We start from the raw sequence: 113,068 nt of genomic DNA on the forward strand, positions 1-113,068 counted from the left end.
ATTGCCTGAAATCAAATGTATCTGTGGGTTTCGAGTATTTACCAAAGTAAGACCGCCCGTAGTCAAAACAGTTAAAGCAATTTAATTTATCTGTCTTTTTTGTAGCTGTGCTCTCTTTGTAAATGGGTTCTCATATCTTCCATGTTTGAGAAAAACTTGTTGCACTCTTTGCAATCATACTGCAAATCTTTGCCGTGAACAATCTGTTTGTGGTTCATTAACTCTTCTTCTTTTGAGAATTTTTTATCACACAAATCACATTTTGTTTTTTTAAAAAATCCCACGTTTATCCCAACTCTGATTTCTTTTCATCCCAACATCTTCTGCATAACTGTCCTTCAATCTTCCAATGTCCCTTTGGATTGTATCTGATTAAACCCATCTTTCCGCCACATAATGAGCAAAAGTTTTTCTTTTTACCGTGACTTTCTTCTTTGTTGTCAAAACATTTCTTGCATAACAAACCCTCCATGTCCCATTGCCATCTTGGTTCCCACAAGTCTGTAATTTTCTGCGTCTCTCCACATTCTACACATGGTTGTCTGACCTTGCCTTCATAGTATTCCTTTGATTTTTCAAAATGACAATCACCGCACAGTACTCCTTTGATATTCCACTCTCTTTTTGGTTTGTGTTTGTGTGACAACTCTTTGTTGCAAATTGCACAGTATGATGGTTTTTTACTAAATAATCCCATTTTGATCCTTCTGATATGACTTAATCTATAAATGTAAACAAAATAAAAATAACAAAAAAATTGTTTATTGGCTAAGGATTTTCTCAAGAGCTTGACTTGCATTAAGCATGCCGTTTCTCTTGGCAAATTCTTCGATCATTTTGTACTGTTTTTCTGTAAAACATACTGGCATTGAACGTCTTTCCATAAAGTGATGTTGGATTTTTTACTAATATCTTTTTCTCTCGGAAAGGTATTTCAAACCATTTTTTCTATTCTGGCTGTGGTCAAGAAAAGGCAGATCTTAGTAATAGGACACAATACAAATGGGTGCACTCCGGAACATGAAAAAATTGCATATGATGTGGGGATGGAGGTCGCAAAATCCGGATCTGTGTTGATTTGTGGGGGATTAGGCGGGGTAATGACTGCAGCAGCTCATGGAGCTAAGGACGGCAATGGCTTGACAGTTGGTATCATTCCTCAAAATGATCCTGCTATGGCCAATGAATTCTGTGATGTGGTCATTCCAACTGGGATGGGTCTTGCTCGTGATTTCCTAAATGCACTGTCTGCTGATGGCGTGATAATTATTGGAGGGGGTTCTGGAACTCTGTCTGAAACTACTGCTGCATACATGTACAAAAAACCAATGGTTGCAATTAGAAATTTGGGCGGTTCAGTTGAGAAATTCATTGATGGTTTTATTGATCAAAGGGAGAATGTCAGGATAGTTGGTGTTGATACCTCCAAGGAAGCAGTAGAGAAAATTCTGGAACTAATTGATGCATAGGCATACAAAATTTGCTTGGAATGAATCTGTTTTTAATTTAGAAATTAGGAAGTTTAGGTTTTACTTTAACAGAAGACAATAATTCGCAAATCATTCGTGATGCTAAATGTGATGTGTTGTCTTGAATATCAAATTTAGGACAAACTTCCATCATATCCATTCCCAATATCCCGTCTTGTGTGATGCTTTTTAGAAGAATTGATGCAGTAATTGGATTTAATCCCATGGGTACTGGAACTGAAACACCCGGTGCAAAGGCAGGATCTATGCAATCCATGTCAAAAGACACGTAGATGTTTTTTCCTATCTTTGAGAGAATATCTTCGATTACCTGTTTGAAACCATAGTATTGAATATCGGCAGGCGAAAATACCGTGATTCCATATTTTTGTATGTTTTCGATCTCTTCTAATTCGGGACTACGGATACCAATCATTACGCTTGACTTGGGATCAATATACGGAAGGCAGTCATACACAACTGAACCGTAAAAATTTCTAGTGGATGAAAGAAAATCCGGATGTGCATCAAAGTAGACAAGAGAAATGGGCCCGCGTTTATTCCCCAATCCCTGTATGATGGATGCAGTAAGAGAATGGTCTCCTCCAATAGTTATTGGCACTTTTCCATCATCGGTTATTCTTTCATAGACTAGCGGGATATTTTCTCTAGAGATATTTCCCAAATCAAAGATTTTTGATTGAGCTTTTCCCGAATTTGTATATGCTAAAGATTCCTTGTTGTTTTCTACATATACATCTCTGTCCCTTGAGATTTTCCTTATTCTGTCAGGCGCTTCTGAAGTTCCTTTTCGTAATGAATGTGAATGAGACTCGTCAGAAATTCCAATAATCACATACTCTGACTCTTTGTAAGAATTGCAATTTGACCAGCATAATGTCTCCATTAGATTTTCACCAAAACCCTGGTGTCTTGCCAAGTATTATGATTTAGACGCAACTGTATCACGAAATACTCAGTGTTAATTCGTGTAATTAAGGAATAAAGTAGTTGATTTCATTTAGCCCAAAGTCAATTGTCGATGATCATATTGTTTGAGAATCCAATGTACGAATTCATGATAACTCTACTAATTGCCTAGGGGGCAGATCCGCCTTTGTGCAATTTTTAGATTCATAAGAAATTACAATAACTATTTTTAACGAACATTTGGATTTCATGCTGATTCCATTATGCATGTAGGAATCATTTTGAGAACATAAATAAAAAAGAAAAAGATTACACTAGAAATAAATTATTTAGTTTTATCTTTTTCAGATTTCTTTGCTTCTTTTTTTGCTTTGTTTGAGGTTTTACTCATGACGTGCCATCTGGAAACAAGTAAATGAAGTAAAGCCTAATTGACTTTATTCAGAACTAGGACAACCAAATATCTTGAATTTACAAATTCTTGTTTGCAGTTGGTTACCGGTAATGCAGATTGTGATAGTAAAACTTTGAGAACAAATCATTCATCTTGTTTAAATTCAAGAATTCCAACCCACATCTACTATGAGTTATCAATATGATGACGACAATGATGACGTAGATTACGACTCTGACTATGATGAGGATTAACCGTCCTCTCATTTTCTTTTTTTAGGATCTTGACTTTCTCGTAGTTTGGTTTTCTGATTCTCTATTCATTTTGAGGATCCTTGTTTTGCTAAAAGCGAGGTTTCCAGGTTAGAGTCTTACGGTTTTTCTAAACTCTAGGTAAATTGCCTTTTGGTTATGGAATCGATCGTGATAATTTGCTAGATTATGACATATTGCAAATAATTTGAGGAATAAATGGAAAAATCTCCATTTATTTTTCAAAAGCCAGGCACGAATTAAATGGAGATAAATGGAGATGAAATTTTTTTAAAAAATATCTGAAAATATGATTTTCATATAAAATAACATCAGATTCAATGAAAAATGGAAGAAAAGAGGATTTGGAAAATTAGGATCTAAAACTATTGAGCATCTTGACACTATAGAAAGAGATGGTAAATTGTATCAAGTGATGAAAATACTGCGGGTCAACAGATTACGAAGTTCTATTTTATCTGGAGACATATCTCAAATTGGGAAATTTAATGTAATTGAGAGAATGGTGAATCTAAATGCAGATAATAAGAGAATGTGGTTTGAAAAAATCATCAACATAAATAGAAACAAGATGATAAAATCAATGCCTTTATCAATGAATTATCATACAATATGATATGAATAAAAACCAGAAAAAGATTTTAGAATATTTATCTAAAAAAGATGCTTCAACATTTACCGCTCTTGAAGAAATTGCAAAACATATAGTACTTGGAGAAACTGATACTGGCTCTGAATGTTACAAATTACGAGAAGATAAATTTTTAGCGCCGAACCAAAAACAGATTCTAAAAAAATGGGACGTCTGATAGATCATGGAATGTTATTACTTCATAACAATTATTCTCCAGATAAGAGAGGTTATGTTACAGAAAAATCTGAAGGTTGGCTTGATTTAGATTATTGAACACTTTCCAACAAACAAACTTACATCATAATGCTAGTCATTACCAAAATTCCACGCACAAAGCGGGGGGCATTCTATTTTTACTCTTTGTAGATGAACTTGTTAACCCTTTGGCATGAAAATAAATTAAAAATTCATTCATGACGGATTCTCAGTATTTTTTACACTAGTCACAGATTAGCTAGTCTGCATAGACACCAGTAATGGATCTGGCTTGTAAAACTCTCCATGCTCTGCTGCAAGTTTGTTTAATTCATCGACAATGTTTTTGATGCCGATCTCTTTTGCAGTTTCAAACAATGGTTTTTTCAGACCCAGTCCCAACTGAGCTGCCTTTTCAATCTCCTCTATGTCACTTGCACCGTTAGTCACAAGCCAAGCGGCATTGTTAATAATATTTGCAACAAGTTGAATGGGATTGCATTTTTGTGCAAGTTTTTCTGAAAGCGCAACCCTCTCATATTTGTCATCAGAATACTTGTAAAACCCTTCTCCTGATTTTTGCCCCAGTTTTTTCTCATCAAACATTTTTTCAACTAGCGGATGTGGATTGATCACTTTTTTGTCTCGTAGATGCATCTCGACTGTTGCTTTGTGAATTACATCCATTCCCGTAAAATCTGCCAGCTCAAAAATTCCCATTGGAAATCCCAGTTTGAATTTAACAGCAGAGTCTATCTCCTCAAGGGTTGCACCTGTTCTGTCTTTGACAAAACATGCTTCATGAACCATTGGGATGAACAATCTATTTATGATAAATCCTGGAACGTCCTTTCTACATAGTACGGCAACTTTGTTAACCGATTTGACATATTCTTGAGTTAAATCCGTGATTTTTTGAGATGTTTTTTCTCCTGGGATTATTTCTACCAGCTTCATTAACTGTGGTGGGTTGAAGAAATGGATTCCTATGAATTTGTCTGGGCGCGATGTTGTGTTTGCAATTTCGGTGATTGGCAACGTACTTGTGTTTGATGCAAAGATTACCTCTGGGGCTGCAACTTTGTCCAGTTCTGCATAAACTGTTTTCTTCAAGTCCATTATTTCGGGAACTACCTCGATTACTAGTTCTGCGTCTTTTACTGCTTCTGCCAAATCCACAATTGGCTTTATTCTTGCAAAAATTGAATCTCCTTCATCTTTTGAAATTTTTTCTTTTGATACCAGTTTGTCTAGGCTCCATTTTATCTTCTCCATGGCTTTGTCTAAAAATTCCTGTTTGATGTCTCGTAAAACTACATTATATCCTGCTGTTGCAGAAACTTGGGCTATGCCGTGACCCATTACACCAGATCCTAAAACTGTGATATTTTTTATTGACACTGATTCTAAAAAATTGAGTATCCTTTATAATGTATTTCAAAATTTTATTATCTTATGGGTTTGTTCAAACGTAAGAAAGACGATAAAAACAAGACAAAATGCGATGTCTGTGGAACTGATTTGTATGATCCTGAACGATTGAAAAAACACCTGAAAAAAGCACATGGAAACGTACCTGCAAAGAAGTTGGATCCGAATGCAGGTGACGGTGGAACTTGGTAGCATGGAACTAAGTTCTGGTCGGAAAGCTATCCTTGTTTTTGTTGGTGCATTTGTTGCTGCAGGAATTGTTCTATCCACTATGGTTTTTCCATTTTGGAATCTAATTCGTGAAGATGTGTTTGAAGAAGTGGTGATTTTGACAAATGATAACGGAGTGTGCTATGTTGAAACTTCTGATAACATTCCAAAAACCATTGAAAATTGCACCCTTGACTCTGGTGATAAAGCTACTATCAAGTTTGGCAATGGACTTGCTTGGGCTACGATAGTTGCCCCGTAATCGATGATTTAATATTTTGAAAATATGCTAAAAACACATGGACTGTATTTTCTGTAAAATCATCTCTGGTGACATCCCTGCCAAAATCATTAAAGAAACAAGCTCTTCTATATCGTTTTTAGATGCATTTCCTCTTGCAAAGGGTCATGTACTTGTAATTCCAAAAAACCATCATCAAAAAATTCAGGATATGAGCGAAAAAGAAAACTCTGATTTGTTTTCTCTTGTACATTCTATGATTTCAAAGGTTGACTCTATTACCGGTTCCACTTTACTTGCGGTGCATAACGGTAAAGATGCGGGACAGGAAGTGCCACATGTTCATGTACATTTAGTTCCGAGAAGCAAAGATGATTCTGCAGGAGCAATTCATTCCATGTTTAGTAATTCATTGAAACTATCTGACTCTGAAATAGATGAGATATATGAAAAATTAAAAGTCTAATACGGATACAATCTTTCATTTGAATCTATATTTTCAACGATGATTGCTTTTGTCGGACATGTCTCAGCCGCATTCATAATTTTGTTTACTCCGGCACCCTTTTGATTAATCACCGAGGATTTTGGATTTGACCTGCTTTCTTTATTGATTTCAAACACGTCTGGAGCTATCATTTCACAGCTACAACATCCAATACATCGGCTTTTGTCTACATCTACGAAAAGATTTGGTTGTTTTTTGGGTTCTTGCGCTTTTTCGTATTCCCCGTTTCTCCCGTCTGGACGAACCCGTGCATTATACTCCTCCCAAAATTTTCGCTCATACTCTTTCCAAAAATCAGGATCTCCTTCTTCGAACTCACGAGTGTATTTACTCCAATCTTGTTCTGGAATGCCTCCGTCATCTGGTGCTCCCCATTGTGGCTTTTTCTTGTATCGTGTTTTGGTGTTTGGTTTTTCTGCATGTTTTTCCTGTGGTGAACTGTTTTGATGATTGTGGTTTTTCTTCAAAAAATTATAGGCCTCTGTAATTTTTTTAAATTCCGTGTCACTTACTGCATTTTTATTTTTGTCAGGATGCCATTCTAGTGCCAGCTTTCTGTATGCTGCCTTGATCTCGTCTTGTGATGAATCCTGATTCACATTCAATACCTTGATTGCCTGATATGTGTTCACTGAAGATAGAGATTTGTCATATGATAAAAATAATTGCAACGATGTTGGCTTCTTTTATTCCAGTATTTCCTCATTTTCTGCTTTCCATGCAGGTTCGACAATGCACAAAAACCTCAAATTCTCTGATCCCGTGTTTTTAATGCATTGCTTGGAATTTGGCGCAACATACACTGAATCATCTTTTTCAAGCTCATACGCCTCCTCGTCCACATTCAGTCTTGCATTCCCATCCAAAATGTAATAAATTTCAGATGATGCAAGTTTGTGAAGTTTGGAACTTTTTCCAGGCTTTAATGTGAATTGTGCCACGCTGTAATTAATCCCACTTAGTGTGTTATGTGGATGAAAATACTGCTTGATTTTGGTTCCCTCATTTCCGTCAATAGGTTGAATCTCAGAATTTTTTCGTAATGACATTGTCTATATTATTTCTGAAACTTTGGATTTGAAATCTGATTCATACCATGTTGTTTTGTATGATGCATTTTTTTTAGGCAATATGTTTATTGCAATGTGAGAGAATGTCTTTTTCTTGTCAACTGAGCCGTGAGTATGTAGTACATTTGCAGGAATGTGCACGACATCTCCTTCATTAAGTGATATTTTCTCTGTTCGTTTAATCTTGAAATTGGTTTTAGATGTGCCGTATTTTTTAAAAATCTCGAGACTTCCATTCCCTTTAACTGCAATTAATACTTGATTTCCATCATGCTGATGGAGTTTGGTTCTGGAACCTTTTTCAAAATGAACATGATAAATGTCTTGATCCTTTGATTTGATTTTCTCAGATATTACTTTCATCCATGTTTTACCTGTAAACCAATCTGGATTTACCTTTCTTTGGTCCCCTGTTCCAAAAATATTCGCTTTCTTCATTTTAAATTCTACTCAAAATCTTCTTTTTCTTTTCTTGGAACTCTTTTTCAGTAAGGACTCCTGATTTTCTTAATTTTCCAAGTTTTTCAAGCAATCTCAAATCTTCTTCTGAACTCGATGTCATTTTTTTTGCAGACAAAATCCCTTCGTTTATTCTTTCAATACTTTTCTTTTGTAAAATTTCACTTTCTTTTCGTGCTTTCTCGCTGAATTCTTTGCTCGCTTTAGAAGCTTGTTTTGCAGTGATTTCTCCTAATTCTACTGCTTCATCTAAAACATCGTCAGCCTTTTTGATTCCTTCTTGGATTGCCTTGTCTGCTCTTCTGAGAAATTTATCGATATATCCGCCTTTTTTTGATTTCTTTGAGGTTCCCATGAGTTTTTAATAATTTCAAATCTATTATTTCTTTCTTAGTCGAATTGGTTTAATAGCCTGGATTTGTTAGAAAGAGTGATTTTGACAAACGACTATGATGTAAAGACTGTTGTGATAAGAAAAAACCTTGAAGAGGAGGATGCGCTGAAACTAGTGGAGCAAAAGAAAACAGACCCTTTCAAATCATTATTGTCCAGACCAAAAAAAGAGGACATTCATATCGATTCTCTAAAGTTGTGCTACGAGTCTTCCTTGATAGTATCAGGCAAGTACTCTGCAAATTATTTTAGAAAAGCCATCCATTCAATCGATGTTGACTCAAATGTACATGGCGTGGTTTTAGGAGATGCTGTCTTTCCAGTTCGCTCAAAATCTGGCCTGGAAAAGGCATTTGTTGGAAAAAAAGGAAAAAACAAAGTTGACTTGAGTTTAGAGGAACATGTTTTTGTTGAAGAAGAAGATGAGTTGACATTTGATCATCATGGACTTGAAATAGAGTTGCCATTTAAAATTGATTCAAAAACTATAGAGAATTATCCTAAAAAAATTCTGGAAGGCGGTTCGTCTGTAATACGAAAGCCTGAATTTTCTTATGATTCTGTGATAGACAAACTTCAGTTTCATCTAAAAAAACCAATGGAGGGAGATGTCCGTGATCTGAAAGATGAATTCGTCTTGCATGATATTACAGAGGTGTACATTCCAATTTTTGAGGCAAGATTATCTGATCTTAAAAAGAAAGTTGAGATTATTCGAATTGACGCAGTAAGAAAAAAAATTCTATAATGGAACTCTAGATTTATCTGATGAATTACATCTTCACAATTTTTCTAAACTCGTCATTGGCGTGAAATTTCTCAAAAGCTTTTTCCTCTTTTGCCCATGAGCGAATAGTTTTCGGATTCTTTGCAACTGCCTGTTTTAATAGTCCTAATGCTTCAGGATCCATTCCAAGTTCAGCTTTACTTCTTGATTTTGCATAAATGATGTTGACGTTGTCTTTGTGTTTTGATAAGATTTTGTCAAATATTTCAATTGCGTTTTCATGTTTGCCTAACTCTGCTAACTCTATCCCTTTGTGGAAAAACGCATCCATGTGACTAGGATTGTTTTTGTAAACTTTGTCAAAACAATTCAGTGCCTCCTCATGCCTTTTTATTTTCCCTAGGATGATTCCCTTGTAGAATAATGCATTTGGTTTTCTTGGCTCAATCATGATTGCTTTGTCTAACACTTGCAATGCCTCCTCATGTTCCTTTAGTTTGTCGAGTAGCACCCCTTTGTTAAAATAAGATGCAGCATGTTTTGGGTCTGCTTCTATTGCTTTGTCGTAACATTCTGCTGCGTCTTGAATGTTGCCCATCTCGGCCATTGCTATTCCCTTGTTGTTGTATGCTTGAGCGTCTTTTGGATTGATCTCTAGTAATTTGTCAAAACACGTGATTGCATCACTGTATTTTTTTATCTGGTTCAGTGCTAGTCCTTTGTTAAATATTGCTGAGGTGTTTTCTGGTTCTTGCTTTATCACTTTGTTAAACAACGAGATGGCTCCCTTTGGTTGGTTTTTCTCAATTAGTGACATTGCATTATACATCAGATCCTCTGAATTCTCTTTTCCACCAAACAATCCCATGATTTTTACAAAATGATACTGCTAATTACTTTTTTCAATAACCTTCTTCGTTTGAATCTGATTCTGCATCAATTTTCTCAAATGTCATGTCCTTTTTTTGGCAGGACTCACACTTCTCCATGATGCCAAATTCATTCCTGTATTGACCTTTCCCATCACATCTGAAACAGACCAACCTATTCTGCTGGGTTTAGATGCGAATTAAGGTTTGCTGATATTGTGTGATTGATTCAATTTCTATGCTGATTGGATCTAAATTAAGAGAAATAAAAAAAGACTCTACAGATGAGAACTTTTCATGTTAAGAAACACTTTCTGCTTGAGTTCTTTGAGTTGGTCGTGGATAGTTTTCACTGCATCTGAATCTCCGTTATTGTATGCATCTCTAAGTTGTTGCATCAAATCTAGAAATTGTGCCCTTGCAGCATCAACATCTGCATCTCCAGTTGGTTCTGAGAATTTCTGTTGGAATTTCTCAAATTTCTTTGCAGTTTTTTCACCTTTCATTTCTTTCATTTTTGAATGATCAAATGTTTTGGTGACTGTGGTGAAGTTTGTACTGTCACCTGCATCTACAACAAAGATGTTTTTGGTCATTGTTTCAGACTCATCTTTGTTCATGCTGGTAATGGTCCATACAAGATATTTGTTGCCTTCACCATCTTTTGCAATTCCAATGCTTGCCTTCATTGCATCCGTAACACCATTACTTTCAGCAATGGATACTGCTTGACCTAGAGAAACTGTTACTTGATTTTTTAGCTCAGAGTGAGTCTCTTTTGTCATTTCTGCAGGAATTGCAATTGATCCTGTAAATCCTTCAACTTGGATAGCCTTATTTCCATGATGTCCTTTTTTGTGGTCTTTTTCCCCACTCCATTTTGCATAATCTTCCCCTTCTGCCATTACGCTTGGTAATGCTACAGCGAACATCAGGGCAAAGACTGCTACAAACGCAGGAATCATGTACTTTGTTTTACTATTCATGGATGATTTCATATAATTTTGCATAAAAGGCGTTGTTATCAAGTGATACGTAACAATGTTACCTGATCTTTATCTGACTTGCTTCGTCGTTGATTTTGTTGGTACAGATTTGCAAGGGTATTTGTGAGTACAAAAAGGCATTTTCAATGCCAAATAATTTACGTTATAACTCAGGACAGAAGAGATGTGGTTTATGTGATTGTTATTTCTATACCGAAGACATTTCTTGTCCATGTTGTACTACCAGACTTAGGACAAAACCACGAAATAAAAAATTACGGAATAAATGATGATGTGTTATGGAATCCATTTTTAGAGGCGACTTTATCTGGCACGTGAATACAGAGATCGAATTTACATTAGGAAGGATATTCTCTTGAAACTTTACGAGTATGGTGAAATGAATCAAAGTAGATTGATGAGTATATGTGGATTAAACAATGTAAAACACAAGGAAATTTTGGATAGCATGGTAAACAAACAGATGATTGAAAGAAAAGAAGAGCCGTGGGGGAACAAAACCATCTACAAATACAAAATTTCTGAAAAAGGAAAGACGCTACTTGAAGAAGTTTTGCAGAGATATGAGGACCTGTTCCCAAGAGATAACGGAGATGAATAAAAATGTCTAAAGATAATTCCAATAAAGACCGTGAAAATATTTTTGAAATATTGGATGGAATAATGTTTCAGCTTAGCAGAACAAAAAAGATGTTTTTGATTATGATAATTACTACATTAATAATTCCACCACTCTCCCTAATCGCAATTACCAGTGTATATGATTCTCCATATCAAGACAAATTCAGAGAAGATTTTGACACCCGTCTGCAATCAAAACTTGATAATGATGAAATAACCGAAGACGAATACAATTTGATGAAGGAGAAATTCTCCAAGAAAACAAAACTAAATCCATTGCTTCGCCCCCATCAGCTTGTAATATTCGTAATCTCCGTTGTTTGGTTGGGAATAGGAATAAGACAATGGTTTGTTATCTCAAAATGGGACAAGCGATACCAACAATTCAAGGAAAACCAAAAAGAGATTGATAAGAAATTCGAAGATGACTCTGATGATGAAAAATAAATTGGTTGTAAATTTAAAATGAATAAACTCAATATTTTATTTTTTGCAGCGGCCGTCACTACTGCCATTGCAGGAATAATTCATGTTGTTTTGGGGATTCCTTCAAACAATCTCAATAGTCAGATATTGTTTGTTGTGGGAGGCGCTACGCAGATTTTTTGGGCTGTCCCAATGATTAGAAAGTGGGGGGCTGTCTGGTATGGTGTAGGTCTTGGTGGAACTTTGATGTTTATTGCAATATGGGTGATTACTAGAATTCCTGATAACTTCATTACTGGACGTGAGGGAAGAATCAGTGATAACGGAATTCTAGTTGAAGCATTTCAGATTGCTTTTGTTGGTATTGTAATTGTGATTCTTGTACTGGACAGAAAATCATTTTCTAAAAAAGAAGGAAATGCGAGTTAAAATATGAGTTCTATGTCCCAGACCGCTAAACAAGTGCATGGCATACTTGATGTGCAAAATGTTTCCAAAGTTTACCAAACTGCTGCAGGAAAAGTTGTAGCTCTAAAAAATGTCAGTTTCTCCATTCCGAAAAACCAGTTTGTATCAATTGTCGGTCCTTCAGGTAGCGGGAAATCCACTTTGCTGAATATGATTGGGGCTTTGGATAAACCATCTAGGGGTACTGTATTGATGGATGGGATTGATATCTTCAAGCTACCTGATAACAAACTGGCAAAGATTCGAAATACCAAAATCGGATTTGTATTTCAATCATTTAATTTGATTAACAGATCGACTGTTCAAAAAAATATTGAAATGCCTGGAATTATTTCTGGAATGGACAATGCAACTAGAACTAAACGTGCCCAAAGCATTCTAAAAAAACTCGGTATTTTAAAAAAAGCAAACCATAAACCAAATAATCTCAGTGGCGGAGAACAACAAAGAGTTGCAATAGGTAGAGCCTTGATAAATAATCCTGCAATTATTCTTGCAGATGAGCCAACTGGAAATTTGGATACTGCTACTGGTGAAGATATTTTCCAGCTTTTAACAGAGCTGACAAAAAAATATTCCAGAACGGTTGTAATGATTACACACAATGTAGATTTGGCAAAAAGGACAGATCGATCAATATACATGAAAGATGGAGAAATTGAAAAAGATGTCTGCAACTAAATCAAAAAATATGGTTCTCAAGATGTTGTCTCTTTCCCTGTTTGCAATACTGGTGATTTCTGTTTTGCCAAACTTTGCAAATGCTCAAACTTTTAGAAGCGATTGTTCTTCATCTACTACTACACGGGTTGATGCAGATTACAACGGACCTGTTTTCCTTGATGCGTATTGGACTGACAGAAGTAGTTCTAGTACGGATTCACTTAATCCCAATGAATTAGAAGTAGGACCTGGAGAGGGACCATCAACTCTTGCTGCTGTCTTTGTAAATCGCTCACCACTTGAACTGTATGCTGTTACAGGATATTTGCGTCTGCCAGACGGATTCAAGCCAGGTGGAACTAGTGCAGATCCTCAGGCAAAATCCTACTTTGCATCCACTTTTAGCAAAAGTATTGGAGACGTATCCCAAGCGAGTTATTTTGCTAAACTAGTTGAAGGAGAAGTGTTTACTCTGTACTTTGATGTGGATATTACAGATGATGCCGAAGTTGGCTCGTATCTTAGTTCTGCAATCCTGGATTATTCCACTCCAGATCATGTGAGAAGCTGTAAATCTGCCTTGCTAAATGTGCCATTTATTTTACCTGGAAAAGTTGTTTTGGATCTAGGTACTGATAATAAGCCACTGACCCCAAAGGTGCCAAATCCTATTGACTTTATAATTTCCAACACGGGAAGTTCTCCTGCAACTGGTGCAATTTTGACAATATTGAGTATTGGAGACGATAGCAGTCGCTCATCAAGGGACAGTTCAAGCTCTACTGTTACTTTACAATCATCTGAAACGGAATTGGTCAATCTTGGAGCTAATACGTTCAACATCGGAACTATTCCTGCAAATGGCTCTACGAGAATCTCAACAACAATATTTCCAGAAGCCACATCAGGCTCATCAGTTCAGAACATAAGTCTCCAAATAACATATGGCAATGCCTATGGATACAAGCAGACTGAATTGTTAACTACCGGACTTGTCGTTTCGCCAAAACCCTCAGAATCGCCAATCATCGTATCAGTTGATACACAACATGATGAACCAGTAGTGACTGCAGGAATTGTTGAAAACATTATGTTCCAAGTTACCAACAATGGTGACGATGAGATTACGGATCTGCTACTTACTCTATCTGGGGAAACTACAGAAATGAAAATTATGGGAAAGTCAAAGTGGATGATAAGTTCTCTTCCTGTGGGTGAAACTTTTGAGTTTACCACTGATGTCTTTGCGTCAACTAACCTGATCAATACTCCTAGTTCCTTTAACATGAATCTGGATTACATCTCTGATGGAGAGTCTAGCTTGGATGCTGCAAATGTAGGAGTGTTTGTTTCTGGGAGCATAGAATTGACACTATATGATGTACAGGTTAGCAGTATTGGTGGCAAGTTGCATCTTGTTGGAAACGTGCTCAATCAGGGAAGCACTACTGGCAAATTTGCCAACATAGAACTGCTGTCCCTTGCGGATATCCCAGATGTTTCAGATATTTCTCCACAGTATATGGGAGATTTAACAGATGATTCATCAATTCCATTTAGTATTCCATTGCCAGTATCTTCGCTTTCACAAGGCAAACACCCTTTCTCAGTTAAGGTGACTTATGCTGATGATCTTAGAAATTTTCATGAAATTGTTTTTGATGACATAGTTAATGTTTCTCAAATCAAACAGCAATCATCAAATGAACGCGGTGAAAGTTCCGCACTGATCTCTACTGAAGTTTTATTGGGAATTGCAGCAGCAGTAATTGTCGTTATAGTAATAGTAATTAAAATCAGAAAAAAGAAAAGCGAAATAGATTCCAGTGCTGATGATCTGGATTTCCTCTTGGATAACTCAAAGAGCTCAAAGAATTGAATCCTAAAGAAATTCTGTTACTGTCTTTTTCTGCATTAAACGAACGTAAGATCCGAACATTATTGACCGTATTGATGGTTGTTGTAGGAAGCAGTTTGATGATTGTTCTTAATGGACTCAGTGCCGGACAAACTCAATTTATTGAGGATCAACTAAATCAACTTGCAGACAATGTATTAACAGTGACACCTGGGCAACGCTCTTTTCGAAGTGTGGATACAACTCCATCAATTGTATTTAATTCTGCAGTTGTAAATAAAATAAATTCCCTGTCTTCTGTAGTTGATGTGATCCCGAGATATTCTGGTACAGTTGATCTTAATTCACAAGCAAGAGTATTGCGTACCTCTGTCCTGGCAATGAATCCTGATGATGTTTATGTTAGCGTACCTGGTCTTGAAATGGAAGCGGGTTCTGTGATAAAGCGAAATGACCCTTCAGCAATACTTGTTGGACAAAGTGTAGCGTATCCTGATGGGGCATCATTTCCAATAGTTACATTGGGTCAATCGCTGAAACTCACTTTTAGATATGTTGATACGGAAGGCGAGCAGCAAGAAGACTCTAGAACATTTGTGGTGTCTGGAATTTTAAAAGAATCAGGTGATCGTACTTTGGATCGTTCTGTAATAATTAACGAAAATGTTGGAAATACATTTTTAAAAAAATCAGGCAAATTTGATAGCCTCTTAGTTTCTTTACAATCATCTGAATTAATTTCACAAACCGAAGAGGATCTGAAAGAACTCTTTGGTACGTCTATAGGAATCTCTAGCCTTCAATCCCGATTGCAATTTAGACAACAGTTTACTGAAGGTAATAACGCATTTATTCAAAGCATCGGTGTAATTGCTTTGGTTGTTGGTGCTGTAGGTATCATCACTACATTGTACACATCAGTTACTGAAAGAATTAAAGAGATTGGTACGATGAAAGCTATAGGTGCTCAGAATAAATCCATACTTTTGCTTTTTCTAATGGAGGCATTACTTATTGGTCTATTAGGTGGAACAGCTGGAATCTTGGTAGGTATGATGTCTGGACATGCTCTAAGTTCTATTCTATCTCCTCCTGGTTTTGGAAATACTTCAAACATTGTACCTATTTTTCATTTTGTAGATACACTATACGTATGGTTGTTATCCGTAATACTTAGCATATCTGCAGGAATACTTCCTGCATGGAAAGCTTCCACGTTATCGCCCCTTGTTGCATTACGTAGAGAGTAAATTGAAATCATTTCATTCATTGAATAGTGATGAGAAAAAGTATTGACGCCAATGTGTCATGTCGTAGCAATTTTTTAAAAGAAGCAATATAGACTTCAAGTGTGTCTGATTTTCAATTAAAATATCTTGCAGACAAGGTGCATGTACACAGATGGCCCAAAGATTCCCCTGATTGGGATGAATCAACCATTGTACAACTAGATAAAACAATTAACAAAAATCTTGAAAAAAAACAGATTGTGGTAGGCGAAAGTATAATTCAAATTCAAACCATCAAATTTTATTCAATTAAAAAAGTCGGAGTAACTGTACCTCTCTTCAAGGATGAATGCACCATGATATTTGAAGCAAAATTTGGAGAATTATTTGCACACGTTCATGTTACTATCAAAAATGAAAACTATTTGGATATTTTTAACCAATTAATTTCTTGGCGAAAAAAATACTTTCCCTCTAATGAAGATAATCAATAGTTGCTACGACCATCTTTTTGATGTCTTGCTTTGTGTGGGTGTATGATATGGCGCCTAATTTTCCTGGCAAAAAGAATATTCCATCATGTGCTATCATCTTGAAATGGTAATCATGAAGTGCTCTAGTATCGCATTTTGCTGCTTGAGTGGCATTAGTAATTTCCACAGTTCCATTATTCACAAAATGGGTCATAAACAAAGAACCTTTTCCAGTTACTACTCCTTTACCATCAAATGCTTTGGTTAGTTCTTTTCTGGCATAATCTCCTATAGAATTAATTGTTGAATAGATGGACTTGTTATTTTTCAAAATAGAAAGTGTTGCAAATCCTGCAGTCATCGATGTGGGGTTTGCAGAAAATGTTCCACCCCCTACATAACTTCGCTCTGATTTTTTCTTTCCCGTGGTATCTGCATATTCCATGATTTCTTTTTTGCCACACATCACCCCGATTGCCATTCCGCCACCTGTGATTTTTCCCAGAGTTACAATGTCTGGATCTAGTTTCATTGTTGGATAGATGCATCCATATCTAAATCTAAATCCTGTAACTATCTCATCTAAAATAAATAATGAATTGTTTTTCTTACAAAATTCTTGTATTCCTTTCAAGTAATCTGATTCAGCTGGAATGCATCCGCCACCGCCTAACACTGGTTCTATAATTACGCCAGCTAAATCATTAGAATGTTTTTTCAAAATGAAAAGTGATGCTTCCAAGTCATTATAAGGAATTGAAACAATCTTTTCCTCATTAACAACACCTGAACTTTCTGATTCAGCAAATGGCCAATTCACTGATTTTAGCAAATCTGAAGTATAACCATGCCATCCGCCATCAATCTTTGCAATTATTTTTTTTCCAGTAACAGAGCGCGCAAGTCTTACTGCATACATTGTAGCTTCAGTTCCTGATGTGACATAACGAATTTTCTCAGCTACTGGAACAGCTTTTGAAATTAATTCTGACAGTAAAACGGTCTGCATATTGACCGTTCCATACATCCAGCTTTTCTCAATCTGTTTTTTCAGAGCGTCTTTGACATTTTTTTGACCATGTCCTAAAATGAGACTCCAGTGACCCATCCAGTAATCCGTATATTTGTTGGAATCCACATCGACAAGGTTTTTTCCTGCGGATGATTTTACAATAAATGGATATGGTTCATAAAATCTTATGTTGTGACTTACACCATTTACATGAAGTTTAGCAGACTTTGCAAATAATTTTGCAGACTGTGGTGTTTTCTTTTTGTACTCTCTTGTATAATCCAAAACCAAATTCATCAATTATTACTGTCATTTTAACCCTCAAAAATAACGTAAAACAGCTCAATTTTATGTGTGATTCATGCTGAAAAAATTTGTAAAAATAAAACATGTAATTTTTTCAATTTTTAGCCCCGATCAGGCACAATTTCACGTATAGTTTATATGGATTCCGTATACTTCACCTTCTGCATACGTAACGCAATAGGCGGCGCTTGTGATGAAGTTTGGCAATATGCCATTTTGTGATTCATGGGCCTCCAGTTACGCATACAAGAATGAGGATTTGATTGAAAGATCAATATCTGAGATGTGAAGATTATGTGCATCCGTCAATTCCAATTAAAGTACAAATGTACTTCAATAATCAAAATACAAAATATAATTCAGAATCCGGTTGATCCTGCCGGACCTGACTGCTATCGGATTGATACTAAGCCATGCGAGTCATTGTAGCAATACAAGGCAGACGGCTCAGTAACGCGTAGTCAACCTACCCTATGGACGAGAATAACCTCGGGAAACTGAGAATAATACTCGATAGAACATTATGCCTGGAATGGTTTATGTTTCAAATGATTTATCGCCGTAGGATGGGACTGCGGCCTATCAGTTTGTTGGTGAGGTAATGGCCCACCAAGACTATTACAGGTACGGGCTCTGAGAGGAGTAGCCCGGAGATGGGTACTGAGACACGGACCCAGGCCCTATGGGGCGCAGCAGGCGAGAAAACTTTGCAATGTGCGAAAGCACGACAAGGTTAATCCGAGTGGTTTCTGCTAAAGGAACCTTTTGTCAGTCCTAGAAACACTGATGAATAAGGGGTGGGCAAGTTCTGGTGTCAGCCGCCGCGGTAAAACCAGCACCTCAAGTGGTCAGGATGATTATTGGGCCTAAAGCATCCGTAGCCGGCTCTGTAAGTTTTCGGTTAAATCTGTACGCTCAACGTACAGGCTGCCGGGAATACTGCAGAGCTAGGGAGTGGGAGAGGTAGACGGTACTCGGTAGGAAGGGGTAAAATCCTTTGATCTATTGATGACCACCTGTGGCGAAGGCGGTCTACCAGAACACGTCCGACGGTGAGGGATGAAAGCTGGGGGAGCAAACCGGATTAGATACCCGGGTAGTCCCAGCTGTAAACTATGCAAACTCAGTGATGCATTGGCTTGTGGCCAATGCAGTGCTGCAGGGAAGCCGTTAAGTTTGCCGCCTGGGAAGTACGTACGCAAGTATGAAACTTAAAGGAATTGGCGGGGGAGCACCACAAGGGGTGAAGCCTGCGGTTCAATTGGAGTCAACGCCAGAAATCTTACCCGGAGAGACAGCAGAATGAAGGTCAAGCTGAAGACTTTACCAGACAAGCTGAGAGGTGGTGCATGGCCGTCGCCAGCTCGTGCCGTGAGATGTCCTGTTAAGTCAGGTAACGAGCGAGATCCCTGCCTCTAGTTGCCACCATTACTCTCAGGAGTAGTGGGGCGAATTAGCGGGACCGCCGCAGTTAATGCGGAGGAAGGAAGGGGCCACGGCAGGTCAGTATGCCCCGAAACTCTGGGGCCACACGCGGGCTGCAATGGTAATGACAATGGGTTCCAAATCCGAAAGGAGGAGGTAATCCCCAAACATTACCACAGTTATGACTGAGGGCTGCAACTCGCCCTCACGAATATGGAATCCCTAGTAACTGCGTGTCATTATCGCGCGGTGAATACGTCCCTGCTCCTTGCACACACCGCCCGTCGTTTCATTGAAGTGAGCTTTTAGCGAGGTGACGTCTGATTGGCGTTATCGAACTCGAGGTTCGTGACAAGGGAAAAGTCGTAACAAGGTGACCGTAGGGGAACCTGCGGTCGGATCACCTCCTTAGACATGGAAAGTGTACGGATGCACTAATCTTCACATCAAATCATCGATGCAATGCATCACGAAAGTGATGTATGAAGGATGTAGCAGGTCTCTGCCAGGAGCTTGCAATGATCGTCGTGCATAGTCGTGTAATATGTGGCTGAATTTGCCGATGTAAAGACGGCAATAGGTGGATTGCTAGGCTTGAGGAGAGAAGAAGGACGTGGCAAGCTGCGATAAGCTCGGGGTAGGCGCACGCATCCTATGATCCCGAGATGTCCGAATGAGAATCTTACACATTTGTGTATTCCAGTACACTAGTATTGGAAGTCGAACCGTGGGAATTGAAGCATCTTAGTACCACGTGGAAAAGAAATCAATTGAGATTTCCCAAGTAGAGGCGATCGAAAAGGAAAGAGCCCAAACTGAATCCTTCGGGAGATGTGGTGTTTTGGTATGATAATATGGAATCTTGGAGCACAGCTGAAATGATCTGAAAAGTTCTGGCATAGAGGGTGATACCCCCTTAAGCGAAGTGTGAATAGTCCTATTCATACCCGAGTAGTTGTCCTTGGTAGTGGGCAATGAATATGGGTGAAAGTAGCATCCGAGGCTAAATATCTCTCAAGACCGATAGTGGACTAGTACCGTGAGGGAAAGCTGAAAAGTACCCCGGAAGGGGGGCGAAAAGTGCATGAAACCTATTGCTTACAGACGTGCGTGGCATGAAAGGTGATTTTTTCAGATTGGAGATTCTAGCAATAGAGTTGAAGATTTGATGTTCAAATCATCAGTGTCACGCGTTCCGTCTCGAAACACGGGCCAAGGAGCTAACCGTTATGGCAAGCTTAAACCTGTAAAGGTGTATGCGAAGGGAAACCGAGTTCTCGCAGCTTCGCAAGAAGTCAGGAGAAGCGTGTGAAAGTGCGTAGAGTCATAGCGGCTAGGCTAGAAGCCAGTCGATCTATTCCTGAGCTAGACGAAGGCGGGCGAAAGCCCGCTGGAGGTCTTAAGACGTTCTGACGTGCAAATCGTTGTTGTGACTTGGGAATAGGGGTCAAAAACCAATCTAGACTGGCGCTCGCTAGTTCCAACCGAAGCGTCTCGCAGGGCGTGCTTTGTGGAGATAGTGTTTCCGGTAGAGCACTGATAGAGAGGCGCGGGGGAGAAATCCCTCACCTCTCATTCAAACTCCGAACGGATACACATCGTAGAAGCAAGGACACGGGTTCATGTGGCGTAAGGCTCATGACCGAAAGGGGTTTAACCCAGACTGAAGTTAAGGTCCCCAAATCTTTGCTAAGTGTCAAGCTAAAGAGCGTATTCTCGCCAAGACAGCAGGGAGGTAAGCTCAGAAGCAGCTATCCTTTAAAAAGTGTGTAACAACTTACCTGCCGAGGGGGGATGCCTCAAAAACGGACGGGGCTAAAGCAAAGTACCGATACTTTAGATAATCATCAGTGGATGATTCGTGGTAGGTTGGCGTAGTGATTGGGTCGAAGCAGGGCGGTGACGTCCTGTGGACCGGTTTCTATTGCAGATCTTGGCGGCAGTAACAGCATAGTATAGTGAGAATCTATACCACCGCAAGCGTAAGGGTTTCCAGGCAATGCGTTATCAGCCTGGAGGTAGTCGATCCTAAGGTTTGCCTCAAAAGAGTAAATCGAATGGGAAACTAGTTAATATTCTAGTACCTTACATGGAGCGTTTGAGCTATATGGTTAGCTTCCGGATAGGGGTTGTACAATCATCGTTGTATCTAACTATTCAAGGATTGGGGAGTGTCGTAATGACGAGAACCAGTCCGAGGTAGGAATGGCTTCGCGTTAGCGAAGTTTCCTCGAGTCCAGGAGACCATGAAAGACTGTGTAGTTAGCAAAATGTAAGTTCGTACCCAGAACCGACACAGGTGCGCTGGCTTAGAAAGCTAAGGTGCTACGGGTATACCGTATGGCGAGGGAATTCGGCAAATTAGTCCTGTAGCTTAGGTATAAGGGATGCCTGCGGTCTTCATGAGGAATGGGGACCGCAGGTTGCAATGACAAGGGGGTTTCGACTGTTTAATAAAAACACAGGCGACTGCTAGTCCGAAAGGATTTGTATAGTCGCTGAATCCTGGCCGGTGCCGGTACCTAAAACTTGGGTTCAACCGAGCTAAGGGCCGGTTAACGCCGGGAGTAACTCTGACTCTCTTAAGGTAGCCAAATGCCTTGTCGGGTAAGTTCCGACGCGCATGAATGGAACAACGAGAGCCCCACTGTCCCCGCCTACAACCCGGTGAAGCCACATAAGGTGGACGAACAGTCCATCAACTTCCATCGGGGAGAGAAGACCCCGTGGAGTTTTACTGCAGCTTGTGCTTGTGGTATAGTAAGAATTGCACAGGGTATCTGGGAGCCATGCTTAACATTCCCCGGGATGTTAAGAAGCAACGATGTAACACCAGACTCTTTTTGCAGTACCACTTATCCAGTGAAGACCGGAGACACGTGCAGGTGGGCAGTTCGGCTGGGGCGGCACCCCTTTGAAAAGATATCAAAGGGGCCCAAAGTTGAGTTCAAACGGGGCAGAAATCCGTTGAAGAGGGCAAAGCCAAAAACTCGACTGAATGGATTTCCAAACGCACGGAATTCATAGACGAAAGTCTGGCTTAGCGATCCTTCGTGTGCCCACTATTGGGGCCCGGAGGTGACAGAAAAATTACCCCAGGGATAACAGGCTCGTCGCGGGCGAGAGCTCCTATCGACCCCGCGGTTTGGTACCTCGATGTCGGCTTTTCCTATCCTGGTCCTGCAGCAGGGGCCAAGGGTGAGGCTGCTCGCCTATTAAAAGGGAACATGAGCTGGGTTTAGACCGTCGTGAGACAGGTCGGTCTCTGCCTGATGGAAGCGCGAATAACTGAGGGGAAGTTGCTCCGAGTACGAGAGGAACAGAGCAGCGTGGCCACTGGTTTACCGGTTGTCTGATAAGGCAGGCCGGGCAGCTAAGCCATTTAGGCTAAGTGCTGAAAGCATCTAAGCACGAATCCTATCCCGAGACAAGTTATTCTTTCGTAAGATGAAGGTCGGCAGCAGAATACTGCGTTGATAGGAAGGTGGTGTGGATCACAAGCTTCGGCGAGTGGTGAGCCAGCCTTTACTAATAGACCAACACATCGGTTCAGCCACTTACATAGAGACTATGCGCGATGAATCATTTCATTCATCAAGTGGAAAAATATACACGACTTGTACGATGATTTTATTTTTAATCATTCTTTAGCTAATGCTATAGATTTTTTTATATGATTATAAATTTCCTAGTGGATACTATACACGACAAAAAAATTATTTCCTGGCAACATCAATTTTCATTCAGATTATCAAATTCATTATTTGTTGTGGATGATTGAATTTTGAATAAATTTTATTCCTAAATTTGAAGTAAAATTTGCAAACAATGCTTTGTTGGAAAGATACTGGATTGATTAATTCTTCAGTTTCTATCCCTCCAAATATTTTTTGACAATTTCTTTCTGAGTTGATTTTTTCTCATCCTTTACACTATACAAGTATGTTAAAAATAATCCATTGATGTTAAATGGAATATTTTTTCAATAAGTGTATTATTTCTTTTCTGATCAAATTTGTTTTTCTATATTTTTAATACAATCATGACAAATTACAGACTTGTCTGATAAATCTCGTATAATGTCCTTGTTCTGAAATTCTGAGTCATATGTAGCACCAATGACTGTTTTGTTTGTCCATACCTGATAATCTTCTTTCTTTTTACCACAAACAAAACAATTCACACGTCTTTTACAAAAAGAACAAACTTAAGGGTTTGCTAAAGTTTTGGCAAATTTCCTGATTTATCTAAATTTGATTTACAAACTTTGCAATACAACCTAACTTCTGTTGATGGAAATTCAATTCCGCAATTTTTACAAATGTAAAATTTTCGCTCACTCACAAATTTCTAACAAAACGAATGAACTTAAGCTTATGGATAGTTTCAAAAAATATGTTCTAATTGTAATTTTTTTATGTTCTCTAAATTATCTCGTTTGTAGAAAATAGTATTCCTAATCTGAGGGACTTCTATGCTGATTCAATTCCTGCTCCTGTCATAATATTTTTAAAAAGAATTGGCGTATTTGGCATGCCTATAATATACTACTATTTACTCTGTTATCGAAAATAACACACAAGCGCTTGTATTATATCAAATGATAAATCTGAATATATATGGGTCTTACATCATCATTAAAAAAATTAAATTTGAATTTGTCTGATTTGGAAGAAATTCTTACAGATCATTCTATTGCTACAGTTACTGACAATGAAGGGACTATTGTGTATGCAAACAAAAAATTTTGTGAAATATCAAAATATTCTGAAGACGAATTATTGGGGCAAAACCATAGGTTATTGAAATCTGGTAAACATTCCGACCAATTTTACAATGAATTGTGGACTACAATATCTAAGGGGAAAAATTGGAATGGTGAAATAAAGAATCGTGCAAAAGATGGTTCATTTTATTGGGTTAAAACTACAATTATTCCAATTATGGATTCTCAAAAAAATATAAAATATTATGTTGCGATCAGAACTGATATTACTAGAGAAAAACAAATGCAAGAAAAACTCTCACATGCTGAAAAGCAACTAGCGCAACAAAATCTTTCACTTGCAGCTAAAGTTGCAATGAAAAGTTCTGACATCGTGAAGAACGAACGACTAGCAACAATAGGAACTATGGCAAGCAGGATTGCTCATGACCTGAAAAATCCCTTGACAATATTGCATACATATGCTGATATGTTAACACCTGAGATTCTCTCAAAACTGGATTCTAAAGATAAAGAAAAATGGTTTCGATTACAAAACTCCATCTTTGATATGCATAGAATAATAGATGATGTTTTAGATTTTGCCAGAACCAGTGAAATAAACAAGAAAAAAGTTCCATTTTTGAGTATTCTGAGATTGTCTATGAATCATGTGCGTTCCTCTTATGGTATTATAATCAAATTGCCTGAGAATGATGTGACTTTGAACTGCGATCGTAGAAAGATTGAAGGTGTAATGTCTAATTTGATCAATAATGCAGTTCATGCATTAGACGGCCAGGGTGAAATTGATATTTCATTATCTTTGGATTCTGAATTTGTTACTATCAAAGTAAAGGATTCGGGTCCTGGAATTCCTGATGAAAACATGGAAAAAATCTTTGAACCAATGTTTACAACAAAAAATACTGGTACTGGCCTAGGGTTAGTAATTTGTAAAAGCATAGTTGAACAACATGGTGGAAACATATCTGTTAGTAATAATCCTACAACTTTTACCATAAAATTACCTCTTTAGATGAATTATTCTTCCAATTCTATGTCGTTTTGAAGTTCTTTTGGCAATCCTGCCCACCATTCTTTATGATTATCAGACATCAAGCAAAATATTTTAAAACTTGCTAATAGATCTGTTGGTTAAATCTTCAAAGTAATTATTCAAGAAAATCTGACAAAATTTAATCTTTCAAATATTTGATATCTGAAATATCATCCACATCTTTGATTTTTACAACCAATGTGTCTCCTAGTTTATTGAAAATTCTTTGACGTTTCTCATTGGTCAAAAACCATCCTAAAACTACGTCTATTGGAAGCAAAAATGCTTTACCGAAACTACTGATCAATATGCCTTTCAAACTTGGCCTTTCTCCAATAATGTTAACTGTTTTTAAATTCATGATTTTTTTCCCAACTGTTTGACCTATTTTGTATTCTAACACAGTCCAATACACAAAAAATAAAATACTGGTTGGAATGTATTGTATGTTTTCCATCCAAAATGAATTTTCTTCAAACTCATAATCTAATGAACCGAATGAAACAAAAATTAGAACCGTTGAAATACTTGAAACAATGATAAAATCAATTAACCACGCAAAAAATCTGTCTGCCCATTTTGCAATAATTATCTTTGATGATCCTTCTGAATTTGATTCATCCATAATTTCAATATTCAACTCAAATTAATAAAATGTGTTAATCACTAGCTAATATCTATTCCAACATAGATAATTTATTCTGGAATACTGATGGATATCTATGAAAGCAAAATTTGCTACATCATGTAGCTCCTGTGGGGATAAAATTCAACCAGGAAAAGAGATCTCAAAAAACAAAGATGATATTTGGGTTCATAAGCACTGTGCTGAGGATTCAGAAGGATTGCCCTAGAAATTAATACCCCTCAATTTTAAATAAATTTGAAATTATTTTTGATATCGATTAATCCTTTTCATGCATTACTCTGGACATTTCGAAGAAATGAAAAAGATGTTGTCAATCTTTACAACACTCTTTCACCAGTCATGCAGATAGCAACAGGTGGCTCTATGCTTAATTTTGGTTATTGGTCATCATGTAATGCAGATCCTATTTCAGCTCAAAATAATCTGTGTTTGATTTTTGGAGATTTAGCTGAATTGTCTTCTGCAAAACATGTGGTAGATGTTGGAAGTGGTTTGTCTGCTCCATCAAAATTATGGGGAGATGTTTTTCCAAATTTGGAGTTGTATGATATAAACATTAATTTCAACCAACTAATTTCTTCTGGAACACAAAAAAACATAGAGTTCTTAAACGCTACTTCTACAAAATTACCCTTTGCTAATAATTCTGTTGATCGTGTATTGGCATTGGAATCTGCACAACACTTCCGTCCTTTATCTGATTTTATCTGTGAATCAAAAAGAATATTGAGCACATCTGGATTACTTGTAATTGCAATTCCTATAACAACTGGAAATTCATCATTTGGAAAATTAGGAGTTTTGAAATTTACTTGGTCCTCTGAACACTACAGTTTGGATTATTTGAAAAATCTACTTATAGACACTGGATTTTCAATTTCTGATGAACTATACATTGGTTCTGATGTTTATCCTCCTCTAACGAATTATTATCTTGAAAATAGAGAACGATTGAAAAAATTGATTTTAGAAAATTATCCCAAATATGTCGAACAAATTCTTTTCAAATCTCTTTTAAAAATGAGACAAGCATCTGAAGACAAAATAATTGATTATGTTTTATTAAAATGTCATATGTAGTTATACTTTGATGATGTTTCGAGAAATTAGATTTTCAATAGCTCGCAAATACTCTTCTTCTGGAATTCTTTCATCTAGTAACCATACTGTTGTTTTTTTCAACCATTCTGGAATTTTTATTTGATGTTCCTCTATGTTATATTTGGAATCAAAAAAGTTAGTATCTGTAATTTTCGTTTTCTCCCCTACTGATAACACAGTTGTTTCATGATGCTCATACAGAAATACTAGTCCTGTATTTTTGTCAATCACTTTGGTATTCTGACCAGTTGTATCCGTTGCATACCATGATTGTTTCATCTGATTTTCAAAAATATGGGTGGTCTCACTTACAATTTTTAAATTATTTGAAATCTTGTCTCCCAAACTAATCTGAGTTGGAACGACAAATTCGTAATATTCACAACATTCATCGTTTTTGATAAGCCCATTTTTCTCTAATGTGATTTCTTCTTTTATTTTTCCCTCATCAGAAATTTTTTCTACAGTTAATGTGATTTCTTCATTGATAATTGATTTTACTGTGTGTTTAATTGTTGAGATGTTTCCAAACTTATCAAAATGGGAATACTTGATAAAATCTCCTTCTTTCAAACATATTTCATTTCCATCACAATTTTTTTCAATAAAATCTAATTTTAAAATTCCTGCTTCTAACATTGTTCTAACAACGTATGCAAAACCAGCATCTTGATTTTCTCCATTGACCCATAATCTTGCCTCTCTTTTTGCCCAATCAGGAATTATATCTGAAATAACTATGTGTCTATCTTTGATGTAACTTGAATCTCCCAGATATTTTTCAATTTCAGCAATTAATACAATATTTCTTGCCTCGTGAGTACTATTCCATGCCACATGATTGTATAAAATTGCGCATGCTCTAAGATTTGGAAACTGTGGATGCTGTAACGTTAAATCATAAATGCCAAGTAATTGGTATTCTTCATAAAAAAACTCACAAAATTTTAAAATATCTTCTGTGGTGGTTATCTCAAAATCAGGTGTGTGGGCAAAAGCACTTTGAGCATTAAAACTAAAAATTATAAAAATTCCTAAAATTCCCCAAATCACTGTTTTCAATAATGAACTATCTCTTACTTTTGCTTATTAATTCCATGTAAAAAATTCTTAAACATGAAGACCAATTTGGAATTTTGTTGTGGTCTGGTTTAAGTTTCTTGAAATTGACTAGGTTTTTATTTTTGATGTCTTAACTAATATTACAATGTTAAAACCTGATGTTGCTTTGAAATTATATAGTGAAAAATGTGATGAATTGCTTCATGAAAAGGAGATTAGATTTGCAGGCATTGTTGATAAAGATGGCCAACTGATAGCTGGTGGATTTAAGGAAGGACTTGTTCCTCACGAAGGTGATGAGACGAGATTGCAGTCTTTTCTGGAGTTTGTTTCAAAAGCATCTATTCGTAAAGAATATGATGAAAGTTTGGGACCAATTAATTATCTTGCAGCCCGACGTGACAAGGCAGTTTTGGTAAGCTTTCCGTTCCCGATCACACAAATTCTTTTGTTAATTTCAGCTGAACCTACTGCTAATATTGAAACTTTGGCAAAAAAAGTCGTTGAAATATTCACCGACGTTACTTAAAACTGCCATCTATATCTGTAGAATTGTTTAATTATCTCTGATCGAATCATCATTCAAATATGAAATATTTTTTTATATTATTTTTATTACTATTACTTGCACCGCTTGGTTTGACTTCCACACATGCAACTGTGAATAATTTCACTACTGATAAAACACTGTATTATCTGGGCGACTCTATGAGAATCTCTGGAAATGTTGATGTTGATCCTGCAATTCCAACAATTATAGTTCAAATTATCACTCCTAGCGGAAGTGGTTTGGCTCATATTGACAGCATCATCCCAAAATCTGATGGTACTTTCACAAAAACTATTCACACGGGTGGTCCAACTTGGAATGAAAATGGAGAATACGTCATAAAAATCTCATATGGTGGAAATCTTGAAAAATCGATTGATTATGAAAATACATCAAGCAGTTCTCAATCAACCGTGTCTCAATCAAACCCTTTGCCTCCATCACCTGAACAAAAATCTGATGATGTATCTGATGATGTATCTGATGTTTCCTTTACAGAAAACCCTAAAATGAGAATTTTGGGATTTCCTGCTTTTGATAAATCTCCACAATACTATATTGACAGATATAACACTGAACCTCAATACCGCTCTTGGTTTGATTCACAATTCCCATTTTACGAAATTTATGATGTTGTAGGTTACAGCCCTACTCATATTGAAAATTTTCCCTCTCATGATAAATCTCCACAATACTATATTGACAGATATAACACTGAACCTCAATACCGCTCTTGGTTTGATTCACAATTTCCTGAAAAAACAATTTATGACGTATTGGGATTTTCTACAAATATTCCAGACTGGATTAAGACATATGCTAAAAATTGGGCTACTGGAGAAATATCTGATTCAGAATTCATGACTGGATTAGATTTTATGTTACAAAATAAAATAATTGTAATTCCAAACATCGATTATGCCTATTCTACATTTGACAATGTACCTTCGTGGTTTAGAAATATTTCTCATTGGTGGGCAAATGATTTAATCTCTCAACAAGAATTTATCAATTCAATCAAATTCCTTATTCAAAATGATATCATCATAATTGAATAGTTTAGAATGGTTTTAATTCTATGATAAATAAAAAATAATATGAAAGCAACATTTGGTGCTGGGTGTTTTTGGCATGTCGAAGATTTGTTTAATAAAACTAAAGGGATCAAGTCTACACATGTGGGATATATTGGAGGTCAACTACCTAATCCAACTTATGAAGAAGTATGTACTGATCAAACAGGGCATGCAGAAGCTGTTGAAGTAGAATTTGATCCAGATGAAATATCTTATGAAGACCTTTTAGATGTGTTTTGGAATAATCATAATCCTACCACTTTGAATCGTCAGGGGCCTGATGTTGGACATCAATACCGTTCAGCAATTTTTGTTCATGATGAAGAACAAAAAAAAATTGCAGAAAAATCAAAACAGGATCTTGAAAAATCAGGTAGGTTTGAAAACCCTATTGTAACTGAAATTGTTCCGGCTCCCACGTTTTACAAAGCTGAAGAATACCATCAAAAATATTTCAAAAAACACGGATTTTCTTAAAATTATTTTACTATTACAACCGGAATTTTGGACGTATGAATCACATAGTTTGATGTACTTCCAAAAAACATTTCTTTAGCTGAACTTCTTCCACGTGATCCCATGACTATCATGTCGAATTTTTCTTTACCGTGTGCCAATTTGATGATGTTGTATCCTGTTTCTCCTCTCATTATTTTTTCTTTGAATACTATTCCGTTCTGTGCTGCTAAAACTTTGGCATCTTCCATAATTTTCTTCACTTCTCTATTTAGAGCCTTTTCAACTGAGCCTACCCCTCTAAATTCCGAATGAGGTGGTGCATAAATAGAATAAACTCCAGTAATAATTGCACCACTTTGTCTGGCCAAAGTAATCGCCATCTCCAATCCTCTAATTGAGTTTTTTGAACCGTCTAACGGTACTAAAATTTTTGAAATTTTCTTTTGTATCACATAGAATCAAATATTTTTGAACTTAAAAAAGCTAATCAATATCATGTATTTCAAATTTAAATCCTAAAAAGCACATGATCGCAATTTTCATTAAATTTATCTAGTGATTTTAATGAGCTACGACAGTGGAGGAAAAATTTCTTCAAATTGATGAAAATAAGATTCGGTATCTAGAATCTGGAGATTCTCAAAAAATTCTTGTTCTTGTTCATGGTTTGGGAGCATCAGCTGAACGATGGAATAAAGTCATTCCAATTTTTGCAAAAAACTACCGTGTATTGGTTCCTGATTTAATTGGATTTGGTTATAGTGATAAGCCTTTGGTAGATTATACTCCTATTTTTTTTTCAGATTTTTTAAAAAAATTTTTTAATGCAACAAACATCGATCGCGCAAGTATAGTGGGTTCTTCATTAGGAGGACAAATATCTGCCGAATTTACAATATCTCATCCTCAGAATGTTGAGAAACTGATTCTTACATCTCCATCAGGAGTCCTGGATCATTCTACTCCCGCGCTTGATGCATACATAATGGCTGCATTATATCCAAATGAAATAAATGCAAAAAAAGCATTTGAACTAATGGAGGGCTCTGGTGAAGAAGTTCCTGAAGATGTTGTTAATGGCTTTATAGAGCGAATGAAATTACCTAATGCAAAACTAGCTTTCATGTCTACTATTTTGGGATTGAAAAATTCCAAACTGGCTACTTCGAAACTCGAATCTATAACTAACCCTACTCTAGTTATTTGGGGGGTCGATGATCCAGTTATTCCGATAGAAAATTCTGATGTTTTTGTTTCTAAAATTCAAGGATGCCGCCTTTTTAAAATAGATAAATGTGGTCACACTCCATACGTGCAAAAACCCGATATTTTTTCTAACAAAGTTTTAGAGTTTTTAGCCGATCCTTAGATCATTTAAATATGAGTTATTTCCAATGATTACCTATGACTGGTAATCAAAACCTATACGATCCTAGTGAGATGTTCAAATCTTGGATCCAAAAAAGTGGACGTGCTCAAGCAGAATTTATAAAAAATTTTGGCGCATTGATGACAAATCAGCCTGGTCAAACATTCAATCCATTAGAAACTCTAAAGGGTGTTTCTGAAAGTACTAGAAAAGCTCAATCTAACATTATGGAAAATGTGACATCGATGCAAAACAAAAGCATGGATACCATGTTTAACATTGGACAAATGCTTCCATCCTTTATGAATTGGGGTGCATACAAAACTACCATTAGTAGTAATGGACGAATTTCAATTCCTGAAGCTGAACGTAATGCACTTGGATTGAGTGACGGTGACTTGGTTCAAGTTATCATCTTGCCAATTGCAAAAAAATCAAAAAATAAGGAGGTGAAACAATGAGTAAAAACGAAACAACCGGAAATTCAAAAGATCTATTTTCTACATATCAAGAAAATATAGATAAAATCTTCAATGGTATCAAACAATCCGTACCACAGTATCATCAATCAATTACTAACGTACAACAGGAATACCTACAAGCATATGAAAACATAGTAGATTCAACCATCACACTACAAAAAGAATATGTAAAGAAAGCAGGTATTGCAGCAAATATTCCTGAAACAACACTAAAAGTAATTCATGATACAACTGAAGAATTTGTAAAGGCTACTTCTATACAGAATCAAGTAGCACTTGCAACTATCGATGCAACACAACAAAACATCAAAACATTCAACGATAATGCAAAATCTTTTGCTGACCTAAACAGAAATATTCTACAATCATGGATTTCTGTATTCACTACAAAGAATAACTAGAAAGAATTTTTTTCTTTTTCCTTTTTTATGATCTTTCAGCTAGCCATTGTCCAAGCTCTGGTAATACCTTCTTTTGTGACAATGAACTTGCAATCATTCCCACATGGCCTGTTGGATACATTCTCAATGTTTTATCTTCACTCCCAATAGCATAATGCAAAGGCATACTGCATTCCGGTGATACTAGATGATCTCCTACTGCAACTTGTGTAAATACTGGCATGTCAATTTTTTTTAAATCAATTCTTTGCCCCTGTATGTACATCTTGTTTTGAATCAATAGGTTGTCTTGATAGATGTCTTTAATCCACTGTTTGAATAATTCGCCTGGAATTGGTGGTGTATCTCCTAACCATTTTTCGACTCTTAGAAAATTATCTACAAATTGCTTGTTGTCTATATTTTTAAAAAATTTGACGTATTTTTCTATTCCCTGTTCAAATGGTTTGAGAACTGAAAAACAATAATACATGAACTCTGGAGGCATGTTTCCAATAATTTCTACCATTTTATCTACATCCATATGCTTTGCTAGATTACTAATTACAGTGGTATCTCGCCATCCGTCAATTACCGGTGCAGTAGCAATGTAGTTTTTTACACTTTCTGGATGCAATGATGTGTATGCCGTAGCAATTGTTGCTCCAGTACAATATCCTTGTAATGAAATTTTTTCATTTGATGATTCATTTTTGATATATTCTACATAGGAATCCAAGTATCCGTTTACATAATCATCAAAATCAAGATATTTGTCCATACTAGTTGGTGTTCCCCAATCTAACATGTATACATCGAATCCTTGTTGAAGTAAATTCCTCACCCAACTTTTTTCTGGTTGAATATCTAGTATGTGATATCTGTTAATCAGTGCATATGAAATCAATAATGGTGTTTTATGTTGTTTATCAGTGATTGATCTATAGTGAATTAACCTTGTTTTGTCCATCTCTTGTACTATATCGTGGGGAGTAACTTCTAAAACAATCTCGTCTGGGGCAGATACTAATTTTGGAGCATTTATCACATTCTTACTGAATTTTAAAATCTCTTCAATAATTTTTGGATCAATCTTTGACTCACTTTGCATTTTTCTTCATCTCCCTTTTCTTTAATTCTAATTCTAATTTTGCAACTCTTTTTTTTAATGAATGAATTTCTTTGTATACCTCGTCTATTTCTTCCTTACTTGGTAGATTAACTGATTGCAAAATCACATTTGATATGTTATTCCAATGCTTGGTTAATTCAAGTTCTTTTGATACGAGTTTACCGTAATTCTCTCCAAACTTTGTAGAATCAAACAATTCTGTAAAGTCATTATCAAATATGTCAATCCATATTCTTTTGAATGCTTCTATTTGTTCAACATCTTGAGGAACTTCTGGGGCTTTTAGGTTTACTTTTTTTTGAGCAACTCCCCAAGCTTCTGATAATTGTTTATAGTATTCTGTAAGATATTTGTTAAATTCCATTAAATCTTCATTAATTTCGATTAATTCTGTTGAAATTTTCTTAGAGTTTGAAGCGAATGCTCGCATTGGCCCAATTGATGTTAGAGCTTGAGGTTTACTTGCCATTAAGTGCATTATGTCTGTCCAAAATAATGACAGATGCTTGAATTGATCTGACATTTCTTTACTTATTTCCACTTTGTCCTTAGTTTGCTCTGGCTGCATAGATATACATAATTACAGATCGCAATAAATAGATCGATTATAAATTTAGACTAATGGATAATGCAGAAGAACTTGAAAAAATCTGCCAAAAAATCCTGAAATTAGATCCTATGATGCGTTCAGCCAGAATAATTAACAGCAGGGGTCATCTTGTGGCTGGTGGGATGAAAAAAGGCATCTTTTCACTTGAGGCTCAAAAACAAGATGAAATGATGTTTATGGAACTTGCACTCCGTGTTAGAATGAGACGAGAATTTGATCACGAATTTGGTGAAGTTCATTTCTCAATGTCTTACAGAGAAAAAGTAATTGTAATGAGTTTTCCTCTAAACAATGATGATGTGTTACTCCTATCGTGTGAAAAAAATACTGATTTTGGAAAACTTCCATTTAAAGTTCTTAAAATAATTGACGCACTAAAGAAATCTCCGACAAAAACCTTCTAAGCATAAGTTCTTAATTTGTTATTTTCTAATTATCATCATGACTTTAAAACAAAATGTAGATTGGAATGAAATAGAATCATTGGTGAATATACTTTCAAAAAAAATCGCAAAACTACCTCGTACTTTTTCTACAATCACTACTATTAGTAGAGGTGGATTAATCCCTTCCAGATTATTGGCAGATCAACTTGGGATTGAAAAGATTCTAGTTGATAAAAACAAAATTTCGTCTGATTCCCTATTTGTTGACGATATTTTCGATACTGGTGATACATTTAACAATATTATTCCAAAGGTGGATAATACATCAAAACTTGTTTTTGCAACATTATTTGCAAGACGTGGAAAAAAATATCCGCCACAGTTAATCTATGCTAAAAAGACAAATAATTCTGCATATGTTGTTTTTCCTTGGGATAGATTTGAGTTTAAACGATCACAGAATTAATTCATACACTGAGGGATATTTCCCTCATGTCTTTTTTTGTAATCTGTGATCATTTCTTTTCTTATTTCTTCAAAATTCTCTTCTTCTCTAAATCTAATTCTGGTTGCTTTTGAAACACATTTTTGTTCTAATGCTTCTGATATTGATTTTTTCATGTTATGTGAACCTCCAATTAATAATATTTTCATGGCGGCATGCATCATATAGACTCCTGGTTTTTCCGGAATTTCTAAAAGAACTTGTTGATTGCAATCTAGCCAATCAGACCATTTATTCTCTAGCATTTCAATCATTGAGCATTTTTCTTAATCCTGCACATCTGTTTCTTATGGTAACTTCTGTTACTCCTGATGCTACAGAGATATCTTTCTGGGATTTTACTTCCCCTGTACTGATACAAGCTAGATAAAGCGCTGCTGCTGCAATTCCCATTGGATCTTTTCCTGCAACCATGCCTATTTTTTTTGCTTGATTTAAAATTTCAATTGCCTTTCGTTTGCTTTTCTCACTTAATTCTGCAATGCTTGCAATTCTAGATACTCCTTTAACAGGATCCACTACCGGCATTTTCAATTCCAATTCTCTGAAAATTAATCTATAGCACCTGGCAACATCTTTTCTTCTTATGTTGATTCCTTTTGCGATATCATCTAATGTTCTAGGCGTTTCCGTGTTTCTACATGATGCATAAAGACATGCTGCAACTAATCCTTGAATTGAACGGCCTCGAACTAGTTTTCTCTCCATTGCTTTTCTGTAAATATAAGCTGCCTTTTCAACTACTGCGTCAGTTAATGCAAGTTTATCTTTTAATTTATCCATTTCATTGAGGGCTTGTCTAAGATTTCTGTCTGCAGATGAATGTGCTTGTGTTCTACTATCCCAAGTTCTGAGTCTTTCAATTGAACTCTTTACGCTGGCAGATAATGGCTTTCCTGTAGAATCTTTGTTAGCCGCACCAATTACTGTAGATAATCCCATATCATGCATTGTTAATGATGTTCCTGCTCCTACTCTGGTTCTATTTGTCTCATCATTTGAAAATGAACGCCATTCTGCACCTGTATCTGCAATTTTGTCAGTAACTACAATTCCACATTTGCTACAAAATAATTCGCCTGTATCTTGATCAGTGACCATTTTTTTATTTCCGCAAGATGGGCATTTTGGTCCTGAGATCATTGTATTTTTAAGCATAATAGATTGGTTTGAACAATTACCTTATTATTCATTTTACCTAATTTCTACGGGTTAATTGTGTGTAGGTTAAGCTAATACTTGTTCTAATATTTTAGAACATAATTGTATTTTTTCAAAATTAACTCAACAGACAATATGCATATGATGGTGAATAAGATGGATACATTATGTTTCCTTGATCTACTGTGTGCTTCAAACCTATTGAATGTCCCAATTCATGTGTCATTATAGTTTCAACACTTTTCACATCATACAATTGAAAACTTCCATCACAATTGTAATCTCCCAATGTTACCTCTACAACGCCCTTTCCAAGATGTGCGTGTCCTAAAACCCCCTGTCCTATGTCTCTAACTACCCATGTTACCCATACATTTGCATCGTGTTTTTGGTTTGTTATTTCAAATTTTATTTTCGCTTTTTCATTGTTTGTATTTAATTCCTGTTTCTCCCAAAATGCTAAAGAATTTTGTAATGTGTTAACATGATCTAATGGCAATCCTGTTGGCTGTTCATTGATGAATACCTTGTACAAAATTATGTATGTATCATCAACTATCTCATATGTGGGATCTGGGAAGTTACTTGAGGCCTTTTTAACTTCTGCCTCAAAATTCCATTTGATGTAGTCTCTTAGAAATTTCTTAATTACATCTTTACTTGGATTTGGAAATTCTATGTATCTTTTTTCTTTGGAAATATTATTTGATATGTCTCTTAGATATTTTTCGAACAAATAATATTCATGCTCTATTTGTTCCTGTGACTTTTTATTTTCATCTTGAATGTTTACTATAACTATTCCTTGCTTAATCATATATTGAATTCCTAAAACAAATGCCTCATCATCTATTTCTCCGTCTGCCCACCATCCTGCGTTATTTTTTACCCATTCTGGAATTTCATCTGATACATTTTGTGTTTCTACTGGAGGAATTTGTATTATTTTATTGTCTATGAGATATAGTAATGCCGAAACAAACTCTGCATCATCAATATTTCCTTCAGACCACCATTTTGCTATTGGCTTTACCCATTCTGGAATTGATGCTACGTATTCTTTTTCTAAACCTTTTGGCTTTTCTGTCGGCGTGTACGGATATTTTGAAATAACTTTATCAATGAATTCTTTATAATTTTTAATCACAACACTATTTGGTTTTTCATTATGTGCTCTATTGATATATGAAATAGATTCTTGATATTCTCCTAGATTGCCAAATCCAACACCCATGCCTGTTAATGCAAGGGCATCATTTGGAGAATGTTGCAAAACTCTGAAAAATTGTTTTAATGAATTCATGTGATCCTCAAGATTGCTTTGTGCTATTCCTTTCATCTTCAAGGTGGAAATATTGTTGGGGGCAATCTCTAAAATCTCATCATAGATTGTTATGGCTTGTTTATAATTTCCTTTAACAAAAAGATCTGTTGCCTGATTAAACATTACCTCTGCCTCTTTTCCTGTTTGAGCAAAAGCATCTTCTGTGAGAATTATTGAACTCAATAAAATTATGACTAGGAAATATCTTGTTACCATTGTATTGCTTTTCATGTGTGTCGTTTTAGATATAATCTATTTCTATCTTATACTCTGCATTGCTATTTTAATAGTTAATTTAAGAAAATCTTTAATTTATTCACCGTACCGAATTTTGTATTGGCAAAAGTTGGTGCTGGCGAAATAATCTATGATTTACGAAAAAAAATACAGGACATCAGATCTGATTTGAATCAATTAGGCGTATCTCCCTCTGAAATTCCTGAACTGATTATATCTGCAAACTTGTTACGCTCAAATGAATTTTTATCTAAAACAAATGAAAAGCAATCTGAATTAATCTCTGCTTATGAACAATATTCTGAATCTTTAGAAGAAATGCTTTCATCTGTTTTTGAGATACAAAAAGATCTCAAAGATATACTCAAAGAACAGTCTTCGATGATTTCTCAAAAAAAGACTCAATCAAAAAAGACTCAATCAAAAAAGACTCAATCAAAAAAGACTCAATCAAAAAAGACTAAAAAATAATCTTATTTTGATAAATGAATGATGTCTCCTGCAATTATTTTACTTGTTTTGTTTTTCTCTGATACAATTAATGCTCCATCGTCATCAATTTTTATTGCGTCGCCTTTGATTTTGCCTTCAACTGTATTGAGTTCTACTTTTTTACCGATTGTTGATGATCTTTTTGTCCATTCTTCAATGATATTTTTTGTTTGCTTTGAATTAAGTAACTCATAAATTTTTTCTAATTCTACTAAAAATGTCTGAATCAGCACTTTTGGCTTTACTTTCGTTTTCTGCTCGCTTAATGATGCTACCCCGTAAAAATTGGATGTTCCTTTTAGAGTTTTTTCAATTTGTTTTGTATCTACGTCAAAATTTATCCCAACTCCTAAAACCAAGCTTTCGATTTTGTTTGACTCCAAAGATACATCGACTAGCATACCTGCAACTTTCTTCCCTTTAATTGTCAAATCATTAGGCCATTTTAATTCAGGTGAAATTTTAAATGTTTTTTCAATGGCATAAGATAATGCAAGTGATGATGCTATTGGAAATAATGTTGTGATAGAAATATCAAACTTTGGTTGTAATATTATTGAAAACCAAATGCCCCCTTTTGGTGAAATCCACTTTCTTCCCAATCTGCCTTTTCCTCCTGTTTGTTTTGCTGCAATAATTATTGTACCGTCATTTACAGAATCTTCTGACATTTTTAATGCTTGATTTTGAGTAGAATCTATTGAATCAAAATAATATGCTTTCTTCCCTATCTTTTTTGTTTTTAATCCTGCAGTAATCTCCCATGGTAAAAGAGCGTCTGAATTTGATGTAAGCTTGTAACCTAACTTTTGTTTTGACTCTACCGTATATCCTAACTCTTGAATTTTTTTGATGTGCTTCCATACTGCTACTCTACTGATTCTTAGAACATCGCTCAAATCTTGACCCGATAAATATTCCGTGTTATGTGTCTGCAAAAATGTGAGTACCTTTACTAATCCTGGACTGTCAAACGAATTGTAAATCAATTAACGTCTTTTTTTAATCTCAAGTATAAAATATGAACTAGAATCCAATATCGATGTCGAATCCACCATCATCAGCCCCTCCATCCATACTTCCATCATCCATTCCTGTGTCTGCCCCTTCTGGCATATTTTCTGCTGGAACATAATCTGACATCGCCATCCCCATCATACTGAACATCATTGAAAACATCATCATGTCCATTACTCCAAAGAACATCATTGTTGGTAAAAATGACTTGTTTTCTTCCATGCATTCCTTCATTTTTTCTTTGTCTCCTGTTTTGTAAATTTGAGACATTTGATTCCATTTTGTTTGTAATTCATGCACGCGTTCATCTACCTCTCTTGAACCTTTATCGGTAATATCCATCTCTATTTTTTTCCCCAACCATCCCTTTTTCTCAACTACTTTGATAAGCCCTCTATTCTCTAATTGCTCTAGAATTTTATTGAGTTCTTCAGCTTCAATTTGGGTTGTTTTCTGGATTTTATCAAATTTCTTAATACCATGTTTAATTGCTCCTAGAACTATGAGATCTTTTGGTTCTGTCTCCATCACTGCTTTTCCTTTCTTATGACTAAAAATACTTTGTTTTTCTTAAACTTTCAAAAATTATATTCTGCAAATTTGTGCTATTTTTATGGAACAAGATAAACACACTGATAAACAAATCCATAATTTTCTTTCCATGAGAAAAGTTGCAGTAATTGGCATGTCCAAAAATTCTTCAAAAGCTGCACACTATGTCCCAAAATATCTATTGGAAAATGGGTATGACATAACACCTGTAAATCCCACTTCTGTTGAAATATTGGGTAAAAAATGCTATGACTCTGTTTCCGAAATCGATGGTGATATTGACATTGTAGATATATTCAGACCATCAGATCAGGTTTTGTCTGTAATACAAGATGCGATAAAGAAAAAACCCAAAGTAATTTGGTTACAAGAAGGAATACATAATTCTGAAGCGGAAAACCTGGCAAGAAAAGAAGGAATAGACGTTGTATTCAATAGATGCATGCTGGCAGAACATCAGAGACTGATGAAATGACTTTTGAGAATTTCTATCATGATTTACTTGATTTGGCAAAAAAATATGAGAAACAAAACATTCCTTTAAAGATAGAACAAGATCTTGAAAACAACATCGTCAAAATATTTGGTGAAAAAATTACATCTCTAACAAGAGCACAAAACGGCCTACATGATGTAACTGAGCTTGCATATGCAACAGCTGAACATCATCCCTACTGGAACATTCTTTACAATTCTTCTGAAATTGCAAACAGTGTATTGGATAAGTGGCAAAGTTCCCTATCTGAAGATGATTTATCTGATATTGATTGGGCACTAAAAGAAATAGAGAAAACCTTAGAAAAAATCAAAAATCAAAAACACAATCATTCCTAGGCAAAGATAAATATTCTCAACTGTGAATTATGTCATGCCTATCAAGCTTGGATTAATTGGAAAAACCAATACTGGAAAAACCACTTTCTTTAATTCTGCAACGTTATCCTCTGAAGAAATTTCATCATATCCTTTCACTACTAAATCACCTGTCTCAGGAATTGCACATGCCATCACGTTATGTGTCCATCCTGAATTTAAAATTCAGGATAATCCAAATAATTCAAAATGTCTTGATGGCTGGAGATACATTCCTATTGAATTGATTGATTTGCCTGGATTAATCAAAGACGCGTGGAAAGGCAAGGGGCTTGGAAATCAATTCTTATCAATAGCTGCTCAATCTGATGCTCTTCTTCATGTCGTTGATGCATCTGGAGGGATTGACTCTACAGGAAAAATCTCTGAAGTTGGCACTGGAGATCCAATCTCCGATTTTGCCGATATTGAAGAAGAATTAATCATGTGGTATCATAAAATTTTGGAAGGAAACAGGGAAAAAATATCCAAACTCATTAGAACTGGAACTGACATCTCTGATGCTATCACTGATTTATACCGTGGAATCGGTGTAAACAAGAATCATGTTAAAGAAACATTTTTGGCAACAGGATTGGAAGAAAAAAACTTTGATAATTTTGATATGGTTGATAGCAAGAAATTCACGTCTCACCTGAGAAAAATATCTAAACCTACTTTGATAGTTGCCAACAAAGTTGATGTTGAAGGTGCCGACAAAAACTTTGCAAGATTACGAGAACGCTACAATGATTCTATAGTTATTCCAGTAAGTGGGGATAGTGAATTTAGTCTAAGAAGAGCAGAACAAAAAGGATTGATAAAATATTCTCCTGGTTCTGAACAATTTGAAATCATCAAATCTGAGGATCTTAATGAGAAACAAGTCAACGCACTTAATTTTATCAAAAAAGGAATCATGGGAGAATATATGAGAACAGGGGTTCAATTTGCAATTAATGTTGCAGTATTCAAACTACTGAAAATGAACTCCATTTATCCCGTAGCTGACGAAACGAATCTAACTGACAAAAAGGGTAGGATTCTGCCTGATTTAATTTTACTAAAAGATGGGGCCACCATAAGTGATCTTGCAAAGGAAATCCACACTGATCTCACCAAGGGATTACTTTATGGAAAAGATTTGAGATACAATCTGAGATTACCTGTTGATTATCAATTAAGAGATAGGGACGTTGTATCTCTAGTAAGTGCAGCAAAAAATAACTAGTTTTTTACTTCTCGGTTTTGTTCTCAATACTGTCTCAACAAATACATCTTGATTATCAGTTTAAATGAAAATCTATTCGATCCTTATCTTGACTCTTTTTTTATTCTGAAAAATGCTCCATCAGATACTTTGAGATTTTTGAATTTTTTTGGCTGAATGACTTTGGCTAGAATTTCCAATCCTTCAATTGTTCTAATGCTGGGTTTGCTAAAAAATGAATTTGCATCTACTGCAAATACTTGATTTTCCTTTACTGCTCTAAGTGAATTCCATTTTTGGTCTTTTTTCAGAATATTGTTATATTCTAAAATTGTGCGTTTTGTATCAAAACCGCATGGCATCATGATGATGATATCTGGATCTGCTTTGACTATGTCCAAAAAATCTAAACGATGTGAATGCTCTCCCGTTTTGCTAATCATATTGATTCCTCCTGCAATCTCTATCATCTCTGGAATCCAATGACCTGCAGTGAAAAATGGTTCAATCCATTCTATTGCAAGAACTTTGGGTTTTTCATTTTTGGGACTATTTCTAATATTGTCTATTCTTTTTTCAAGGGATTCTGTAATTTCACTGGCTTTAGACTCTTTACCTAAAATTTTTCCCAATTCTATTACTGATTGAATAATTTCTTGCAAATTATGGGGATCCATTGAGTAAAGAATTGGTTTTGTTTGAAGAATTTGTAGTGCTTTGCTAACTTGATTAGTATGTGCTGCACAGACTTCACATGTTTCTTGAGATATGATCAGATCTGGATCTGCCTTTCTAATTTTCTCTTCATCTATTGTGAAAATATCTTTTCCATCATTTAGTAATCTACATGTCATTGTGTTGATTTGATTACTAGTCAATTCATCTGAATTGATAACGGAATTGATTATTCGTGGTTTTGTTGTTGCATCTTGAGGAAATTTGCATTCATGTGTAACTCCAAACAGATCATTCTGTACGCCAAATTCATATAGTAATTCTGTTGTACTAGGCAAAAATGAGACTATTCTTTTTGGCAATAATGATACGTTATTTTACAAGTTCTTAAATCCAATCTTATCTTATACATATTATGAAACCCCAATCTTGTAGAAATTGTGGCAAGGAACTATGGCAAAATCAAACAATATGTTCTCACTGTGGACGTGAAAGAGAACATGAAGATCCAGAATAGCTGTCATAAACTAACCGTCAATTTTCATTATCAGGCAGGTTAATAGACTCAATTCAGACACAAACTGCAATGTTCTCAGATTCTCAGGAGATTAGACGATCAATTTTGGCAAAATGGCATGAAACACTTTCAAAACACGGTAATCTGTTTTCATCTGATTCAATAAGTGGCACTAGCCCCCCATCTGTTTTTGTTGGTTCCTATAATTATCCTAAAGTCTTTGTTGGACCAATGGTTCCTCCAGTCCATGGCGACACTAGCATACTTGATAATCCTGAAAGATGGAAAGAAAAATCTTTAGAAGATATTGTAAATTTCAGATTAAATCTAGTGCGCGGAATACAAAAGATCTCTGTTGATAAAACTGAAGGAAGATACATTGAAAATCTTCAGGAAGTTGTAATGTCTTCAAAACCCATTGACTCTGATTTGATATTTGAAAAATCCACGTCATCTCATATTTCACTTGATGGAGAAAGTGCACCGTTTGGCCCAACTGGTATTATCCACTCAGCAAAATTTTCAGGAACAACATCTGAAAAATCAATAGAAAAAACATTCTATGATAAGGATATGAAAGCACAAGATGCAGTTTTGAATTTGTATAATTCTGGAATTGAAATTTCAAAGATTCAAAAATGTTTTAGTATTGGAATGCTAGGTCAAAAAAGAAAACTAGTTCCAACTAAATGGAGTATTACTGCAACTGATGACATTATTTCTAAATCTCTGGTTGATGAAATTTTAGATTATTCGATAATTGATTCCTGCAAAATTTTCTCTTATGAACATTTAGGAAACGTTTTCGTCATTGTATTGTTTCCTCATAGATGGATCTATGAAATGATTGAGGCATGGTATTCTAATGGGATATTGGGGTTTGGTTCTGATTACGAGGATGCACGTGGAATTGATCACCCTCCTGCAATTGCTGGTGCTTATTTTGCAGCTAAATTAGGCGTTTTGGAATATTTGGCCAAAAATAAAATTCAATCCGGAGTTGTAATTTTGAGAGAAATACGCCCCGAATATGCTATTCCTGTAGGCGTATGGCAGGTTCGTGAAGGAGTTCGAGAGGCAATGAAACAAAAATCTATACTTGCAGATAATTTTGATGATGCAATATTATTAGCATCAAATAAAATGAGCATTAGTAAATCTGAATGGTTAACAAATGGAAATATTTTGAAATTAATTCATCAGAAAACTTTATCTGACTTTTTTTAAATTTTTTAAATAAAATTTTTTCCAAAATCACATAGGTTAAATCATGGATTTGAAATAAAACAAATGATATTATGAGTCAAATACAACCTGAATCAGTTTTTTCCGATTATGGTATTTACACAATCACTGATAATCTTGAATTGTCTCTTCCTGATATAACTATTAAAATTGATAAAATCGGTGATCATGTTTTTTCATATGTTCGAAAAGACGCTGAAGACAATATTATTAAAAAAATAATTCCTACAAAATCTGAAGATCTAACTATTGAACTGTCTCCGATTAGACCCTTGAATTATCCTGCTAAAAGAACTAGCTATGTCTATTTAGATTTTGAAACTCCTCTTTTTCTGTCTGAAGGTTCTGCTGTTACTGTTTTTGTAAGGTGTCCAATAGAGATAGGTGTATTTTTAGTTCATGATGGCCATAAGGATTCCTTAGACTGCTTTACATGTGACCCTAAAAATTCAAGATTTTGTTTATATGGTGCTCCTGAATCTGGAAATCTTTGTAAATATGCTCTATCTGAAATCGTGGAATCATATGATGATTCTATGCCCTTTCTAAATGGTGTTTTAAAAATTGATATTAAAAATGATTTAGATAAAGGATTGACACTTTCAAAAATTGTTTTTCCTATAACTGGGAACTCAATTTATTACAAAAACTCAAAGGCCATAATTGATTCTTTAAGTGCAATAATGAAGAAAAAACTTACTATCGAAATAATTGATGTAACTTCAAATACAATACAAACTGATTGGATAATGTCTCCAACATTTGAACAAATTGAAAGCATAAAACACATGGATATGGGTGTTGATTAATGGTGTTTGAATTTCTACAAAGTTTAGCTGATGTTGAACTCGTTGGAGGTTTAACACTTCTGTCATTGTTAGTTGGTGGGATAATTATGGGTGTGGGGGTGATAATTGCAAGAACTGTTAAATTATTATTTATGAAATACTATGCGCCAAAACTTCCTCAAGATTCTGCAAAAAACTTTGCAAAACTAATCTATTTTGGAATAATTCTATTATCCTTCTTAGTTTTTACATCTAATACAGGCTTAGATCTTTCTGGTTTGCTTGTTGCAGGCGGAATATTTGGAATAGTGATTGGTTTTGCTACTCAATCCGTAGTTTCCAATTTAATTTCAGGTGTTTTCTTGATGATCGAAAAGCCAGTAAAACAAGGTGATAACATTGAGATTCCGGGTTCAGATGTTTCTGGAACTTTATTGGATATCAGTACTTTTTCGGTTCGTGTGAGAAAATTTGATGGCACTATAGTTAGAATTCCAAATGAATCATTCTTTACATCAAACATTCGCTCTCTTTCTTCCTCTCCTGTAAGAAGAACAGAAGCGGTAGTTGGAATTGCGTATAAAGAAGATATTGATGGTGCTATATCGGTACTTGAGAAGCAAATTCGTAAATCCATGCCATTTGTTTTGATGCTTCCAAAACCTGAATTTCGAATTAAAGAATTGGCAGATTCAAGCGTGAATATAGAAATTCTAGTTTGGCATCCTCGTAATGATTGGGATGCGGTAGGTCCACATTTGCTCAAATTTGCTAAATCTGCATTAGATGATGCTGGAATTGAAATACCCTTCCCTCAGCGTGTAATATGGCAAGCAAAAGAATAGAAAATTTATCTCTCTATGATTTTTGGTTGATTTTTACTTGCTCTTCTTTTCTTAATTAAAGCAAACATAATCATTCCAACATTAATTATGGAAATTATTTCAATTAAATCTACACCATACAAGAACCAATCAATCACTGGATGTATTCTTGATACGAGTCCTGCTTCGAGCATGATATCTGCATTCCATACCATATGTGGAACTTGAATGAATTGAATTATTGCAATTATTATGATACTTCCTAATATTTTATCTTCATACCATTTCCAAAATTTATTCCATGCATTCATATTTTTTTTTAAATTTTAATTCTAATAAACAATGTGAAAATTAGATAGAACTAATTAGACTGGACTAATGATTTCAGGCGTCTTTTTTTAAATTGTCTGAATTATGTTTTAATTGTCATTCTCAATTCGTTCTTTTTTCATCCAGATTGTTTTTCCTTTATGATCAATTAATTCTATGTTCATCTCATTTAGTTTATCACGAATTTTATCTGCTTCTTCAAATTGTTTGTCTTTTCTAAATTTCTCTCTATTTGAAATCAAATTATCAATTTCTTGTTTTTCACTTTCAGTCATTTCTGGAATTGATAGTCCTAAAATTTTCATCATCCTTTCAAGTTCTTTTTTTATGCTTTGTGCATCTTTACTTCCTAGTTTTTCTTCGGCTGCAAGTCTATTGGTTTCTTTTACTAGTTGAAAAAATGCAGATAATGCAAGATGTGTATTCAAATCATCATTTAATGCATTGTCAAAATCGGTGCTTGTTTTATCGATAATTGAATTTATTTCTTCGTCATTTTCACCATGAGCATGAATTAATTCATAATAGCCTGTCTCTACCTGCCTCCATTTTGTTACATTCTCTTTGAGTAGTTCTTCAGAATAATCGATAGGTTTGGAATAGTGTCCTGACAGACAGAATAATCTGATGATGTTTGAGCCCCAGTTCTCTAAAACATGCTTGATTGATTTTATATTCCCTAATGATTTTGACATCTTTTCTCCATTGATGGTAACCATGCCTACATGCATCCAAATTTTTGCAAATGGTGAATCTGTGCATGATTCAGATTGCGCAATCTCATTTTCATGATGCGGAAATATTAGATCACGTCCTCCACCATGGATGTCAAAATTTTCTCCTAGATACTTGATGCTCATAGCAGAACATTCAATATGCCAACCTGGCCTGCCTTTCCCCCATGGACTATCCCATACAGGTTCTGTGTTTGAGAATTTCCATACTGCAAAATCTAAAGGATCATTTTTTGCCTCATCAACTTCTATTCTGGAACCTGATTGTAACTCATCAATTTTTTTCTTTGATAATTTTCCATACTCTGGAAATTTTGAGACTGAAAAATATACTCCATTTTTTGTAGTATATGCAATTTTCTTTTCAATTAGTTTTTCAACAAATTTTATAATGTCGTCAATATGTTCGGTGGCTTTTGGATAGTTTGTTGCACGCTTTACATTTAATCCATCAAAATCTTTGAAATATCTTTCAATGTATTTTGTGCTTATTGCCTCAGCAGTTGTGTTTTCTGAATTCGCACGATTAATTATTTTATCATCTACATCTGTAAAATTCTGGACAAATTCAACTTCTACATTTTTGTTCTCTAAGAACTTCCTTAGTACATCAAAAATTATGATCGTTCTAGCATGACCAATATGTGATTCATCATACACTGTCACTCCACATAAGTAAATTTTCACTTTTTTTGAAATATCTAATTCCTGTTCCGAATTTAATAATGTATTGTGAATCTTCATTTTTAATCTCTGTCGGGCATTGGTGCAGGCAATCTTTTATGTTCGCTGTTTTTATTTTGTGAATATATTTTTTCAACTAATGATTTATCAATTTGAGTCAATTCAGCAGTTTCATCAATTGATTTCTTTTTATCAAATAAACAGTACAGGATAGAATCTATCTCCTCATATGATGCTCCTAATTCTTCTTCTGCCTCATGCTCTTTCCACAAATGAGGGCTGCTTCTTTTTGCAATTACATTCTCAGGAACCCCTAGATATTTTGCAATTTCTCTTACCTGTAATTTGTATAATGAGATGATTGGTGTAATATCTGATGCACCGTCTCCATATTTTGTAAAATATCCTAACAAGTATTCACTTTTATCACTAGATCCTAAAACTAGATAGTTTTTGGAATTTGCGTAGTAGTACAAAATATTAGCTCTGACTCTTGCACGTAGATTTCCCTTTGCCCAATCATTTGGCTCAACGTACATTGAATATTCATTTACAATTGGTTTTATGTCAATAAGCTTGTATTCTATACCTGTCAGTGAAATCATTTTGAGCGCATCCTCTGTTTCAGATTTTGGTGTGATTAATGTGTCTGGCATAATTAGTGCGATTGTTTTTTCTTTGAGTTGTCGTTTACAGAGATAAGCTAAAACTGCTGAATCGATTCCACCACTTAATCCTAAAATTAATCCTTTAACGTGATTTTTTTCTATTTGATCCGATAGAAATTTCTCTAATGTTTGTGTAATTGATGCATAATCTTGATTTTTGATTTCGTTGATAATCTCTTGATTCAATAATTAGTGTTGATTATTTCTGAGGATAAAAATTCTACTTAATTTGAGTGAAAATCAGTTCATTTTGCACATACATCATGCCTTATGCTGAATCACTATTTGTAAATTATAGAAAAATTTGTGTGTCACATAACGCATACTTGGCACAAAGGGAGGTGTGATTCTCTCCCATCTTCATTTGCAGATTAAAAATGACCTGAAATTTTCAGGGATTTGATTTATTGATTTTCTAAAATCTCAAATAATGTTGATGCTATTTCTTCATCTTGGTATTTCAAAATTAATTGATGAATGCCTATTTGAGAATCATCTGTTATGTGAATTGGGGTATAAATCTCTCCATTTCGTGCGGCATATGTTGCCATTTCAATCTGTGATTCATCTGGTGCAATTATGATAAATGTGATTTGTGAACCTCTGCTGTAATCTTCGATGTATCCAAAAATCACCACTTGTTGATAACTGTGTCTTGATTGAGGCTGCTCAAATTTCTCTTCATTTACTGCAATGAATGTTGCACTCTCTAATTCTTCTGCAAATGAAATTTGTGCAAACCCTATCACTATAATTCCAAATAATACTGGAAGAATTACATTACCTGACAATACTCTTGTATAATTTATTGGCATTAAACACTGAGGGAATAATTTGAAGAAACATTGTTCCATTGTGGAATATTTGTTTAATTTTGAGTGAACAGATTGTGCCTGATTTTTAAAATTTATTGGTTGAAAATTGGTATTTTAGATATCGACATAAATCCCGTCATCTCTTGCTTCAACTTTGTATGTCTCTAGTTTGACATCTTTGAGATAGTCTGTCAGTTCTCCTGTTTTGATATTGTAATGCCAAAAATGCAATGGACATTCTACAATGTCTCCCTCTAATTTACCTGGGGCAATTGAACCATCCTGATGAACGCAAAGATCATCTATTGCATGATATCCGTCTTGATTAAACACTGCAATTTGTTTTCCTTCGATTTTGAATGCTTTACCTTTTCCTGCCACAACTTCGCCTTTTTCAGCAATCTTTTTCCAAGTCAATGATTTTCTGACATTTTTGTCATTTATTTAGATTCGCATGATAGAATTTTATAGTCCCATTCAAGGATTTTATTATTGAGCAAAGTAAAGTCCAGCCCTAAATTGATCAAAGAAGGCAAACTATCATACGAATGGGCCAGATCACACATGCAAATTCTTGATAATACTATTAATCGATTCAAAAAATCAAAACCACTGAAAGGTGTAACTCTTGGATTCTGCTTACATATTACAAAGGAGACTTCGGTTTTACTAATGGGTGCAAAAGAACTTGGTGCTACTGTGGCATGTTGTGGTGGGAATCCCTTAACTACACAAGATGATATTGCTGCCTTTTTAGCATCTCAGGGAATTCATGTTTATGCATGGCATGGTCAATCTGTCAAAGAATATGATTGGTGTATTGATCAAGTGTTAAAACACAAACCCACAATCTTGACTGATGATGGGGCTGACATGAACATCAAAGCTCACTTTGATAAGAGATTCAACACCATGAAGATTCTTGGTGCTACTGAAGAAACTACTGCGGGTGTTACCAGAATTAGAGCTGTAGAAAATCAAGGAAAGCTTCGCTATCCTGTAATTTTAGTAAATGAAGCTTACACAAAACATATGTTTGATAATAGATATGGTACTGGACAAAGTACCATCGATGGTTATCTTAGGGCAATGAATTTGCTTATGGCATCAAAACGTGTTGTGGTAATTGGATATGGTTGGGTTGGACGCGGTGTTGCATCACGATTCCAAGGAATGGGTTCCAAGGTAATTGTAACTGAGATTGATCCTGTAAAAGCACTTGAGGCTCATATGGATGGATTTGAAGTCATGCCGATGTCTCAGGCCGCAAAAATCGGTGACATGTTTGTCACATGTACTGGAATGACTAGTGTAATTAGAAAAGAGCATATCTTGCAAATGAAAAACGGTGCAATCATGGGTAATGTTGGCCACTTTGATGTGGAAATTGACAGTAAATTCTTGTTAAAGCAATCAAAATCAGTTAAAGAAGTAAGACCTAATCTTGATGAATGCACTTTGAAAAATGGTAAAGTGGTATATTTGATTGGGCAGGGCCGACTCGCAAACCTGGTTGCAGCAGAAGGACATCCTCCAGAGGTTATGGCGCAATCATTTTCAAATCAAATTTTGTCTGTTCTGTATATTCTTAAAAATCACAACAAAATGGAAAATAAAATTATCAATGTTCCTGAAGAAATTGATAAACAAGTAGCAATTGATGCGCTAGCTGCAATGAATGTTAAAATTGATAAACTCACCCCAGAGCAAGTAAAGTATGCAAATAGCTGGTAAAACTTCTTAACCTCAATACAATTCTTGACAAGTATCTAATGAATAACAAAGCCATAGTTACAAGTGCATTGCCATATGCCAATGGAGAAATTCATTTGGGTCATGTTGCATCCACTTATCTCCCAGCAGATGTCACAACTAGATTCCTAAAACTAAATGGAGTTGAGGCCTACTATGTCTGCGCATCCGATGATTTTGGAACTCCTATTCTGATTCAATCTGAGAAAGAGGGTAAGACTCCTGCAGAATATGTTGCTTATTGGAATAAACGTGATTATGATGATTTTTCAGCATTTAACATACAATTTGATTATTTCTACAAGACTAGTTCTCCAGAAAATATTGCGTTTGTTCAAGAGGTTTTTAAAAAATTAAATGATGCAGGACATATCTATGAGCAAGAAATCATCCAATTCTATTGCAATAATGATAAAAAATTCTTGCCTGATAGATATGTCAAAGGCACATGTCCTTATTGTAAAGCAGAGGATCAATATTCTGATCTTTGTGAAAGTTGTGGTCGAGTGCCTGAGGAGATTACGGATCCTAAATGTTCTCTTTGTGGTCAATTACCAACTAAAGAAAAAACAAAACACTATTTTTTCAAACTCAAAAACTTTGGAGATTCCCTAACTAAATGGCTTGAAGAAAATGAACATCTACAAAAAGATGTTAAAAAATACGTTCAAAATTGGATTAAATCTGGATTGATTGATTGGGATATTACTCGTGATATTCCTTGGGGTGTTCCAGTTCCACTTGACGATGCAAAGGGCAAAGTCTTCTATGGTTGGTTTGATAATCATCTTGCATACATTTCTACTGCATTGAAATTCCTAAACGATAAAGGAATTGATGGAAAAGAGTTTTGGAATTCTGCAGACATTTATCATTTTATTGGGAAAGACATTGTGTATCATCATTATCTTTTCTTACCTGCAATGAGATTGGGAATAAACAGCGAGTACAAATTGCCTGATTACATCCCTACACGAGGACATCTTACTCTTCAAGGAAAGAAAATTTCTAAAAGCAGAAACTGGTATATTGGTTTAAAACAATTTTTAGAATTTTATCCTGCAGATTATCTGAGATATTATCTTGTATCAATTAATCCGTATTCCCAAGATGATTTGAATTTTGATTGGGATGATTTTACAACACGAATTAATTCTGAACTAATTGGGAATCTTGGAAATTTTGTTAATCGTGCATTAGGATTCACCAAAAAAACATTTGATGGAAAAGTTCCAGAAATTGAATCCTTTGATGAAAAAGATTTAGAGGCTGAAGAAAAGATAAAAAACCTTGCATCAGATGTTGGTGGTCTTTTGGAGCAGAATCATCTTGATAGGGCATTAAAGCGAATAATGGAATTCTCATCCTTCTTTAACACATATTTTCAGCACAAAGAACCTTGGAAAAAAGGACCTGGGACTGCAAACTGTGTGTTTCTTTCAGTAAATGCTGCAAGAAGTATTGCGATTGCTCTCTTCCCATTTCTGCCTGAATCTTCACAAAAAATCTGGATTCAGTTGGGGCTAGATGATAACGTTAGTGAATTCTCCTGGAATGATCTCTCTAAATTTGCCATTACTCCTGGACATGTTTTAGGCGATACATCTCCATTATTTGTCAAAGTCGAAGAATCTGATATTGAAAAGCACAAAAAGCAACTTGGATCCTTTGAGAAATAATGAATCCTATCCCACGAATATCTACTAGGGGATACTATGATCTTTCTAATGGCAAAACTCTCAAAACTAATCCATACTATTTGTATCCAAAAAAAGATTTTAAAAAATTAACAAATTCTAAAGAACTCACAATTATGATTCACGGGTTGAGAAATGACCGTGCAGGAGCCGTTGCCAAGGTATTGTTGGCAAAAAATAGATTGCGAAAATTGGGATATTCTCATCCTGTAGTTGGTTTTAGTTATGATTCCAACACAACGGGGGCTCATCTGGTAACACATGCAAAACATGCCCTTGCAGTAGGACAACGCATCGCAAAGAAAAATGGGCGTAATCTTGGGTTGTTTATTGAAGATTTCAAAAGTTCTAGTCCTAACACAAGAATTAGGCTAATGGGCCACTCTTTAGGATCTCAGGTGATATTGAGTACGCTAGAGTATCTTTCAAAAAAGAAACAAAATATTGGGATAATCGAAGCTGTTTATTTTTTTGGCGCTTCAATTACTGAAGATATACCATCTTCTAAAAAATATGGAAAAATTCTTCAAAGCATTGTAAATAAAAAAATTGTTAATCATTTTGCTCCTTCAGATGAGGTTCTAATTTGGGCTGATAATGAGAAATATGTTAAAGGATGTTTGGGCCTAAATGGTGCAATTGGAAACCCTGTCAGTAAATATCATCAAAAATTAGTAAAGCCCAAGAATCATAGATTTGCAAGTTACGCTGAAGTGCTTAAATCATTTCCGTAATTTTGTAAACATGTTAGTGTAGGATGATTCGTACGTCACTCTTTTATACAAAAAATGAATTTCACAACATATTATGAAATCTCATATGCCTTGTTCTGAAAACAATAAATCTATTTTGTACCATTTGCATATTTTAGATGAATTTTGTGACGACTTTGATGATCTTTTAGAGTATCCTTGTTAAACAAGATGTCAATTGTACACCATCAAGTTTTTCTCTTCGAGCAAACTGTGAATTTGATTGACAGAGCGATGAATGTCTTTTTCAATTCTTGCACCCACACAAACTAATTTGCCTGATGCGAAAATCAAAATCACTGTTTTTGGATCAAGCATTCTATGAATCAGTCCTGGGAATTGCTCTGGTTCATACATGCTTCTTGGAAGTGTTCTAGCTGCTTGTTCCAAGTTTACTTTTCCTCCAAGATTAATTGATGATACAATATTTTGAATTGTGACTATGGGCTCATTTTTAATTTTGATTTTCCCCTTTCTTAAATTTTGAACAACAATATTTACTGCTTTGATTGCCATCTCTTCTGATTTGGCACCTGTACAAACCATTTTTCCTGACCCGAAAAGCAATGTGGCAGTTCGAGGAGTTTTAAGTCTGAAAACTGCTCCCGGAAATTGCTCTGGATGATATTCCACATCTGGGAATTTTTTTGTTATATCTACAAGATCTAATTTCTGTTCAATTGTTGCAGATGCTACAACGTTAACAATTGCTATTACTGGCTTGGTTTCTGTCATATCTTTTTGATTATTTCTTGACTATATCTCCGTATCTTGGTCTAATCTGAGACCCTTGTATCTATTTCTAATGGTCACTTCTGTCACATTTGAGGCTTCTGCAATGTCTCTTTGAGTCCTGTCCTCGCCATTTTTTACACATGAAAGGTACAATGCAGCTGCGGCCAATCCCATAGGGTCTTTCCCTGCAGATTCCTCATGATCTCTAGCAATCTGAAGAACTTTAGCTGCATAACGTTTAGTTTTCTCAGAAATATCCAGTTTGCTTGAAATTCTTGCAATGCACTGGATCGGGTTTACCACGGGCATTTTTAGCTCTAACTCTTGATGTAATATTCTATAACACCGTGAAATGTCTTTTTTCTTTATGTTTCCTGCATCTGCAACATCTTTCAGTGTTCTAGGTGTTTCAGTGTCTCTACAAGCTGCATAAAGTGCAGCTGCAATTAAAGCTGAAATTGAACGCCCTCTAACTAATCCTTTTTCTAATGCCTTTCTGTAAATGTATGATGCTTTTTCAATTACTGAATCTGAAAGTGATAATTTGTCTTTTAATGTTGATAACTGACTTAGTGCTTGTCTGAGATTCTTATCTGCTGATGCGTTTACCTTGCTTCTACTGTCCCAAGTTCTTAGTCTTTCAATGGTGCTCTTCATTGATGACGAAAGAGGTTTCCCAGACGCATCCTTGTTCATTGGACTAATAATTGTGGCAAGTCCTCTATCATGCATTGCAAGTGATGTTGGGGCACCTGTTCTTGTTGGATCTGTCCCACCCTCTTTTGAAAATGATCTCCATTCAGGTCCAGAATCCTGAAGTGTCTCTGAAATTACAAATCCGCATTTGCCACAAAATCTTTCTCCTGTAACATCATCTGTTAACATGGATTTCTTTCCACAACGTCTGCAGACACTATCTGCATTGATAATCTCTAAAACCAAAAATATGACCAATATTGTTTACTTTGTTTCCTATAATAACCGACTTATTTTGTAATTTTTCTTAAAAATATCTTTTTTTGATTTTAAAATAGTATTGAAATTGAACTGATTTTTTATGAGTAATGCGCCTGGGGTTTGGATGATATTGCTATATTCCAATTGTGATTATTTTCATTCCTAGTTTCATAATTCATAGAATTCGTGTTATGTATGTATTACAATAACCTACATTAACCCAAATTTTTTACTCAAAACTTATGGTATCATCTGTAAATTTTGTAGTGCTAGGCAAACAAGATATTGCAGCAGAATTTGGAAAAAAAGGAACCGTGACTGATCTGTCATTGTTTGATAGAAAAGAATCTGATATTATCAAAACTTGGGTAACTCCAAGTGGATTTCCAGAAAAAATTCAGCCTCTATTTCAGGCAATTAATTTGGCCGAATATGTAATCTTTCATGTGGATAAATTAGATAGATTCACTGGAGAGCAAATAATTGCATTAGATTCCTTAAAAAAAGAAAAAGGACTTTTATCCCATACGTTTGATATTGATGAATCAAAATTGAATGCAATGATCAAGGGAACTGTTGTTGAAAATTATGCTAAAATTGATCAAGAAAAAATCAAAGAAGAAATGGATAAACTGGAACCTGTTTCCAATGACGACCCACCTGAAATGGTGATTGATCATTGTTTTGATGTCAAGGGTGTTGGAACTGTAATTTTAGGCAAAATAACACATGGAAAAATAAAGCAATATGCTAACTTGAAATTATATCCTGCTGGAATAGACGTGTTGATAAAATCAATTCAAATGCACGATGACCCTGTAGAAGAATCTGTCTGTCCTGCTAGGGTAGGACTTGCAGTAAAGGGCGTAAAACCGGATGAAGTTGGACGAGGAGATGTAATCTCTCACGAAGGGGCAGTAGATGTAAAAACTGAAATTGAACTTGATTTCAAAAAAAATCCTTTTTACAAAAATGAGATTTCAGAAAATCAAGGATGTTTAGTAAATGTTGGACTACAAATCAAAGCTGCAAAATTCATGTCTCTTTCCCCTCTAAAATTAATATTTGAAAAACCAATTGCATGTAAAAAAGGCCAAATTGCAGTAATTCTAAAACCCGAATCCCCAACAATTAGAATTCTTGGAAGCGGAACTATCCAATAGACTGATTTAATTAAATCAAAAACAATTATTCGTTATGCGAGGATTGATGATGGGTAGGTTTCAACCTTTTCATTTTGGACATTTGGATTTAGCAAAACGAATTCTTGATGAGTATGATGAAGTAATTATTGCAATCACTAGTTCTCAGTTTAATTATTTGGAAAAAGATCCTTTTACTGCAGGTGAACGAATTGAGATGATCCATAATTCCCTGAAAGAAGCATCTTTGGATTTATCTCGATGTTTTGTTGTTTCTATAGAAAACCAATTCAATGTGGCAACTTGGTCATCCTATCTAAAATCTGCCTTGCCTCATTTTGATAAAGTGTTTAGTGGAAACAACTATGTTTCAATGATCCTTGCGGATTCTGATATTGAGGTTATGAATCCTATATTTTTAGATAGAAATTTGTACAATGCAACAAAAATTCGTTCAATGATTGTTTCTGATGAAAATTGGAAAGATTATGTCCCAAATGCTGTTTATGAATTACTTACAAAAATTAATGCTAAAAATAGGCTGACAGTAATTTCTAAATCTGACACAAATCCTACTAAACACTAATGGAACCTGTACGTGCTTGTCCTATTTGTCCTAAATGTGGTTCCAAGAGATTTGTCAGGCTGATTGGTGAAAAAGTCACCGTGAAATGTCGTTCCTGTAATAAAATAATTGAAATCTAAATTTTAGTTAATTAAATTGAGTTTGCAAATATTAGAATACGATAAGATTGATGTCCTGCAGAATCAAAATTTTTATTCATTATGCCTCTACAAAGAACGTTATCTGTTCCTATTCTAATTCTGAACATTCTGAATCAATTTTTTGAATATTAAGAATTTTGTATGAACTTAAACCTATTCTTAAGAATATGAAAACATCATAAAATCTGCATCTGTGCTTTTTAAAAAATAAAAAATTATTCTAGATTAGACTCACTCTCTTCTTTTTTCATGAATGTTGTCTATTGATGATGAGTCATAAGAAATTCCTGTTTGCTCATATGAGAAATGGTTTCTCTGATTAGTTCTCTCTTCTAATATCTCAGAACTATTTGAATCATAGTAATCTGCGATTTGACTAAAAGTAACTGGACTACCCGTAACGAAATGAATTCTTACCAGAGATTCCTCATCTATGGATTTAGGATCTTCATGACCCTCTATCCCATAAGCATAAGTATTTTCCAGCATTATTGGAACGTTTAGCAGTAAAATGCTTAACAAAGAAAACATTCCAAAAAGAGCTGCTTTTTTCACGGTGTAACGTTTTGGTCTTTCTACTTCATACTCAATACCAACACATGTTTTGTGTTTTTGGGTTTTGTTCTGATTTTGGTAATTATACATTATTGAGACAATAAAAATAATTCAATTAAATTTCTGTTTGTTTTGTAATTACAAACAATGATCATAGATGCAAAAATCATAATAATTTCAAATTCAATTGAAAAAAATACAATATGCAACTTTAAATTATTATTTTTTAATTTTTTTATAACATCTTATCCTAATTATTGAAATTCATTTTTCAATGATTTTTTCATATTGCTTTACCCAGTATTTTATGTCTCATATAATGTGTGTACTTTTACTACACACAACTAGTTATACTCATACCTTAATAAAAAAAGAATTATCATGCATAGTAAGAAAATTCTAGAACATCTAGGATTAGAAAATGACTCAAGGGACATTGATGAATTTGATTGTTAGTCAATTCTAAACTATGTCTCATTTTCTAACATATTCGATCTAAAACCGTAAATCTTATAATTTTGGTATAATAACACTGTGATTCGCTTTAGTTAATATTTGCAGTATTCTTGAAAAAATCATGGCAAAAACATGGAAGGATAACGAAATCAGCCTTGATCCAATAAAAGATCAAACGATTGCTGTGATTGGTTATGGAATCCAAGGTGACGCACAAGCTAACAACATGAAAGACTCTGGTCTGAATGTGATTATTGGTCTTAAGGAAGGTGGTAACAGCTGGAAAAAGGCAGAAGCTGATGGTCATAAAGTAATGTCTGTTGCAGAAGCAACAAAACAAGGTGACATTATTCACATATTGATTCCAGATATGATTCAAGGTCAGGTATACAAGGATGAAATCGGTCCAAATCTTTCTGAAGGAAAAGCATTGTCATTTTCTCATGCAGCTGCAATCTATTGGAAATGGATTGAAGCACCAAATAATGTTGATCTAATTATGGTCGCTCCAAAAGGACCTGGTTCTAAAGTTAGAGAAACCTATCTTGATAATTTTGGAACTCCTGCAATTGTTGCAGTTGAACAAGATTTTACAGGAAAAGCTTGGGATAGAACATTAGGAATTGCAAAGGCAATAGGCAGTGCAAGAGCTGGATTAATCAAAACTGCTTTCAAAGAGGAAGTAGAAACTGATTGGTTTGGTGAACAAGCAGACCTTTGTGGTGGTGCAGCCTCTATGGTGACAAATGCATTTGAGACTCTTGTTGAAGCAGGATATCAACCTGAAATTGCATACTTTGAAGTTTTACATGAACTCAAACTCATTGTAGATATGATTCAGAGATATGGAATCAATGGCATGTGGAGACGTGTAAGTGAAACTGCTAGATATGGTGGTTTAACACGTGGGCCAATGGTGATGGATTCTGCAAATAAATCCAATATGAAAAAAGTTCTTACTATGATTCAAGATGGAACCTTCAACAACGAGTGGATTTCTGAATACCAGAAAAATGGTAAAGATGCATTTGACAAATACATGAAACAATATGACGAACACCAAATTGAAAAAGTTGGTAAAGAAATGCGTAAAATGATGTGGCCTGATTCCACAGAATAATCTTTTTTCTTATATTTTTCTTAATTTACACACACCAGTTGTTATGTGATTGATAATTGTCGGTAATGGTGTACCTGGACCAAAAACGTGGTCTACCCCTGCCTTGATCAAATCTTTATGGTCTATGTCTGGTATGACTCCGCCACCTACTATGAGAACATCGTTAATTCCTTTCTTTTTTAATGCTTTGACAACTCTTGGAAAAAGAGTTCCATGTGCACCATTTAACAAACTCATTGCTACTGCATCCACATCTTCATCTTCTGCAATTTGTGCAATTCTTTCTGGTGTTGCAAAAAGCCCTGAATAGATAACTTCCATCCCTGCGTCTCTGAATGCTCTGCAAAGTACTAGCGCGCCTCTATCATGACCGTCAAGCCCTAATTTGGCAACTAGTATCTTTATACTCCGTGTTGCAGCTTTTTGCTTCATGATTATTGCTATATTTTGTATGTTTTAAAGGGTTTATTTGATTTTCGTAAATCTATTTTTTTTGCTACAGTGCTCTAATCTCTTCAAATATATTGATTCAAAAATTAGAATGTTCCAGTAATAATGGATATGACGGAAGACGTATGTGATTTTTGTAAGGGAGTTGGCTCTTCAGGACCAAATGTTTGTGTCTATTGCAATGGGACTGGGGAATGGAATAACGCAGCACAAGCATATGTGAAAAATCATATCTGTCAATGCATCGTACTTGATAGAAAATTCTGTCCTGTGTGCAACAAAGCATGCCATCATGATACCTCTTTGAATCCTAAACAAAAAATTGATCCAGGTTATGGCGGCATGTCAAGTCGTGAAATTACAGTAATTGCCTAATTGGCATTCTTTTTTAGATGAATCCCTTTTTTGGAAAAATAGTCACGGTTCTTATAGTTGAGAAAATTCAGTATAATATGTCCGAAGATAGAAAGATGTACAAATGTACATGTTCTGACTGCGGCAAAGATTCTGAAGTTCCTTTTGAACCAAAAGCGGACAGACCAGTTTATTGCCGAGAATGTTTACCAAAACATCGCAATTGATGATTTTAGGCTAGTTTTGTTTAATTAATTTTGAACTAAATTATTTCCAAAATATCCCCAAAATCTTTTTTCTTTTTTTGATGATTTCCTAGCATATACTCAGTTTAAATTATGCGCCAATACGATTGCAATATGTCAAACAACTCTAAAGATACAATTTTCATTGGGAAAAAACCCTTGATGACTTATGTTACATCGGCAATTATTCAATTAGCTACCATGCCTTTAATTACAATTAAAGCCAGAGGAATGACTATTGCACATGCAGTAGATGTTGCACAAATAGTGTTGCAAAAAACAAAGCCTGCTTTTGTAATCGGGGATATAAAAATTGGTTCAGAATCACTTGTTTCTCAAGATGGCAGAAACCGTGATGTTTCTTCAATTGAGATTTCTCTAAAAAGGGCAGAAGCATCAAGGTAGTTTCAATGGTAACAGCAAATCAAAATTCTCTTTGTTTACGTTGTGGAAAGAAATCCATGTTAACAGATGATGTTACAGGAGAAAGATTTTGTGGCAAATGCGGATTTGTAATTTCAGAGACACTTCAGGATTCTGGACCTGAATGGAGGTCATTTTCAAAAGAGGGTGGAACAGATCCAACAAGAACAGGTGCTCCGTCTTCACTGATGATTCATGATATGGGATTGTCCACAGTTATTAATCCCATAAACAAGGACGCATCTGGAAAGCCTCTTTCAACATCAATGAAGAGCACCATTGAAAGACTAAGAACCTGGGACAGTAGAAGCCAAGTTCATGAGCCTATTGATAGAAATTTGAGACAAGCACTTAGTGATTTAAACAAATTAAAAGACAAGGTTGCCATTCCTGCAAATGTTCTTGAAAAAGCATCATACATTTACAGAAAGGCTTTGGAGAAGAAACTTGTACGCGGAAGATCTATTGCCGCAATGATTGCAGCTGCACTTTATGCAGCTTGTAGAGACACTGAAACCCCTAGAACTCTGAAAGACATTGCAGATGCTGCAAATGTCAAACGTAAAGATATTGCGCGATGCTATCGCTTACTACATCATGAGTTAGAGCTAAAAATGCCCGTGGTGGATTCAATCCAGTGCATTGCAAGAATTTCAAGCAAACTGGATATTTCTGAGAAAACTAAACGTTATGCAGTTAAAGTACTAAAAGATGCACAAGAACGCAAAGAATCTGCAGGGAAAGACCCTATGGGATTGGCCGCAACTGCATTATACCTATCATGCGTACATAATGGGGTGTCTATTACTCAACGGGATCTTGCAGAAGCTGCTGGCGTTACAGAGGTTACAATAAGAAATCGATACAAGGGTCTAAAAGCAGACCAAACAACAAAATCTGAAATTTAATTATATTATATTCCTATTTTCATAAATTTTGTCTTGCAGTGCACATCACTGTCTACTCACTGATTATATTCAAAAATCACCTATAATATGTATGCAAATCATAAATCAATTAAAAATCGAAGAACCAGAAAGAAAAGAAGTTTTTCTTGAAATACTTTCTGACAAATATTGTAGATTGATACTGGACTCAATAATGAATATTTCAAAATCTGCTATTGAGATATCTCGTGAAAAAGAGATTCCGCTTAGTACCGTTTATAGAAGAATCCAACAACTTCATGATTCCCATATGATTCGTACTTCTGGAATTATTACTGATGAAGGCAAAAGACTCTTTTTGTATAAGAGCAAAATCAAAGAAGTCAATACACGATTCTCTGATGGAGAGATTGCTATGGATGTAGTTTTTAACAAAAACTAGTTTCTAGTAATCATGTTCCATGAAATCTTCGCCTAATTCGATAGTTGCAACAACAGTAGATTCGGTTGTTTGTGATTTCATTCTTGTATCAGGCAAAAATTCATGAAATATTTCTCCCAATAATTGTTCTGTGAATCTTGACCAGTTACTGCCTAATTCATGTTGAATTACAAAATGATGCGATGCTCCCTCTATTCTGTGATCTGATTTCATTCCAGATGCACGCATATAGTCTTCCAATGTTTCAATACATCGTTTCAAATCATATCCTCCTTTGATAAATAAAACTGTGTCTTTAATTACAGGTTTTATCATATTGATAATTTCATTAATGTCATTTGAACTCATTTCTACTCCCAGAATGTCCAGAATTTTTTTTGGTACTGGGATAATGCCTATTTTTTCTGTAAATCTGTCCCATCTAATGTATTTCTCTAAAATTTGTCTTGTCATTACATTGTGTGATATATTGTGGTTCATCGCTTCTGCCTCTATCTCTTCAACTAATTTTACAGGTAAGCGATAAGTTACACTACGTGTTTTTTCTTTCTTTGTTGGATGTTGCTGTGACTTTATTGTGTTTGAATCCAATTAACAAAAAACAAGTATTAAGATCATATAAGTTGGATCTATTGTGCTTAAAACATTTATTCTCAGTACTGATAATTTAGAATTATTTTATAATCTAATTTGACTTTTGGAATGCTGGGAGATAACACAAAAAAACTGTTTGGTGATTTGAGAAATGGGGAAATATTGTGAAAACTGTGGAAAATATATGAAAATTTCAGAACTTACTCATTGTTCAGATGAATGCCTACTTTCAGGAATTAGGGACAGTATTTCGCTTTCTGAAAATGGATTTAATGCTCTTTCATGGGATGAAAAATCCGATCCATGGACATAATACCTGAAAATTAAAAATGGAAAATCTACTTAAAGCGTAAACAAATTACCTCAGACGTGGACATCACTCCAATTAATTACACACTAACTTTTGAACCTGATCTCAAAAAATTTACTTTTAATGGTACTGAATCAATTATTGTAGATTGTAAAAAATCAACAAATTCAATTTCTATGAATTGTGCTGAACTAAAAATTACTTCGTGTACGGTAAAATCTGGAGAAGAAATAATCAAATCCACACCGATTACCAATGAGAAAAAAGAAGAATTACAAATCAAACTAGGGAAAAAAATCAAAGGCAAAGTGATCATTAATCTTGAATTTCATGGGATTTTAAACGATAGGTTACTTGGATTTTATCGAAGTCAATATCAACAAAACGGAAAAACAAAATATCTTGCTACATCACAATTTGAGGCAGCAGACGCAAGAAGGGCATTTCCATGTTGGGACGAACCTGAAGCAAAAGCAACCTTTGAGATTTCAATAATTGCAGACAATAAATTCACTGCGATATCTAACATGCCAGTAAAATCAAAGAAAAAGATTGGAAATAAAACAATTTACAATTTTGAAAAAACTCCAATTGTTTCAACATATTTGATTTATCTTGGTGTTGGAGAATTTGAATATCTTGTAGGGAAGATTGGCAAAACCCAGATTCGAGTTGTTACTACAAAGGGAAATAAATCAAAAGGAAAATTCTCCTTGGAACTAGGCAAAAAACTTCTAACATCATATGAAAAATATTTTGGAATAAAATACCCTTTACCTAAACTTGATCTTATTGCAGTACCTGATTTTGCCGCAGGTGCAATGGAAAATTGGGGTGCAATAACATTTAGAGAAACAATCTTGCTTTATGATCCTAAAACATCTTCAACTAGAACAAAACAATACATTGCAGAAGTAATATCACACGAGATTGCTCATCAATGGTTTGGAAACTTGGTTACTATGAAATGGTGGAATGATTTGTGGCTCAATGAAAGCTTTGCAACGTTTATGGCCACAAAATTTGTTGATAAGTTTTATCCTGAATGGGATTTGTGGAATCAATTCATTGAAGACGCAATGAACGTTGCAATGGGACTTGATTCCCTAAAAACAACACATCCAATCGATGTTAAAGTAAATTCTCCTGCTGAAATTAGGGAAATATTTGATGCTATTTCATATGATAAAGGTGGATGTGTATTGCGAATGCTTGAACATTATGTTGGAGAACCAAACTTCCAAAAGGGTCTCAAAAAGTACCTGTCTGATTTCAAATACACAAACGCTGAAGGGCAAGACTTGTGGAATGCAATTGGAAAAGCATCTGGCATGCCTGTGTCTTCTATGGTGAATACATGGCTTAAACAGCCAGGGTTCCCATTAATTGAAATTAATCAGGATGGAAATACTCTCAAACTCAAGCAAAAAAGATACTTACTTGAGCCTGATAAAAAATTCAGCAAAGGATTGTGGCACATACCATTATCTTTGGGATTGGAAGATGAAATTTCTAAAAAATTATTTACACAAAAATCAATGTCAATAAAACTACCTCAGAACACTATAGGTTTTGTTGCAAACTATGGAAGAAAAGGATTTTATCGTGTAAAATATGATGAGGGGATTTTACTTGATCTAAAAATGTTAGTTGATGAAAAACGTGTTCCTGGAATTGACAGATGGGCAATTCAAAATGATTTGTTTTCTCTTTGTGTTTCTGGCGATGAACAAGTACGAAATTATTTGGATTTTTCAGACGCATACTTTGATGAGGATAGCTATCTTGCATCAGTAAATGTTGCTCATAATCTAGCTTCCCTATATTTCCGAGCATTTGATGAAAAATTTGCTGAAGAGATTAGAAATTATGCCGTTAATTATTTTCGAAAGATTTTATTTAATTTAGGATGGGAGCCAAAAAAATCAGACAAGCATACTGACGCATTGCTCCGTTCATTTGTGATTTCTGCACTAGGAAAAATGAATGATGATGAAGTCACAGAAGAGGCGCTCAGGAGATACAAAAAATTCTTAATATCTCCTAACTCCATTTCTCCTGATTTAGTTGAACCTATCTGTTCTATTGCTGCATGGAATGGAAATTCAAAAACCTATATGGAATTAACCAAACTATACAAGAATGCAAAAACTATGGAAGAAAAACTTCGTTTCCTTGGTGCCATGTGTAGTTTCAAAGACAAAAAACTATTGCTAAAATCCTTGGACTTTTCTCAAACTCCGAATGTACGTTCACAAAACATGCAATTACCAATTATGAAAGTAGCAGCAAACCCATATGGTGACAAAGTCTTGTGGCCATGGTTGAAGAAAAATTGGAAAAAACTAAACAAAAAAGTAGGACATGGAAATCCACTGTTTAATAGAATTGTGGCTAGTATTTCATCTGTGGCAGACGATTCTATGGAAAAAGAAATTAAAAAATTCTTCAGAGACAATCCTACTCCTGGTACTGAGAGAACCCAAACTCAAACATTAGAAAGAATTAGAATAAACTCAAAACTACTTAGACGAATGAGACAAGAATTCAAAGATGGCTAGGAGATTAGGTCCGCCAATCTTTCTTGGGATTTTTACAATTTTAGCAATAGTTTTTCTTACTGGTGGCGGTACTGATGACAAAGACATTCTTCGTCAAACATTTCATGTAGATGCTGTTTACTATGATACTGGTCATGTTGAAATTTCCTATTATGACAAGTCTGACAAGACAAATTCTGTTATAATGGAAATTTTGGGAATGGATGAATCATTCCAAAAAATATTTTCTGATTCTGAATTTATTGAAATTGTACCATTTCCAAATATTCCAAAATACGGATGGAGTGTTCATCCGATAGTTTTGGAAATTGATCATGAAGAATTGGGACATGTTCAATTAAAAACCGAGATTCATTTGATTGATGAAACTGCTCCACCTATAATTTATTCTAGGCCCTAGATCACATACAAGATTTTATTGCACCCCTGAAACATTATTGTATATTGGACATGCTTGCTGATTTAAAGAAAGGAAAACGCGGAGCAATTGCCAAGGCAATTACTATTGTAGAAAATGATCAAAAGGAAGCAAAAAAACTCATAAAGAAAATTTTCAAAGATACTGGTGATTCTATTATAATTGGTATTACTGGACCTGCAGGTGCCGGAAAAAGTTCTTTGATAAACAAAACAACAGTGGAGATGAAAAAATTAGGTACAAATCCAGCTGTTCTTGCAATAGATCCGACCAGTCATGTTACTGGTGGTGCAATTTTAGGAGATCGAGTTAGAATGAGTGAGTCCACTGATTCAGGAACTTATATCCGAAGCATAGCATCTCGAGGTGCAACTGGTGCTGTTTCTCGTTCTTTACGAAACAGTATTCGAATTTTAGAATATGCTGGATTTGACCCAATTATTATTGAAAGCGTTGGTGCTGGACAAACAGAAGTTGAAATTTCAAACATTGCAGATATTACAGTTGTGGTCTTTAATCCAAATACAGGGGATAGTATACAAACAATTAAAGCTGGATTGACTGAAATTGGAGATATCTACCTTGTTAACAAAAGTGACCTTGCAGGAACCAATCAACTATTTGATGCCGTAAGGGATTTTATTGGAGATTCAGTACGAAATCCTATAATTCTTAAAACATCTGTTAAGAAAAATTCTGGAATTACAGATTTTGCAAAAACTCTCAAAGAAATGATGGCGACTAAAAAGAAATTCAAGAAAGAAAAACAACAAGAACGATTAGAATCTGAACTAACGGATATTGTTTTAAATAACATCAAAGAAAAGATTGATCATATGCTGGAATCAGATAAATCCTTCTTAAAATATCTTAAACAATTACAATCAAAAAACATAGATCCGTTTGACGCAGGAGACAAAATTACAAAATCTTTGTTAAAGTGATAATATGGCAACAAAAAAGTCTATAAAATCAAAAAATCCCGAAAAGAAAATCTTCACTGATTCCTCATTTCCAGTAAAACGAATTTATCAAAAATCCTCTAAGAAAAGACCTGTAGAAGACGCTGGGAAATATCCTTTTACTAGAGGCATTCATCCTGAAATGTTCCGTGAAAGATTCTGGACAATGAGACAATATTCGGGATTTGGAGATGCTACACTCACTAATGAGCGATTCAAATTCATGCTGGAAAAGGGTCAAACAGGTCTAAGTATGGCTTTTGATTTGCCTACTCAAATTGGTTATGATTCTGATTCTCCTCAAGCAGAAGGTGAGGTGGGAAAAGTTGGTGTTTCAATTACCTCCATTAAAGATATGATGACTGCCTTTGATGGAATCCCTCTTGGCAAAGTTAGTTCATCAATGACAATTAATTCAACTGCCTCTACATTACTAGCATATTACATTGCAGTTGGAGAAGTACAGGGATTCAAAAGTCATGAACTTCGTGGTACCACTCAAAATGATATTTTAAAAGAATACATTGCAAGAAACACCTACATCTATCCTCCTCAACCCTCAATGAGATTAATAGGTGACATGATTGGATATTGCGCAGAAAAAGTTCCATCTTGGTATCCTGTATCAATTTCAGGATATCATATGAGGGAAGCAGGATGTACTGCGACACAAGAAGTTGCGTTTACTCTGGCAAATGCAATTGCATATATTCAAACTTGTTTGGATAAAGGCTTGAAAATTGATGACTTTGCACCTCGTCTTTCATTCTTCTTTTGTTGTACTATTGAATTCTTTGAGGAAGTTGCAAAGTTTAGGGTTGCAAGAAAAGTTTATGCCAAAATTCTTAAAGAAATGTTCCACGCAAAAAACCCCCGTTCACTACAATTAAAATTCCATACTCAAACAAGTGGTGAATCATTAACTGCACAACAACCTGATAATAACATAATTCGTGTTGCAATTCAAACCATGGCAGCTGTTGCTGGTGGTACTCAATCTCTTCATACAAATTCTAGAGATGAAGCACTAGCTCTTCCTACTCAAGAGTCTGCAAAAATTGCACTGAGGACACAACAAATCGTTGCACATGAAAGCGGGATTACAAAGACTGCAGATCCATTGGCTGGCTCATACTATCTTGAAGAACTATGTGATCAAATTGAGGATGGAGTATGGAAATATCTCAAAAAAATCCAAAAAATGGGCGGTTCTGTTAAAGCAATTGAAAAGGGATTCTTTCAATCTGAAATTAGAGCAAATGCGTATCGTCTGAAAAAAGAAATCGATGATGGTGAGAGAATTATTGTTGGAATGAACAAATATTCTGAAGAAGAAAAACAACCTGATCTGCTTCGTGTTGGAGGTGATGTTGAAATTCAGCAGAAAAAATCCCTCAAAAAATTACGTGAATCCCGAGACAAAAACAAATGGGAAAAAGCACTATCTGCTATGAAAAGTGCTGCAGATACTGAGGAAAACCTCATGCCTTACATCATTACTGCTGCCAAAGCATTTGCTACTACGGGTGAAATCAGCAATACCTTCAGAGAAGTTTTCGGTGAATACAGACCTAAAGAAGTCTTTTAATTAGATTTTTTATGAATTTATTTTCAATACTGAACTGACACTGTATCTGCTTTGACTTGCTAGAACGTTTTTGATTTAATTTAAACTCCATAAAAAATTACTGGCAAAATTATTTTTTTCAAATTTTTTAATTTGTTTCTATTCTGTTTTACATTCACATTTTTTCTGCTTTTCAAATCTGGGATATTTTAGTTTATGACACACTTCACAGTATGGTTGATTTGACACGTATTCTTATTGATGAATCAGTATATAGTGTATCGTATTGTCCTCTTCAAAACCTGTCTTTTATTATGATTTCACTTCCTTTTTCTAAGGTACTTATATTCCCCTTTATGTCAAGTATGTTTCCACATGTATTGCATTCCCATTCTTCGTTACAACTCATTTGATTTTTTGTACTTGGTGTATTACAAACTTTACAACGCAATGACATTGTTTTTACTCGATGCTTTCTGATTCTTTTTATCTTTGTGGGTTTTTTCGTGAAGAAGTACTTTGTCAAAAGTATCTGAATTTCCCTCCCATTTGAAATTACAATATCTGCAATTGTATTTCATTTTGTTGAATCCTGTTTCTTTTCGGATTCTTTGAATGCATTTACATCCTCTGTAACTTTGGCTTTAGAAGAACCAAATTTCAGTTTTTCAATTATTTTTTTAAACATACTTTGTCTGGATTCTCTCTGGTATATACTGGCGTATTTGAGCAATTTTCCCCTCTTCTCATTTGTGCCTATTTTAATCTACAAAGAATCATTTGTCTTTTAAGTGTCTATAATTATAATGACATCTCTTATTGCAAAACCAGTCTAGTCCGCCTAAATATTCTACATGATCAGACTTGCCACAAAATTTGCATTTTATGAAATGCTTTCTGTTACTTTTGGTCATTTTCTATGGATTTTTTTAATTCCTCATAAGATTCCAAATACTGTTTTTTCTTTAGATTGTTTGGCGTTGTTTTATTGTTTTTATTGATTTGTATTTTATTCTTATTTTTAGATTTAGCCATACTGTTTATTGATCTTGCTGTATTTGTTCTCTTCTTATTTTCTCTGGCTCATAATGAATCAAAAATAACAATTCCATAAATGGATGTGCTGATACTTTGGATTTTACCTCAGAATAACCCTTGTCATACTAGTAAAAATAAACATATTTCATGCATAGTTGCAATAATGTCTTGAATTAATTTGGCAAGTTCTCTCTGGGACTTAAAATTTGATTATTTGCTATAATTTAAAATAAAATAAATCCATTAATACTGTAAGTTAACGAAGTCTTTTAGATGAAAATTGATCATATTGCAATTGCAGTAAACGATGTTGAGGAATCAGCCAAAGTGTATCAGCAAGCACTAGGTGTCGACAATGTAGAATTTGAAACAGTAGAAACTGAAGGTGTAAAGGTTGCAATTATTCATTTGGAAAATGGTCGTGTTGAATTAATGCAACCTACAAATGATTCAAGCCCAATCAAAAAGTTTCTTGATAAAAAAGGTCCTGGATTACATCATATGGCATTGGAAACTGATAACATTGAAGGTGAGGTAGAAAGAATGGAGGGATGTGGAATACAATTCTTGGGGCAAATAAGACCTGGCTCTGCAGGAACCAAAGTTACTTTCATTCATCCAAAATCTCTGCATGGAGTTCTCGCAGAACTATGTTCACATCCTAAGCAATAATCATTCCATCATTTTCAAAGTATCTGAAGCTGAAATTATTCCAACAATTTTTGATTTCTTTGAAACCAGAATGCATTTTGAGTATCTGATTAACGGGATTAGAACATTTGCTGGTGTGTCAAAATCTACTATTGGTGGAACGGGATCCATGGTATCTGCAAGTTTTGCTTTTTTTAGTTCTGACTCTCCGACATCTGCTAGATGCTTTACGATGCCATCTTCTGATACAACTCCAACTACTTCGGAATTATTAAAAACTGGAATTTGACTGATGGATAATTGATGCATCTTTTTGATTGCGTCATGTAACGTGTTGGATGGTTTTAGTTTTACAATATCTTTGCTACAAAAATCTCCTGCTGTATGTGATGATGATTCTCCTTCTAATTTTGCAAGACTGTCAAAAATCTTCTTTGCAGTATCGTAGCTTGGTTGGCTTCTACCTGATTCGATTTGATTAATCATTGATGTACTGACCCCTGTCATTGTCGCAAGTTTTTTTTGGGTGATTCCTATTTTTTGTCTTATTTGTTTAATTGAATCAATACGTGGTAACAATCCAATTTGGATTATCTTGTTCAGTTTTAAAATCTATAGCTTTAGGAAAATTTTTACTGCCTGTCAGTGGTTTTAGATTTCTTTAATTAGTGATTTTATCTTGGATATTGATTCTGAGTTTAATTCAATTTCTTTGTGATTTTCTATCACGTGTTGAGTCACTTTTTCCATTAGTTCTTTTTCTGTTGGTGCGGTTGCGGACCATCCACAATCTTTTCCAGCATCAGAACAGCTAATGCTTTTTGCCATGATGGAATAATTGATTAAGAATTATTTATTTTTTCTTTGATTTTGTCTTTTTTGGCTGCTCAATTGCAGCTTGTGCAGCTGCTACAATTGCAATGGGGATTCTATGTGGTGAAGCACTTACATAACTTAATCCTGCACCGTGACAGAATTTGATAGAATTTGGATCTCCTCCGTGCTCTCCACAAATTCCAATTTCCATATTTGGTCTTATTCCACGCCCACCTGCAATGCCTATTTTGATTAGACTTCCAACACCATTGACATCAATTGATTGGAATGGGTTTCTTTCTAAAAGCTCCTTTTCCATATACTCTGGGAGGAACTTTCCTTCAACGTCTTCTCTACTAAAACTGAATGTTCCTTGAGTTAAATCGTTGGTGCCAAAACTAAAGAATTCTGCAGTACTTGCAAGTTCATTGGCAGTAAGTGCTGCTCTTACCACTTCTATCATTGTTCCAAAATTAATTTTTAATTTCATTTTGTGTTTTGCCTCCATCTCTTTTTTGATGGAATCATAAATTTTCTTTATGTGATTTAATTCTGCAATACTGCTTATTTGTGGAATCATGATTTGAGGATGGGCTTTGACTTTTTTCTTTGTTAACTCAACTAATGCTTCAAATACTGCACGAATCTGCATTTCATAAATTTCTGGATATGTTATTCCAACTCTGACTCCTCTGTGACCCATCATTGGATTGACTTCTGCTAACTCTCTTGCTCTCTTTAGAACTGTTTTTGCTTTGTTGAGTTCTTCAGTTGCATTTTGTAATTCCAACTTGTGAATTTTTTCCGCAAGTTCTTCAGGATTTGGTAAGAATTCATGTAGCGGAGGATCTAGTAATCTGATTGTAACCTCGTATCCTTCCATTGCTTGAAGAATTTCAATAAAATCGCTCTTTTGCAATTGGCCTAGTTTTGTTAAAATTTTGCTTCTCTCTTCAATATTTTCTGCCATTATCATCTCTACAAACAGATTGATTCTATCACTTCCATTGAACATTCTCTCTGTTCTGCATAATCCAATACCTTGACCTCCAAATTCTCTTGCAAGTTTTGCCCCTTCGGGCGTGTCTGCGTTTGCTCTGATTCCAATTTTTTTTGCTTTTTGAGCCCATTCTAGGATTTGTTTAAACTCTGATGTGACTTTGGGTTCGATTGTGGGGATGTCTCCAATGTATACGCTTCCTGTACTCCCATCGATTGTAATTATCTCTCCTTCTCGAACTACTTTTCCGTCGACACTACATTGTTTGTTATCAAGATCAATTTTCAAATCAGAACACCCTACGATACATGGTTTGCCCATGCCTCTAGCAACTACTGCAGCATGAGATGTTTTACCGCCTCTGCTAGTTAGAATTCCTACTGATTCAAAGAATGCAGGCACATCTTCGGGTTTTGTTTCTTCCCTAATCAGAATAACTTTGGCCCCATTTTCTCCCATTGCAGTTGCTCTTTTGACATCAAGTACCGCAATTCCGCTGGCAGCTCCTGGCGATGCTGCAATTCCTTTTGCCAATTGGGTATAATTTTTAATTTCCTTTGGATCAATCCTTTTGTGTAGTAATTGTTCTAGCTGTTCAGCTTGAAGTCTGGTAATTGCTCTGTTTTTGTCAATTAGTTTTTCTTTTACCATGTCTACCGAAGTCTTGATCATTCCTGATGCATTCATTTTTGCATTTCTTGTTTGTAGCAAATAGAATTTTCCCTGCTCAATTGTAAATTCTATATCTTGAGGTTCTTTGTAATGTTTTTCTAGTCTTTCACATGTTTTTGCTAACTGTTTGTATGATTCTGGAAGATCTTTTTTCATTTCATTAACTTGTTTTCCAGTTCTTACTCCAGCTACTACGTCTTCCCCTTGTGCATTAATCAGATATTCTCCATAAATTTGACGTGAACCGTCTCCTGGGTTTCTCGTAAATACAACGCCTGTGGCACAATCATTTCCCATGTTTCCAAATGCCATTGATACAATGTTTACTGCAGTTCCATCTGCAATGTCTTTTGTAATGTTATTTTTCTCTCTGTATACAATTGCCCTTTCTCCCATCCAGCTTCCAAATACTGCTTTAATTGCAAGCTCTACTTGTTCAGTTGGGTCTGTTGGAAATTTCCTTCCTGTGTGTTTATCACAAATTTGTTTATATTGTTCTACTACTTCTCTTAGTGATTCTTCATTCAAATCGCTATCCACTTGGACGTTCTGTTTTTTCTTTGCTGCATTTAAGACATCATCAAATTTCTTATCGTCTACTCCAAACACTACTTTGCCAAATAATTGGACGAATCTCCTGTAGGAGTCCCATGCAAATCTTGGATTTTGACTTTTTTCTACCAGTCCCAAAACTGTCTGATCATTTAATCCCAGATTTAGTATTGTATCCATCATTCCTGGCATGGAAATTGCTGCTCCTGATCTGACGGAAACCAGTAATGGGTTTGTTTTAGAATTCCATTTTTTACCTGTTCTTTTTTCAATTTTTGCAATATTCCTTTTAACGTCTGCCATGAGTGTTTTTGGTAATTTTTTATTATTTTCATAGTATTTTCTACAAACTTCAGTAGTAATTGTAAACCCTGGAGGAACTGGTAGCTTTAGTTTGGTCATTTCACACAGACCTGCTCCTTTGCCCCCTAGGAGTTTCTTGTTTTTGCCGTCTCCTTCATCATAAAAATAAACTTGTTTCATTTTTTACGATTAACCAATCCAAAAAAGGGGGTATTAAACCATTGACTTGGCAAATTCAGACATTATGCTGTTCCAATTTTTTGATTTAACTATTCCACTTGCAACAAGAATCCCTTTGGAACCTAACTCGATTGCTTTTGAGACATCTTCTCCAGAAACTATTCCTGCCCCACAAAGCAGTTTGGTATTGTTTTTTGCATTCTTTACAGCTTCGGCAGCCTTTGAGATTAAACCTGGTTTTTCTTTTGATACTGCCTTTCCTGATCCGATTAGCTCTGGTGGTTCTATTGCAATATAATCTGGATTCAATTTAACATATTTTTTTACTTCTACAATATCTTTCACACAAAGCACTGATATCATTTTCAATTCTTTTAATTTCAAAATTAATTTTTCAATCTCTTTGCTGGAGATTCTATGTTCGCTGTGATTAATCAGTGAACCTTTCACTTTGGATATTTTTAGCAATTCTGGAATAACAAATCCTGTAGTACTTCCAATTTTTGAGTCATCTATGTGCTGGGCAAAAATTGGAATTGTACTCTTTGCAACCAATCCGATTAAATGTTGAGGTGGAGCAATTGCAATTTTAGTTTTATATTTTTTAGAAATTTTTTCAGCTGTTTTTACAAATTTTATTATTTTGTCCCCTGAAATCTCTTCATAGTTTTTACAATTAATAACAAACATCTTCCTGTGGATTTTTTCGTATTCTATTTAATTCTTGATTAGATTTGATTTGTTTTTGATAGTTTGTCGTAGTTTCTCTTCATTGCCAAAACTATCATCATTAGAACAATTGCTGTAATATTTGTGCCTATGATAAATACATCTGATACAATAACTCCGTAAATTAACCACAAAATTGCTCCTGCGGAAATGAATATCATTAAAAATTTCGAGATGTCTTTTAGGCTTTTTGTCTTGTATCCTTTGTAAATCTGCTCTATCCATCCGGTAAGAATCAAAATTCCTGCGGATACTCCTAGGATAGTGAGAAGCATTCCGTCAATTTCCATTTTTTAACTCCAAAAAAATTCATCTAATCCTGTTTGTTTTGGTTTTCCCAAAATTGTATCAAAATCCAAATTCATAGACGATGTTATCTGTTCTAACGTTGCTTCCATGAATTCCATGTATTTTTTTGAATCAATTTCTTCTTTTTTTGCCATCTCAACTGGTTTTACCCCTGGTTTGTTTAGGATTTTAATATATGAAATTCTGTCGCCTTTTTTTATCTCTCTGATTGTCTCTAGTTGTTTAGCTGCTCTAATGTGTTGAGGAATAGTTTTTGTGTATTCTGATGGTGCTTTACTGAGCATTACATTAAACGTCAAATCTTCTAGCGGGATTTCCTTTGCTTCTACTTTTTTTCCACATGTTGATATTTTTTCTGAAATCTGTTGTTTTGCTTTTACAAAATCTTCCACTGTTTGAACTTTGGATAAAACATCTAATAATTCATAAAATAATTTTCTGATGAATGGCGGTGTGTGTGACTTTTTTCCTGTTAGTCCTTTGACATCTACATTTCCATCCTTTGTAACTCCCAGATAATTTTTCTTTCTATTGCTTAATACACAATATCGATATGTTTTGTCAATCTCTAGATCTACACCATGATCTCTTTTTGCTTGCTCTATTACTGTTTGAATCTGCTCTTTAGTTGGTTTTTTGATAAACAGCGAATCTGTATCCCCGTAGAGTACTTCGATTCCCACACCTTCACATTTTTTAATTGTCTCTAAAATGGTGTGTCTTCCTATTGCTGTTGTAGCTTCTGCTACTGGCAGAAAATATAATGGAAAAATCTCTGCCCCCATTACCCCATAACTGGCGTTTAAAATTACCTTGAGTGCTTGACTGACTACTGTATATTGCTGTCTTTGCTCATCAGTTAGGGTTTCTTTTTTTGATAGGCTTTTGTAATAATTTACTCTCAAATCCCTTAATGATCCGATAATCATTGATGTCAGCCCGTTTCTTTTAGAACAAGTCCAATGATTTGTTTGCTCTATAATATTTTTCTTACATTCTTCATGTGAGCATCTTACTGTCTCATATGACAGATTTCTTACTTTGATAATACTTGGATATAGACTGGCAAAATCCATCACCACCACATCAAAATGAATTCCTTCTTTTGGTTCTACTACTAGACCTCCTCTGTATTTCTTATCTTTTATCACTGCATCTGATAGTACTCCCTCTGATCTTCTCTGCAACTCTTCTCTTTTTGGAATCAGACAATTTCTTCGTCTATGCTCATAGTATAACAAACTTCTAATCCATTGAGATACTCCCATTCTTGCAATATCGTCAATTGGCATTCTGCCAATTCTTGCAATGATTACAAGTAGATTCATCAGTAAATCATTGTTGAAGCTTGTAAGTTCAAATGTTAACAATGCATCATTATAGCAATAATTTGCAGTCTGGTACAGTGATAATTGATCAAACTCTAATCCATAATCTATTTTCTCTTTTCCAAGGAGTGCCTTTGACACACTATTTAGTGAAAAATTAGTGTATTTTTGGCTAAATGCATAAATTTGAAATGAACGATTTGAGAGAGTTCTATACAAATCAAGATGGACTCCTTCTCTTAATGTTGCAGAATCTCGCATCATGTAAAAAGGATTTTCAGAATTTTTTATCCCCAGTCTTTCTGCCCTGTTGTATAGATACGGTAAGTCAAATTCATCTCCGTTATAGGTTACTACAAATGGAAATTCTTTGATAATTTGAAAAGCATCTTGTATCATTTCCCTTTCTTTATCTGAATCATAAAATGTGATCTTGACGTTTTGGTCTAGTTCGTTTTTTCCTTCCTCTGTATCTTCTGTGCGGAGAACGAAAATCTGATCAAATCCATCTGAACCCTTCATTCCAATCGCAGTTACTTTTTTCTCTGCGATTTTTGGATCTGGTATTCTTCCAATCTCAGCTTCGACCTCTATATCCAAACTGAGTCTTTTTATTTTTGGGATTGGTTGATTTAGTAAGTCTGCCCATTCTGTAATGTATTTTTTGAATTCTTCAGAATCGGCCATGCTTTCACTGTCTACTTTATCCCAAAGCAAACTTTTTAGAGCAATTTTTACTTCATCAGAAATTTCCAAATCATGTGGTTTTAGTTTTTTGTCTACTACTTCATAATATTTGCCAACAATTAATTTTCTGTCATATAGATAATTTTCATAATATTTGATGTCTGACTCCCATGTCTCAATAATGTTTCTGATACTTTTGTCTCCTGTAGTTCCACCAATCGCTAATGGATCAGCAACTGTAATTTTTGACATGCTGATTTCTTTATCTGTTATTAGATCGTGTCGCTGAACAGTCTTGATTTCAATAACGTCTTCTCTTTCTTGAAGAAAATCTAACTCGTCTGGAGCTAATCGCGAATAGCAGTATGGTTTATGCCCTGTTTCATCCTTCCATAAAATTAATTTTTGAGATTCTGGATTGTAGAATTTTAAAATTGCTGATTTTGAATTATTGTCATATGTTGCAGATACTAGCATAGATGGAGACATTGATTCAACCTCATCGGTCTTTGTAACATTTACTTGCATTTTCTTACACGGATTTCTCGTATTTGTTTACTAGTTGGCTTGCCCATTTTGCAATTTTGTTTTTTTCTAGTTGAATAACTTCCACTCCTGCTTCTTTTAGTAAATCATAATCTGTTTCAGGATAAGAGTCAAGACAAACAAATTTTCTAATTCCGATTGTAATTGCCATTTTTGTGCATTCTAAACATGGAACAAATGTTGTGTACAGAATTGCCCCTTCAATACCTGCTTCTATTCCTAAAATCGCACAATGCATTATCGCGTTTGCTTCTGCATGATTACAGAGACACCTGTCAAGTGATGCGCCTGATTCAATTTTTCCCTCCATTCTCAGGGTGCATCTTTTACATCCTCCTTCAAAACAATTTTTGATTCCAGGGGGCGTGCCGTTATATCCTGTTGCTATTTGTCTGTGGTTTCTTACAATAACCGCACCAACTTGTCGTGTCATACAATTTGAACGAAGTTTTGCTAATTCTGCTTGAAGCATAAAGTATTCATCCCATCCGGGTCTGTCAAAAGTATCTTTCACACAAATTATGTTTAACTGCTCAATATATGGATCACGTTAATTGATGATTGATTTGCGATCAATTCTGAAATGGTTCAATTCAAGCATCACAAACTTCTTTAGCCTTGTTTAGCATATCAATTCAATGGCAAGCTATTCATCTCAAGTAAATGTCATTCACAAAAAATTTCAAAATGCAGTTAAAAGAGCAAAGACAAAACAGGCTCTCAACAAAGCATACAGCGCTCACAAAAAAGATCATGAACGCTTATTGAAAAAACATCTTCGTGAAGAGACATTAATGATTATCAAAGCCAAGAAAAAACTGGAATGATCCTGTTTTTCAAATCTTCTTTTTTCCATATTGTCCAAAAACCAGACTTTTTTTTCTTAGAAAATCATGGCCTCTATACCTCAAAAATGGCTGAAATTACGCATGAATTGTGCCTGGGGGTTGTTCTCAAATAAACAAGAAAGCATGCAATAGCTAATACTTTACTACACGAAAGCATAAAATCAATAAATTCCGATTCATATTTTAGGTTGAATCAATATCTTGAGAAAAAATATGTGCAAAAAAATTCTATTGAAAAACGTGATTACCAAGTTAATCTTGCAAATCAAGCAATAGGGGAAAACTGTATTGTGGTTTTGCCTACTGGTCTAGGGAAAACTGCGATTGCGTTACAAGTTATTGCAGAATATTTGTCAAGAGGTTCTGGTGGAATCTTATTTCTTGCACCAACACGAGTTTTGGTAAACCAGCATTTTGAATTTCTAAAAGAAAATCTTACTCTGGATGATATTTCGTTAATTACTGGTGAAGATCCAATACCAAAAAGAACCAAACTCTGGAATAATAGCGTGATTTGCGCTACTCCTGAAATTGCACGCAATGATTTAATTCGTGGAATCATCACTCCTGATCAATTCAGTCTGGTGATTTTTGATGAAGTGCATAGAACTGCTGGTGATTATGCATATTCTGGAATAGCCGAAAGTTTTGAAAATTCTTCTGCTAGAATTCTTGGAATGACTGCAACTCTTCCAAGTGAGAAAGAAAAAGCAACAGAGATTCTAACTAAACTTCGAATTTCTAGCGTAGCTGAAAGAAGAGAGGATAGTCCTGATGTAAAACCATACACACAAGAAACTCATACAGAATGGATTAACGTAGAACTTCCGCCTGAATTAAAATCGATTCAGAAATTACTGAAATTGGCATTGGATGAAAGATATGAAACTTTGAGAAAAAACGGCATTCGGATGGCAGAGCAGCAATCCCTTTCTGCACTTCTTAGAATTAGACAATTTGTATTAAATCAGAACAGACGTTCTGCAAAACCTCTCTTTACAGGAATTAGAATCCATTATGCATTGAACATATTGGAGGCTCATGGGATTACTCCTTTTCTGAAATTCTGTGAGCGTGCACAGGCAAAAAAAGGTGTTGGAATCAAGGAACTCTTTGAGGTTGATCCTAATTTTACAAGGGCAATACATCTTGCAAAAGAAGCACAATCACGAGGAATTGAGCATTCAAAAATTCCAAAACTCAAAGAAATTCTTGAATCTGTTCCCGGAAAGGCTCTAATTTTTACAAGTTATCGTGATTCCGTTGATTTGATTTTCAATAAGTTGACTGAGATGGGAATCTCTGCAGGAATATTAATTGGAAAAGCAGGCGATGCTGGGTTAAAACAAAAAAAGCAGATTGAGACTGTACAAAAATTCAGGGATGGTCTTTTTCAAGTATTGGTTGCAACTCGTGTTGGTGAGGAGGGACTGGATATTGCCGAAGTAAATCAAGTGATTTTTTATGATAATGTTCCAAGCTCTATTAGATTCATTCAAAGAAGGGGCAGAACCGGAAGAAAAGACATTGGAAAACTAGTTGTGTTAATTGCAAAAAACACTATTGATGAAACATACTATTGGATAGGAAAAAGAAAGATGACTGTAGCAAAATCCATGGGAGATAAAATGACCAAAATGTTAGAAAAAAATCATGAAATTGAATCCCAGAAAACAGGACTTGATGCGTTTCTTTAGATTCTATATTGTTTAGAAATTTTTTCAAAAATCTTTTGCTTACTTTGGATGATTTTATTCTTCATTCCTGATTCTAAGTGATGTGTGCTGCTATTTTTTGCGATAAGCAGATTTTCCAGCCTTAATTCATATTGGTTTTCTAGAAATTTTTTTGCATCTTGAAATTCGCCACCAATCTCAAAATTCTCAAATGTCTGTTTTGTCAGATTCATAATTGATTTTTCTAAATATGTGAGAATTTCTTCTATGTCCTTCTCAGATATGGTTGCCATGAACCTTTTTTCTATTTTGGCCCAAAAAATGTTGTGTATTTTATTTTATTTTTTTCGGTGTGGAAATTAATATGCATCTCTAAACTCTTTTCGGTGATCCTATTGATGCATTCGAATAGACAAAAATCAAAAGAAATGATAGGGTTGATTCAAAAAGAGAAAAAATTACATGCACAAATTAGAGCAAATTTTAAGAAAATTAGTCAGAAAATTGATGATGATGTTGATGTGGTAATAAAATCAAAATCCATACAATAAAACTCACTCAAATCTTTTGATGATGTGGTACCCAAATTCTGTTTTTATTGGTTCTGAAATCTCTCCGTTTTGAAGCTTGAATGCTGCCTCTTCAAATGGTTTTACCATCATTCCTCTAGTAAAGTAGCCTAAACTTCCGTCTTTCTTTGCACTCCCTGAATCGATTGACACTTCTTTTGCCAATTTTCCAAATTTTTCTCCCTTTTTGATCCTGTCTAAAATTGCAAGTGCCTCACTTTGTTTTGATACAAGAATATGTGAACATTTTATCTTGACTGCCATGAATCTTTCATATTTTTCTATTTCTTAATTGTTTCTTATTTTATGATGAGTTTGACTTGGATTCTAAAAGTTGTTTTTATATTGTGACAGAACTCTTTTTATTATATTCATAAACTATGATTATATGGATGATGAATCCCCATCATTACTGGTAAAATTCATGTTCAAGGGTGATAAAAAATCAGAAATTGCATTGCTTACATTTGAACAATATTCCAACATCAAAGATTTGCCAATTACCAAAGAATGTAAAATAGTCAAGAATGAAAAACCTACATTGTCAAAAAATGACGTTGCAGCAATAAACAAAAAAATTGCAAAACTATCTAAAACTCATACACAGTTTTTTTCTGAGTGATCTTTGTTACTATGATAATTTGTTTTATAATCAAAAGTTTATTTGCATCATTGTTAAATTTTTTAACTGTAGTTTGAATTAAAAAATAATGATCTAAATGGTTTTTCTATGGTTATACATTGCATACAAAATTATCAAGTACCCGGAATACCAGAAAATATTTACTGGATGTCCTAATGAATATTCATCTAGTAATTCTATATAATAATACCATACATCTCCACTTACAATTAAAATAATTCCTATGACTATTAATATCCATGATGCTCCCACTATTCCTCCTCTAAAAATCAACGCAGTGTGAATTGAAATTCCTAGAGCGATTGATGTGGCACCTACAAAAATTAAACCATACAAAAAGTCAAAATTAATTTCTTCAGTAAATGTAAGTAAAAAATATGATCCTGTGATTGTTAATGGAATGGTGATGAGTGAGATTTTTTTTAACTTGCTTGTTTCAGATGAAAAAAATCTGATATTGACAATCATGAAAAAAATTATGCCTGGATAAAATAAGAAAAAAAATACATCGGCAATTGAGGGATATGGATCAAGGTTGAGAAATTGCTCATAAATAAAATATGTCAACTCTCCTAGAAATATCCCCATTAATGCAATGCCTAACGTGATAAATGCTTTATAATACACTAGTGTGCTGTCATATTTTTTTGAAGTGATAAAAGCAAAAATGCTTGCTGAAAAAGGAATTGCCATTGAAAATGCATAAACATACATGTCTGGATCCTCTAAATTATTCACCAAATAATGAAATCCAATAACTCCAAGAACAATTACTGCTATTATTTTTAAATTAATTGAATTTTTTAATTTATCTGGTACTATATCTACACTCATGATAATACAATTTTTATCTTGTATTAAAATTGATTTTCACTTTTCTTAATTTGATATATTTGTAGGATTTATCTGACGCGTCTAGTCGACCAAGATCTGCAAATGCATCTAAATGTTCTATCACATCTTGTGTTATCACCTCTTTTTCCAATATTTTTAAAATTTCTTCAGACCATGTCCAATCTGCATTTTCATTACATGAGTAAACTATCCACGTATATTTTCCGTTTATCTTGTAAATATCAAATGGAAACAATTTACAATCAAATGGTCTTGTTTGATAGATGGTGCATCCTTGAGCATTGTTCCAAAAAATGCATTCATTTGTATCTTTTTTCTTTTTAAGTGCATATCCTTTGATATTTTTTATTAATACTTTATCGGCAAAATATTCATCTTTTATTTTTTTTATGTTTTGAAATTCATTTGGTGTCAAAAACGGAGTTACATAATCATTACAACATGATTTATGATCACATTTTTCACATAATCCATTCCATACATCTTTCACAAGAAATACTTCCTAAATTTATTTTGTTTATGAAATTTTATTTTTATAGCCATGCCTATAAAATATTGTGTGGTTTGTACTCTCCATGATTTTTTAACCTGTTAAATCTTTTTAACACGAATTCTGCAGTTTCTTTGACATCTATGTTTGGATCATTTAATGCCAATTTGATCTTCTCTTCAACTTCAAACGCTCTCATCAATCCTAAGGCTTCAATTGCCTCATGTTTTGACAATATGCTCTTATCATTTAATGATATTTCTAACAATAGGGGAATTTTGTCTCTCAAATTTCTTGCAGCGATTTGAAAACTAGCTTCATGTTTTACTACTCCGTTAGTATCATTTCTTAATACCCATTCCATGAGATCTGCAACTTTTTTGCGCATTCTATCATTGTTGTTGGTATCCTCAGCTAATTCCCCAGCTAGCCAAACTGCATCCCATCGTTTAGATTCGTCTTGTTCCTGTTTCAACACTTCTTCACAATAATTGAATCTCTCTTCATTAGGCATATTTCTAATGTTTTCCTCATCAAAAATCTGAATGGGCATATCCCAAATTTGGGAATGACTATTTATTAAAAATTCCTGTTATTCCCATAAAAAAAACTAATAAACTAGATAATGTATGAATATGTGATGTCTGGGTTAGATCATTTGTTAGCAAAATCTCTTAACGAAATCATTGCAAAAAATCTGGGTGCAAAAACTGTAAAAAAAATAGATGACCGTTTATTTGAAAAATTTGGACTTTCGATCACTCAATCTATAGAAGAATTTGATAAACTAGATCTTGTGCTGAGAGAATTTTTTGGAAAAGGTGCTGATGGAATAGAGAAAAAAATATTTGAAAATATTTTTCATACAAAATCCAACAAATCAAAAGATCATTGGTATACTTTGTCTGATTCATACGTAAACTCTGTCATTTTACAGGCGTTTGGTGATTTAGAAAAGAAGAAAATAATCGAGTCAGTTTCAAGTTCACCAAAAATAATTAATGATATTTTGAAGGACTGTCAACTACCTAGAACTTCTGGATATCGAAAAATAAACAGTCTAATTGATGACGGACTGATATATCAAACAGAACAAATCGTTGTTGACAATAAAAAAATCAACAAATATGCTTGTGCATTTAGTAACTTGAAAATTAACATTGAAAAAGACAAGTTGACTGTTGATGTTCAATTATCTGATTCTGATATTCTCAAAAGCTCGATCTTTCAAACAATCCAAATTTAATTTATTAAACAATAAGATCACACTATTAAAGCATGACATTGATCCCAGATGTGGGATTAATTGAAAATTAAACTCTGCAGCAAAAAGTCACAATATGGATATTATTTTATCATACTTGCAGCTATGCTTTCATCCCTTGTACATGTGTTGTCAAAACCCCTATTGGACATGGGGTTAAACACAATGGAAATTAATCCTATTTTCATGACCTTTTTAATTTACATGATCTGTACGGCTTTTTTTACGCCTATAGCACGTAAAACTGACGCAATTAGTAAATTCTCTCAAAAAGATATTTTGTTTATGGCTTTAATTGGATTATCTGAGGTAGCTGCACTTTCAACATATTTTTTTGGTCTACAAAACTCATCTGCAGTAAACGCATCTATTTTTAGTAACAGTGAAATCATTTTTTCATTAGTTCTTGCAATGGTCATTTTCAAAGAACGAATTAACATAAAAGAATGCATCCCTTTTTCTATGATCATCATTGGAATGATGATAATTCCAATCGGAAATAATATTTATCAAAATGGAATGAATTTTGAGCACCTAGCTACCGGTGATCTTTTGATTATTCTTTCTGGGCTTCTTTATGCTGCTGATATTACAATTTGCAAGTATGTGGGCGACAAATATGATACTAGAAGAGTAACACAGATTACTTCATTTTTTTGTGCAATAATTGCACTATCATTTTTATTCTTACTTGAAATTCCAATGGATTTTGAGTTAGAATATATTCCAAATATTGTACTCATTTCTATATTTGGTACTGGTATGTCTACTCTGTTATTTTTTGCAGGATTAAAATTAATTGGTGCTGTAAGAACTGTTTTGTTATATTCTACAACTTCAGTATTTGGAATTATTTTTGCCGGTGTATTTCTATCTGAACAAATTACAGTCATTGATTTAATTTCTCTGGGAATTACTCTTATCGGTATATTCTTTTTGAGAAATAAATTGGCAGAATCTGAATCTGCAGATCCTGAATTAGAATGCAGTTCTATTAAAAATAATGATGATAAATTTGAGCATAAATTTAATGAAACCTCTGCAAAAAACAATCCAAAAACTGTGATTTCTCTGTAACTTCTGCACGAGGCCGTCTTATTATATATAATAAAAGATTAACTTAATACTTAGTTATCAATACCAAATATGGGATTGATAACCAAAAAATGCGTAATTATAGATGACGATGTTCAAATCACCGAACTTTTTTCAGAATTATTGGTACTTCTTGGTTTGAAAATTTTAGCAATAGGCCATAATGGATTGGATGCGATAGACCTCTTTTCAAAACACAAGCCAGATATTTTATTTATGGATGTTGAAATGCCAAAATTAAACGGAATTGAAGCATTAAAAGAAATTAAAAAAATTGATTCATCTGCAAAAGTGATAATTATTACTGGAAATACGTCTGGTGATTGTGAAAGAATTTTACAAGATAATGGGGCTACTGCAATTATTTACAAACCATTTGATATTCAAAAAATCAAACAATTAATTGAGCACTTTGATAACCCTGTCTCAATGTATACTTGATTCTACATAATATTCTATTTTAATCCCCAACTCACTTTGTTGCTTGGAATAATTTTCAGAAATGGTGCTTCATTCTCAGTCCATGGATCTCTTCGTACCCATTCAAATTTTTTATCAAATACATCATAGTATTTTTTAAATTCAGGACCACTATCAATAATTTCTGTTTTCCCTTGAATGCAAACAGCTTTATGATTTCCTGATTTGTATATGTCTACAACTATCCCTGTGTTTGGATTTAATTTTATGTTTGAAAATGTTCGTGTATTGTAATCTGTTGCAACTAAAATGACGTTGTCTTTGAATACATACGATACAGGTTTTACATGTGGTATGTCGTTATGTGATGTAGCAATTCTTGCCTCTTCTAGCGATTCTAGAAAATCTGTTTCATTTTTGGTAAATTCTATCAACTGAATATTCGTTCTCTTATGTCAGGAATGTGTTTGTATACTATGTCTCTGATTTTCATCTGATCTTCTGTGGTGGGAATCTCTTTTTGTGAACTGAGTATTGCACCGCCCATTCCAAGTGCCATGCCCATTACAATTCCATAAACAAATTCTTGTGGATTTTCTACTTTGAGTATATCCTTGTTTTCTTTAATGTCTTGCAAATAAGCTGGAATAGTTGATACTGCGCCATTAATTACTTGAATAATAATTTCTTCTAAAGGATCTTCACTCATATGGCATTTTCGATATGAATTATTAATAAATTTGTGCCTAAGATTTTTAATCCTGCCTTCCTGAGAAAACATATGTTCTCTTTTTTTACCACCAATGAGGCTAATGCCGCTCTTCCAGACGTGATAAAAAAATTCGAGTATGCGTTATCGAAAAAGAACGAAGTATCAAAATTAGAGCAACAACTGCAAATGTGCATTTCTACTACCAACTCCTTTGAAGAATTCATCACTCTGAAACAGAAATTAAATTCGGCAGTAACTAAATTCTATGAGGCGGTTGAGATTCTTGAAAGTACTGGCGTGTCTGTCAAAAGTATTGAGCAAGGGCTGCTTGATTTTCCTTCAAAGAGATTTGATGAAGAGGTTTGGCTGTGCTGGAAATATGGGGAAACAGAAATAAAATTTTGGCATGAGAAAGACTCTGGTTTTATGGGCCGAAAACCCATAGAGGTCAGTGATGAATCTTTAGTGTGACTGGTCTTCGCTTGTCTTTTTGATAAAATTTTTGACATCTATGGTTTTGAGTGGCTTTGATGAATCCCATAGAAATGAACACAATGTGAAAATGTTGTCAACCATTTCATTTGAATTTGTACATAATGAAAAGTCTGAATCTGAACCTGAGTGCTGAGAGGATGCAGCATGATCTGACATTATCATTTTTTTGTCTTTCTGCACCACTATTCTTCCCTTTGATGGCAGCTTGCCAATTTTTGTTTCAGTCGCATTGAATCTTTTGACAAATGGCGCCAGTTTTGGATCATTCATATCTACAAGTAATCTCACTTTGCCGCCGTTTTTTTCACAAATACTGATTTTTTCTGGGATTGTGCTGTGGTACATTCTGGATACATCGTCAAGTGTTGTGGCAATGTATATTGTATCCTCTGAATTTTCAATTAATTGCGCAATGTCGGCGTAGATGTTCTGACGTCCTTGAACAACTCTAAATGTTGGAACGGTGTTGATTTGGTTTGATGTGATTTCCTCATTGATTTTATCGATGATTGCCTCCCCTAATTTTTTGATTTTATTTACCTCGTCTTCTTTTTTACTCAAGGCAATTTTAAGCGCATCATGAGGGTCTGATGCAATACATAATTTGGGACTGGATAATGTAGTTGAGATAATATTTCTATTAACTAACCTGTCTACTGTTCTGTACATTCTTGCTCTATCAATATCAAGCTCTTTTGCAAGTGCACTTGCAGTAATTGGACCTGCTCTGAGTAAATTTAGATAAACTTTAGCTTCCAAGTCATCAAGATCTAAAATCTCTTCTAACTCTGTTGCTATTCTACTTACTTGATCTTGGTAAGACATCCTTTCTCTCTCATCTCTTTTAACCTAGACTCGTTTTGTTTAATGGCATTTAGTATTTTCGCAGAATTTGCCAGTTTCACAAAATATAATTTTCCTGTCATCGATGCAAAATTTAGATCAAAATAGAACTAAAGGTTCTGTTTGTACAATAGCACACACAAAAAACAAAATATGTTGTTTTTAAATCACAACAAAATGTTTTACTAAGATGAACAAAAAATATTCATGCGTTTTTTGATATTTTCTTTTTTCACATCTGACAATTTTTTTAAAAAATGTCCCAATTGAGAACTAGACTACGTTAAATGCAATTACTGATATTACAATCATCACAACAACATGTTTTGTACCTGCAACATATGACCCTGACCCAATCTTCCCTGCCGCTAATCCCCCAAAGACTGCCTCAATTATTGCCATGTTGAACAATCCTGACTCTAATTGGGCAATATCCATGCTGGCAAGCGAGCCAAACAATCCTTCTGTACCGCTGCCTGATGCAAGTAGCCCCTCCTGAACTTTTTCAATTTCAGTGAAAAAGCTAGTTGTTAGCAAAACTGCTACTGCTAAAAACACTGCAAATGAAATGTATATTGTGTATGTGTATGGTTGCAGTGCCGATTTTCTGCTCTTTTCGATATTTTGCATGTCTGAAACGTGTTTTTGAATCATTTCGAGGTTTTCAGATACATCTCCGCCAATTTTCATTGCCATCTCTAGTAGAACTGTGACCCTTCTTGCAACTCTAGTTCCTGTCCTTTCTGCAAAATTCTCAAATGCATCTTCGATTGGTGTTCCCCAACTAATGTTGGCTCTAAGATTTCTCAGTTCTGGTGTTAATGCTCCGAGATTTCTTTCACCTGCTTGCTCTATTGCTTTGATCAGGTTTGCACCACTCTGAACAGAACTTAACAATGCAAGCAAAAAAACTGGGAGATTCCTATCTATGCTGTCTCTTCTTTGTACTTCTTTTAGTTGGTGAATGGTTAATGGAATGACTCCTACAAGTATCCCAAAGATTAATCCTATATCTCTGATTGTTGTAGATTCAGAAAATCCTGAAAAATAGAAACTCATTGAAATTACACTAGTAGCTGCAATGATAGAAAATAACCCTGTCTTTAGAATTTCATTTTTTAATATTGATTTTCTAGGTTCAATCACTGCAATCTTTCTTCTTTTAATTTTTCTTTTTTGTTTGCTTTCCATTTTTTTACCTCTTTGGAACCATAGTGTCCATCATGACTAGCATCAATACCCCGCTAAGTGGAATTACTGCAAATGTTAGAATGTTCATCAATGTGATCAAATCAAATCCTGCAAGGCTGGGACTCATTATGCCCATAATTGATAACATGATTACCGCTAATAACGGAAATACAATTAGTAGAATGGTGTAAATTTCTGCAACACTTCCCAGGGATTCTGTAGTTTTTTGCATCAACATCTTTTTTTCTTCGAGCTGAACTTTTGCTGTGGCATTGAAATATTCTTTGAGATCTCCTCCAGATTGAACTGTAACTACTGCCCCTTCTAGCAATTCTGAATATGGCCCTGTTGGTGTTCTATGTATCAAATCCTTAATTGCACTAATCAAATCCATGCCTAAAATATCGATATTTCTTACAATGTACCTGGCATCCTTTACAATGTCTTCTTCTGTTTCCTCTTTTGCTATTGCTTTGAAAATTCCTTCCAGTGTAAGGCCGCTGGTTGCAAGAGTTGACATGTATCCTATGAAATGAGGAATTTCTTCTATGAGTTTTGAGGATCTATTTGTTACTCTTACTTTTGGAATTATTTGTAAAATTCCAAATGTTATTCCAAATAACACTAGTCCGCCTAATATTGGAAGTAAAATCTCTAAACTTGCAGGTTGAATGTTGATAAACTGTGCTGTCACAAATCCTAAAACTGCTCCACAAGCACCTGCAATCATACTAAAGAAAACCATGCTTGAAACATAGACCTCAAATGGAATTGGCATCATTGCCTGTTTGATTGATTTATCCAATGATTTTAATTTTGGATGCAAAAATTTTACATGTTCATTTAGTAATTTGTAACTATACACATGAATTTGTCCAACTGATTCTTCTTCGTTCTGTTTTTGTTTCTTTTTGGTTACATTCATAATTATACCTCCAGTCTTTTTCTTTCATAGAATCTTTCTGGATCAGCATAATACTCCATAACATTTGAAGTAACTTCTTTGTGATCACGAATGTCGTTTTTAACCATCCATTCCAGAGCTAATCTTCTTTTTGTTAATTCGTAATTGATTTTTTCTTCACTGTCTCCGTCTCTTTCTTTGAGTTTTCTAAAAATTACACTATTTCCCATGTATTCATGAGTGTCTGTTTTTGGATTCCATTTGAAAATTTCATGTGTTCTGATTTCTCCAGTTGTCTCATGAATTCCATCAATCTCTGATACCTGAATGATTCTTCTAGCTGATTTGTTGCCTACTCTGATTTTTAGTTGAAGTGTGATTAAATCAAGACTGTTTGCGATTAACGCTTTTGGAACATCCATTGGAGATGATGTTAATCTGGTAAGCGTTGCCTCTACTGAATCTGCGTGGATGGATGAAAATCCTCCATGACCTGTGGCCATTGCCTGAAATAATGTATATGCTTCTCTGCCTCTTGTTTCTCCAACAATTATGATGTCTGGTCTTTGCCTGAGTGCCGCTCTTAGAAGATCAAATTGGTTAATTTCCCCAATTTGTGTATCTGTGAAGTTCTGTCGAGATACTGCAGGAATCCAATTTTCATGCGGCAAGTTTAGTTCCTGAGTATCTTCTATGCTTACTACTTTTTCGCCTGGCTTGATAAATGAGGCCAGAGCATTTAGGGCTGTAGTTTTGCCACTTGCAGTTCCTCCTGCAATGAGCATGGTTGATTTTTTTTCAGCCAAATACCACATGAATGCTGCAATGTCTACTGAGATTGTTCCAAATTTTATCAAATCAATTATTGTTATTGGGTCTGCTCTGAATCTTCTAATTGTAAATGTGCTGCCTCTTTTAGTAATTTCATGGCCCAATGTTAGATTGATTCTGCTTCCATTTGGAAGTGATGCATCAATAATCGGGTCTGCCATTGATACGTGCTTTCCACAAATGTATGCCATTTTTCTTGAAAAATTATTTAATTCTGCATCTTTTTCAAAGATGATGTTTGTTGGCATGGATTCGTGTTCTCTGTGCCAAATGTAGATTGGTATGTTTGTACCATCACAACTAATCTCTTCAATCATATGGTCTCTCATTAATGGCTCTATTTTCCCGAGATGAACAAAATCTCTAATTGCGTAATAATTTATTTTTGCTATGTTTTTTTTTGGAATGTTCAATCTGTATTTTTTAACCATGGATGCGATCTTCTTTTTTAGTCGTCTTTCCGCATCTTTCTTTGATTTGATATCTTGGAGCGATACTGTAAGTTCTGTCATTAGTAATTTTTTGATAATCTCAAAAGCTTTTTGATCTCTTTCTGACAGAACAGGCTCTATCACCTGATATCTCAGACCTCCTTTTGCTGTTAAATCTTTTATTATTCCTGCATGAATTTCATTACTGTCCCATTCTAATTTTGACAATGTCATAAACTGAGGAATTTTTGCATTGTTTTCTGTATTATTTGAAACAGTTTCTGGTTGGTTTTTGATTGGTTTTACAACCTCCTTAGTTTCCACATGTAATTTTTGTAGTTCTGATAACTTTTCTTTGAATATGTTTAGCCTCATTTTCAGGTTTAATACATCTCTGATGCGTTTTAACGCATGTTCGTTCATATGAACAGCATTTGCCTTTTACTGTTCTTTTTCCTAATAAAACAACTGTAATGATGGATATGTTCATACTTTATGAGGTGGAAAATATTGTTTAGAAAGAAAAATAATAATTCTAATTTTGAGTCCAAACCTCCGCATAAAATAGGCGGCTTTGACAATCTGTCTTCTATTTTTAAGGGAAATTTAAATGAGCGTAAAATTGATACTAATGAGGAATTATCTGTAAATAATTATGTCTCAATTGATGAATCTGACGCTCTAAAACCATCTACTAGTAAGGCAGTAAAATTAATTCAAGAAGTCCAAAAACTCAAAGATAGAACAATAATCCCATTTGTAGACTACAATGAAGGAAAATTATTCTATCCTATTCTTTCAAAAATAGGCGAAGTTCAAGATAACATTGTATGTCTTGATGATCTTGTCTCTGATGGGATTTTAGAGAAAAAAATTTACGAAAAATTAATTGTTTGTCCAATTCATCCTGACACTCATTCATCCAGTGTGCGCCTTTATTGTCCAAAATGCCATTCAATGAATGTTGAAAAATTAAATCTGTTTGAACATAAGATATGTGGTTATATTACCGAAAGCACAAATTTTGATTTTACAGATCCTGAAAATTCACGCTGTCCTTCATGCAAGAAACCAATAAAAGTTTTTGAAAAAGAAATACGCATTCCTGCAATGTGGTATCAATGCATTGACTGTGTTGAAAAATTTGATAATGCTGTAATCAAATTACATTGCAGAAAATACGAGCATGATTTTGATACAAACTCTGGACAATTCGTTCCAACATATTGTTATAAATTAAAAAATTCTGAAACATCGATTAATTCCGATACCAATCAGATTAAAGATGATTTGCTAAAATTATTGCAAGGATTTAATTTTGATGCAAAACTCAATATTTCGATAAAAGGAAAAAGTAACAACGTACATGAAATTCCAATTTATGGAAAGAGCAACATTACTAACGAATCGATACTGATATTTATAAAAAATCACCCCGATGGAATCAATCAATCCGATATGAATTATGTTTTAGTTCCAAAATTAGATATTAATCCTGAAAAGACATTGCTTCTAACTATATCTGGAATAAATGAGGGCGTAGAAAATCTGGCAAATCATTATGGAATTCATTTAATCTCCGAATCTGATTTCTCGCAAATTATTACGCGTGTTGAAAAATTTGTTTCTGAATGGTATTCTGAGAATGGTGGAAAAAAGTGAAAAATGTCTTTTCTCACCCATTTCTAAAAAATCGCCGTGCTGTCAGCCAAGTAATGGGCAGTGTTGTGATCTTAGGAATTGTCAGCTCTGTTGGGTCTGTAATTTTATTTAACGGAATGAACAGTATTAGCGCATTTACCTATGATCTGTCATTTCATGAGGCATCCAAAAATCAAATTCATAGAGAAGATATTGTATTTGAACACGTTCGATTTGAACCTAATACAGATAATTTGATAATCGATTTGGCCAATGTTGGTACTGTTGAATCCACGATTGCTAGTATCACAATATTGAATATTGATAATCAGGAAATTATTTCAAACTGGATTGATCTGGATCAAACTATACAACTAAAAGATAATCGCCAACTAGTGTTGGATTTACTAGACGATACACAAATAATATTGGTTCAAGGATCTGGAACTTGGAATGATCCTGAATATGTCAACTCTGAATATCGAATTTCATTAACCACTGCTAGGGGAAATTTCTTCACCACTGTAGCTAGTCCGTTTAACACATAGATTGCAATGAAATCAAAAAATATTGCTTATACATATGAGATGAGAAAAAATTCTCGTTTAAAGCGCCGAAGAGGTGTAACTGACATAATCAGTACGATGATGCTGATGGCAGTAACTGTTACTGGTGCAAGCACTCTGACTTATTTTATGAATGATGCATTTCTTTCAGGAAATTTGGGAACGACTTCTACACTTGAAGCATCGTCCTTGAACATTCTACTTTTGGCGTATGATACGCGCGATTCTTCTAGGTTGTTGACATTAAATGATGTTGATAACAAACATGATTCGGTTTTGTGTCGTTCTAGCTGTAGTGGTAATCCAAATGACCTTCCTCTAAATGGCGGCACTGAATTTATTGTATTTCAAATACAAAATAATAATCTAAATTCTATTTTCTTGGAAAGAATTTCCATTAACGGCATCTATTATCCTTGGGATGCTGCCACATCTGGTGTAGTGTTGGATACTACTGTCCCATTAACTAACGGTAAATATCCTGCAGATGGGATGTTCACAATTTTACCTATTAGTGCAGGTTCCATTATTCAAAATGAAGATACTCAAATTCAAAGCGGACAAACAGTAAATATTCTTGTAAAGTTGGATTCTGTTGATCCTGACATTCAACTCAACAAAGGAATTCGCTTACTACTAAATTCTGGACAAATTCAACCGGCAGAGTTTTTGATTGAAAGCGGTGGTGCACAATAAAATTTCAATCAAGGAATTTTGCTCAAAACCGACGAGGCTTGTCCTCTGTTGTGGGAGCACTATTCTTCACCGTATTGATGGTTGCAGGTTTTTCTGTTTTGAGTCTGGCCCTTGATGCTCAAACCGATATTGTTACAACTCAAAGAATGGTTTCAGATGTGGAACTAAAAAAACAGCAAGAACAATTTGGAATTGCAGTTTCAACCGATTCTAGCAATAAATTGGATATTTCTGTGACTAATTTTGGTCAAAATCCAGTAGAAATTTCCAGTTTTTGGATTATTAACAAGACGTTATCTTCTCAGCCCGCAACACGGTATTCGGTAGATTACAATGATTCTTTTGTCACTGGTGGCATTCCTTCTTCAATACTTACATCTCAATCTCTTTACATGGTTCCTGATTCATATGACATCAAAGTAGTATCATCATTGGGAACAATTGAAATTGCAGAATTAGTGGTAGGATCAAGCGGCTCTTCTATCAATAATCTACGTTCAGTTCTTGTAACTGATCCTCCTGATGTGATTCTGGGACAAAATGTGACGATAGGGATGGTAGTTACAAACACTGGGCAATTAAAAATCAACGATGTTGCTCCTTCGACCATTTCTGTAAATCCTCCTGGTACTGTCGTTGGTTATTCTGGACCTAATCTGTCTTCAGTAGATTTGATTCCAGGTGAATCTATTTTGTTTTTGTGGGATTATACCATTGATGGAACTGCAGATACAAATGTTGATTTTTCAAATTTTGCAACTGGATTGGATGCAAACAACAACTTGGTTCAAAGTAATGTTGCATCTGACCAAAGTATTTTACGTGATCAGGCAAATTCAACTTCGGGCTCTGACGAATTAATTGTTTTGACACAAGATCTTTTGGCAAAACCTGAACTGTTTATTGTGATGCCTGCACCTTTTGGTGAATCTGGACAACAAGGCATTTGGGGAATTAATGTTGTCAATCCTGTTGAAAAAGATCTTGAAGTAAGTAAAATTGTAATTACTGCAACATCAACAAGATATACTGGTGGTGACGAAATTTTTACTGATAATAATGGCAACGCATGCCAAGCACAACATGTTGATCCGTCATTAGGCGGAACGTGGAGTTGTCCGATGCCCAATCAATTGATGTGGAAGAGCCTTGTCAATCCTGTATCTGTTCCTGGCCTGTCAAATGTTCCTTTCTTGGCATTAGTGGAACCTGGATTCATAGGGAGCAGTGGGGATTTTCTTGAAACTGTTCCTGTTGATGTGAGTGTGTATACTACTCTGGGCCAATTTGGGAAGTCTGGTTATGGCACGTCATATAACGAGGGTGCGACAACATTGCCAAATGTGTATCTGACGGATGTGCCTGGTTCTGCATCTAATACAAATATTCTTTCAAGCATTGATGGAATCTCAAGTGGAAGTACAATCAAACTTAATGCAACTTTGACTGATTTTGATACTAATCTTAGTCACGTAATTCAGGCAACTGATTCTAGATTAATCATCAACATTCCTAAAGGATGGAGTAATCCTTCAATCCTAAATGCCCCTGGATTCACCATGGACCCTATTGAGGTTTTTGCTGATGGGTCTTCCCAAATCGTAGGTGTTCTTAATTCTAATATTGCAAGCCCATTGGATACCCAGACAATAGAATTCCAAGTCACTGCACCTACGGTAACATCAACACAGCTTTATGTAATGTATGTTCTAGCCGACGGAATTAGTAGCGGTGATGTGGCCATCGGCCCATTGGCTGAAATTATTTTACAAGTAGTGCCTTAGATTAATTACTCAAGTAATTTCAATTCATTGAATGTTTGACATTAATTTAATAATTAAAAAAATAAAAATTGATGTTATGATTCCATGGTTGGGTCAATCATAACATAGTTGATTTTGTAGACTTTGCCTGAATCAATTCCTGAACATCCAAGAAATACCATTAAGTTGTCTGTTGGATTCACTGGCAGGTTTCCATTGCTGTCCCTTAGGAAATCAGATGTACTATCGTGAGCAATTATTCTCTCCAATCTACAATCTGCATTTGTTGCACCTTCATCTGGATCAATTACTTTTTCAACTACACTGAATAAAACAATTGTAGTTGTTGAAGATAATTCAGAATCAACAATTCCTATGTTTCCACTGTCTCCGATTATCTGTATACATGGATCTGTTTTGATTCCATTGACATAATGGTCACAACTGTCTAGAGTGCCTATGGCTGTTTCTTCAATGTTTATTTCCATTGAATTGTTTTGGAAAACAATTCCTCCTGGCCCTCCAGAACCGTCACCGTTGTCGTCATTGTATATTGTACATGTGATGCTTTTGTCCTTTTTAATGGTAAATTCTTCTTCAACCATTGTTGGGCATTGATTATCTCCTGTGATTAGAACCGTAGTGTATGTGGTGGTGACTGTATCTGCAATTGATTCGGAAATCCTATACGTGCCAACAGGGACTTCATTCAGATTAACTAGCGGGTTTGATGATTCGTCTTGATCATGATTCAAGATAATCTCTTCATTTGTTTCCGCATTCGTTAACATGATTGTAAAGTCTGCTGGAATGGCATCTCCCCCATTATCATTTGTGATGGCTTTTCTTATTGTGATGCTGCCTGTTTTAATAGGGTCTGAGTCGTCTTCACAAGTAAGAGGATCTGATTCTGAAATTGATGTTTCACCATTTTTCAAACCATCTGTGATTTCTATTGCATAACCGCTATCCATCACTGTCAATCCTTTGTAAAGTGGCTGCGAACATGATGTGTGTATTTCCATTGAAGAAACTAACACGTCATCTTGGTTTTCTACAATTTTATAAATTGCAATAACAGTGTTTGAATTTAATTTATCTTTTCCAAAGTTAGATGATTCTATTTGATAATCTCCTAAATTTGTAACACCTACAATACTCATCAATTTTTTATCCGTATTGCCGATGTCGTTTAGTTTTTTGTAAACTTCAATTCTGAACTCACTGTCTATTTCTTCACTTGGTGTAGAAAATATGAACTTGAGTGCGTCTGGTTTTTCACAATCACATGGATCTTTTGGTTCATCATCACAATCATCATGTCTATTATTATGATGTCTATCATCACAATCATCATCGTAGTCATCATCATGATCATCATCATGGTTGCCTCCATATGTCGAAAATGCATTTGGAGTTTCTGACACAAATCCACCAATAATCAATATTGCTGCAATTGTTGAAATTGTCAAAGTCGTCTTTAATTTTGTCATTACGTTATTGCATTTTCATGGGTAAAAATGAACTGTGTTGTAATGTTTGAACAACATTTGAAGTTGCTGTGTTGTTTGAACACAAATTACTTTAACATCTGTTTTGATATTACTAACTCTAGAATGACAAAACTACAGTCAAAACAAAACAAGTTGACTTCGAGAAGAGCAGTTGCACCAGTAATTGCAACACTTCTTTTGGTAGCAATAGCAGTAGTTGGTGGAAGTATTGTCTTTGTGTTCTCACAGGGATTCTTTAGTTCTGCCCAAATCAGCGGTTCACCAAATATCGAATCAGTGAGAATTGTTGGCTATGATGCAAGAGATTCTGATACCTTGACATTGCATGACGGGTTGGCAGCAGCTGATCCTCTAACATTACAAGGATCTCCCTCTAACGGATTAGTTGATGGTGAAAGAATTGCAATATACTTGCAAAATAATAGTGTCCAAAAAGTCACTCTTAGTGAAATTCGATTAGCTGGCAGTGTTTATTCGTTTAGTAGTATTGCCGGTGGATTCCTTGATGACTATACAGGCACTAGTCTTGATAAAGATGCAACTACGGGAATAGGCAAATTCGCTATTGCGACAAATAGTAATGGTGTACTTGGTTCTGAAACTCCTGCTAATGTTTTAACAACAACCGCAGCTGAACTTCAACCAGGACAACAGGCCACAATCATTCTTGAATTATCTGAGAATGTAAAATCTGGCAGAGACGCACAATTCAAGATCACTACCACAAACGGAGCTGTCTTCGTTGGAACTGTTATTGCAGGTCAACAAAGTGGTTAACTCCACATTTTTTCATTTTTATGAAAAACGATGGAGCCAAAAATTGAAAAATGGAGAAAAACTATGATCAAAAAAATCCCTTTGGCATTCTTTTTAGCAATCACATTACTGCTTGGCGGAAATGTTCAATTGTCATCTGCCCAAAACTTAGAAGCACTATCAGAGTATTCAATAAAACTAGCAATTTCTCCTTCACACCTAGAAAGCGGTGTGGCTGAACATCAAGTCGGCTACCTTTATGTTCTTAGCAAGCATGGAGTGCCTATCACATCATCATATGATGTTCCAGTTAGTTTGAGTTCTGATGATCCTTCCATTGCATCTGTTCCAACAAAAACTGTCTTAAAAGCAAATGAAGAATTTGTATCCTTTCCAATAATTACAGGTGACAAATCAGGAAAGACCACAATTACTGCATCACTAAACGGTAAAACAACATTTCAGAAAATAGAAGTCGGTACAGATGAAACTTATCTTCCAGATGATTTAACTTTGGAATTAAACCTACCCACAACTGAAATGCATGTGAATTCTCAGATGCCTTTTACTGTTTTCTTTAAGACCGTTGATGACACTATAGTTCGTGCACCCAATGACATTGAAATTATTCTTGAACATAATGATCTTTTGGCATCTCCGGATTCTGACACATTGACAATCAAAAAAGGCAGTTACTATGCATGGGGAGTTTTAACTGCTCATGAAAAAACAGGAAATACGTTTGTTCGTGCGATTCATGAAGAATCTGGGCTTGATATTGCAAAAAGCATCAAAATTTCATCTACTTTGCCTGCGAGTTTAAAATTATCTGTACATCCAAAGTTAATTCCTGCCGAATTTGATAGGGCATTAGACATTTTTGTCACTGTAGTTGATTCTAATGGCAATCCTACGAAAACACCTGAAGACATTCCCTTGGAATTTTTTTCTAATGAACAATTTCCAATAGGAGATGTTTTAGTTGGTATTTCAAAGTCAGAAAAGCCGATGATAAAAAAAGGTGAATTTGGTTATTTGTTACAAGAAAAATTTAGCTTACAAAACTTGTTAAAAAATGATATTCTGATAGGGGTAAGTTCTATAGGATATGGTACTGCAACTGATACATTTCGTACAGTTGGTGAATCAATTGAAGAAGGAAATAAGTTAAAACGAACCATGAAAAATGTATTTGATTTTGGTTTTAACGTCAAAGATTATGGAAACACCGTTAATGTATTTGGAATAGAAAATGTGCCAAGTAACGCAACAGCATTTTTTACTTATCAATTATCGATGATTGAAGATGATGAAGATGATGATGGAATTAGACCTGATGGCTCTTTAGTTGAAATTAATCCTGAATGTGCAGAACAATCGGATGATGCATCTGATCCGGACTCAAGTGATGTCACTCATAATACTGAATTGGATTCTGATAAAATTATTCTTTATTCAATTGATTGTTTAGAAGAAGATGAACTCTATCCCATGCAATCTACTGAGAATCTTTACACTGACGGGTTTGTTCACAAAATCAATGTGATTTCCAGTGATGAAAAACTTGCTAACATTGTAGATGGGGGAAAAATTCTCAGTTCATACTCTTTTGGCACTGCAAAAGTATCCACAGGTCAAAAAACAGGACCTGTTACTATATCTACTTCGATAAATGGTGTGGGTACAGGTTCTTTTACTACAAATGTTGTTAATGCATTAGAACAAAAAGAAGTCCGATTATTTTCTCCAACTGGAGAAGGCAGTTTAATTTTTGATCGTGATGGATATTTTGATCTCTTTTTAATTGCACTTGATGGGCAACAACGCCCCAAAGTTATGACCGAAACTGGAAAATACCTAGTTACGCCGACTAACGGCTTAGTTGAAATAAACAAAGGTGATACTTTTACTTTTACCCAATTAAGAAGTGATTCTTTTGGCATATCTGTGGCTGAAACTCAAATTCTTCTTACAGTAGAGCCAATTGGCGAAAACGCAGATTTGAAATTGGGTGGCAGCAAAGTTTTCACTACTCAACCATCCTCTCAAATTCAGGTAACTTTGCCACTTAGTAAAATCAATACAAATCATCAGGAAAATTTAGGAGTAATCCAGTTAGTTGATTTGCAAGGAAATCCGGTAATTCCAAAATTCAATGTAAAATCAAAAATCGTATCATCTCAGAACTCTATTGTTCAAATAATCGATGATTCAGTAATTCCTGCAGGTTCATCATATACAACATTCCCGATTAAAACCACCGGCTCTGTTGGAAATGCAATAATTTCTGCCAGTGCCAAGGGTGTTAATGGAACTTCTACAATGATTAGCACTGCTTCTTCTCAACTACAGTTACAAATTTCCACTGGTAATTTGGTAGATGTGATAAAAGTGGATGATCCTGTGGAGTTTAGATTATTTGTAGATGATGAGAATTTGGATTCGGTATCAGGAGCTTCATTAAAAATAATTACAAAAGGTGATGGAATTATTACTCCTGAAGTTGTACGAACAAGCTCTGATGGCAGCGCGATTGTAAGCCTAACTGCATTTGAAGGTCCAAACTTATCTTTTGACATTATTGCCACTGCAGAAGGATACGCGGAAGGGAAGGACACGTTTACAGTTAATGTGGATTCTCCAGAAAACACAATCAGCGCAATTGATTTGGAGTTGCCTGAATGGATTGTCTATATTGTAATCGGAGGAATTTTGATGATAGGAATAGTTGTATTGCTTTTCTTAAAGAAATCAAAAGCAGATTTGGAAGAAGAATGGGAAGACGAAGAAGAGATATGATCTTCTATCTTTTAGATCTATTCACATCTCTGCAAATTCCACACAGGTAATTTTGCTTAAACTCCTCTAATTCTGTTTTAAAGTCATCTGTTTGATAATATGCTTCTCCAGTTTGCAGTCCTCCTGGAACTAATTTGCCGCAAACATTGCAATGAATTTCAACGTTGAATTTCACTCTCTTCTCACCATTTGATATTTTGCCAATAATCATAATCTCAACTAAATCAGATTTGTTATAAACAATATAGGCTCAATCTCATGAATATTATACCGAAAAATTACTAGTATTCTTATGCTTGCTGTTTGGTTTCGTGTGATAAGGATAAGGTTTCTTCTTGCATCTGTGATTGCCGTTTCTGTTGGACTGGCACTAAATTTGTGGCAAAATTCATCTATTGATTTATTTGATGCAGTGCTGATCTTTGCAGGAGTATTATCTCTTCATGCAAGTGTTGACTTGTTAAATGATTTTTGGGATTTTAAGCGAGGAATTGACACTAAAACAAAACGAACCAAGATGAGCGGTGGAACTGGCGTATTACCTGAAGGGTTACTCAAACCATCTGCAGTATACCGTGCAGGAATTGTATTTTTAATTATTGGTTCTTTGATTGGTGCATATTTTGTAATGAATAATGGAATAATCATTGCTATGATTTTGGGATTTGCAATTTTATCTATCTATTTTTATTCCACAAAAATTGTTGATTCTGGTCTCGGTGAATTCTTTGTTGCAGTAAAGGGTTCTATGATTGTGATTGGTACTTTTTTTATCCAGTCGGGACAAATCAACATAGAATCAATTCTTGGCGGTATTGTTGTGGGTTCTTTGTCCTCCTTGGTACTTTTCATTGCATCCTTTCCAGATCATGATGCAGACAAATCAAAAGGCAGAAAAACTCTAGTAATTGCAGTTGGAAAAGAAAAAGCATCCAAATTGTTTTGGATTTTTCCAATAGTATCCTACAGTGCAATTATTGCCGGCGTGTTTGCAGATTTATTTCCATTATTATCTTTGATTTGTCTGCTGAGTATACCACTAATGATAAAATCTGGCGTGGGATTGCAGAAAAATTATGATTCTGTTGAGAATTTGGTACCTTCCATGTCTTCTACATTATTATTCAGCAGAATAACTGGCGCATTGTTTGTTTCTAGTTTTTTAATTGACCTATTACTTTAGACATAAATTTAGTAAAGACTTACGAATAACATGATTTCAGGTTTTGCAACTTCTGACGGAACCAAAAAATTTGCTCAATCTTCAGGCACAAATCAGGAAAATTTCAAGAATTTTGCAAATCTGACTCTCTCAAATGTTGGAATTGGAACCTATCTTGGAGATCCAGATTCCCGAACTGATGAACTAGTAAAGAATGCTGTAAAACAATCTATTCTATCTGGAATCAATGTTATTGATACTGCGATAAATTACAGGGCTCAAAAAGCAGAACGATCTGTTGGAAAAGCCATCTCTGAATTGATTGACGAAGAAAAAATATCCCGTGATCAATTATTTCTGAGCACTAAAAATGGCTATGTTACAAATGATGCAGATGTCCAATTAGGATTTTGGGAGTATGTTAAAGAAGAATATTCTCAAAGAGGGATAATCAAAGAAGGCGATGTGACATCTGGTTATCATTGTATGACTCCGACATATCTTTCTGATCAACTGGACCGTAGTTTAAAAAATCTAAATATGGATTGCGTTGATTTGATGTATCTTCACAATGCCGTTGAGGGACAAATTAATGATGTTTCTAAAGAGCAATTTTTAGAAAATTTAAAATCTGTTTTTGAACTATATGAACAAAAACGTGATGAGGGGAAAATTAAATTCTATGGGATGGCAACATGGGAATGTTTTAGAGTACCACAAGATAGCCACCAATATCTTTCACTTGAGGAAACAGTCAGTATAGCTAAAAAAATTGGAGGTGAAAACCACGGTTTTCGATTTATTCAATTACCTTTCAACATGCATTATGATCAGGCATTACTTGGAAAAAACCAATTACTAGAATCTAAACAAGTTTCAATTTTAGAGGCTGCTACATCCCTAGGAATAGGTGTTTTTACAAGCGTTCCTTTCATGCAAGGTCGATTACTGACGCCAGGTGTTATGCCGGAATTTAATGAACTAAAACCATCTCTTCGTGCTTTACAATTCATTCGCTCATCTCCTGGGGTTTTGGCGCCATTGGTTGGACAGAAATCTGCCGAACATGTATCTGAGAATCTTGAAATCATGAAAATTCCTCCTATTCCTGAAGATGATTTTTTGACTCTCGTCAAAAAACTCACTTCGTAAATCCTTTTTCTGATATATTTGAAATTTTGATGGAAAAATAATAAATGAGCCGTCTTTAGGAAATAAGTACTTGTCAGCAAAGATTTATGATTATGGAAAAATTTGCAAATCTGTCTTATCGATAGATCCTAAAATTCGATTTGCGGGGGTAATTAATGAAAGGGGACGATTAGTAGCCGGTGGGATGAGGGAGAATGTTGAACCACTAGAAAGTGAAAAAGATGATGAGATGATATTCATGGAATTAGCATTGCGTGTCAAAATGAGAAAAGAATTTGATAAACAACTAGGTCCTGTAAATTTTGCAATGGCATCAAGAGAACGTGCCCTTGCCATAAGCGTACTAATCAATGAAGACATTCTTTATGTCGTATCTGAACCTGATTCAGATTATGGTGTTTTACCTAAAAAAATTATTGAAATAATTCATTCTCAACATTAATTCTAATTCCATTTTTGGGAATTTGGGATCTTCTTAATTAGCAATTAACACACAAATTTTTCATGGATGCAAAATTGGATTCTAATTATTTAGCAATAACAGAACTAACCTCAGAAATTAATTCAATTGTTAGAAAGTCTTTTGAAAATGGTAATGAGGAATTGCCGTCATCTGATGTAGAACATATTTTAAAAATTACCTCTGATGTTGCCTCTAAAATTAGACCTCGACTCAAAGAATTAACTGTATAGTTTACTGGATGTTATTTTCTGAAAAATCGTTCCGTTTATTCATCATAAAAATGATTTCCTAACTGTATCTATAAATAGAAATTAAAAGACAAAAATTTGTGCCAGTAGATCCTGTGTGTGGAATAGAACTTGATGAAGAACTAGCATTACTTCATGAGTATGATGGAAAAAAATTTCATTTTTGCTGCAATGGATGTAGACGTATCTTTATCAAAAAACCTAGAAAATATAAAAATAATATCTAGATTGGAAAAGCCCCGCACATTCTACAGAATTTGGAATTCTTTACTTCGCATTTACAGTACGGACATGCATTATCTGGGCTTTTTTGAGGAATGCCGAAAAATCTCTTAAAAATTTCATAGTAATGCATTGACTCTCTGCTTCTAATTATTACCCCGTCTTCTTTTTCTGTGGTTAATTTTTTTTCAACATATTTTTCCTCATTGATTATTGATTCGAACAAATTAGTCAGTCCTGCAGTTCCTGATCCATCTTGCATTGGTGATTTCTCTCTCCATATGATCTGTTGTGGTAGATATTTTTCAAACGTCTTGCGAAGTATCCATTTTCCATATCTTTGTTCTTTTTCATTTCTCACTTTCATGTCTGCTGGAATTTTTTTGGCCAATTCTACAACTGAATCTTTTAGAAATGGCGCTTCTACCTCTATTCCTAACCCATGGCCTATCTTTTGTGTTGGAAAATGCATTACTGAACAAACTCTGTTTATTTCTGCTTCTAATTCATTTTCAGGTTTATGAATTAGAAAACTATATCCTGCAAATAATTCGTCTGCACCATCCCCTGTTATGATGGATTTTTCTCCATTGTCCTTTGCCCATTTTATTGCAAGATACATTACAACATTGTTTCGAATCTCTATGTCATTGAAATTTTTTAAAATTTTTATTGTATCTTCCACCGCTTCTAAAATCTCTGCAGTTTTAACATGGTAAATTGTAAGATGTAACCCTAGTTCTTTTGCTACTCTTTGGCAATATGTTAGGTCTGTTGAAACAAAATCTTCCGCAATAATTGCAATGGTTTTTGGTTTTTTTTGTCTTAAGAGATATGCTATGATTGAACTATCTAGTCCGCCAGATAATGCTATCAAATTAGATTTGCACGAATTGCAGGATTCCTCTAAGACATCATAGAGTTCCTTGGAAACATTATCCAACACAACTACGTTTGCTCTGAAATTAAAATATCTATGCCTGACTTTATCTGTAACTTTTCCTCACCATTATTGCAAACTTTAAATTTGTTATAGCATTCTTGAAGATTGATGCTTCTTCCGGCTGAAATTGAATCTAAAACTCTAATTCCAGCATTGCGTGCAATTCTTGCAAAGAAACTCGCGGAGGATCATAATATTAGAGAAGACGAAATTTCTAAAATGCTAGGTGTCACACAAGCAGCAATTAGTAATTACATTCGAGGAACAAGAGGTGATCCATCTCTTATCGCGAAACTTTTAGCTGAAAAACAAGTTGCCATTATGATTGATGATCTAAGTGATAATCTTTCATCTGATCTGGCGTATACTCCGTCTAGCCTTTCAAAATTTATCGGCCTTTGTAATTATATTAAATCTAGTCTGCTTATTTGTGAGATACATCACAACTTGGAATCAAACATTGATGAGCAAGTATGCAAAGAATGTGAAAATATGCTCCTAAAGGGCCCTGGAAGCGTCTACTAAATTTTATTTATTATTATCTCGATTGTTGATGTCATGCTTCCTATTCCTGGAGCTGCAACTGTGTCTAAATTGATTTTTTGAATTCTGGAATTACCCTTTAACATTTTTTCCGTGATTATATTTGCGACAGCTACTGCATTTGGAATTGAATTACCTCTTGATTTTAAGATGACTTTGTGTTTGCTTCCCAATGTAGATAACACATCAATAGCTGATTGCATTACAGGATCATTTCCAATATTTATGATGGTGTACTCAGACTTTTCGGTCTGCTCGTGACCATACGGTTCAGTAGTCTCTTCCATGAGCATTATTCAACAATCAGCAATTTTTTGTTCTTTTAAGTTTTATCGACCATTGATTCATTTTTCAAAGTAATCAATTGGGATATTTTGAAAATCTCCGTTTGGGAGTACTCTTCGAATTGTAATTGGAATCACTCTCTGTTCAAGTTCCTCCATTGCAATATCTAATGAAATTCTAGCTGTCTTTGGAATTGGAATGAATGGTGGCGCACCTAGTGATAATTGCAAAGCTCTTGCACCCATAATTCTTGCTTTTTCAAATCTTGTAAGAGTTGGAGGGCCGATTGTAATTTTACCTTTTTCACATGGAATTTCTGTTGCTACGTGCTCTTCTACTGTTTCTACAACTTCTCTGCTTTCGATTTCTTTGATTCTCTTTTCAAGATTCTCTTGTTCTTTTTCGCTTAGTGGTTCAAGGCCACCTTTTTTCTCAATTAATTTTCGATAAGTATCAAGCGCTTTGTTTAATCCAGTGTTTTCTTCTGGTAATACTTCAATTTCTTCAGATTCTGTTGATTCTAAAAATGGTTCTTCAGGTTCAGGTGACTCTAACAGTGGTGCTTCTTCGACATCAGACAAGTAACAAAATTTTCTTAAAACGTTATATAATCTAATCATTTTAATGTACGAATTGAGTTCACCTTCAGTTTCAAAAAAACAACTTATTTTAGAAATTCGAGGCAAAGGAAAAATTTCATGTGATCTTAAACGTCACTTGTCTCCTAGAACTGTCGGAATCATAATGAGATCCTTACCGTTAGAGGGAAATGCTCATCTCATGGGACAAAGTATTTTGTATTTTGAAACTAATGTGGATTCTGGAACTGAGAGAGCAAGGTCTGAATTCAAAAAAGGTGATGTTGCATTTTTGCCATCTTCTGGAAGTATCTGCTTTTTCATTAATGATGTATCTTCTGGAAAAACAATGACACCTATTGGCAAATTAGGTGATGATGTTGATATGTTAAAGACTGCAAAATCTGGAGATGTGCTTTGTATCTATGAAGACACTGCTTGATACAAATGATGGCCTGAATAACCGCCAACTCTTTTTACAGTTCCTTTGATTACTGAATTTTTTAGAAATGCATTAGCTGCAGATATTTTGACCCCTGTCTGTCTTGCAAGATCTTGAACTGTAACCACTTTAGAATTTTGAATAATTTTCATTGCTTGTTGTTCATTAACCATAACAATAATCTCTGCTTTTTTTGGGCCACTTTCGCCTTTGTCTTTTTTACTTTTTTTAGTATCTTTAGTTCCTGCCGATTTGTCTTTACTAGCAGCTGTTGGCTTTTTTGCTCCACCCATAAAACTAGAAAAAAATATTCCTCTTATAAACGATGAAGAAAATTATTCTCTTTTAGTTATTAGAAAAATCTTAAACTTTTTTCAAGTATAAATAACATCTTGATTATCATAATCTATGGGTATTGTATCGAAAGGTGCAAAATGTAATGTTGAGGGATGTGACCAAGATGGTGCTCGTTCACTTAATACCGCCAAAGTAGAAAATGCAGGTCTAAGAGTAAATTCCACAGGTAAAAAAACTGTCCTTTGTAAAGAACATTACAAAGAATGGAAAAAAGAATCTAAAGATGATCGTGATCTTGAAAGAGCACGATTTGATAAATTTTAATTTTCTTTGTTAGTTTGTAGGGTTTTTTGAATAGTCGTCTTTGAGTTTCTCATATAATTTATTTAATTTCTTGTAGAGTCTTTTTGGCTCTCTTGTTTTTTGGTTACTTAAAACATACAATGCAAGAATTGGAAATGCAATTGTTGCATCTGTATACACTGTGACCATTCCATGATGTGCATCTTGAACCTTTCCCCAACTCTTTCCTTCTTGGAGTGTTGCACCCGATAATCCTCCTGTATCTGGTCGTGCATCCGTGATTTGAATTACGTAGTCTTGTCCTCCGTCATTTCTTCTGAGAATTTGATCTAAAAGTGGTCCTGTCTGTTGAGCTGTGTTTTTGGGGACTCCTCCACCCAATTCTAAAATTCCTGATTTCTTTGAATCATAAAGAATTGCAGCTTGCTCTATAATTTCTCTTACAAAATCTAGATTGTAAATTTTATCTCTAAGTCTGTGAACTGCTAAATTCAAGGCAAGTGAGGAATCCTTTATTGTAGATATGTATACTGGAACATCATAATCATATGCAGTTGTAATGAAACTTTTTTCAGGATGTTTTGCTTTTTCTTTACTGATTTTTCCCATTAAATTGCAAAACTCTGCAGTTGTGAATGGTTTATCTGGAAAATCATCTCCGAACATTTTTTGAATTAGTTCGTCTTCTGCTTCTAATGTTTCATGAAATTTAATATATACATCTCTGATTCTAACAATTTCGTTCTCATACAATTTCATATCATCTACATCAAAACTTCCTTGTTTTACTGGCAAGCCCCATGCAAAATGATCTTCATGATATACATTTGCACCAGTTGTTATAATCCAGTCTACAAATCCTCGCTCAATTAGCGTTTTAATTATTCCACCAAAACCTACTGGTGTCATCGCTCCTGATACTGTGAGGCAAATCGTTGCATCTTCTTCAATCATTTTAGCATAAAGTTTGGCTGCATCTCCAAGTTGCCTTCCGTTATATCCTGAACTTGCAAAGACATCCACTAAATCTTCTATAGTCATATTCGGATCTAGTTTGATATGAGGTATGTCATTACCATGAAATTTATGCGGGTCCACTTTAACAAACAATTTTTAATTCTAAATAATACTTGCGGAAGGATATTTTGAATAACTTTGATTTAAGATCAAAATATTACTTAATTAGGAATGAACTCAAATAAATCCAAATGAAAATAATTGATTTACATGATCCTAAAAGAGTAGATAGACCTCCTGATGATGTTGAAATTTTACTATCTATGGGCAATTTTGTGCATGATGAATTTTTAATCTCTAAAGTTGAATTGCGACTTTACAATGAGCGATTAGATTCTAAATTGGGGGTTTTTTCTCTAATTACGTCTTTTGTAGAAACTAACAAAGGTTCTATTGAAATGATTTATGATGAAGGATTTAGAGGAGAAAATCCACTAAAACGAGCTACAGAATTTCTAATTTCTAATTTAGGAATATCTGGTTTAATTTTACGCTCAATTATTTCCCTACGAGAAAAAGCTACCTGATTCTAAATTTCATTACTGCCGATTTACTGAGGATTCTTACTGATAAGTTATGCTTGTTCCTTAAGTAGAAATTTCTATTTTCTGCACATATGAAACAAAACACCAAAAAACATTCATTGTTGTTGGCACTACCTGTTCTGACAGCGCTTGTTTTTGGAACTTTGGGAATCACTAGTGCTTTTGCAGAAGATGCGAACATTGGATTGATCCCTGAAAACGTTTCACTAGAAAAAACTGATGCATTTTTAGATGTGTCATCTGAATCCACAATAGACCAAGCTGTAGTTCAATTCAGAGGCGGAACTGATGGATGGTCAATCATTGGCGGACAAGCTTATGATTCTAAAATCGGAATGACCGGAAAAGCTGTTCATCAAGGTAATGGAGTATAGAATGTAAAGTCCATCGCCGAAATTACTGTAGAAAATAGACATGCCACATTAGAATTGAAAGGAAAAGCAGTTGACGGAAAACTTAGGCTGCATGGAACAGGAACATTGGATGGTGGAGATCCTTTCAGAATAATTTTGAGAGGAATCTATGCTCCAATCTATGATCAACCTGGAGATTTTGTACTTGACTGGTCTGTGGCTAAAATACAAAACATGAACAATGGAATTAGAATTCCATTAGCACAAGACGGCATTATTCATGTAAAGCCACTAATGTCTATTGAAGAAATAGGTGATTTAGACAGTGAACTAACCATTGAGGAGTGATTCCTCTTTTTATTTTTCAAATGTATTATGTGTTATTTTATGCAGTGCTCACAAGGAGTGAATTTTTCTTTTATTGCTTGCTCAAGTACGTCTGGAACAAAGTATGTCTTATCTTCTTTTTTGATGTAGTATATTCCACAATCAGGAATCATGGCTGCTAAATGATGCACTTTCATGTCTGATTTATTTCCTAGATATCCCGCTATAGTTTATTCACCAATCTGAAAAATTCGCGATATGTATTATCAAATCCAAAACGAATCATTCTATTGGGATTTGGACTCTTTGTCCTATAAACTAGATGCAAGCAATCCCACTGAATGCCCATAATTGAATTTGTGCTGACTATGTGTCATCATGTAACAAAAGAGATCACTCATTTAGAATTATTTTCCATGATTAATAGAATCACAAATGAATGAAACTACACAAACTCAGATCAACTTGGGTGATTATAACAAGCCACAAGAACAAACCAAAGCTGTGGGGATTGGAAAGATTTTAGGAAAAGTCATCAATATCAAGGATTTCCGAACCAACAGGGGCAAGCCTTCTCCTTACACACCAAAGGATGCAATTGGAGAAGATGGACTGACAGACTATAATGTTATAGATACTTTGGAAACCTTTGAGGTTGACAATCATCTGATTAGTTCCTTTTTTGTAACGCCTGCAATAGTAAAACAAATTCAAAGAGTTCCCAATTATCAATCAGAATTGGCTTCAGGAAAAGTATTTGGGCCCTGCAAGATTGGTCAGAAAAAATCCACAAAAACTAACGCGAACTACTGGTGTCTTCTTTTCCCAGGAGAAGAGGGCTACTAACATTTTTTAAAAATGAAAATTATTTTTAATCCTGTTTACATTTGTGAAAAAAAATTCTAGTGTATAAACAATCAAGAAAATGCACAAACATGATAATGTTCATTAACTTTGGAGTTTAGCCGATTAATTGTTGTCAAAAAAATCTCTCTTGTTACATAAAAAACTAAAGGGAAAAATCCTCATAGATAGTAAAATTTCCAATTTTAAATCAAAAGATTTGAAATTAATCTATACGCCTGGCGTAGCTTCTGTATGTGATGAAATCATTAAGAATCCTAATTCCAAATTTGCTCTTACATCAAAGGGAAATAATATTGCAATAGTTACTGATGGTACTAGATTACTGGGATTAGGTAATGTGGGTGCAGATGCTGCATTGCCTGTAATGGAAGGAAAATCTGTCATATATGGCGAGTATGGAAAAATTAGTGCATTTCCAATTTGTCTTAATACAACTGACAAAAAGAAGATAATTGATACTATACTGGCAATAGAACCTGTTTTTGGCGCAATAAACCTTGAAGATATTGAATCCCCAAAAGTATTGGAAATATACAAAGAATTAGAAAAACGATTAGAAATTCCAGTGTTTCATGATGATGGGCAAGGAACAGCCATAGTTACATTGGCAGGATTGATCAACGCTGTCAAAGTAGTAAAAAAGAACTTTTCAGAAATCAAAATTGTACTTGTTGGGGCAGGTTCAGCAGGATATTACATTGGAAAATTATTACACTTTGCAGGATGTAAAAATATCATTTTGTTAGATTCAGGTGGCGTGGTGTCTCAAAATAGAAAATCCAATATGACAAAATACAAAAAAGAAATTGCAAAATTGACAAACCCAAAAGAAAAAGGAAACCTGTCTGATGTAATTAAAAATGCAGATGTCTTTATTGGTGTATCTGGAATTAAGGATTTACTTAAACCAGAAATGATTAAAACTATGAATAAAAATCCCATAATCTTTGCTCTTACTAATCCTGATCCTGAAATAACTCCCTCTATCGCAAAAAATGCTGGAGCCAAAATTATTGCCACTGGTAGTTTTACATACAAAAATAAAATAAACAATGCAATAGTTTTCCCATATTTGATGCGAGCAATACTGGATTTAAAAATACAAAAAATAACTATGAATATTCTTTATAGTACTGCATTGGCTATTGCAAAAACTATTCCCGACAAGAAACTATCTTCAATAAACATAATTCCAACAATAGAAAACAAGGAATTACAAAAAAACATCATGAATTCTCTGAAAAATTTAAAATCTTAAATTTTTGTTATTTTTTAATAATTAATTATCTTTGTTAACATTGGAAAATTTTGTAAATTTGTTTATTTCAAATAATGTTTTTGAATATGAATCCATTAGAATTTTCATATACTCTTCATAAGACTCAATTGCGGATATGCGTATTTGAACATAGGATTTTAGAAAATTAGTTGATATGTCTATTTGTGTGTTATAGTTTTCTGACATAGTTTTCCAGAAATTATTGATTGTTTTTAGTGTGATTTGATCCAGGCCCAATTTATCAAAAAACTGTTTTTCTGAAATATAACACGTTCCAAACAGATCATCAAACATTTCAAGATATTTTGTATATAAATCCGAATAAAGTTGCATGTATGTAGGAACTTCAGTTTCCATTTTGTGAATCATCATAGACGTATTATTTTTCATGATGTCGCATACTGAAACTTTTGGAGTCTCAATGGCTGATTCTTGTTTTACACTATTTTGGGTGATCATAACATCTGCCTTGCTCTACTGTGATTTTCTTTCTTTGAATCATGAATTGTCTCCTTTTCGTATATGTAATATTTAAGATACTGTGTATTTTTTTAACATCGACATGGGTGTGGGAATTCTTTCCCACATGCTAAGGATTTTAAAGTGAACCCATCATCTCCCAACTATGCGTATATTGCAACTACATTGTGATAGCATTGAGTATACTCCTACAAAAAAGGAGATCAAATCAGCTGAAGAAATTGAAAACCCACAAACTCAAAGACTAGAAGAATTAGTAGTTGCTTTTGTTGCAATCGAAGATGGCGATGATTCTTCTGTTGCTCTAGATGCTATTTCTCAGATTAAAAATTCTATGGAAAAAATTGGATGCAAAAAATTACTGCTGTATCCATATGCTCACTTGAGCTCCAATCTTGCAAAACCATCTGTTGCCATTGCATTATTACAAGAAATGGAAGACACTGCATCTGATCTTGATGTGTCTCATTCTCCTTTTGGATGGACGAAATCTTACAAGTTGCAGGTAAAGGGACATCCGTTAGCTGAAAGTTCCAAAGTTATAACAAAAGATTCTTCATCAAAAACTGAAGAACTAACTTCGGATGCACTGAAAGGTGAATCTAAAATTCGTTCAATATGGAAGATAATGTCTCCTGATGGAACAATGTCTAACATAGGAGATTTTGACTTTTCAAATTATAAAAAACTAGAATCTTTAGCTAAATACGAATCTGCGAAACAGCGCAATGTGGATGAACCTCCACCACATGTTGCATTGATGAAAAAAATGGGTATTGCAGATTATGAACCCGCGTCTGACTCTGGCAATATGAGATTTTATCCAAATGGCAGATTGATAAAATCTTTGATTGAACGATATGTTACTGACAGAGTTAAAGAGTATGGTGGATATGAAGTTGAAACGCCAATCATGTATGACTCTGAGCATCCAAGTATGGTTAGCTACTTTAATCGATTTCCTGCAAGACAATACAATATTGATTCCGAGGGCAAAAAATTATTTTTAAGATTTGCAGCTTGTTTCGGACAATTTCTTATGGCAAATCAGTTCCAACTGTCTTACAAGAACCTACCTTACAGACTTTACGAGCTTACTAGATACAGCTTTAGAAGAGAGCAATCAGGGGAACTTGTAGGTCTCAGACGTCTTAGGGCATTTACTATGCCTGATTGCCACGCATTTTGTAAAGACATGGAACAAGCAGTTGATGAAATTAAGACCCGATTTGATTTATCACAAAGTGTTCTGTCTGAACTTGGAATTAATGAATCTGATTATGACATGGCAATTAGATTTACTGAAGATTTTTACAATGAAAATAAATCTTCCATTGAGGAATTAGTCAAGAAACATGGAAAACCAGTTCTAGTTGAAATGTGGAAAGAAAAATTCTTTTATTTTGTTCTAAAGTGGGAGTTTAACTTTGTTGATGGACTTGGAAAGGCATCTGCTCTGTCTACAGATCAAATCGATGTGGAAAATGGTGAAAGATATGGCATTGAATTTGTTGATGAAAATAACACTGCGCAGCATCCCATTATTTTACATAATTCCCCTAGTGGCGCAATTGAGCGAATTATCTATGTATTACTGGAAAAGGCTGCAAAAGATTCCAAGGAAGGAAGAAAACCCCAATTTCCACTGTGGTTGGCCCCCACACAAGTAAGAATAATCCCATTAAATGCAGAATTTAATGACT

General features: G+C 34.7%; 138 protein-coding genes and 2 rRNA genes (2 of these 140 running past the window's edge). 80 read left to right on the forward strand and 60 right to left on the reverse strand.

The features are described 5' to 3' along the window. Positions 1 to 85, forward strand: the 3' end of a protein-coding gene (locus K5783_RS02360) for an RNA polymerase Rbp10 (RefSeq protein WP_366939141.1). 122 nt of this gene lie to the left of the window's left edge; the window shows 85 of its 207 coding nt (coding positions 123–207); its start codon lies beyond the left edge, outside the window; the stop codon is at positions 83 to 85. A 1-nt stretch (position 86) separates the two neighbouring features. Here K5783_RS02360 and K5783_RS02365 read toward each other — a convergent pair whose 3' ends face one another. Both K5783_RS02365 and K5783_RS02370 read right to left on the reverse strand, forming a co-directional pair. Beyond that, entirely contained in the window at positions 87 to 284 is a 198-nt protein-coding gene (locus tag K5783_RS02365) for a C2H2-type zinc finger protein (RefSeq protein WP_109877244.1), read from the reverse strand. 2 nt (positions 285 to 286) lie between these two features. Then, positions 287 to 697: a hypothetical protein gene (locus tag K5783_RS02370; protein WP_278975160.1), complete on the reverse strand. Its 411-nt coding sequence runs from the start codon at positions 695 to 697 to the stop codon at positions 287 to 289. A 262-nt stretch (positions 698 to 959) separates the two neighbouring features. On the opposite strand from K5783_RS02370, the gene K5783_RS02375 reads away from it, so the two are divergent. Next, entirely contained in the window at positions 960 to 1,469 is a 510-nt protein-coding gene (locus K5783_RS02375; RefSeq protein WP_297471957.1) for a TIGR00725 family protein, read from the forward strand. A 37-nt stretch (positions 1,470 to 1,506) separates the two neighbouring features. On the opposite strand, the gene K5783_RS02380 is transcribed toward K5783_RS02375, so the two are convergent. After that, complete coding sequence (locus K5783_RS02380) at positions 1,507 to 2,376, reverse strand: arginase family protein (RefSeq protein WP_297471958.1); 870 nt, start codon at positions 2,374 to 2,376, stop codon at positions 1,507 to 1,509. 1,104 nt (positions 2,377 to 3,480) lie between these two features. On the opposite strand from K5783_RS02380, the gene K5783_RS02385 reads away from it, so the two are divergent. Continuing rightward, positions 3,481 to 3,681, forward strand: a complete 201-nt coding sequence (locus K5783_RS02385; protein WP_297471959.1) for a hypothetical protein — start codon at positions 3,481 to 3,483, stop codon at positions 3,679 to 3,681. Between the two features lies 1 nt (position 3,682). After that, positions 3,683 to 3,874 (forward strand): hypothetical protein, encoded by a 192-nt coding sequence (locus K5783_RS02390; protein ID WP_297471960.1) that lies wholly within the window; start codon positions 3,683 to 3,685, stop codon positions 3,872 to 3,874. A 275-nt stretch (positions 3,875 to 4,149) separates the two neighbouring features. Here K5783_RS02390 and K5783_RS02395 read toward each other — a convergent pair whose 3' ends face one another. Then, a complete protein-coding gene (locus K5783_RS02395; protein WP_297471961.1) occupies positions 4,150 to 5,295 on the reverse strand; it encodes a 3-hydroxyacyl-CoA dehydrogenase in 1,146 nt (381 codons plus the stop codon). A 54-nt stretch (positions 5,296 to 5,349) separates the two neighbouring features. Between K5783_RS02395 and K5783_RS02400 the strand changes: the two genes are divergently transcribed. Genes K5783_RS02400 through K5783_RS02410 form a run of 3 tightly spaced genes read left to right on the forward strand, consistent with a single transcriptional unit; the run spans position 5,350 to position 6,242 of the window. Next, positions 5,350 to 5,517, forward strand: coding sequence for a hypothetical protein (locus K5783_RS02400; protein WP_200829091.1), 168 nt, complete (start codon positions 5,350 to 5,352; stop codon positions 5,515 to 5,517). A 1-nt stretch (position 5,518) separates the two neighbouring features. Further along, positions 5,519 to 5,797 (forward strand): hypothetical protein, encoded by a 279-nt coding sequence (locus K5783_RS02405; RefSeq protein ID WP_297471962.1) that lies wholly within the window; start codon positions 5,519 to 5,521, stop codon positions 5,795 to 5,797. A gap of 37 nt (positions 5,798 to 5,834) precedes the next feature. Further along, positions 5,835 to 6,242 carry an HIT family protein gene (locus K5783_RS02410; RefSeq protein ID WP_278975167.1) on the forward strand — a complete coding sequence of 136 codons (408 nt, stop codon included), beginning with the start codon at positions 5,835 to 5,837 and terminating at the stop codon, positions 6,240 to 6,242. Here K5783_RS02410 and K5783_RS02415 read toward each other — a convergent pair. Genes K5783_RS02415 through K5783_RS02430 form a run of 4 tightly spaced genes read right to left on the reverse strand, consistent with a single transcriptional unit; the run spans position 6,239 to position 8,168 of the window. Beyond that, positions 6,239 to 6,955, reverse strand: a complete 717-nt coding sequence (locus K5783_RS02415; RefSeq protein ID WP_297471963.1) for a J domain-containing protein — start codon at positions 6,953 to 6,955, stop codon at positions 6,239 to 6,241. The genes K5783_RS02410 and K5783_RS02415 overlap by 4 nt on opposite strands. A gap of 15 nt (positions 6,956 to 6,970) precedes the next feature. After that, positions 6,971 to 7,333 (reverse strand): cupin domain-containing protein, encoded by a 363-nt coding sequence (locus tag K5783_RS02420; RefSeq protein ID WP_297471964.1) that lies wholly within the window; start codon positions 7,331 to 7,333, stop codon positions 6,971 to 6,973. A 3-nt stretch (positions 7,334 to 7,336) separates the two neighbouring features. Continuing rightward, complete coding sequence (locus K5783_RS02425; protein WP_297471965.1) at positions 7,337 to 7,792, reverse strand: cupin domain-containing protein; 456 nt, start codon at positions 7,790 to 7,792, stop codon at positions 7,337 to 7,339. Between the two features lies 1 nt (position 7,793). Further along, positions 7,794 to 8,168, reverse strand: a complete 375-nt coding sequence (locus tag K5783_RS02430) for an SHOCT domain-containing protein (protein ID WP_297471966.1) — start codon at positions 8,166 to 8,168, stop codon at positions 7,794 to 7,796. Positions 8,169 to 8,231: 63 nt separating this feature from the next. Between K5783_RS02430 and K5783_RS02435 the strand changes: the two genes are divergently transcribed. Next, on the forward strand, positions 8,232 to 8,954 hold the full coding sequence (locus K5783_RS02435) for a hypothetical protein (RefSeq protein ID WP_297471967.1): 723 nt from the start codon (positions 8,232 to 8,234) through the stop codon (positions 8,952 to 8,954). Between the two features lie 25 nt (positions 8,955 to 8,979). On the opposite strand, the gene K5783_RS02440 is transcribed toward K5783_RS02435, so the two are convergent. Continuing rightward, a complete protein-coding gene (locus K5783_RS02440; RefSeq protein ID WP_297471968.1) occupies positions 8,980 to 9,801 on the reverse strand; it encodes a tetratricopeptide repeat protein in 822 nt (273 codons plus the stop codon). Between the two features lie 279 nt (positions 9,802 to 10,080). Continuing rightward, the gene (locus K5783_RS02445) at positions 10,081 to 10,788 is read right to left on the reverse strand and encodes a hypothetical protein (RefSeq protein WP_297471969.1); all 708 of its coding nucleotides are present in this window, start codon (positions 10,786 to 10,788) and stop codon (positions 10,081 to 10,083) included. Positions 10,789 to 11,140: 352 nt separating this feature from the next. On the opposite strand from K5783_RS02445, the gene K5783_RS02450 reads away from it, so the two are divergent. From K5783_RS02450 to K5783_RS02480, 7 genes are all read left to right on the forward strand, one after another. Beyond that, on the forward strand, positions 11,141 to 11,410 hold the full coding sequence (locus tag K5783_RS02450; RefSeq protein ID WP_263970082.1) for a hypothetical protein: 270 nt from the start codon (positions 11,141 to 11,143) through the stop codon (positions 11,408 to 11,410). Positions 11,411 to 11,412: 2 nt separating this feature from the next. Then, positions 11,413 to 11,877, forward strand: a complete 465-nt coding sequence (locus K5783_RS02455) for a hypothetical protein (protein ID WP_297471970.1) — start codon at positions 11,413 to 11,415, stop codon at positions 11,875 to 11,877. 18 nt (positions 11,878 to 11,895) lie between these two features. After that, positions 11,896 to 12,285 (forward strand): hypothetical protein, encoded by a 390-nt coding sequence (locus tag K5783_RS02460; protein ID WP_297471971.1) that lies wholly within the window; start codon positions 11,896 to 11,898, stop codon positions 12,283 to 12,285. A gap of 3 nt (positions 12,286 to 12,288) precedes the next feature. Beyond that, a complete protein-coding gene (locus K5783_RS02465) occupies positions 12,289 to 13,005 on the forward strand; it encodes an ABC transporter ATP-binding protein (RefSeq protein ID WP_297471972.1) in 717 nt (238 codons plus the stop codon). Then, positions 12,992 to 14,866: a hypothetical protein gene (locus tag K5783_RS02470; RefSeq protein WP_297471973.1), complete on the forward strand. Its 1,875-nt coding sequence runs from the start codon at positions 12,992 to 12,994 to the stop codon at positions 14,864 to 14,866. The genes K5783_RS02465 and K5783_RS02470 overlap by 14 nt, the downstream gene beginning before the upstream one ends. Continuing rightward, positions 14,863 to 16,095 (forward strand): ABC transporter permease, encoded by a 1,233-nt coding sequence (locus K5783_RS02475; RefSeq protein WP_297471974.1) that lies wholly within the window; start codon positions 14,863 to 14,865, stop codon positions 16,093 to 16,095. The genes K5783_RS02470 and K5783_RS02475 overlap by 4 nt, the downstream gene beginning before the upstream one ends. A 101-nt stretch (positions 16,096 to 16,196) precedes the next feature. After that, positions 16,197 to 16,568 (forward strand): hypothetical protein, encoded by a 372-nt coding sequence (locus tag K5783_RS02480; RefSeq protein WP_297471975.1) that lies wholly within the window; start codon positions 16,197 to 16,199, stop codon positions 16,566 to 16,568. Here K5783_RS02480 and K5783_RS02485 read toward each other — a convergent pair. Further along, entirely contained in the window at positions 16,549 to 17,850 is a 1,302-nt protein-coding gene (locus K5783_RS02485; RefSeq protein WP_297472695.1) for an aminotransferase class III-fold pyridoxal phosphate-dependent enzyme, read from the reverse strand. The genes K5783_RS02480 and K5783_RS02485 overlap by 20 nt on opposite strands. A 378-nt stretch (positions 17,851 to 18,228) precedes the next feature. On the opposite strand from K5783_RS02485, the gene K5783_RS02490 reads away from it, so the two are divergent. Together K5783_RS02490 and K5783_RS02495 are read left to right on the forward strand one after the other, a co-directional pair. Next, a 16S ribosomal RNA gene (locus K5783_RS02490) occupies positions 18,229 to 19,699 on the forward strand. 146 nt (positions 19,700 to 19,845) lie between these two features. After that, positions 19,846 to 22,842, forward strand: a 23S ribosomal RNA gene (locus K5783_RS02495). The 16S and 23S rRNA genes sit together here, the layout of an rRNA operon. Before the next feature lie 457 nt (positions 22,843 to 23,299). On the opposite strand, the gene K5783_RS02500 is transcribed toward K5783_RS02495, so the two are convergent. Continuing rightward, a complete protein-coding gene (locus K5783_RS02500; RefSeq protein WP_297471976.1) occupies positions 23,300 to 23,473 on the reverse strand; it encodes a hypothetical protein in 174 nt (57 codons plus the stop codon). Positions 23,474 to 23,909: 436 nt separating this feature from the next. Between K5783_RS02500 and K5783_RS02505 the strand changes: the two genes are divergently transcribed. After that, positions 23,910 to 25,034, forward strand: coding sequence for a PAS domain-containing sensor histidine kinase (locus K5783_RS02505; protein ID WP_297471977.1), 1,125 nt, complete (start codon positions 23,910 to 23,912; stop codon positions 25,032 to 25,034). 160 nt (positions 25,035 to 25,194) lie between these two features. Here K5783_RS02505 and K5783_RS02510 read toward each other — a convergent pair whose 3' ends face one another. Continuing rightward, positions 25,195 to 25,680: an RDD family protein gene (locus K5783_RS02510; RefSeq protein WP_297471978.1), complete on the reverse strand. Its 486-nt coding sequence runs from the start codon at positions 25,678 to 25,680 to the stop codon at positions 25,195 to 25,197. Positions 25,681 to 25,777: 97 nt separating this feature from the next. On the opposite strand from K5783_RS02510, the gene K5783_RS02515 reads away from it, so the two are divergent. Together K5783_RS02515 and K5783_RS02520 are read left to right on the forward strand one after the other, a co-directional pair. Further along, on the forward strand, positions 25,778 to 25,909 hold the full coding sequence (locus K5783_RS02515) for a hypothetical protein (RefSeq protein ID WP_263970077.1): 132 nt from the start codon (positions 25,778 to 25,780) through the stop codon (positions 25,907 to 25,909). A 29-nt stretch (positions 25,910 to 25,938) separates the two neighbouring features. Further along, on the forward strand, positions 25,939 to 26,784 hold the full coding sequence (locus tag K5783_RS02520) for a class I SAM-dependent methyltransferase (RefSeq protein WP_297471979.1): 846 nt from the start codon (positions 25,939 to 25,941) through the stop codon (positions 26,782 to 26,784). Here K5783_RS02520 and K5783_RS02525 read toward each other — a convergent pair whose 3' ends face one another. Further along, positions 26,785 to 27,858 (reverse strand): hypothetical protein, encoded by a 1,074-nt coding sequence (locus tag K5783_RS02525; protein ID WP_297472697.1) that lies wholly within the window; start codon positions 27,856 to 27,858, stop codon positions 26,785 to 26,787. A 154-nt stretch (positions 27,859 to 28,012) separates the two neighbouring features. On the opposite strand from K5783_RS02525, the gene K5783_RS02530 reads away from it, so the two are divergent. Genes K5783_RS02530 through msrA form a run of 3 tightly spaced genes read left to right on the forward strand, consistent with a single transcriptional unit; the run spans position 28,013 to position 29,970 of the window. Next, on the forward strand, positions 28,013 to 28,396 hold the full coding sequence (locus K5783_RS02530) for a DUF6659 family protein (protein WP_297471980.1): 384 nt from the start codon (positions 28,013 to 28,015) through the stop codon (positions 28,394 to 28,396). A gap of 59 nt (positions 28,397 to 28,455) precedes the next feature. Beyond that, positions 28,456 to 29,475: a hypothetical protein gene (locus K5783_RS02535; protein ID WP_297471981.1), complete on the forward strand. Its 1,020-nt coding sequence runs from the start codon at positions 28,456 to 28,458 to the stop codon at positions 29,473 to 29,475. 39 nt (positions 29,476 to 29,514) lie between these two features. Further along, positions 29,515 to 29,970: a peptide-methionine (S)-S-oxide reductase MsrA gene (msrA, locus tag K5783_RS02540; protein ID WP_297471982.1), complete on the forward strand. Its 456-nt coding sequence runs from the start codon at positions 29,515 to 29,517 to the stop codon at positions 29,968 to 29,970. 2 nt (positions 29,971 to 29,972) lie between these two features. Here the strand turns inward: msrA and K5783_RS02545 are convergent, their stop codons facing one another. Next, positions 29,973 to 30,404, reverse strand: a complete 432-nt coding sequence (locus K5783_RS02545) for a universal stress protein (protein ID WP_297471983.1) — start codon at positions 30,402 to 30,404, stop codon at positions 29,973 to 29,975. Positions 30,405 to 30,529: 125 nt separating this feature from the next. Here K5783_RS02545 and K5783_RS02550 point away from each other — a divergent pair, with 125 nt between their 5' ends. Genes K5783_RS02550 through K5783_RS02560 form a run of 3 tightly spaced genes read left to right on the forward strand, consistent with a single transcriptional unit; the run spans position 30,530 to position 32,204 of the window. Then, positions 30,530 to 31,321, forward strand: a complete 792-nt coding sequence (locus K5783_RS02550; RefSeq protein ID WP_297471984.1) for an alpha/beta hydrolase — start codon at positions 30,530 to 30,532, stop codon at positions 31,319 to 31,321. A 35-nt stretch (positions 31,322 to 31,356) separates the two neighbouring features. Then, positions 31,357 to 31,782, forward strand: coding sequence for an AbrB/MazE/SpoVT family DNA-binding domain-containing protein (locus K5783_RS02555; RefSeq protein WP_297471985.1), 426 nt, complete (start codon positions 31,357 to 31,359; stop codon positions 31,780 to 31,782). After that, positions 31,779 to 32,204: a hypothetical protein gene (locus tag K5783_RS02560; protein WP_297471986.1), complete on the forward strand. Its 426-nt coding sequence runs from the start codon at positions 31,779 to 31,781 to the stop codon at positions 32,202 to 32,204. Before K5783_RS02555 ends, K5783_RS02560 begins: the two co-directional genes overlap by 4 nt. Before the next feature lie 25 nt (positions 32,205 to 32,229). Here the strand turns inward: K5783_RS02560 and phaC are convergent, their stop codons facing one another. Further along, positions 32,230 to 33,294: a class III poly(R)-hydroxyalkanoic acid synthase subunit PhaC gene (phaC, locus tag K5783_RS02565; protein WP_297471987.1), complete on the reverse strand. Its 1,065-nt coding sequence runs from the start codon at positions 33,292 to 33,294 to the stop codon at positions 32,230 to 32,232. After that, entirely contained in the window at positions 33,284 to 33,883 is a 600-nt protein-coding gene (locus tag K5783_RS02570; RefSeq protein WP_297471988.1) for a poly(R)-hydroxyalkanoic acid synthase subunit PhaE, read from the reverse strand. Before K5783_RS02570 ends, phaC begins: the two co-directional genes overlap by 11 nt. A 53-nt stretch (positions 33,884 to 33,936) precedes the next feature. On the opposite strand from K5783_RS02570, the gene K5783_RS02575 reads away from it, so the two are divergent. Continuing rightward, on the forward strand, positions 33,937 to 34,329 hold the full coding sequence (locus K5783_RS02575) for a DUF6659 family protein (RefSeq protein WP_297471989.1): 393 nt from the start codon (positions 33,937 to 33,939) through the stop codon (positions 34,327 to 34,329). A 37-nt stretch (positions 34,330 to 34,366) separates the two neighbouring features. Further along, positions 34,367 to 34,777: a phosphoribosyltransferase gene (locus K5783_RS02580; protein ID WP_297471990.1), complete on the forward strand. Its 411-nt coding sequence runs from the start codon at positions 34,367 to 34,369 to the stop codon at positions 34,775 to 34,777. On the opposite strand, the gene K5783_RS02585 is transcribed toward K5783_RS02580, so the two are convergent. The 3 genes from K5783_RS02585 to K5783_RS02595 form a co-directional block, all read right to left on the reverse strand. Further along, positions 34,774 to 35,070, reverse strand: coding sequence for a hypothetical protein (locus tag K5783_RS02585; RefSeq protein ID WP_297471991.1), 297 nt, complete (start codon positions 35,068 to 35,070; stop codon positions 34,774 to 34,776). The genes K5783_RS02580 and K5783_RS02585 overlap by 4 nt on opposite strands. Next, on the reverse strand, positions 35,063 to 35,974 hold the full coding sequence (locus K5783_RS02590) for a TFIIB-type zinc ribbon-containing protein (protein ID WP_109877209.1): 912 nt from the start codon (positions 35,972 to 35,974) through the stop codon (positions 35,063 to 35,065). The genes K5783_RS02585 and K5783_RS02590 overlap by 8 nt, the downstream gene beginning before the upstream one ends. 121 nt (positions 35,975 to 36,095) lie before the next feature. Beyond that, positions 36,096 to 37,532 carry a M57 family metalloprotease gene (locus tag K5783_RS02595; RefSeq protein ID WP_297471992.1) on the reverse strand — a complete coding sequence of 479 codons (1,437 nt, stop codon included), beginning with the start codon at positions 37,530 to 37,532 and terminating at the stop codon, positions 36,096 to 36,098. Between the two features lie 105 nt (positions 37,533 to 37,637). On the opposite strand from K5783_RS02595, the gene K5783_RS02600 reads away from it, so the two are divergent. Then, positions 37,638 to 38,009: a hypothetical protein gene (locus K5783_RS02600; protein WP_297471993.1), complete on the forward strand. Its 372-nt coding sequence runs from the start codon at positions 37,638 to 37,640 to the stop codon at positions 38,007 to 38,009. 2 nt (positions 38,010 to 38,011) lie between these two features. Here K5783_RS02600 and K5783_RS02605 read toward each other — a convergent pair whose 3' ends face one another. Further along, positions 38,012 to 39,019, reverse strand: a complete 1,008-nt coding sequence (locus tag K5783_RS02605; RefSeq protein ID WP_297471994.1) for a biotin--[acetyl-CoA-carboxylase] ligase — start codon at positions 39,017 to 39,019, stop codon at positions 38,012 to 38,014. Between the two features lie 37 nt (positions 39,020 to 39,056). Further along, positions 39,057 to 39,575: a hypothetical protein gene (locus K5783_RS02610; protein WP_297471995.1), complete on the reverse strand. Its 519-nt coding sequence runs from the start codon at positions 39,573 to 39,575 to the stop codon at positions 39,057 to 39,059. 85 nt (positions 39,576 to 39,660) lie between these two features. On the opposite strand from K5783_RS02610, the gene K5783_RS02615 reads away from it, so the two are divergent. From K5783_RS02615 to K5783_RS02625, 3 genes are read left to right on the forward strand one after another with little or no spacing between them, the layout of a single operon-like run. Then, positions 39,661 to 40,074 (forward strand): CoA-binding protein, encoded by a 414-nt coding sequence (locus tag K5783_RS02615; protein WP_297471996.1) that lies wholly within the window; start codon positions 39,661 to 39,663, stop codon positions 40,072 to 40,074. Then, positions 40,071 to 40,433, forward strand: a complete 363-nt coding sequence (locus K5783_RS02620) for a hypothetical protein (RefSeq protein ID WP_297471997.1) — start codon at positions 40,071 to 40,073, stop codon at positions 40,431 to 40,433. The genes K5783_RS02615 and K5783_RS02620 overlap by 4 nt, the downstream gene beginning before the upstream one ends. Before the next feature lie 34 nt (positions 40,434 to 40,467). Beyond that, positions 40,468 to 41,682 (forward strand): redox-regulated ATPase YchF, encoded by a 1,215-nt coding sequence (locus K5783_RS02625; RefSeq protein WP_297471998.1) that lies wholly within the window; start codon positions 40,468 to 40,470, stop codon positions 41,680 to 41,682. Between the two features lie 83 nt (positions 41,683 to 41,765). Here the strand turns inward: K5783_RS02625 and K5783_RS02630 are convergent, their stop codons facing one another. Continuing rightward, positions 41,766 to 42,698: a cobalamin-binding protein gene (locus K5783_RS02630; protein ID WP_297471999.1), complete on the reverse strand. Its 933-nt coding sequence runs from the start codon at positions 42,696 to 42,698 to the stop codon at positions 41,766 to 41,768. 224 nt (positions 42,699 to 42,922) lie between these two features. Between K5783_RS02630 and K5783_RS02635 the strand changes: the two genes are divergently transcribed. From K5783_RS02635 to K5783_RS02645, 3 genes are all read left to right on the forward strand, one after another. Next, positions 42,923 to 44,080 carry an Nre family DNA repair protein gene (locus K5783_RS02635; RefSeq protein WP_297472000.1) on the forward strand — a complete coding sequence of 386 codons (1,158 nt, stop codon included), beginning with the start codon at positions 42,923 to 42,925 and terminating at the stop codon, positions 44,078 to 44,080. 71 nt (positions 44,081 to 44,151) lie between these two features. After that, a complete protein-coding gene (locus tag K5783_RS02640) occupies positions 44,152 to 44,907 on the forward strand; it encodes a DUF432 domain-containing protein (protein WP_297472001.1) in 756 nt (251 codons plus the stop codon). Continuing rightward, positions 44,907 to 45,731 carry a mechanosensitive ion channel family protein gene (locus tag K5783_RS02645; RefSeq protein ID WP_297472002.1) on the forward strand — a complete coding sequence of 275 codons (825 nt, stop codon included), beginning with the start codon at positions 44,907 to 44,909 and terminating at the stop codon, positions 45,729 to 45,731. Before K5783_RS02640 ends, K5783_RS02645 begins: the two co-directional genes overlap by 1 nt. Positions 45,732 to 45,736: 5 nt before the next feature. Here K5783_RS02645 and K5783_RS02650 read toward each other — a convergent pair whose 3' ends face one another. The 5 genes from K5783_RS02650 to K5783_RS02670 form a co-directional block, all read right to left on the reverse strand. After that, complete coding sequence (locus K5783_RS02650) at positions 45,737 to 46,021, reverse strand: hypothetical protein (RefSeq protein ID WP_297472003.1); 285 nt, start codon at positions 46,019 to 46,021, stop codon at positions 45,737 to 45,739. 108 nt (positions 46,022 to 46,129) lie between these two features. Beyond that, positions 46,130 to 47,518: a cysteine--tRNA ligase gene (gene cysS / locus K5783_RS02655; RefSeq protein WP_297472004.1), complete on the reverse strand. Its 1,389-nt coding sequence runs from the start codon at positions 47,516 to 47,518 to the stop codon at positions 46,130 to 46,132. Positions 47,519 to 47,520: 2 nt separating this feature from the next. After that, positions 47,521 to 48,312 carry an NAD+ synthase gene (locus K5783_RS02660; protein WP_297472005.1) on the reverse strand — a complete coding sequence of 264 codons (792 nt, stop codon included), beginning with the start codon at positions 48,310 to 48,312 and terminating at the stop codon, positions 47,521 to 47,523. A gap of 218 nt (positions 48,313 to 48,530) precedes the next feature. Beyond that, the gene (locus K5783_RS02665) at positions 48,531 to 48,917 is read right to left on the reverse strand and encodes a hypothetical protein (RefSeq protein WP_297472006.1); all 387 of its coding nucleotides are present in this window, start codon (positions 48,915 to 48,917) and stop codon (positions 48,531 to 48,533) included. A gap of 138 nt (positions 48,918 to 49,055) precedes the next feature. Next, a complete protein-coding gene (locus K5783_RS02670) occupies positions 49,056 to 49,358 on the reverse strand; it encodes a Rieske 2Fe-2S domain-containing protein (protein WP_297472007.1) in 303 nt (100 codons plus the stop codon). 75 nt (positions 49,359 to 49,433) lie between these two features. On the opposite strand from K5783_RS02670, the gene K5783_RS02675 reads away from it, so the two are divergent. The 3 genes from K5783_RS02675 to K5783_RS02685 are packed head-to-tail and all read left to right on the forward strand — an operon-like array spanning position 49,434 to position 53,124. Beyond that, on the forward strand, positions 49,434 to 50,675 hold the full coding sequence (locus K5783_RS02675; RefSeq protein WP_297472008.1) for an adenosylhomocysteinase: 1,242 nt from the start codon (positions 49,434 to 49,436) through the stop codon (positions 50,673 to 50,675). Between the two features lie 38 nt (positions 50,676 to 50,713). Next, on the forward strand, positions 50,714 to 52,372 hold the full coding sequence (metG, locus tag K5783_RS02680; protein ID WP_297472009.1) for a methionine--tRNA ligase: 1,659 nt from the start codon (positions 50,714 to 50,716) through the stop codon (positions 52,370 to 52,372). Continuing rightward, positions 52,372 to 53,124, forward strand: a complete 753-nt coding sequence (locus K5783_RS02685) for a DUF726 domain-containing protein (RefSeq protein WP_297472010.1) — start codon at positions 52,372 to 52,374, stop codon at positions 53,122 to 53,124. The genes metG and K5783_RS02685 overlap by 1 nt, the downstream gene beginning before the upstream one ends. A 192-nt stretch (positions 53,125 to 53,316) precedes the next feature. Here K5783_RS02685 and K5783_RS02690 read toward each other — a convergent pair whose 3' ends face one another. Both K5783_RS02690 and K5783_RS02695 read right to left on the reverse strand, forming a co-directional pair. Continuing rightward, positions 53,317 to 53,877: a TATA-box-binding protein gene (locus K5783_RS02690; protein WP_109877190.1), complete on the reverse strand. Its 561-nt coding sequence runs from the start codon at positions 53,875 to 53,877 to the stop codon at positions 53,317 to 53,319. 21 nt (positions 53,878 to 53,898) lie between these two features. After that, a complete protein-coding gene (locus K5783_RS02695) occupies positions 53,899 to 54,819 on the reverse strand; it encodes a TFIIB-type zinc ribbon-containing protein (protein ID WP_297472011.1) in 921 nt (306 codons plus the stop codon). A gap of 257 nt (positions 54,820 to 55,076) precedes the next feature. Between K5783_RS02695 and K5783_RS02700 the strand changes: the two genes are divergently transcribed. Continuing rightward, a complete protein-coding gene (locus K5783_RS02700) occupies positions 55,077 to 55,997 on the forward strand; it encodes an EF-Tu/IF-2/RF-3 family GTPase (protein ID WP_297472012.1) in 921 nt (306 codons plus the stop codon). A 34-nt stretch (positions 55,998 to 56,031) separates the two neighbouring features. Then, the gene (locus K5783_RS02705) at positions 56,032 to 56,562 is read left to right on the forward strand and encodes a nicotinamide-nucleotide adenylyltransferase (RefSeq protein WP_366939144.1); all 531 of its coding nucleotides are present in this window, start codon (positions 56,032 to 56,034) and stop codon (positions 56,560 to 56,562) included. Between the two features lie 371 nt (positions 56,563 to 56,933). Here the strand turns inward: K5783_RS02705 and K5783_RS02710 are convergent, their stop codons facing one another. Then, positions 56,934 to 57,347, reverse strand: coding sequence for a hypothetical protein (locus K5783_RS02710; protein WP_297472014.1), 414 nt, complete (start codon positions 57,345 to 57,347; stop codon positions 56,934 to 56,936). A gap of 472 nt (positions 57,348 to 57,819) precedes the next feature. Here K5783_RS02710 and ilvC point away from each other — a divergent pair, with 472 nt between their 5' ends. After that, the gene (gene ilvC, locus K5783_RS02715) at positions 57,820 to 58,833 is read left to right on the forward strand and encodes a ketol-acid reductoisomerase (RefSeq protein WP_263970081.1); all 1,014 of its coding nucleotides are present in this window, start codon (positions 57,820 to 57,822) and stop codon (positions 58,831 to 58,833) included. A gap of 9 nt (positions 58,834 to 58,842) precedes the next feature. Here the strand turns inward: ilvC and K5783_RS02720 are convergent, their stop codons facing one another. Continuing rightward, on the reverse strand, positions 58,843 to 59,265 hold the full coding sequence (locus K5783_RS02720; protein WP_297472015.1) for a cobalamin B12-binding domain-containing protein: 423 nt from the start codon (positions 59,263 to 59,265) through the stop codon (positions 58,843 to 58,845). A gap of 129 nt (positions 59,266 to 59,394) precedes the next feature. Between K5783_RS02720 and K5783_RS02725 the strand changes: the two genes are divergently transcribed. The 5 genes from K5783_RS02725 (at position 59,395) to K5783_RS02745 (ending at position 61,634) form a co-directional block, all read left to right on the forward strand. Beyond that, on the forward strand, positions 59,395 to 59,658 hold the full coding sequence (locus tag K5783_RS02725; RefSeq protein ID WP_297472016.1) for a hypothetical protein: 264 nt from the start codon (positions 59,395 to 59,397) through the stop codon (positions 59,656 to 59,658). Between the two features lie 95 nt (positions 59,659 to 59,753). After that, positions 59,754 to 59,864, forward strand: coding sequence for a CxxC-x17-CxxC domain-containing protein (locus K5783_RS02730; protein ID WP_263970080.1), 111 nt, complete (start codon positions 59,754 to 59,756; stop codon positions 59,862 to 59,864). Between the two features lie 132 nt (positions 59,865 to 59,996). Further along, a complete protein-coding gene (locus K5783_RS02735) occupies positions 59,997 to 60,287 on the forward strand; it encodes a DNA-binding protein (protein ID WP_297472017.1) in 291 nt (96 codons plus the stop codon). A gap of 5 nt (positions 60,288 to 60,292) precedes the next feature. Next, positions 60,293 to 61,213 (forward strand): TFIIB-type zinc ribbon-containing protein, encoded by a 921-nt coding sequence (locus tag K5783_RS02740; protein WP_297472018.1) that lies wholly within the window; start codon positions 60,293 to 60,295, stop codon positions 61,211 to 61,213. Positions 61,214 to 61,304: 91 nt separating this feature from the next. Further along, positions 61,305 to 61,634 carry an ArsR family transcriptional regulator gene (locus K5783_RS02745; RefSeq protein ID WP_278975228.1) on the forward strand — a complete coding sequence of 110 codons (330 nt, stop codon included), beginning with the start codon at positions 61,305 to 61,307 and terminating at the stop codon, positions 61,632 to 61,634. A 3-nt stretch (positions 61,635 to 61,637) separates the two neighbouring features. Here K5783_RS02745 and K5783_RS02750 read toward each other — a convergent pair whose 3' ends face one another. Next, a complete protein-coding gene (locus K5783_RS02750; protein WP_297472699.1) occupies positions 61,638 to 62,210 on the reverse strand; it encodes a hypothetical protein in 573 nt (190 codons plus the stop codon). 169 nt (positions 62,211 to 62,379) lie between these two features. Here K5783_RS02750 and K5783_RS02755 point away from each other — a divergent pair, with 169 nt between their 5' ends. The 6 genes from K5783_RS02755 (at position 62,380) to mce (ending at position 69,756) form a co-directional block, all read left to right on the forward strand. Beyond that, positions 62,380 to 62,541, forward strand: a complete 162-nt coding sequence (locus K5783_RS02755; RefSeq protein WP_297472019.1) for a hypothetical protein — start codon at positions 62,380 to 62,382, stop codon at positions 62,539 to 62,541. Between the two features lie 56 nt (positions 62,542 to 62,597). Beyond that, complete coding sequence (locus K5783_RS02760) at positions 62,598 to 65,099, forward strand: M1 family metallopeptidase (protein WP_297472020.1); 2,502 nt, start codon at positions 62,598 to 62,600, stop codon at positions 65,097 to 65,099. Beyond that, complete coding sequence (locus K5783_RS02765; RefSeq protein ID WP_297472021.1) at positions 65,092 to 65,499, forward strand: hypothetical protein; 408 nt, start codon at positions 65,092 to 65,094, stop codon at positions 65,497 to 65,499. The genes K5783_RS02760 and K5783_RS02765 overlap by 8 nt, the downstream gene beginning before the upstream one ends. Before the next feature lie 41 nt (positions 65,500 to 65,540). Continuing rightward, positions 65,541 to 66,461 (forward strand): methylmalonyl Co-A mutase-associated GTPase MeaB, encoded by a 921-nt coding sequence (meaB, locus tag K5783_RS02770; RefSeq protein WP_297472701.1) that lies wholly within the window; start codon positions 65,541 to 65,543, stop codon positions 66,459 to 66,461. Between the two features lie 4 nt (positions 66,462 to 66,465). Continuing rightward, a complete protein-coding gene (locus tag K5783_RS02775) occupies positions 66,466 to 68,067 on the forward strand; it encodes a methylmalonyl-CoA mutase (RefSeq protein WP_297472022.1) in 1,602 nt (533 codons plus the stop codon). Between the two features lie 1,290 nt (positions 68,068 to 69,357). Then, positions 69,358 to 69,756, forward strand: coding sequence for a methylmalonyl-CoA epimerase (gene mce, locus K5783_RS02780; protein ID WP_109877173.1), 399 nt, complete (start codon positions 69,358 to 69,360; stop codon positions 69,754 to 69,756). Here mce and K5783_RS02785 read toward each other — a convergent pair whose 3' ends face one another. The 7 genes from K5783_RS02785 to K5783_RS02815 all read right to left on the reverse strand — a co-directional run bounded on the left by K5783_RS02785 (position 69,757) and on the right by K5783_RS02815 (position 77,329). Then, complete coding sequence (locus K5783_RS02785; protein WP_109877341.1) at positions 69,757 to 70,314, reverse strand: CBS domain-containing protein; 558 nt, start codon at positions 70,312 to 70,314, stop codon at positions 69,757 to 69,759. A 72-nt stretch (positions 70,315 to 70,386) separates the two neighbouring features. Then, a complete protein-coding gene (locus tag K5783_RS02790; RefSeq protein WP_297472023.1) occupies positions 70,387 to 70,563 on the reverse strand; it encodes a DUF1059 domain-containing protein in 177 nt (58 codons plus the stop codon). 25 nt (positions 70,564 to 70,588) lie between these two features. Continuing rightward, positions 70,589 to 73,258, reverse strand: a complete 2,670-nt coding sequence (gene ppdK / locus K5783_RS02795) for a pyruvate, phosphate dikinase (protein ID WP_297472024.1) — start codon at positions 73,256 to 73,258, stop codon at positions 70,589 to 70,591. A 33-nt stretch (positions 73,259 to 73,291) separates the two neighbouring features. Continuing rightward, entirely contained in the window at positions 73,292 to 73,948 is a 657-nt protein-coding gene (gene tpiA, locus K5783_RS02800) for a triose-phosphate isomerase (protein ID WP_297472025.1), read from the reverse strand. Between the two features lie 38 nt (positions 73,949 to 73,986). Further along, complete coding sequence (locus tag K5783_RS02805) at positions 73,987 to 74,277, reverse strand: SemiSWEET family transporter (RefSeq protein ID WP_297472026.1); 291 nt, start codon at positions 74,275 to 74,277, stop codon at positions 73,987 to 73,989. A gap of 3 nt (positions 74,278 to 74,280) precedes the next feature. Then, the gene (locus K5783_RS02810; protein WP_297472027.1) at positions 74,281 to 76,839 is read right to left on the reverse strand and encodes a DNA-directed DNA polymerase I; all 2,559 of its coding nucleotides are present in this window, start codon (positions 76,837 to 76,839) and stop codon (positions 74,281 to 74,283) included. A gap of 4 nt (positions 76,840 to 76,843) precedes the next feature. Continuing rightward, a complete protein-coding gene (locus K5783_RS02815; RefSeq protein WP_366939162.1) occupies positions 76,844 to 77,329 on the reverse strand; it encodes a dCMP deaminase family protein in 486 nt (161 codons plus the stop codon). Positions 77,330 to 77,495: 166 nt separating this feature from the next. On the opposite strand from K5783_RS02815, the gene K5783_RS02820 reads away from it, so the two are divergent. Both K5783_RS02820 and K5783_RS02825 read left to right on the forward strand, forming a co-directional pair. Beyond that, positions 77,496 to 77,684: a hypothetical protein gene (locus K5783_RS02820; protein WP_109877166.1), complete on the forward strand. Its 189-nt coding sequence runs from the start codon at positions 77,496 to 77,498 to the stop codon at positions 77,682 to 77,684. 209 nt (positions 77,685 to 77,893) lie between these two features. Beyond that, the gene (locus K5783_RS02825; RefSeq protein WP_297472029.1) at positions 77,894 to 79,402 is read left to right on the forward strand and encodes a DEAD/DEAH box helicase; all 1,509 of its coding nucleotides are present in this window, start codon (positions 77,894 to 77,896) and stop codon (positions 79,400 to 79,402) included. Here the strand turns inward: K5783_RS02825 and K5783_RS02830 are convergent. Next, on the reverse strand, positions 79,399 to 79,674 hold the full coding sequence (locus K5783_RS02830; RefSeq protein WP_297472030.1) for a hypothetical protein: 276 nt from the start codon (positions 79,672 to 79,674) through the stop codon (positions 79,399 to 79,401). The two genes, K5783_RS02825 and K5783_RS02830, sit on opposite strands and share 4 nt — an antisense overlap. A 105-nt stretch (positions 79,675 to 79,779) precedes the next feature. On the opposite strand from K5783_RS02830, the gene K5783_RS02835 reads away from it, so the two are divergent. Next, complete coding sequence (locus K5783_RS02835; protein ID WP_297472031.1) at positions 79,780 to 79,932, forward strand: hypothetical protein; 153 nt, start codon at positions 79,780 to 79,782, stop codon at positions 79,930 to 79,932. Positions 79,933 to 79,935: 3 nt separating this feature from the next. Here the strand turns inward: K5783_RS02835 and K5783_RS02840 are convergent, their stop codons facing one another. After that, positions 79,936 to 80,214, reverse strand: coding sequence for a peptidylprolyl isomerase (locus K5783_RS02840; RefSeq protein WP_297472032.1), 279 nt, complete (start codon positions 80,212 to 80,214; stop codon positions 79,936 to 79,938). Between the two features lie 124 nt (positions 80,215 to 80,338). Here K5783_RS02840 and K5783_RS02845 point away from each other — a divergent pair, with 124 nt between their 5' ends. After that, positions 80,339 to 80,572: a hypothetical protein gene (locus tag K5783_RS02845; RefSeq protein WP_297472033.1), complete on the forward strand. Its 234-nt coding sequence runs from the start codon at positions 80,339 to 80,341 to the stop codon at positions 80,570 to 80,572. 93 nt (positions 80,573 to 80,665) lie between these two features. Here the strand turns inward: K5783_RS02845 and K5783_RS02850 are convergent, their stop codons facing one another. From K5783_RS02850 to K5783_RS02860, 3 genes are read right to left on the reverse strand one after another with little or no spacing between them, the layout of a single operon-like run. After that, complete coding sequence (locus K5783_RS02850; protein ID WP_297472034.1) at positions 80,666 to 81,427, reverse strand: histidine kinase; 762 nt, start codon at positions 81,425 to 81,427, stop codon at positions 80,666 to 80,668. Between the two features lie 13 nt (positions 81,428 to 81,440). Then, positions 81,441 to 81,938 carry a YkgJ family cysteine cluster protein gene (locus K5783_RS02855; RefSeq protein ID WP_297472035.1) on the reverse strand — a complete coding sequence of 166 codons (498 nt, stop codon included), beginning with the start codon at positions 81,936 to 81,938 and terminating at the stop codon, positions 81,441 to 81,443. A 55-nt stretch (positions 81,939 to 81,993) separates the two neighbouring features. Continuing rightward, complete coding sequence (locus K5783_RS02860) at positions 81,994 to 82,491, reverse strand: HEAT repeat domain-containing protein (protein ID WP_297472036.1); 498 nt, start codon at positions 82,489 to 82,491, stop codon at positions 81,994 to 81,996. Between the two features lie 87 nt (positions 82,492 to 82,578). Here K5783_RS02860 and K5783_RS02865 point away from each other — a divergent pair, with 87 nt between their 5' ends. The 3 genes from K5783_RS02865 to K5783_RS02875 all read left to right on the forward strand — a co-directional run bounded on the left by K5783_RS02865 (position 82,579) and on the right by K5783_RS02875 (position 84,738). Next, positions 82,579 to 83,184, forward strand: a complete 606-nt coding sequence (locus tag K5783_RS02865) for a hypothetical protein (protein WP_297472037.1) — start codon at positions 82,579 to 82,581, stop codon at positions 83,182 to 83,184. Positions 83,185 to 83,244: 60 nt separating this feature from the next. Then, a complete protein-coding gene (locus tag K5783_RS02870; protein ID WP_297472038.1) occupies positions 83,245 to 84,279 on the forward strand; it encodes a DMT family transporter in 1,035 nt (344 codons plus the stop codon). A gap of 69 nt (positions 84,280 to 84,348) precedes the next feature. Beyond that, positions 84,349 to 84,738: a response regulator gene (locus K5783_RS02875; RefSeq protein WP_297472039.1), complete on the forward strand. Its 390-nt coding sequence runs from the start codon at positions 84,349 to 84,351 to the stop codon at positions 84,736 to 84,738. Between the two features lie 14 nt (positions 84,739 to 84,752). Here K5783_RS02875 and K5783_RS02880 read toward each other — a convergent pair whose 3' ends face one another. Beyond that, on the reverse strand, positions 84,753 to 85,151 hold the full coding sequence (locus K5783_RS02880; RefSeq protein ID WP_297472040.1) for a pyridoxamine 5'-phosphate oxidase family protein: 399 nt from the start codon (positions 85,149 to 85,151) through the stop codon (positions 84,753 to 84,755). After that, complete coding sequence (locus K5783_RS02885; protein WP_109877340.1) at positions 85,148 to 85,426, reverse strand: hypothetical protein; 279 nt, start codon at positions 85,424 to 85,426, stop codon at positions 85,148 to 85,150. Before K5783_RS02885 ends, K5783_RS02880 begins: the two co-directional genes overlap by 4 nt. A gap of 72 nt (positions 85,427 to 85,498) precedes the next feature. Here K5783_RS02885 and K5783_RS02890 point away from each other — a divergent pair, with 72 nt between their 5' ends. Beyond that, a complete protein-coding gene (locus K5783_RS02890; RefSeq protein WP_297472041.1) occupies positions 85,499 to 85,900 on the forward strand; it encodes a DUF2203 domain-containing protein in 402 nt (133 codons plus the stop codon). Here the strand turns inward: K5783_RS02890 and K5783_RS02895 are convergent. The 4 genes from K5783_RS02895 to K5783_RS02910 all read right to left on the reverse strand — a co-directional run bounded on the left by K5783_RS02895 (position 85,892) and on the right by K5783_RS02910 (position 90,499). Beyond that, positions 85,892 to 86,749, reverse strand: coding sequence for a TrmB family transcriptional regulator (locus K5783_RS02895; RefSeq protein WP_297472042.1), 858 nt, complete (start codon positions 86,747 to 86,749; stop codon positions 85,892 to 85,894). The two genes, K5783_RS02890 and K5783_RS02895, sit on opposite strands and share 9 nt — an antisense overlap. 291 nt (positions 86,750 to 87,040) lie before the next feature. Then, on the reverse strand, positions 87,041 to 87,958 hold the full coding sequence (locus tag K5783_RS02900) for a type II secretion system F family protein (RefSeq protein WP_297472043.1): 918 nt from the start codon (positions 87,956 to 87,958) through the stop codon (positions 87,041 to 87,043). Between the two features lie 4 nt (positions 87,959 to 87,962). Beyond that, positions 87,963 to 88,883, reverse strand: coding sequence for a type II secretion system F family protein (locus tag K5783_RS02905; protein WP_297472044.1), 921 nt, complete (start codon positions 88,881 to 88,883; stop codon positions 87,963 to 87,965). 2 nt (positions 88,884 to 88,885) lie between these two features. Further along, the gene (locus tag K5783_RS02910; RefSeq protein ID WP_366939163.1) at positions 88,886 to 90,499 is read right to left on the reverse strand and encodes a type II/IV secretion system ATPase subunit; all 1,614 of its coding nucleotides are present in this window, start codon (positions 90,497 to 90,499) and stop codon (positions 88,886 to 88,888) included. Positions 90,500 to 90,634: 135 nt separating this feature from the next. Between K5783_RS02910 and K5783_RS02915 the strand changes: the two genes are divergently transcribed. Genes K5783_RS02915 through K5783_RS02930 form a run of 4 tightly spaced genes read left to right on the forward strand, consistent with a single transcriptional unit; the run spans position 90,635 to position 94,811 of the window. Then, a complete protein-coding gene (locus K5783_RS02915; protein ID WP_297472046.1) occupies positions 90,635 to 91,786 on the forward strand; it encodes a hypothetical protein in 1,152 nt (383 codons plus the stop codon). Next, a complete protein-coding gene (locus K5783_RS02920; RefSeq protein WP_297472047.1) occupies positions 91,783 to 92,313 on the forward strand; it encodes a hypothetical protein in 531 nt (176 codons plus the stop codon). The genes K5783_RS02915 and K5783_RS02920 overlap by 4 nt, the downstream gene beginning before the upstream one ends. 6 nt (positions 92,314 to 92,319) lie before the next feature. Next, the gene (locus K5783_RS02925) at positions 92,320 to 93,027 is read left to right on the forward strand and encodes a hypothetical protein (protein WP_297472048.1); all 708 of its coding nucleotides are present in this window, start codon (positions 92,320 to 92,322) and stop codon (positions 93,025 to 93,027) included. Positions 93,028 to 93,065: 38 nt separating this feature from the next. Continuing rightward, the gene (locus tag K5783_RS02930; RefSeq protein ID WP_297472049.1) at positions 93,066 to 94,811 is read left to right on the forward strand and encodes a hypothetical protein; all 1,746 of its coding nucleotides are present in this window, start codon (positions 93,066 to 93,068) and stop codon (positions 94,809 to 94,811) included. 74 nt (positions 94,812 to 94,885) lie between these two features. Here the strand turns inward: K5783_RS02930 and K5783_RS02935 are convergent, their stop codons facing one another. Beyond that, positions 94,886 to 96,283, reverse strand: coding sequence for a hypothetical protein (locus tag K5783_RS02935; protein WP_297472050.1), 1,398 nt, complete (start codon positions 96,281 to 96,283; stop codon positions 94,886 to 94,888). Positions 96,284 to 96,406: 123 nt separating this feature from the next. Here K5783_RS02935 and K5783_RS02940 point away from each other — a divergent pair, with 123 nt between their 5' ends. After that, positions 96,407 to 97,081, forward strand: coding sequence for an archaellin/type IV pilin N-terminal domain-containing protein (locus K5783_RS02940; RefSeq protein ID WP_297472051.1), 675 nt, complete (start codon positions 96,407 to 96,409; stop codon positions 97,079 to 97,081). A 63-nt stretch (positions 97,082 to 97,144) separates the two neighbouring features. Then, a complete protein-coding gene (locus K5783_RS02945) occupies positions 97,145 to 99,859 on the forward strand; it encodes a hypothetical protein (RefSeq protein ID WP_297472052.1) in 2,715 nt (904 codons plus the stop codon). A gap of 4 nt (positions 99,860 to 99,863) precedes the next feature. On the opposite strand, the gene K5783_RS02950 is transcribed toward K5783_RS02945, so the two are convergent. Then, on the reverse strand, positions 99,864 to 100,034 hold the full coding sequence (locus tag K5783_RS02950) for a hypothetical protein (protein ID WP_297472053.1): 171 nt from the start codon (positions 100,032 to 100,034) through the stop codon (positions 99,864 to 99,866). 117 nt (positions 100,035 to 100,151) lie between these two features. Here K5783_RS02950 and K5783_RS02955 point away from each other — a divergent pair, with 117 nt between their 5' ends. The 5 genes from K5783_RS02955 to K5783_RS02975 all read left to right on the forward strand — a co-directional run bounded on the left by K5783_RS02955 (position 100,152) and on the right by K5783_RS02975 (position 103,111). Continuing rightward, positions 100,152 to 101,042 carry a prenyltransferase gene (locus K5783_RS02955; RefSeq protein WP_297472054.1) on the forward strand — a complete coding sequence of 297 codons (891 nt, stop codon included), beginning with the start codon at positions 100,152 to 100,154 and terminating at the stop codon, positions 101,040 to 101,042. Positions 101,043 to 101,072: 30 nt separating this feature from the next. After that, on the forward strand, positions 101,073 to 102,173 hold the full coding sequence (locus tag K5783_RS02960) for an aldo/keto reductase (protein WP_297472055.1): 1,101 nt from the start codon (positions 101,073 to 101,075) through the stop codon (positions 102,171 to 102,173). A 70-nt stretch (positions 102,174 to 102,243) separates the two neighbouring features. After that, positions 102,244 to 102,615 carry a DUF6659 family protein gene (locus tag K5783_RS02965; RefSeq protein ID WP_109877146.1) on the forward strand — a complete coding sequence of 124 codons (372 nt, stop codon included), beginning with the start codon at positions 102,244 to 102,246 and terminating at the stop codon, positions 102,613 to 102,615. Positions 102,616 to 102,677: 62 nt separating this feature from the next. Then, positions 102,678 to 102,866: a hypothetical protein gene (locus K5783_RS02970; protein ID WP_297472056.1), complete on the forward strand. Its 189-nt coding sequence runs from the start codon at positions 102,678 to 102,680 to the stop codon at positions 102,864 to 102,866. Between the two features lie 98 nt (positions 102,867 to 102,964). Continuing rightward, positions 102,965 to 103,111, forward strand: coding sequence for a YHS domain-containing protein (locus K5783_RS02975; RefSeq protein WP_297472057.1), 147 nt, complete (start codon positions 102,965 to 102,967; stop codon positions 103,109 to 103,111). Here K5783_RS02975 and K5783_RS02980 read toward each other — a convergent pair. After that, on the reverse strand, positions 103,108 to 104,049 hold the full coding sequence (locus tag K5783_RS02980) for an asparagine synthase-related protein (protein WP_366939145.1): 942 nt from the start codon (positions 104,047 to 104,049) through the stop codon (positions 103,108 to 103,110). The two genes, K5783_RS02975 and K5783_RS02980, sit on opposite strands and share 4 nt — an antisense overlap. A gap of 108 nt (positions 104,050 to 104,157) precedes the next feature. Here K5783_RS02980 and K5783_RS02985 point away from each other — a divergent pair, with 108 nt between their 5' ends. After that, a complete protein-coding gene (locus K5783_RS02985) occupies positions 104,158 to 104,574 on the forward strand; it encodes a helix-turn-helix domain-containing protein (RefSeq protein WP_109877142.1) in 417 nt (138 codons plus the stop codon). Here K5783_RS02985 and K5783_RS02990 read toward each other — a convergent pair. Both K5783_RS02990 and K5783_RS02995 read right to left on the reverse strand, forming a co-directional pair. After that, positions 104,571 to 104,885, reverse strand: a complete 315-nt coding sequence (locus tag K5783_RS02990; protein ID WP_297472059.1) for a DNA-binding protein — start codon at positions 104,883 to 104,885, stop codon at positions 104,571 to 104,573. The genes K5783_RS02985 and K5783_RS02990 overlap by 4 nt on opposite strands. Before the next feature lie 51 nt (positions 104,886 to 104,936). Next, on the reverse strand, positions 104,937 to 105,458 hold the full coding sequence (locus K5783_RS02995) for a DNA-directed RNA polymerase subunit K (protein WP_297472060.1): 522 nt from the start codon (positions 105,456 to 105,458) through the stop codon (positions 104,937 to 104,939). Positions 105,459 to 105,501: 43 nt separating this feature from the next. Here K5783_RS02995 and K5783_RS03000 point away from each other — a divergent pair, with 43 nt between their 5' ends. Beyond that, positions 105,502 to 105,897: a cyclophilin-like fold protein gene (locus tag K5783_RS03000; protein WP_297472061.1), complete on the forward strand. Its 396-nt coding sequence runs from the start codon at positions 105,502 to 105,504 to the stop codon at positions 105,895 to 105,897. Here the strand turns inward: K5783_RS03000 and K5783_RS03005 are convergent. Then, a complete protein-coding gene (locus K5783_RS03005) occupies positions 105,879 to 106,190 on the reverse strand; it encodes a MarR family transcriptional regulator (protein ID WP_297472062.1) in 312 nt (103 codons plus the stop codon). The genes K5783_RS03000 and K5783_RS03005 overlap by 19 nt on opposite strands. A 115-nt stretch (positions 106,191 to 106,305) precedes the next feature. On the opposite strand from K5783_RS03005, the gene K5783_RS03010 reads away from it, so the two are divergent. Then, the gene (locus K5783_RS03010) at positions 106,306 to 106,518 is read left to right on the forward strand and encodes a hypothetical protein (RefSeq protein ID WP_297472063.1); all 213 of its coding nucleotides are present in this window, start codon (positions 106,306 to 106,308) and stop codon (positions 106,516 to 106,518) included. A 9-nt stretch (positions 106,519 to 106,527) separates the two neighbouring features. On the opposite strand, the gene speY is transcribed toward K5783_RS03010, so the two are convergent. Continuing rightward, the gene (speY, locus tag K5783_RS03015) at positions 106,528 to 107,595 is read right to left on the reverse strand and encodes a deoxyhypusine synthase (RefSeq protein WP_297472064.1); all 1,068 of its coding nucleotides are present in this window, start codon (positions 107,593 to 107,595) and stop codon (positions 106,528 to 106,530) included. Between the two features lie 110 nt (positions 107,596 to 107,705). Here speY and K5783_RS03020 point away from each other — a divergent pair, with 110 nt between their 5' ends. The 3 genes from K5783_RS03020 to K5783_RS03030 all read left to right on the forward strand — a co-directional run bounded on the left by K5783_RS03020 (position 107,706) and on the right by K5783_RS03030 (position 108,760). Then, on the forward strand, positions 107,706 to 108,041 hold the full coding sequence (locus K5783_RS03020; protein ID WP_297472065.1) for a hypothetical protein: 336 nt from the start codon (positions 107,706 to 107,708) through the stop codon (positions 108,039 to 108,041). An 89-nt stretch (positions 108,042 to 108,130) separates the two neighbouring features. Then, on the forward strand, positions 108,131 to 108,433 hold the full coding sequence (locus K5783_RS03025) for a hypothetical protein (RefSeq protein WP_297472066.1): 303 nt from the start codon (positions 108,131 to 108,133) through the stop codon (positions 108,431 to 108,433). 54 nt (positions 108,434 to 108,487) lie between these two features. After that, on the forward strand, positions 108,488 to 108,760 hold the full coding sequence (locus K5783_RS03030) for a hypothetical protein (protein ID WP_297472067.1): 273 nt from the start codon (positions 108,488 to 108,490) through the stop codon (positions 108,758 to 108,760). A gap of 32 nt (positions 108,761 to 108,792) precedes the next feature. Here the strand turns inward: K5783_RS03030 and K5783_RS03035 are convergent, their stop codons facing one another. Further along, on the reverse strand, positions 108,793 to 108,936 hold the full coding sequence (locus tag K5783_RS03035; RefSeq protein WP_297472068.1) for a hypothetical protein: 144 nt from the start codon (positions 108,934 to 108,936) through the stop codon (positions 108,793 to 108,795). A 238-nt stretch (positions 108,937 to 109,174) separates the two neighbouring features. On the opposite strand from K5783_RS03035, the gene K5783_RS03040 reads away from it, so the two are divergent. Next, positions 109,175 to 109,585 carry a hypothetical protein gene (locus K5783_RS03040; RefSeq protein ID WP_297472069.1) on the forward strand — a complete coding sequence of 137 codons (411 nt, stop codon included), beginning with the start codon at positions 109,175 to 109,177 and terminating at the stop codon, positions 109,583 to 109,585. Positions 109,586 to 109,712: 127 nt separating this feature from the next. Continuing rightward, positions 109,713 to 110,864 (forward strand): malic enzyme-like NAD(P)-binding protein, encoded by a 1,152-nt coding sequence (locus K5783_RS03045; protein WP_297472070.1) that lies wholly within the window; start codon positions 109,713 to 109,715, stop codon positions 110,862 to 110,864. Positions 110,865 to 110,885: 21 nt separating this feature from the next. Here K5783_RS03045 and K5783_RS03050 read toward each other — a convergent pair whose 3' ends face one another. Then, a complete protein-coding gene (locus tag K5783_RS03050; protein ID WP_297472071.1) occupies positions 110,886 to 111,344 on the reverse strand; it encodes a hypothetical protein in 459 nt (152 codons plus the stop codon). 166 nt (positions 111,345 to 111,510) lie between these two features. On the opposite strand from K5783_RS03050, the gene K5783_RS03055 reads away from it, so the two are divergent. Further along, positions 111,511 to 113,068, forward strand: the 5' portion of a protein-coding gene (locus K5783_RS03055; RefSeq protein ID WP_297472072.1) for a threonine--tRNA ligase. 305 nt of this gene lie beyond the right edge of the window; the window shows 1,558 of its 1,863 coding nt (coding positions 1–1,558); its start codon is at positions 111,511 to 111,513; the stop codon falls past the right edge of the window.

Source organism: Nitrosopumilus sp. (assembly GCF_025699125.1).
In the GTDB taxonomy this organism is placed as follows: Archaea; Thermoproteota; Nitrososphaeria; order Nitrososphaerales; family Nitrosopumilaceae; genus Nitrosopumilus.

Excerpts from the sequence above, each read along its gene's own strand:
- K5783_RS02830 (WP_297472030.1), bottom strand. The coding sequence starts at position 79,674 with ATGGCAACCATATCTGAGAAGGACATAGAAGAAATTCTCACATATTTA.
- K5783_RS02860 (WP_297472036.1), bottom strand. The coding sequence starts at position 82,491 with ATGCCCATTCAGATTTTTGATGAGGAAAACATTAGAAATATGCCTAAT.
- K5783_RS02875 (WP_297472039.1), top strand. The coding sequence starts at position 84,349 with ATGGGATTGATAACCAAAAAATGCGTAATTATAGATGACGATGTTCAA.
- K5783_RS02370 (WP_278975160.1), bottom strand. The coding sequence starts at position 697 with ATGGGATTATTTAGTAAAAAACCATCATACTGTGCAATTTGCAACAAA.
- cysS (WP_297472004.1), bottom strand. The coding sequence starts at position 47,518 with ATGAAGATTCACAATACATTATTAAATTCGGAACAGGAATTAGATATT.
- K5783_RS02970 (WP_297472056.1), top strand. The coding sequence starts at position 102,678 with ATGGATGCAAAATTGGATTCTAATTATTTAGCAATAACAGAACTAACC.
- K5783_RS02390 (WP_297471960.1), top strand. The coding sequence starts at position 3,683 with ATGAATAAAAACCAGAAAAAGATTTTAGAATATTTATCTAAAAAAGAT.
- K5783_RS02570 (WP_297471988.1), bottom strand. The coding sequence starts at position 33,883 with ATGCAGCCAGAGCAAACTAAGGACAAAGTGGAAATAAGTAAAGAAATG.
- K5783_RS02940 (WP_297472051.1), top strand. The coding sequence starts at position 96,407 with ATGACAAAACTACAGTCAAAACAAAACAAGTTGACTTCGAGAAGAGCA.
- K5783_RS02845 (WP_297472033.1), top strand. The coding sequence starts at position 80,339 with ATGGATGATGAATCCCCATCATTACTGGTAAAATTCATGTTCAAGGGT.
- K5783_RS02925 (WP_297472048.1), top strand. The coding sequence starts at position 92,320 with ATGAAATCAAAAAATATTGCTTATACATATGAGATGAGAAAAAATTCT.
- K5783_RS02840 (WP_297472032.1), bottom strand. The coding sequence starts at position 80,214 with ATGGCAGTCAAGATAAAATGTTCACATATTCTTGTATCAAAACAAAGT.
- K5783_RS02555 (WP_297471985.1), top strand. The coding sequence starts at position 31,357 with ATGACTGGTAATCAAAACCTATACGATCCTAGTGAGATGTTCAAATCT.
- K5783_RS02730 (WP_263970080.1), top strand. The coding sequence starts at position 59,754 with ATGTACAAATGTACATGTTCTGACTGCGGCAAAGATTCTGAAGTTCCT.
- K5783_RS02400 (WP_200829091.1), top strand. The coding sequence starts at position 5,350 with ATGGGTTTGTTCAAACGTAAGAAAGACGATAAAAACAAGACAAAATGC.
- K5783_RS03040 (WP_297472069.1), top strand. The coding sequence starts at position 109,175 with ATGAATGAAACTACACAAACTCAGATCAACTTGGGTGATTATAACAAG.
- K5783_RS02865 (WP_297472037.1), top strand. The coding sequence starts at position 82,579 with ATGTCTGGGTTAGATCATTTGTTAGCAAAATCTCTTAACGAAATCATT.
- K5783_RS02710 (WP_297472014.1), bottom strand. The coding sequence starts at position 57,347 with ATGTATAATTACCAAAATCAGAACAAAACCCAAAAACACAAAACATGT.
- K5783_RS02595 (WP_297471992.1), bottom strand. The coding sequence starts at position 37,532 with ATGAAAAGCAATACAATGGTAACAAGATATTTCCTAGTCATAATTTTA.
- K5783_RS02505 (WP_297471977.1), top strand. The coding sequence starts at position 23,910 with ATGGGTCTTACATCATCATTAAAAAAATTAAATTTGAATTTGTCTGAT.
- K5783_RS02815 (WP_366939162.1), bottom strand. The coding sequence starts at position 77,329 with ATGCTTCAAGCAGAATTAGCAAAACTTCGTTCAAATTGTATGACACGA.
- K5783_RS02440 (WP_297471968.1), bottom strand. The coding sequence starts at position 9,801 with ATGGGATTGTTTGGTGGAAAAGAGAATTCAGAGGATCTGATGTATAAT.
- K5783_RS02445 (WP_297471969.1), bottom strand. The coding sequence starts at position 10,788 with ATGAATAGTAAAACAAAGTACATGATTCCTGCGTTTGTAGCAGTCTTT.
- K5783_RS02955 (WP_297472054.1), top strand. The coding sequence starts at position 100,152 with ATGCTTGCTGTTTGGTTTCGTGTGATAAGGATAAGGTTTCTTCTTGCA.
- K5783_RS02700 (WP_297472012.1), top strand. The coding sequence starts at position 55,077 with ATGGTATCATCTGTAAATTTTGTAGTGCTAGGCAAACAAGATATTGCA.
- K5783_RS02405 (WP_297471962.1), top strand. The coding sequence starts at position 5,519 with ATGGAACTAAGTTCTGGTCGGAAAGCTATCCTTGTTTTTGTTGGTGCA.
- K5783_RS02385 (WP_297471959.1), top strand. The coding sequence starts at position 3,481 with ATGAAAATACTGCGGGTCAACAGATTACGAAGTTCTATTTTATCTGGA.
- K5783_RS02745 (WP_278975228.1), top strand. The coding sequence starts at position 61,305 with ATGCAAATCATAAATCAATTAAAAATCGAAGAACCAGAAAGAAAAGAA.
- K5783_RS02755 (WP_297472019.1), top strand. The coding sequence starts at position 62,380 with ATGGGGAAATATTGTGAAAACTGTGGAAAATATATGAAAATTTCAGAA.
- K5783_RS03025 (WP_297472066.1), top strand. The coding sequence starts at position 108,131 with ATGAAACAAAACACCAAAAAACATTCATTGTTGTTGGCACTACCTGTT.
- K5783_RS02775 (WP_297472022.1), top strand. The coding sequence starts at position 66,466 with ATGGCAACAAAAAAGTCTATAAAATCAAAAAATCCCGAAAAGAAAATC.
- K5783_RS03005 (WP_297472062.1), bottom strand. The coding sequence starts at position 106,190 with ATGGGTGGAGCAAAAAAGCCAACAGCTGCTAGTAAAGACAAATCGGCA.
- K5783_RS02615 (WP_297471996.1), top strand. The coding sequence starts at position 39,661 with ATGGAACAAGATAAACACACTGATAAACAAATCCATAATTTTCTTTCC.
- K5783_RS02465 (WP_297471972.1), top strand. The coding sequence starts at position 12,289 with ATGAGTTCTATGTCCCAGACCGCTAAACAAGTGCATGGCATACTTGAT.
- K5783_RS02895 (WP_297472042.1), bottom strand. The coding sequence starts at position 86,749 with ATGTCTTACCAAGATCAAGTAAGTAGAATAGCAACAGAGTTAGAAGAG.
- K5783_RS02765 (WP_297472021.1), top strand. The coding sequence starts at position 65,092 with ATGGCTAGGAGATTAGGTCCGCCAATCTTTCTTGGGATTTTTACAATT.
- mce (WP_109877173.1), top strand. The coding sequence starts at position 69,358 with ATGAAAATTGATCATATTGCAATTGCAGTAAACGATGTTGAGGAATCA.
- K5783_RS02585 (WP_297471991.1), bottom strand. The coding sequence starts at position 35,070 with ATGATTGAAATGCTAGAGAATAAATGGTCTGATTGGCTAGATTGCAAT.
- K5783_RS02380 (WP_297471958.1), bottom strand. The coding sequence starts at position 2,376 with ATGGAGACATTATGCTGGTCAAATTGCAATTCTTACAAAGAGTCAGAG.
- metG (WP_297472009.1), top strand. The coding sequence starts at position 50,714 with ATGAATAACAAAGCCATAGTTACAAGTGCATTGCCATATGCCAATGGA.
- K5783_RS02575 (WP_297471989.1), top strand. The coding sequence starts at position 33,937 with ATGGATAATGCAGAAGAACTTGAAAAAATCTGCCAAAAAATCCTGAAA.
- K5783_RS02725 (WP_297472016.1), top strand. The coding sequence starts at position 59,395 with ATGACGGAAGACGTATGTGATTTTTGTAAGGGAGTTGGCTCTTCAGGA.
- K5783_RS03000 (WP_297472061.1), top strand. The coding sequence starts at position 105,502 with ATGTACGAATTGAGTTCACCTTCAGTTTCAAAAAAACAACTTATTTTA.
- K5783_RS02535 (WP_297471981.1), top strand. The coding sequence starts at position 28,456 with ATGAAATATTTTTTTATATTATTTTTATTACTATTACTTGCACCGCTT.
- K5783_RS02735 (WP_297472017.1), top strand. The coding sequence starts at position 59,997 with ATGTCAAACAACTCTAAAGATACAATTTTCATTGGGAAAAAACCCTTG.
- K5783_RS02890 (WP_297472041.1), top strand. The coding sequence starts at position 85,499 with ATGTTCTCTTTTTTTACCACCAATGAGGCTAATGCCGCTCTTCCAGAC.
- K5783_RS02650 (WP_297472003.1), bottom strand. The coding sequence starts at position 46,021 with ATGAATGCATGGAATAAATTTTGGAAATGGTATGAAGATAAAATATTA.
- K5783_RS02460 (WP_297471971.1), top strand. The coding sequence starts at position 11,896 with ATGAATAAACTCAATATTTTATTTTTTGCAGCGGCCGTCACTACTGCC.
- K5783_RS02990 (WP_297472059.1), bottom strand. The coding sequence starts at position 104,885 with ATGCTCATGGAAGAGACTACTGAACCGTATGGTCACGAGCAGACCGAA.
- K5783_RS02530 (WP_297471980.1), top strand. The coding sequence starts at position 28,013 with ATGTTAAAACCTGATGTTGCTTTGAAATTATATAGTGAAAAATGTGAT.
- K5783_RS03020 (WP_297472065.1), top strand. The coding sequence starts at position 107,706 with ATGAAAATAATTGATTTACATGATCCTAAAAGAGTAGATAGACCTCCT.
- K5783_RS02620 (WP_297471997.1), top strand. The coding sequence starts at position 40,071 with ATGACTTTTGAGAATTTCTATCATGATTTACTTGATTTGGCAAAAAAA.
- K5783_RS03010 (WP_297472063.1), top strand. The coding sequence starts at position 106,306 with ATGGGTATTGTATCGAAAGGTGCAAAATGTAATGTTGAGGGATGTGAC.
- K5783_RS02470 (WP_297471973.1), top strand. The coding sequence starts at position 12,992 with ATGTCTGCAACTAAATCAAAAAATATGGTTCTCAAGATGTTGTCTCTT.
- K5783_RS02740 (WP_297472018.1), top strand. The coding sequence starts at position 60,293 with ATGGTAACAGCAAATCAAAATTCTCTTTGTTTACGTTGTGGAAAGAAA.
- K5783_RS02900 (WP_297472043.1), bottom strand. The coding sequence starts at position 87,958 with ATGGAAAGCAAACAAAAAAGAAAAATTAAAAGAAGAAAGATTGCAGTG.
- K5783_RS02805 (WP_297472026.1), bottom strand. The coding sequence starts at position 74,277 with ATGGAAATTGACGGAATGCTTCTCACTATCCTAGGAGTATCCGCAGGA.
- phaC (WP_297471987.1), bottom strand. The coding sequence starts at position 33,294 with ATGCAAAGTGAGTCAAAGATTGATCCAAAAATTATTGAAGAGATTTTA.
- K5783_RS02905 (WP_297472044.1), bottom strand. The coding sequence starts at position 88,883 with ATGAATGTAACCAAAAAGAAACAAAAACAGAACGAAGAAGAATCAGTT.
- K5783_RS02560 (WP_297471986.1), top strand. The coding sequence starts at position 31,779 with ATGAGTAAAAACGAAACAACCGGAAATTCAAAAGATCTATTTTCTACA.
- ppdK (WP_297472024.1), bottom strand. The coding sequence starts at position 73,258 with ATGAAACAAGTTTATTTTTATGATGAAGGAGACGGCAAAAACAAGAAA.
- msrA (WP_297471982.1), top strand. The coding sequence starts at position 29,515 with ATGAAAGCAACATTTGGTGCTGGGTGTTTTTGGCATGTCGAAGATTTG.
- K5783_RS02645 (WP_297472002.1), top strand. The coding sequence starts at position 44,907 with ATGGTGTTTGAATTTCTACAAAGTTTAGCTGATGTTGAACTCGTTGGA.
- K5783_RS02820 (WP_109877166.1), top strand. The coding sequence starts at position 77,496 with ATGGCAAGCTATTCATCTCAAGTAAATGTCATTCACAAAAAATTTCAA.
- K5783_RS02425 (WP_297471965.1), bottom strand. The coding sequence starts at position 7,792 with ATGAAGAAAGCGAATATTTTTGGAACAGGGGACCAAAGAAAGGTAAAT.
- K5783_RS02720 (WP_297472015.1), bottom strand. The coding sequence starts at position 59,265 with ATGAAGCAAAAAGCTGCAACACGGAGTATAAAGATACTAGTTGCCAAA.
- K5783_RS02790 (WP_297472023.1), bottom strand. The coding sequence starts at position 70,563 with ATGGCAAAAAGCATTAGCTGTTCTGATGCTGGAAAAGATTGTGGATGG.
- K5783_RS02910 (WP_366939163.1), bottom strand. The coding sequence starts at position 90,499 with ATGAGGCTAAACATATTCAAAGAAAAGTTATCAGAACTACAAAAATTA.
- K5783_RS02690 (WP_109877190.1), bottom strand. The coding sequence starts at position 53,877 with ATGACAGAAACCAAGCCAGTAATAGCAATTGTTAACGTTGTAGCATCT.
- K5783_RS02610 (WP_297471995.1), bottom strand. The coding sequence starts at position 39,575 with ATGGAGACAGAACCAAAAGATCTCATAGTTCTAGGAGCAATTAAACAT.
- K5783_RS02430 (WP_297471966.1), bottom strand. The coding sequence starts at position 8,168 with ATGGGAACCTCAAAGAAATCAAAAAAAGGCGGATATATCGATAAATTT.
- K5783_RS02945 (WP_297472052.1), top strand. The coding sequence starts at position 97,145 with ATGATCAAAAAAATCCCTTTGGCATTCTTTTTAGCAATCACATTACTG.
- K5783_RS02850 (WP_297472034.1), bottom strand. The coding sequence starts at position 81,427 with ATGAGTGTAGATATAGTACCAGATAAATTAAAAAATTCAATTAATTTA.
- K5783_RS02705 (WP_366939144.1), top strand. The coding sequence starts at position 56,032 with ATGCGAGGATTGATGATGGGTAGGTTTCAACCTTTTCATTTTGGACAT.
- K5783_RS02510 (WP_297471978.1), bottom strand. The coding sequence starts at position 25,680 with ATGGATGAATCAAATTCAGAAGGATCATCAAAGATAATTATTGCAAAA.
- K5783_RS02885 (WP_109877340.1), bottom strand. The coding sequence starts at position 85,426 with ATGAGTGAAGATCCTTTAGAAGAAATTATTATTCAAGTAATTAATGGC.
- K5783_RS02835 (WP_297472031.1), top strand. The coding sequence starts at position 79,780 with ATGCATTCGAATAGACAAAAATCAAAAGAAATGATAGGGTTGATTCAA.
- K5783_RS03050 (WP_297472071.1), bottom strand. The coding sequence starts at position 111,344 with ATGATCACCCAAAATAGTGTAAAACAAGAATCAGCCATTGAGACTCCA.
- K5783_RS02590 (WP_109877209.1), bottom strand. The coding sequence starts at position 35,974 with ATGCTTAAAAATACAATGATCTCAGGACCAAAATGCCCATCTTGCGGA.
- K5783_RS02635 (WP_297472000.1), top strand. The coding sequence starts at position 42,923 with ATGTTCTCAGATTCTCAGGAGATTAGACGATCAATTTTGGCAAAATGG.
- K5783_RS02685 (WP_297472010.1), top strand. The coding sequence starts at position 52,372 with ATGAATCCTATCCCACGAATATCTACTAGGGGATACTATGATCTTTCT.
- tpiA (WP_297472025.1), bottom strand. The coding sequence starts at position 73,948 with ATGTTTGTTATTAATTGTAAAAACTATGAAGAGATTTCAGGGGACAAA.
- K5783_RS02410 (WP_278975167.1), top strand. The coding sequence starts at position 5,835 with ATGGACTGTATTTTCTGTAAAATCATCTCTGGTGACATCCCTGCCAAA.
- K5783_RS02640 (WP_297472001.1), top strand. The coding sequence starts at position 44,152 with ATGAGTCAAATACAACCTGAATCAGTTTTTTCCGATTATGGTATTTAC.
- K5783_RS02985 (WP_109877142.1), top strand. The coding sequence starts at position 104,158 with ATGCTTCTTCCGGCTGAAATTGAATCTAAAACTCTAATTCCAGCATTG.
- K5783_RS02455 (WP_297471970.1), top strand. The coding sequence starts at position 11,413 with ATGTCTAAAGATAATTCCAATAAAGACCGTGAAAATATTTTTGAAATA.
- K5783_RS02935 (WP_297472050.1), bottom strand. The coding sequence starts at position 96,283 with ATGACAAAATTAAAGACGACTTTGACAATTTCAACAATTGCAGCAATA.
- K5783_RS02625 (WP_297471998.1), top strand. The coding sequence starts at position 40,468 with ATGCCTATCAAGCTTGGATTAATTGGAAAAACCAATACTGGAAAAACC.
- K5783_RS02960 (WP_297472055.1), top strand. The coding sequence starts at position 101,073 with ATGATTTCAGGTTTTGCAACTTCTGACGGAACCAAAAAATTTGCTCAA.
- K5783_RS03035 (WP_297472068.1), bottom strand. The coding sequence starts at position 108,936 with ATGAAAGTGCATCATTTAGCAGCCATGATTCCTGATTGTGGAATATAC.
- K5783_RS02580 (WP_297471990.1), top strand. The coding sequence starts at position 34,367 with ATGACTTTAAAACAAAATGTAGATTGGAATGAAATAGAATCATTGGTG.
- K5783_RS02810 (WP_297472027.1), bottom strand. The coding sequence starts at position 76,839 with ATGCAAGTAAATGTTACAAAGACCGATGAGGTTGAATCAATGTCTCCA.
- K5783_RS02420 (WP_297471964.1), bottom strand. The coding sequence starts at position 7,333 with ATGTCATTACGAAAAAATTCTGAGATTCAACCTATTGACGGAAATGAG.
- K5783_RS02515 (WP_263970077.1), top strand. The coding sequence starts at position 25,778 with ATGAAAGCAAAATTTGCTACATCATGTAGCTCCTGTGGGGATAAAATT.